Below are 115,343 nucleotides of genomic sequence, written 5' to 3'. Positions count from 1 at the left end.
CCCGGCTCGCCCGTACCGCGGCCTGATCCGGCCCGGGGGTACCGTCGCCTCCCGCCCCCCGTGCCTCTGGTTCTGCTGTCTCGGCGTCGGCCGTCCGTGTGCCCGGGTTGGTGCCCGTCGCCCGTGCCTCGGGTCCTGCTGTCTCGGCGTCGGCCGTCCGTGCGCTCGGGTTGGCGCCCGTCGCCCGTACCTCGGGTTCTGCTGTCTCGGCGTCCGTCGTCCGTATGCTCGGTTCGGCGCCCGTCGCCCGTACCCCCTCCGGGCGGGCAGGTACGGGCGTCGTGGTCGCGGTCCGCGCCGCCGATCGGCGCGCGTGCAGCCGTACGGACACCGCCGCGCAGTACCCGTCCGGATCGTTCGCCAGCGCCAGGCCCGCGAGACCGAACAGGATCACCGGCAGATGCGCCGATTCCGTCACATGGTCCGCCAGCAGATGCGGCACCAGCGCGAAGACCAGGCCCGCCACCACCGCGAACTGGGGGCGCCGCAGCCCCGCGGCGACCACCACCGCCAGCCAGATCAGCCCCGTCATCGCGGTGAAGTCCGTCGCCGTGACCCGGGTGTTGTACGAGGCGTACAGCACCCCGCCGAAGCCCGCGAGCCCCGCCGACAGGGTGAACAGCAGCAGCTTGGTCCGGAGCACCGAGACGCCGCTCGCCTGCGCCGCGGCCGGAGCCGACCGTACCGCCAGCATCGCCCGCCCCGACGGTGAGTTCCGCAGCGCGCTCAACGCCGCGACCACCAGCGTCACCAGGACCAGCAGCGCCACCCCCAGCGCGCGGTCGTCCGTGAGGTCGACCGGGCCGAACACGGCGCGCGGGATCTCCCAGCCGCTGTCACCGTTCCGCAGCCAGCCGATCTGGAAGAGCACCTGGTCCGCGAGGAAGGCGAGCGCCAGGGTGGCGAGCGCCAGCGATCTTCCCCCCAGCCGCAGCGCGGGCAGGGCCACCAGCGCGCCCAGCAGCGCCGCCCCGGCCGTCCCCACCAGGGCCGCCGCCCAGAACGGCCAACCATGGCTCATCAGCACCCCCGCCACCAGGGCGGCGCCGGTCACGAAGGTGGCCTGCGCCAGCGAGACCATCGCGCCGAGCCCGGTGACCACCGTGAAGGAGAGGAAGACGAGGGAGATCGCCAGCCCCTGCGCCAGAATGCCGCTCCAGAACGGTGTGGTGACCGTGTAGAAGGCGGTGGCGAGGAGCGCCGCGCCCACCGCCCACGGCCCCCACCGCCGCCACCAGCCCATCCCCGCCAGGTAGTCGACCGGTGGCGCGTCCGCCGCCGCCGCCACTCCCGCGGTCCGCCGCCGACGGGTCAGGATCAGCAGCCCCGCGAAGAGGATGAGGAACGGGACCGCCGTACGGAAGCCGGTGATCCGGTCCGCGAACGAGGCGTACCCGGCGACCAGGTTCTGGAGCACCCCCAGCGCGAGCCCGCCCGCGAAGGCCAGCGGCACCGAGGCGAACCGGCCCAGCACCGCCGCCGTCGCCGACACGAACAGAAAGAGGGTGTAGTCGTGGGCGGAGAGACCGAGCAGCGGTGTCGCCAGCACTCCCGCGAGACCCGCGAGACCGGACGCCAGCATCCAGGCGATCGAGGAGAGCCGGTCGGCGTCGACGCCGCGCAGTTCCACCAGCCCCCGGTTGTCGACGGCGGCCCGCAGCCGCAGCCCCAGTCGGGTGTGGCGCAGCAGCACCCAGAGCCCCGCCGCGACCGTCGCCGTGACCACCCAGGTGATCAGTTGGTCGGAGTCGACCCCGACCCCGTCCAGCGGCTGCCAGGAGACGGCCGGGCTGGGCCCGACCCCCGGCAGCCCGAACTGGTTCTCGGCCGGTTTCACCGGGGCGCCCCACTCCGCGAGCAGTTCCACCACCCACAGCCCCAGCGCGGGCAGGGCGACCAGCAGCCCGATCGTCGCCACGATCTGCGCGGTCTCGCCCACCCGGGCCAGCTTCCGGAACATCAGCCGGTCCAGCGCCCAGCCGATCCCCGGCGCGACCACCAGGACCAGCAGCAGTGCGGTCGGCACGGCCGGCCAGCCGAAGCCGGAGTGCAGTTCGTAGAAGGCGAGCGCGCACAGATAGGCGGTCGCGCCGTGGGCGAAGTTGAACAGCCCGGACGCGGAGTAGGAGAGCACCAGTCCCGTCGCCAGCAGTGCGTAGAGCGCGCCGGAGACCAGACCGCTCAGGACGAAGCCCAGCAGATCCGCCATGACCGCCGCCTTCCTTGCCTAGGAGAAGGGGATGGGCGGATAGCAGCGGAACGGCGACGACACCCGGTAGGCGCCACCGGTGAGCTGGACGAGTGCCCCGCAGCCGAACGCCTCCCGCTGGCCCTTGGGCAGCGCGCGGTCCCCGACCAGTGTCCCGGTGTCGGAGAATCCGTCGGCGGCCCGCTGGAAGCTCTCCACGGTCAGCTCCCGGCCGGCCCGCTCGGCCACGGCGAGGAAGAGATCCGCCGACATATAGCCGGTCATCATGTGCATGTTGAGCGGCACGTCCTTGCCCGCCGTCCGCCGGATGTCCTCCTTGAACCGCCGCATCGCCGGACTCGTCGACTCGAACGGCTCGAAGGTCAGCAGCACATGCACCCCGTCCAGCGCCTGCCGGGTCGCGGCCTTCGCCAGCAGACCGGGGTCGTAGTCCGTCGGATCGGTGATCACCCCCCGGTAGCCGGCCCGCTTCACCGCCGTGAAGAGCCCGATGTTGTAAGGGGTCTGCATCACCGAGACCACGGCGTCGGGCGCCTTGCCGCCGTCGCTGCGCAGGATGTCCTTCGTATACGCGGACCAGTCGTTCGGCAGTGAGGTGGCGGGCACGCTCGCCTTGGCGTACGCGACGGTGAACCCGGCCGCCGTGAAGCCCTGACGGTAGGTCCGGATGGCGAACGTACCCGCGTCGTTGTCGGTGGCGAGGATGGCGACCGACTTCCCCCGTGCGCCGCCGAGCACCCCGGCCAGACTCTCGGGCCAGCTCTGGGTGATGGCCCCCCCCCGGGCATCGGGACCATACAGCCGCCGAATCCGTAGATGTGCTTCGGTCCGCAGAACTGCGGAACCGTGCCCCAGCCGAAGGTCGGCACCCGCTGCCGCTCCAGGAAGTCCGCGCCGGAGAAGGTCACCGAACTCATCGGGGATACGGCGAACACCTTCTCCCGCTGGACGAGTTTCCGCGCGGCGGCGAGATTGCGCCCCGGTTCCTGGCCGTCGTCCTCGGCGCCGAGATAGTCGATCCGGCGGCCGTGCACCCCGCCCTCGTCGTTGACGCGGTCGTAGCGGGCCCGGGCACCGAGGTCGGTGTCCTTCTTGGAGTACCCACTGGCGGTGGTCATGGAGACGATGCCACCGACCTTGATCGAATCCTTGGTCACTCCCCGTACGGAGGAGGAGTCCTTCCCGCCGGCCTCTCCCGAGGTGGACGCCGAGTTACAGGCCGTGCTGAGCAGCAGCGCCGAGGTCACGGCGGCGATGGCGAGGGTACGGATGGGTCGCGGCACGGTGGATCCCTCCGTCGGGGGTGTCCGAATTCTGTGCCGCACCTGATGGTCCGTCAATAACCATACGGGACTAATTGATGGAGCGTCAGGTGTCGTCGGGGCGCCGGTAGAGCGCGTCCACCTCCGCCGCGTAGGCTTCCTCGATCGCCCGCCGCCGCAGTTTCAGCGACGGTGTGAGCAGCCCCCGCTCCTCGCTGAAGGGTCGCGCCAGAATCCGGAAGGTACGGATCGACTCCGCCTGCGACACCTGCGTATTGGCCGTGATCACCGCGCGGCGGATCTCCGACTCCAGCACCGGGTCCCGCACCAGCTCCGCGGCCGGCAGCGCCGGTTGGTTCCGCATGTTCAGCCAGTGGTCGACGGCGTCCTGGTCAAGGGTGATCAGCGCCGCCACATACGGGCGGTCGTTGCCGACCACGAGGCACTGCGCCACCAGGGAATGCGCCCGCACCCGCTCCTCCAGGACCACCGGCGAGACGCTCTTGCCCCCGGAGGTCACCAACATCTCCTTCTTCCGCCCGGTGAGGGTCAGATAGCCGTCCTCGTCCAGCGCGCCGAGATCGCCGGTCGCCAACCAGCCCTCCCGCAGCACGGCGCCGGTGGCCTTCGGATCGCCGAGATACCCCGCGAAGACATGGGCGCCGTGCAGCCACACCTCCCCGTCCGCCGCGATGTGCACCGTGGTCCCCGGGATCGGCTGGCCGACCGTGCCGAACCGGGGCCGCTCCGGAGGGTTCCCCGTCGCGGTCGCCGTCGACTCGGTCAGCCCGTACCCCTCACAGATGGTGATGCCCGCGCCCCGGTAGAAGAGCCCCAGCCGCCGGTCCATGCCCGAGCCCCCGGACATCGCGTACCGCAGCCGCCCGCCCAACGCCTCTCGGAGCCGCCCGTACACCGCCTTCTCGAAGAACTGGTGCCGCACCCGCAACCCCGCCGACGGTCCGGGACCGACCCCGAACGCCCGGTGCTCCAGGGCCTCCGCGTACCGCACCGCCACCTCGACGGCCTTGTCGAAAGGACCCGCCCGCCCCTCCGACTCCGCCCCGCGCCGCGCCGTCTCGAAGATCTTCTCGAAGACGTGCGGGACAGCCGGCACGAACGTCGGCCGGAACGTCGCCAGATCGGGCAGCAGCACCTCAGCCCGGAGCACCGGCTGATGCCCGAGCTTGACCCGCCGACGGATCGCCGCGACCTCCACCATGCGGCCGAAGACATGCGCGAGCGGCAGGAACAGCAGCGTCGACGGCTCGTCGCCGGGGCGCGAGCGGAAGACCGACCCCCAGCGCGCGGCCACCGTATCGGTCTGGAACATCAGATGCGCGTGGGTGAGGACACACCCCTTGGGGCGGCCGGTGGTCCCCGAGGTGTAGACCACGGTGGCCGTCGAGTCCGGGGTCACCGCGCGCCGGTGCCGCTGCACCACCTCGTCGTCGATATGCGCCCCGGCCGCCACCAACGACTCCACCGCACCGGCGTCCAACTGCCACAGCCGCTTCAGCGACGGCAGTCGGTCGACCACCGAACCGACCGTCATGGCATGGTCCTCGTGCTCCACCACGCACGCGGAGACCTCCGCGTCATGGAGCATCCAGAACACCTGCTCGGCCGAGGAGGTGGGGTAGACGGGCACGGACTGGGCACCGACCGTCCAGATCGCGAAGTCGAAGAGCGTCCACTCGTAGCGCGTACGGCACATCAGCGCCACCCGGTCCCCGAACCGCACACCGTGCGAGAGCAGCCCCTTCGCCAGCGCGAGTACCTCGTCACGGAACTCCGCCGCGCTCACGTCCCGCCACACACCCGCCGCGTCCTTGCGGCCGAGCGCGGCCCGTCGTGGATCCTCCCGGGCGTGGTCGAAGACCGCGTCGGCCAATCCGCCGACCTGAGGCGCAGCGTCCAAGGGGGGGACAGTGAACTCGCGCAAGGGCCTGCTCCTCGTGGTGCTCCGAACGGCGCCGCGACGCTACCCCACCACCCGCACCGGGCGTGGGCACCTTTGCGAACTGTGGACGAATGGCATCACCACAGGTCAGAACCAGAAATCCGGTCACATGCCGATGTCAGGGCCGGAATTCTGACCGCTGAGTAAGGTGGCCGGAAGCAAATCTCCACGGAATCTGTACGGGGCGCACACCAGGGTTTTGGCGGAGCTTTGCGCGCACGTCGTGATCCGCCGCCGCCCGCCCGCAGTACGTCTTGCCGGACGTGGACGTGGACGTGGACGTGGACGTGGACGTGGACGTGGACGTGGACGTGGACGTGGACGTGGACGTGGACGTGGACGTGGACGCAGACGCAGACGCAGACGCAGACGCAGACGCAGACGCAGACACGGATCCGGATCCGGATCCGGATCCGGACCGACCCGAGGAGGGAGCCCATGCGCTGGCTCAGGTTTCCCAGGCCCGCCCGGCCGAGGTTCGACCCGTTCGTCCTCACCCTGCTGGGCACGGTCGCCCTCGCCGTGCTGCTCCCCGCGTCCGCCGGGACCGCCGATGTCCTCGGCGGCGCCTCCACCGGCGCCGTCGCCCTCCTCTTCTTCCTCTACGGCGCCCGGCTCTCCACCCGCGAAGTCGTGGACGGACTCCGGCACTGGCGACTCCACACGACGGTGCTCGCCGCGACCTTCCTCGTCTTCCCCCTGCTCGGCCTCGCCGCGGGAGCGCTCCCACCGCACGTCCTCACACCCGAGCTGTACGGCGGACTGCTCTTCCTCTGCGTCGTCCCGTCCACCCTCCAGTCCTCGATCGCCTTCACCGCCCTCGCCAGGGGCAATGTCTCGGCGGCGATCTGCGCCGGCTCCTTCTCCAGCATCGCCGGCATCCTCCTCACCCCGCTGCTCGCGCTACTCCTCCTCGGCGGCCGGGCCGACTTCTCCCCGGACTCGCTGCTGCGGATCGCGGTCCGGCTGCTGCTGCCGTTCATCGCCGGCCAACTCCTACGGCGGTGGATCGGCGGCTTCCTCGCCCGGCACCGCGCGTTCCTCGCCCGGCACCGCGCGGCCCTCGGCCTCGTCGACCGGGGCTCGATCCTGCTCGTCGTCTACACGGCCTTCAGCCAGGGCATGAACGCGGGCGTCTGGCACCAGGTGACACCGGCCGGGCTGGGGGCGCTCCTCGGCATCGAGACCGTTCTGCTGACGGTGATGCTCAGCCTGACCTGGTACGGATCGCGGCGGCTCGGCTTCGTCCGCGCCGATCGGGTCACGATCCTCTTCGCGGGGTCGAACAAGAGCCTGGCGGCGGGTCTACCGATGGCCGCCGTGCTGTTCGGGCCGGACACGAGCCTCGCCGTGCTGCCCCTGATGCTCTTCCACCAGCTCCAACTGACCGTGTGCGCGGTCATCGCGCGCCGCCGCTCCCGGGATCCCAGCGGAAAAGCCCCTGGGAAGGAGCCCAGCCGTGCTGAGACGATCACCGGGTGACCACGCCCGCCATACGCTTCCCCCGCACCCGCCCCTGCTCCCTCGTCGTCTGCCGCGGCTGCTGCTGCGGTGACGCCCGTAAACACCCCGGCACCGACCACCGGGGCCAACTCGCCCGGCTCCGCCGAGCGGCGGCGACCTCCGGCGGTCAACTGGAGGTGCGGACGAGTGACTGCCTCGGTCCGTGCGGCCAGGCCAACGTGATCGTCGTCCAGCCCTCCACCGAGGGCCGCCGCCGAGGCGCCCGCGCCACCTGGATCGGCTGGGCGCTCGACGACGACGTCCTGGACGACCTCCTCGCCTGGGTGGCGGCCGGCGGCCCCGGCCTCGCCGAACTCCCGGCCACGCTGGCGCTCCAGACCATCGAACCCCCCGGCGACGCGCGCCGATGAGCGCGGCGGCCGTCCGCTCATCGGCCGGAGCCGACGCGTGTGACCCGGGCCACAGGAACCCGTATCGCCGTGCGGACAGATACCGAGTGTGGAAACCAACCAGGAGGAACTGAGGACCCGGCTGCGATCCGGTGACGCCGATGCCTTCGGGACGCTCTTCGACGACTGCGCGCGCTCCGTCTACAACCACGGATTCCGGCTGACGGGAAACTGGTCGACCGCCGAGGACATCGTCTCGCTGACCTTTCTGGAGGCATGGCGGTTACGCGACCGGATCGAGGCGGAGGGCGGTTCCGTACGGCCCTGGCTGCTCGGCCTCGCCACCAATGTGGCCCGGAACACGCGCCGGGCCACCCGACGGCACGCGGCGGCCGTCGCCCGGCTGCCGCGCGCCGAGGCCGAACGGGACTTCGCCGACGAGGTCGCGGGCCGCCTCGACGACGCGTCCCAACTCGCCCTCGTACAGACCGCGCTGTCCCGTCTCCGGCGCTCCGAACGTGAGGTGCTCGCCCTCTGCGTCTGGTCCGGCCTGGGGTACGCGGCAGCCGCCGAGGCACTGGGCGTGCCCGTCGGCACGGTACGGTCCCGGCTCTCCCGGGCCCGTACGAAACTCGCGAACGCGATGGAACCCCCGGCCCGAGCCGGACAGCTGAGAGTGAGCCGCGCTCCCGCGGCCGGGCCCATTGAGGAGGGGAACCGATGAACACACCACCCGAGCTTCCCGCGTCTTCCGAGCTTCCCGAGAGGGATCTCCCACCGGGCCGTCACCGACTGCTCAAGGAGCATCTGATGACCGAGTTCAGGCCGGACGACCGGACCGCCACGGCGCCCGCCCCGCGCGGGCGACGGCTGCGGCGCCTGCTCACCGTCACCGCGGTCGCGGCGGCCACCGCCGCCGTAATCACGGTGGCCCTGCCCACCGGCGACGGCGACCGCGAGCGCGGCTTCGGCGGATCCGCCTCCAGGGAGGCGGTGGCGCTGCTGGAGAACGTGGCACTGGCGGCCGAACACCGGAAGGCGCCGGACGGCATCCGGGACGACCAATTCGTCTACCTGCGGAGCAAGACCGCCCATATGAGGGAGGGAGTGGACGGGAAGGTGCGGATGGAGCCGATCCACCTGCGCGAGGTGTGGCTGTCGGTGGACGGCAGCCGTGCGGGGCTGCTGCGGGAGGACAATGAGAACGGCACCATGAAACTGGACCCGCAGACCGGCGGCAACGACGCCAGCACCACCTACCGGAATCTGCGGACCCTGCCGACGGATCCCGGCAAGATGCTCACCTGGCTGCGCGAACACAGCGACGGCGGCGGGAGCGAGGAACAGCAGACCTTCGTCCTCGTGGGCGACCTGGCGCGGGAGTCGCTGATGCCGCCCGACGTCGCCGCCGCGCTGTTCCGGGCCGCCGCCCGGATCCCCGGGGTCGTCGTCGTCCCGGACGCCGTGGACGCGACCGGTCGGCGCGGTGTCGCCGTCGCGCGTACGGACCAGGGGTCGCGCGCGGAGCTGATCTTCGACAGGAAGACGAACATGTACCTCGGTGAGCGGGTCGTCCAGACGGTGGACGTGCCGGGCAGCACCCGCAAGGGGGGCGTCACCGGCACCACGGCGGTCCTCCAGCGCGCCATCGTCGACAAGGTCGGGCAGCGCCCCTGAGGGTGGGGACCCGCCGCCCGTCGGCGCGGGCCCCGTACCGTCATCGGCCCGCCCCCCCCCAGCCGAGGGGGGCGGGCCGATCCCGAACCCGGGGGTGCGCTCCCTGACCCGGGCGGTGCCGCGTCCGCCTCGCTCGCCTCACCCGGGGCACGGGCGGCACGGGCGGACCGCCCGCCGCTGGGGTGCCGGGCGCCTGCGGGGGCCTGGGTCCTGCTGGGGCGCCCGGTGGGGGTGCCTGCTGGGGGCGCCTGGTGGGGGCGCCTGGTGGGGGCGCTCGCACCGCCCGTGCGCCCTGTCCGCGACAATCACCGTCACGACGCGCCCGCCCGAACGAGCACCGGAACGACCGGAGGCCAACTCTTGCCCTCAATACACGACTTCGCGACCTGGGAGCCCGTGCTACGACTCCTGCGAGCCGGTAACGCGGAGAGCACCACCACCGATTGTCGCGTGGCCGGACGGATCGGCCCGCAGGGCTGGAGCCTGCCCCCGCGGCGACAGCCTCCGACGCCCGACGGAGCCGCCCGGCCCGACAACGCGCGCGACGAACTCGACGCGGTACAGCCGGTGCTGAACGCCCTCGCGGACATCGGCGTCGACGACATCTCGTTCACGGCGGAGATCGCACCGACCGGGAAGACCGTGCTGTACCTGCTCGCCGACAGCCCCGCCGTGGAGCCCGGCATCGGTAATCCGTACCCGGGCTCGCTCATCCTGGTCGATGGCGCCCTCCCCGAGCCCTGGCGCCGCCTCCCCGTCCCGGCGCCCGGCGCGTCACCGGCACCGCCGGTGGATCCGGCGGCACTGGAGCGGACGCTCCGCGAGCGGCTGCCCGACGCCATCGGCGCCACCGATGCGGAGATCGCCGCCGCGGAGGCGCGCCTCGGCATCGCACTGCCCGATGAGCTCAAAGCCGTCTTCCGGGTGGTGCGGGCGCGTTGGGAGGACTGGGGCGACGACTACGACGCGGCGTGCCGTGTCTTCTCGGCGGTCGGCTGCGAGCTGTACTCGCTCGACGAACTGAGCATCGCCGATGTGCCCTCCCGCGCGTGGCCCTGGGAGCTCGCGGCGATGGAGGCGGTCGAGACCCCGCCCGACGCCGCGGTCCAGGGGCTGGTCGGCTCGCCCGGCTGGATCGCCTTCGGCGACAGCGGCGGCGGCGACCGGATCGCGGTCGACCTGACACCGGGCCCGCGGGGACACATCGGACAGATCATCATCCTCAACCATGAGGAGTGCATCGGTGCCGGGCTCGTCGCCGACTCCCTCACGGACCTGGTCGTCAACGGGCACAAGCAAGGGCGCGGCGCCCCTCGAGAGGAGCCGCCGCCGCCCGTGGCCTGGGTGAACATCCACGGCCTGCCGAGCGTCGAAGCCGCCGCCCACGAAGGGCTGGAGGTGCTCAGCATCGGCGTGTGGGAGGGCGAGCCGGTATCGCTCGCCCCCGTCATCGGGCTGCCCCGACTGCGGACCCTCGCCGCCTATCCCGGCACGCTCGCCGACCCGCTGGAGATCGCCGAGCTGACCGGACTGGAGTTCCTGGAGCTGGGGCCGGACGACTGGCGCGTCCTCCTCGACGCCGGAGCCGTCCCGCGCGGCCTATCGGCCGCCGCCATCGAGGCGCACGGCAATCCGTCCACGCTTCCGATCGTGGACCTCGCCAACGAGATCCTCGCCCTCTGGGACCGGCCCCCGATCATCCGCACCCGCTACGAGGGCGACCTCGGACCCGTGGCGTAGTCACGAGCGGGGGGCCGGGGCGGGTCCTCGGCGTAGTCACGAGTGGGGGCGGGGCGGGTTCGTGGCGGCTGACGGGACCGGGCCCGTCCCACCGGCCGCAGCGGACCGGCGGATCCGACCGCTGGCCCACCAGACCGGCGGACCCGACCGCTGGTTGACCCGCCCCGGCCCGTACCACCGACCGCCGGGGGCCTGGCCCTCACCGACCGACGCGGGGAAAGGTCGGCCAGGACCATCCCCGCGGCGGCCGGGCGACCCCACGCGAGGGCACGCCCTCAGGCCCCGCCGCCCAGCACGATCCGCTCCTCGCCCGCGTACACGTTCATGTTCGGGCCGCGCAGGAACCCGATCAGGGTCAGACCGGTCTCGGCCGCCAGATCCACGGCGAGCGAGGACGGCGCCGAGACGGCCGCGAGCACCGGGATACCGGCCATCACGGCCTTCTGGGCCAGTTCGAACGACGCGCGCCCCGAGACGAGCAGAATCGCCCGGGACAGCGGCAGCCCCCCGTCCCGCAGCGCCCGGCCGACCAGCTTGTCCACGGCGTTGTGCCGCCCGACGTCCTCCCGGGCGTCGAGCAGCTCACCCGTCTCGGAGAAGAGCGCCGCCGCATGGAGTCCGCCGGTCCGGTCGAAGACCCGCTGGGCCGCCCGCAGCCGGTCGGGGAGATCCGCGAGCAGAGCCGGATCGAGGCGGAGCCGGGGAGTGTCGCCGATCGGGAAACGCGTGGTCGTCCGTACGGCGTCCAGACTGGCCTTGCCACAGAGGCCGCACGACGACGTGGTGTAGACATGGCGCTCCAGAGTGATGTCCGGCACCTCGACTCCGGGCGCGAGCCGGACGTCCACCACGTTGTACGTGTTCACCCCGTCGGCGGTGGCCCCCGCGCAGTACACGATCGAACGGACGTCGTCCGCCGCGCCGATCACTCCCTCACTGACCAGGAATCCGGCCGCGAGCGCGAAGTCGTCGCCGGGGGTGCGCATGGTGATGGCGAGGGGTCTGCCGTTCAGGCGGATCTCCATCGGCTCCTCGGCCACCAGGGTGTCGGGCCGGGACGAAACGGCACCGTCCCGGATGCGGAGGGTGCGGCGGCGTTCGGTGGCCCGTCCCATGGTGATCGATTCCGCTTCTGTGTATTCAGCCGGTGGCTGTGAGGCGTCGGTTGCGCCCGTCGGATAGTCTCGATGGCAGACGCCGTGGCTTTACGTGACGTTTTGACTGCCTCAGGTCACCAGCTCGCGCGGGTGGCCGGCCACGGCGACGTTATTCTTCCGCTTCCGTGCGGAGGGAAAGCCCCCGGGGGCGCCCCGTTTACTGGGCACCGTTGGGGAAGTGCCAAATTCCGGGGTTGGAATCCTGTGGGATCACCTGCCGTCGTACCGGGTGGTAGCAGCCAAGACTGGGCTATTCCAGTGCCCGCAGGAGGGGATCCCCACATGCTCGGTTCACGTATCGCCGCACTCGGGCACTATCAGCCCGCCGGAGTGCTCACCAACGAGGACCTGGCGGTGCTGGTCGACACCAGCGACGAATGGATCCGCACCCGCGTCGGTATCCGCACCCGGCACCGCGCGGCGGACGACGAGCCGGTGGACGAGCTGGCCGCGCACGCCGGGGCGAAGGCGCTGGCCGCCGCCGGGCTCACCCCCGAGGACATCGGGCTCGTGCTCGTCGCCACCTCCACCGCGATCGACCGCTCGCCGAACACGGCCGCCCGGGTCGCCGCCCGGCTCGGCATGACGTCGCCCGCCGTGATGGACCTGAACGTCGTCTGCGCCGGGTTCACCCACGCCCTCGCCACCGCCGACCATGCCGTACGGGCCGGCTCTGCCGACCGGGTGCTGGTCATCGGCGCGGACAAAATGACCGCCGTGACCGACTGGAGCGACCGCACCACCTGTGTCCTCACCGGTGATGGCGCCGGCGCCGCCGTCGTCGAGGCGACCCGGGAGGGCGAGGAGCCGGGCATCGGCCCGGTGCTGTGGGGTTCGGTTCCCTCCATGGGCCACGCCGTACGGATCGAGGGCACCCCGCCCCGCTTCGCCCAGGAGGGCCAGGCCGTCTACCGCTGGGCCACCACCCAACTGCCGCCGATCGCCCGCAAGGTCTGCGAACGCGGCGGGGTGCTGCCGGAGGAACTGGCCGCTGTCGTCCTGCACCAGGCCAATCTGCGGATCATCGAACCCGTCGCCCAGAAGATCGGCGCCGTGAACGCCGTCATCGCCCGCGATGTCGTCGACTCGGGCAACACCTCGGCCGCCTCCATCCCGCTGGCCCTCGCCAAGCTGGTCGAGCGCGGCGAGATCTCCTCCGGCGACCCGGTGCTGCTGTTCGGCTTCGGCGGCAACCTCTCGTACGCCGGCCAGATCATCCGCTGCCCCTGAAGCGTGTCGCCGAAGGCTGTGCGGCGCGGGCCGGACCGTCGCCCCGCGCCCACTCCGCGGGGCGCGGAACCTCCGCCATGATCTCGTCGTTCGCCCTCGTCGTGGCGGTCCCGGAGGCGACGGGGCGGTGATTCGCCCGGGGTCCGCCCCGAGCCGTACCATCCGCCCCATGGCTAAAGCACCCGTGCTCACACCCAGGGCGGACGACTTCCCGCGCTGGTACCAGGATCTGATCACCAAGGCCGAACTGGCCGACAACGGTCCGGTGCGCGGCACCATGGTCATCCGACCGTACGGATACGGGCTGTGGGAGCGGATCCAGTCCGAACTGGACACCCGCATCAAGGAAACGGGTACGGAGAACGCGTACTTCCCGCTGCTGATCCCGCAGTCGTACCTCACCAAGGAGGCCGACCACGTCGAGGGCTTCGCGCCCGAGCTGGCGGTCGTCACCCACGGCGGCGGCAAGGAGCTGGAGGAGCCCGCGGTCGTCCGTCCCACCTCCGAGATGATCGTCAACGACTACTTCTCGAAGTGGGTGCAGAGCTACCGGGACCTGCCCCTGCTGATCAACCAGTGGGCGAACGTGGTCCGCTGGGAGCTGCGCCCCCGGCTCTTCCTCCGGACGAGCGAGTTCCTGTGGCAGGAGGGCCACACCGCGCACGCCACCTACGAGGACGCGCGCGAGTTCGCCTCCCACATCCACCGCGAGGTCTACGAGGACTTCATGGTGAACGTCCTCGCCATGGACGTCGTCCCCGGGCGCAAGACCGTCAAGGAGCGCTTTGCCGGGGCCGTCAACACGCTCACGCTCGAGGGCATGATGGGCGATGGCAAGGCCCTGCAGATGGCCACCAGCCACGAGCTGGGACAGAACTTCGCCAAGGCATTCAACACCCGTTACCTGTCGAAGGAAGGCAAGCAGGAACTGGTCTGGCAGACCTCCTGGGGCTCGACCACCCGCATGATCGGCGCCCTGGTGATGATGCACGGCGACGACAACGGGCTCCGGGTGCCGCCGCGCCTGGCGCAGATCCAGGCCGTTGTGCTGGCGATCAAGGGGGATGAGGCGGTGCTGGCCAAGGTCCGTGAGGTCGGCGACCGGCTGAAGGCGGCCGGCGTCCGGGTCCGGGTGGACGACCGCACGGACATCCCCTTCGGGCGCCGCGCCGTCGACTGGGAGCTGAAGGGCGTGCCCGTCCGCATCGAGATCGGCCCCCGCGATCTGGCGAACGGCACCGCGATGCTGGCCCGCCGGATCCCCGGCGGGAAGGAGCCGGTGGCGCTCGACACGCTCGCGGACGCGCTCCCCGGGATCCTCGAAGAGGACCAGGCCCTGTTGCTGAGGCAGTCCCGCGAGCGCCGGGAATCCCGGACCACGGACGTCTCGACGATCGAGGAGGCCATCGAGGCCGCCACCGCGGGCAACTGGGCGCGCATCCCGTGGGCGACGCTCGGCGAGGCGGGTGAGACCAGGCTCGCGGACCACGCGGTGACCGTACGGTGCCTGATCGCCGCGGACGGGTCGGTGCCCGAATCCGACGACCAGCCGGGCAATATCGCCGTCGTGGCGCGCGCCTACTGAAGGCTCCCCTCCCCGGCGCCCGGTGCCGACGAGCCCCCGGCCCGAGGCGCCGGCCCTGCCGTATCGTCGTCGGCCTGGACGGGAACGAACGGGGTGTCATGGTGGCTGTGCGGAGTGCGGGACTGCTGCTGTTCCGTGAGCGGGCCGACGACGGCGACGGCGGCGATGGCAGCACCGGTGGCGCTGGTGGCGCTGGTTTCGAAGTGCTGATCGCTCATATGGGAGGGCCGTTCTGGCAGGACCGGGACGCCGCCGCGTGGTCGGTGCCGAAGGGGCAGTACACCTCGGAGGAGGAGCCCGCGGCGGCGGCCCGGCGGGAGTTCGAGGAGGAGTTGGGGCTCGCCCCGCCGCCGGGGGAGTGGCTGCCGCTCGGGGAGGCGCGCCAGCCCAACGGCAAGATCGTCACCATCTGGGCGCTGGCGGGCGACCTCGACACCTCCCTGGTGGTGCCCGGCACCTTCACCACGGAGTGGCCGCCGCACTCCGGGCTGACGCGGGAGTTCCCGGAGGTCGACCGGGCTGAGTGGTTCACACCGGAGGAGGCGCGGCACCGACTCGTGGCGGGGCAGCGCGTCTTCCTCGACCGGTTGGCTGAGCTGCTGGCGGCGGAGGGGCGCTGAGGGCGCCTCGGGTGGTCGGGCGAGACACGGAGGGCGCCTCGGTTGGTGGGACACCGGGGGCGCCTCGGGTGGTCGGGCGGACGCTGAGGGCGCCTCGGTTCGTCGGGCGCCGAGGGAAGCACCGTTCACCGGAGGCCGATTCGCTCGGTGCGTCAGCCGATCGCACCCATCTTTGTCCCGAGTGTGGAAAAAGTTGTGCCGGAACTCTGCGCAAGTTCTTCCCACTCGGGGAAAGCGCTGCTACGTTCCCCTCGAAAGCCTGATCAGTGAGAGCCGAACGGGTTCCCCAACGCCGAAGGCCAGGGGAGGGGAGGGGCAGTTGAGACGCATGACCGCACGACCCGCCAACGCGCACCAGGCGCGTCTACTGAGGCTGTTGCGCGACGGAGGGCCCAGCTCCCGCGCCCAGCTCGGCGATCTGGTCGATCTCTCCCGGTCCAAACTCGCCGTGGAGGTCGACCGACTGCTGGAGACGGGTCTGGTCGTCGCCGACGGCCTCGCCGCCTCCCGCGGTGGCCGCCGCTCGCACAACATCCGCCTCGCACCCGCGCTGCGCTTCCTCGGCATCGACATCGGCGCCACCTCCATCGATGTCGCCGTCACCAACGCGGAACTGGAAGTGCTCGGGCACCTCAACCACCCCATGGACGTACGGGAGGGACCGGTCGCGATCTTCGAGCAGGCGCTGTCGATGGCGACCAAGCTCAAGGCCACCGGGCTCGCCGAGGGGTTCGATGGCGCGGGCATCGGCGTGCCGGGGCCGGTCCGCTTCCCCGAAGGCGTCCCGGTCGCTCCGCCGATCATGCCGGGCTGGGACGGCTTCCCCGTCCGCGAGGCCCTGAGCCAGGACCTCGGCTGTCCCGTCATGGTCGACAACGACGTGAATCTGATGGCGGTGGGGGAGCAGCACGCCGGCGTCGCACGATCCGTCGCCGACTTCCTCTGCATCAAGATCGGTACGGGAATCGGCTGCGGCATCGTCGTCGGCGGTGAGGTCTACCGGGGTACGACGGGCAGCGCGGGCGATATCGGACACATCCAGGTCGACCCCTACGGCCGCGCCTGCGCCTGCGGCAACAAGGGCTGTCTGGAGGCCCACTTCAGCGGCGCGGCGCTCGCCCGGGACGCCGAGGACGCGGCCCGCGCCGGCCGGTCACCCGAGCTGGCCGAACGCCTCGTCGCGGCCGGGCGGCTCACCGCCGTCGATGTCGCCGCGGCTGCGGCGGCGGGCGACACCACCTCGCTCGAACTCATCCGTGAGGGCGGCGACCGGGTGGGTCAGGTCATCGCCGGACTCGTCAGCTTCTTCAACCCGGGACTGGTGGTGATAGGCGGCGGGGTGACCGGCCTCGGACACACTCTGCTGGCGAGCGTACGGACCCAGGTCTACCGCCGTTCGCTGCCACTGGCGACCGGCAACCTGCCCATCGTGCTGGGGGAGTTGGGAGCGGTGGCCGGGGTCATCGGCGCGGCCCGGCTCATCAGCGACCACCTGTTCTCACCCGCCTGATGGGCCGACGACGCCCACCCGCTCCGACCGGCACCACCCGCCCCGTGACGCCACGCCCCGGCACCGCCGGGGGGACCGCCCATCCCGTAACCCCACCCGAACCGCCACCCGTCCCGTAACGCCACCCGTCCCGTAACGCCACCTTCCTGGGACCAGCACCGGTCCCGCCCCGCCATCGGCCCACACCCTGCGGCGCCGGGCACCCCCGCCGGAACAGCCCGTTTCGCCCGAGACCTGCACAGCCCGTAGACCCGCACTGCTCGCAGCACCCGCACGGCCTGTACAGCTCGCATCAGCCGCATCAGCCGCATCAGCCGCTCGCCGGTATCACCGGCGATTCCGCGGCCGTCCCCGGGCGCCACCACGGCACCGACCGGGGGCGCTGACGGCGCCCCTCGCGTCCCAGGGCGCCCCCGCTCACCATGAGCACCTCACCCACACCTCACGAGTGCCCCCGCACGCACCACCGCGTACTCGAACGACTCCGCTCACCGGCCGCACCTGCCGAGGGGATTTGTCATGGCACCAGAACCACCCCTGCTCACCATGTCCGGCATCACCAAGTCCTTCCCCGGCGTCCGCGCGCTCGACGGCGTGGACCTCCAGGTCCAGGCCGGCGAAGTGCACTGCCTCCTCGGGCAGAACGGCGCGGGCAAGTCCACCCTGATCAAAGTGCTCGCCGGCGCCCACCAGCCGGACGGCGGCACCATCACCTGGCGTGCCGATGAGGTCAGCCTCAGCTCGCCCATCGCCGCCATGCGGCTCGGTATCGCCACCATCTACCAGGAACTCGACCTGGTCGAAGGGCTCTCCGTCGCCGAGAACGTCTATCTCGGCCACGAACCCACCACCGCGGGATTCGTCGTCCGGGGTGCCGAGGAGAAGGCCGCCACCGCCACCCTCCTCCAACGCCTCGGCCACCCCGAGGTTGACCCCGGCCGGCTCGTCGGCGACCTCTCCGCGGCCCAGCGGCAGATCGTCTCCATGGCCCGCGCCCTCTCCCACGACGTACGGCTGATCGTGATGGACGAGCCGTCCGCGGCCCTCGACCCCGACGAGGTCGCCAACCTCTTCCGCATCGTCGGCGATCTCACCGCGGCCGGCGTCGCCGTCGTCTACATCTCCCACCGCCTGGAGGAGATCCGCCGCATCGGCGACCGGGTCACCGTCCTCAAGGACGGCCGGGCCGTCGCCGTCGGACTCCCCGCCAGGACCACCCCGACCAGCGAGGTCGTCGCCCTGATGACCGGACGGAACGTCGAGTACGTCTTCCCCGAGCGCCCGGCCCCCGGCAGCGGCGCCGGACTGCCACCCGTCCTCAGGGTCGAAGGGCTCACCCGGAAGGGCGAGTTCGCCCCGGTCGACCTGGAACTGCGCCCCGGGGAGATCGTCGGCCTCGCCGGACTCGTCGGCTCCGGCCGCTCCGAGATCCTGGAGACCATCTACGGCGCCCGGAAGCCCACCGCCGGACGCGTCCTGGTCGACGGCGCGCCCCTGCGCCCCGGCAGTGTGCGCTCCGCCGTGCGCGCCGGCATCGGCCTCGCCCCCGAGGAGCGCAAGGCCCAGGGCCTGCTGCTGACCGAGACCGTCACCCGCAATGTGTCGATCTCCTCCCTCTCCCGCTTCTCCCGCGCCGGCTGGCTCGACCGCGGCGCCGAACGGGCCGCCGCCCAGCGGGCCACCCGGGAACTCTCCCTGCGGCCCGACAACCCCGACGCCCGGATCCGTACGCTCTCCGGCGGCAACCAGCAGAAGGCCGTCCTCGCCCGCTGGCTGCTGCGCGGCTGCAAGGTACTCCTCCTGGACGAACCCACCCGGGGCGTCGACGTCGGAGCGCGCGCGGAGCTGTACGCGGTGATCCGCGGGCTCGCCGACGAGGGCCTGGCCGTCCTGCTCGTATCCAGCGAGGTCCCCGAAGTCCTGGGCCTCGCCGACCGGGTGCTGGTGCTGCGCGAGGGCAGCGTCGTGCACACGGCCGACGCCCGTGAACTCGATGAGCACCGTGTACTCGACCTCGTGATGGAAGGGAGCCCGTCGGCATGACACAGCCAGCCACTCCGGCGCAGCAGTCCACGCCGATCACCCTGGAGAAGGAGGGGCCGCCGGAGCGCGGGGGCCGGCGCATCCCGTTCGGACTCCGCGCCGATGTCCGCAATCTCTCGCTGCTCGGGGTGCTCGTCGCCCTGATCGTCGTCGGCGGTCTCACCAAGCCCGACGAGTTCCTCGCGACGAGCAATCTCCAACTCGTCCTCACGCAGGCGTCCATCATCGGTGTCGTCACCGTCGGCATGACGTTCGTGATCACCAGCGGTGGCATCGATCTGTCGGTCGGCGCGATCGTGGCGCTGGCCTCGGTCTGGGCCACCACCCTTGCCACCCAGGAGTACGGCTTCGCCGGCATCCTGTTCACGGCGGTGATGGTGGGCCTGGGCTGCGGGCTGGTCAACGGGATGCTCATCGCGTACGGCGGGATGGTGCCCTTCATCGCCACCATCGCCATGCTCGCGTCCGCCCGGGGCCTGGCCCTCCAGATCACCGACGGCAAGACGCAGATCGTCACCGTGGACTCGGTGCTCGACCTCGGCGTCAAGGACGCCTACATCCTCGGCATCCCGCCGCTGGTGCTGGTGTTCGCCGCCGTCGTGGTGGCCGGCTGGCTGCTGCTGAACCGTACGACGTTCGGGCGGCGCACCTTCGCCGTCGGCGGCAATGCGGAGGCCGCCCGCCTCGCCGGTATCGACGTCCGTCGCCAGCGGCTCTATCTCTATCTGCTCTCCGGACTCTGCTGCGGTATCGCCGCCTTCATGCTGATCGTGCTGGCCGGCTCCGGCCAGAACACCAACGGCAATCTGTACGAACTCGACGCCATCGCCGCCGCGATCATCGGCGGCACCCTGCTCAGCGGCGGCCGGGGCACCATCGTCGGCTCCGTCCTCGGCGTTCTGATCTTCACCACGATCACCAACATCTTCGCCCTCAACAACCTGGAGAGTGCGGTCCAGCAGATCGCCAAGGGCGCGATCATCGTGGCCGCCGTGCTGGTGCAGCACCGGACCCTCAGGGGCAGCGGCGAAGGCTGACCCCCGGCACCCGTCTCCTTCCCTCCCGTTCCCCCCTGCCACCCGCTGATTCACCACCCTCACCCCACCCACCCGGAAGGGTTGATTCCGCCATGCCAGAACGAACGATCCCCAGTCGCAGAGGGCTCCTCTTCGGAACCGCGGCCGTCTCCGCCGGAGCCCTGCTCACCGCCTGCACCAGCAATGAACCCGATAAGCCCGACAACACGGCCGCCGACCGTGCACCCGTCGCCGATGACAAGCCCGGCAAGGCCGTCACCATCGGCTTCGCGGGCCCCCAGGCCGACCACGGCTGGCTCAACGCCATCAACGACAACGCCCGCTCCCGGGCGAAGAAGTACTCCGACGTCACCCTGGAGATCACCGAGGGCTCCAACGACACCGCCGCCCAGATCGGCCAGATCCAGACCCTCATCAACAAGAAGGTCGACGTCCTCGTCATCCTTCCCGCCGACGGCAAGGCCCTCACCCAGGTCGGCCTCCAGGCCATGAAGGCGGGCATCCCCGTCATCAACCTGGACCGGGTCTTCGCCTCCCCACAGGCGTACCGCTGCTGGATCGGCGGTGACAACTACGGCATGGGCCTCAACGCCGGCCGGTTCATCGGCGAGCAGCTCAAGGACAAGCCCGGCGCCAAGGTCGTCGAACTCGCCGGCGTCGACAACCTCGAACTCACCAAACAGCGCACCCAGGGCTTCGACGACGCCCTCAGGAACTACCCCAACATCAAGAAGGTCGCCCGGCAGGCCGCCGACTTCACCGTCGAGTCCGGCCAGGCGAAGATGGCCCAGCTCCTCCAGGCCCAGAGCAAGTTCGACGCGCTGTGGAACCACGACGACGACCAGGGCGTCGGCGCGCTGCGCGCCATCGCCCAGGCCGGCCGCAAGGACTTCCTGATGGTCGGCGGCGCCGGGGCCAAGGCCGCCATGGACGCCATCAAGGCCGACGACAGCGTCCTGAAGGCCACCGTGCTCTACCCGCCGACGATGTCGGCCTCCGCCATCGACCTGGCCCGCGCGGTGGCCCAGGGCAAGGGGGTGGGTGGCCTGGCCGAAATGGAGATCCCGGCCTCGATCACCCTCTACTCCGCCGTCGTCACCAAGGACAACGTCGACCAGTACCTGCCCACCGGTTTCATCTGACCGGTGCGCCCGCCCCCCACCGTGCAGACCGACGAGGAGGAATCCGTATGGAACAGAGGGACAGTGAGGCCGCACCGCCGACGCTCGGCGTGGGCATGGTCGGCTACGCGTTTATGGGCGCCGCCCACTCCCAGGGGTGGCGCACCGCGGGACGCGTCTTCGACCTGCCCCTGCGGCCGGTACTCGCCGCCATCGCCGGTCGTGACCGGTCCGCCGTGCGGGCCGCGGCCGACCGGCACGGCTGGGCGGCGGCGGAGACCGACTGGCGCGACCTCATCGCCCGGGACGATGTGCAGCTCGTCGACGTCTGCACACCGGGCGACCTCCATGCGGAGATCGCCATCGCGGCACTGGAGGCGGGCAAACACGTCCTCTGCGAGAAGCCCCTGGCCAACACCGTCGCCGAGGCCGAAGCGATGACGGCGGCGGCCGAACGCGCCAGGACCCGCGGCCAACTGGCCATGGTCGGCTTCAACTACCGTCGCGTACCGGCCGTCGCGTACGCGCGTCGGCTGATCGCCGCGGGCCGCCTCGGCACCCTGCGCCATCTGCGCTTCACCTATCTCCAGGACTGGCTGGTCGACCCGGCGGCCCCGCTGACCTGGCGACTCCAGCGCGAACACGCCGGCTCCGGGGCGCTGGGCGATCTGGGCGCCCATATCGTGGACCTCGCCCAGCATCTAGCGGGGGAGCCGCTGGCCGGAGTCTCCGCCCTGTCGGAGACCTTCGTACGGGAACGTCCGCTGGCGGCCGGGCCCGATGGCGCGAGCACGGGCGCCCGGGGCGCGGTCACCGTCGACGACGCGGCCGTCTTCACCGGCCGCTTCACCGCCGGCGCACTCGCCTCCTTCGAGGCCACCCGGATGGCGTCCGGCCGCAAGAACGCCCTGCGGTTCGAGATCAACGGCGAACTCGGTTCGATCGCCTTCGATCTGGAACGGCTCAACGAACTCTCCTTCCACGATCACACCGAACCCGCCGCGTCCTCCGGATTCCGGCGCATCCTCGTCACCGAGTCGGACCATCCCTATCTGGAGGCGTGGTGGCCCCCGGGGCACGCACTCGGCTACGAGCACACCTTCACCCACCAGGCACGGGACCTCGTCGAGGCCATCGCGTCCGGCACCGAACCCGCGCCGTCCTTCGCGGACGGGCTCCAGGTGCAGCGGGTGCTCGCCGCGGTGGAGCGGAGCGCCGCGGAGAACGCCGTCTACACCCCCGTACAGCCACCGGTCTGACGGCGTACGGTCACCCGCGGGGGCCAACGGCACCGGCCCCCGCCCGCCCCCGTACCACCACTGTGCACATCCGTCCCGCCACCAACCCACCAACCCGCGATCCGTACGGCACCCGTACCAGTCACCCCGGTTCAGGGAGGCGCCATGCCCCGCCCGTTCACGCTCTTCACCGGCCAGTGGGCCGATCTGCCGCTGGAGGAGGTGTGCCGGCTCGCCCGTGACTTCGGCTACGACGGACTGGAGCTCGCCTGCTGGGGCGACCACTTCGAGGTCGACAAGGCGCTCGCGGACCCCGCGTACCTCGACGGCCGACGCGCGCTGCTGGAGAAGTACGGCCTCCGCTGCTGGGCCATCTCCAACCACCTCGTCGGCCAGGCCGTCTGCGACAACCCCATCGACGAACGGCACCAGAACATCCTGCCCGGCCGGATCTGGGGCGACGGCGACCCCGAGGGCGTGCGGCGCCGGGCCGCCGCCGAACTCAAGGACACCGCACGGGCCGCCGCCGCCTTCGGCGTGCGCACCGTCGTCGGATTCACCGGCTCGTCCATCTGGCATCTGGTCGCCATGTTCCCGCCCGTACCGCAGCGCATGATCGAACGGGGGTACGAGGACTTCGCCGAGCGCTGGAACCCCGTGCTCGACGTCTTCGACGCCGAAGGGGTGCGGTTCGCCCACGAGGTCCACCCCAGCGAGATCGCCTACGACTACTGGACCACGCAACGCGCCCTGGAGGCCGTCGGCCACCGGCCCGCCTTCGGGCTCAACTTCGACCCGAGCCATTTCGTCTGGCAGGACCTGGACCCGGTCGGCTTCCTGTACGACTTCCGGGACCGGATCTACCACGTCGACTGCAAGGAGGCGCGGAAGCGGCTCGACGGCCGCAGCGGGCGGCTCGGCTCCCATCTGCCCTGGGGCGACCCGCGGCGCGGCTGGGACTTCGTCTCCGCCGGACACGGCGACGTGCCCTGGGAGGACGTCTTCCGGATGCTGCGCTCGATCGGCTACGACGGACCCATCTCGGTGGAGTGGGAGGACGCCGGAATGGACCGACTGGCCGGCGCCCCGGAGGCGCTCGCCCATCTGAAGCGGTTCGACTTCGACCCGCCCGCCGCCTCCTTCGACGCCGCCTTCGGAAGCGGCGACTGACCCACCGCGCAACCGGGCCCCCAAGGGCCCCCCGGCGGCCGAGCCGCCAGCCGGGGGGCCGGTCCGGTCTGTCCGGAACCTCCTTTGTCCTGCGTCGGTGGAAAGTTGAACTTCCCCACTGCACAAGGGCTTTCCGTTCCGGACGAACCCGTCTACCGTCCCTGATGTGTACAGGCCCTAGGTGGTCCCCGGTGTGACGGCGCACTCCGGTTCCACGGCACCCCGCCCGTTCGACCGGTCATCCCGGAGGAATACACGTGCACCTGAACATTCCCCCCAGCAGAAGAGGACCACGGGCGCGTCGCGCGCTCGCCCTCCTCACCGGCACCCTGCTCGCCGCCACCTCCCTCGCCTTCTCCGCCCCCGTCACCGCCGCGGCCGACATCCCCGAGCCGGCCGCCGCGGCCGAAGAGTTCCAGCAGGTCACCCTCGCCAAGGGCGGTGAAGAGACGGGCGAGCCGATGTCGCTCGCGGTACTCCCCGACCGCAGCGTGCTGCACACCTCCCGCAACGGCGAGCTGCGGATGACCGACAGCGCCGGCAACACCCGCGTCGTCGGGAACGTCCCCGTCTACTCCCATGACGAAGAGGGCCTCCAGGGCATCGGCCTGGACCCCGGGTTTGCACAGAATCGTTTCGTCTATCTCTACTACGCACCGCCCATGAACACCCCGCCGGGCGATGCGCCCACCGACGGAACCGCGGCCGACTTCGCCAAGTTCGACGGTGTCAACCGGCTTTCCCGCTTCGTCCTCAAAGCCGACGGCACCCTCGACAACGCCAGCGAGAAGAAGATCCTCGACATCCCCGCCACCCGGGGCATCTGCTGCCACGTCGGCGGCGACATCGACTTCGACGCCCAGGGGAACCTCTACCTCTCCACCGGCGACGACTCCAACCCCTTCTCCTCCGACGGCTTCACCCCCATCGACGAACGCCCCGGCCGCAACCCTGCGTACGACGCCCGCCGCACCTCCGGCAACACCAACGACCTGCGCGGCAAGATCCTGCGCATCAAGGTCGGGCAGGACGGCTCGTACACCGTTCCGGACGGAAACCTCTTCGCCCCCGGGACGGCCAAGACCCGGCCCGAGATCTACGCGATGGGCTTCCGCAACCCGTTCCGGTTCAGCGTCGACCAGAAGACCGGAGTGCTCTACGTCGGCGATTACGGTCCCGACGCCGGCGCCGCCGACCCCAAGCGGGGCCCGGCCGGCAAGGTCGGCTTCGTCCGCGTCACCGAACCCGGCAACTTCGGCTGGCCGTTCTGCAGCGTCAACAACGAGCCCTACGTCGACTACGACTTCGCCACCAAGACCTCCGGCGCCCCGTTTGACTGCGCCGCGCCGAAGAACGACTCCCCGTACAACACCGGGCTCACCGAGCTGCCGCCCGCGCAGAAGGCATGGCTGCCCTACGACGGCGGATCGGTGCCCGAGCTGGGCTCCGGCTCCGAGTCCCCGATGGGCGGACCCGTCTACCGCTACGACGCGGACAACCCGTCCCCGGTGAAGTTCCCGGAGGCGTACGACGGCGATTACTTCGCCGGCGAGTTCGGCCGCCGCTGGATCAAACGGATCGAGCAGGGCGCGGACGGCGCGATCAGCTCCATCAACCCGTTCCCCTGGACCGGCACCCAGATCATGGACATGACCTTCGGTCCGGACGGTGCCCTCTACGTACTCGACTACGGCACCGCCTGGTTCGGCGGCGACCACAACTCCGGCCTCTACCGCATAGAGAACGCCACCGGGGGCCGCTCACCCGTCGCCGAGGCACGTGTCAACAAGACCTCCGGCAAGGCGCCGCTGCGGGTCAACCTCTCCTCCGAAGGAACCACCGACGGCGACGGCGACGCCCTCACCTACAGCTGGGACTTCGGCGACGGCGGGAAATCCACCGCCGCCAACCCCAGCCACACGTACAAGAAGAACGGCACCTACACCGCCACCGTCACCGCCAAGGACCCCACCGGCCGCACCGGCTCCGCCAGCGTCCGCGTGGTGGTCGGGAACACCGCACCCAAGGTCACCCTGGAACTCCCCGCCGACGGGGCCCTCTTCGGCTTCGGCGATGAGGTCCCCTTCAAGGTGAAGGTCACCGACCCGGAGGACGGGGTCGTCGACTGCGCCAAGGTCAAGGTCACCTACATCCTCGGCCACGACAGCCACGGCCACCCCATCACCTCCGCCAGGGGCTGTGCGGGCACCATCAAGACCTCCTCCGACGGCGGCCACGACCCGAACGCCAACATCTTCGGCGTCTTCGACGCCGAGTACACCGACGGCGGGGGCGGCGGCCAGGCCCCGCTCACCACGCACGACCAGGCGCAGCTCCAGCCGCGCCACCGCCAGGCCGAGCACTACAACGGCTCCTCCGGCATCCGGACCTACGACAAACCCACCGCCAACGGCGGTAAGACCGTCGGCGACATCGACAACGACGACTGGATCTCCTTCAAGCCGTACAACCTCACCGGATCCACCAAGCTGACCGCCCGAATCTCCTCCGGCGGAAGCGGCGGCTTCCTCGAAGTCCGGACCGGCTCGGCCAACGGCAAGATCCTCGGCTCCGCGCCCGTACCCGTCACCGGCGGCTGGGAGACCTTCCAGGACATCGACGTACCCCTACGGGCCGTCCCCAAGAAGACCACCGAACTCTTCCTCGTCTTCAAGGGCGGCGCCGGAGCCCTCTACGACCTCGACGACTTCGAACTCTCCAACAGCGCACCCGACCGGACCGCCAAACGCGTCCTCGTCTTCTCCAAGACGGCCGGCTTCCGCCACGACTCCATCCCGGCCGGCATCACCGCCCTCAAGGAACTCGGCAAGACCAGCAACCTCACCATCGACTCCACCGAGACCGCGGCCCAGTTCACCACCAGCAACCTCGCCCGCTACGACGCCGTCGTCTTCCTCTCCACCACCGGCGACGTCCTCAACGCCGAACAACAGAAGGCGTTCGAGAACTATGTCGCCACCGGAGGCGGCTACATGGGCGTGCACGCCGCCGCTGACACCGAGTACGACTGGAAGTTCTACGGCGGACTCGTCGGCGCCTACTTCACCTCGCATCCCCGGATCCAGCCCGCGACCGTCCGGGTCGAGGACCACAGCCACCCCGCCACCCAGCACCTCGGCGAGGAATGGCAGCGCACCGACGAGTGGTACAACTACCGCACCAACCCGCGTGAGCAGGCCCGCGTCCTCGCCACCCTCGACGAGACCACCTTCGACGGCGGCACCATGAAGGGCGACCACCCCATCGCCTGGTGCCAGACGTACGAAGGCGGCCGGTCCTTCTACACCGGAGGCGGTCACACCAAGGAGTCCTACACCGAACCCGCCTTCCGGCAGCACCTGCTCGGCGGACTCCGCTACGCCACCGGCCAGGTCAAGGCCGACTGCAAACCCCGAACCGGTGAACGAGCCATCTTCAACGGCAAGACCACCGAAGGCTGGAAGCAGGCCGGACCCGGGAAGTTCACCGTCGCCGACGGCGAACTCCGCACCGAAGGCGGCATGGGAATGCTCTGGTACCAGGCCAAGGAGCTGAAGTCCTACTCCCTCAAGCTCGACTGGAAGGTCGCCGGGGACGACAACTCCGGAATCTTCGTGGGCTTCCCCGCTTCCGACGACCCCTGGTCGGCCGTCACCAAGGGGTACGAGATCCAGATCGACGCCTCCGACGCACCCGACCGCACCACCGGAGCGGTCTACGGCGCCAAATCCGCGGACCGCAAGGCCCGCGACCGGGTACTCCGGCCTCCGGGCCAGTGGAACAGCTACGAGATCAAGGTCCAGGGCGAACGTCTCCAGCTCTTCCTCAACGGCGCGAAGATCAACGACTTCACCAACACCGACCCGACGCGCAGCCTGAAGGACGGACACATCGGCCTCCAGAACCACGGAGCCGACGACCAAGTGTCGTTCCGCAAGATCCTCCTCAAGGAACTCCCGGCTGGGTAATGTCTTCGCAGCAGTCCCGCCCGTCCGCCAGACGGACGGGACCGCGCGGGATATCACCTGGGGATCCCCCCAGACGGCGGCGGGCGGGAAGGCGCCGTACCTCCCGCCCGCCGTCCACCCGACCGGCCGGAACCGGTCCCGGGAAACCGCACCCGGCCGAACCGCACCACCCCGCTCGGTCCACCACAGCACCGGCACCGGATCACAACACCGGATCACGGCACCCGCACCAAACCACGGCACCCGCACCGGACCGCAGCACCGGATCACGGCACCAGATCGCTAGACGCAAGAAGCAGGCCGCCAGAAGCAACGCGCAAAGCAGACCCTCAGGGACAAGCCCTCAGGAGCCGGGCAGGGAGGCACTCCGTGACGAACGACCAGGCACGCGTCGAAGAGAATGCGGATGACGGCGAGCATGCCGACACCGGAGTGACCACCACCGGCGACCAGCCCGCCACCGCACCACCCCGGCACACACCCACGGCCCGCGAACCCTCCACGGCAGCCACGGACGCACCCCGGAACCCCGCAGCCGGCCCGGGCCCCGGCCCCGCCGCCCTGGGCTCCGGTCAGGACACCCGCACCGGTGTCTGGCTCGTCGGAGCACGCGGCTCCGTCGCCACCACGGCAATCGCCGGCTGCGCCGCCGTCACCGCCGGACTCCAGCCACCCACCGGCATGATCACCGAGACCCCGGCCTTCGCCGCCGCCGGGCTACCCGCCCTCGCCTCACTCGTCTTCGGCGGCCACGACATCACCCACTGCTCCCTGCCGAAACGAGCCGAAGAACTCACCACCGCCGGAGTCCTGCCCCACGGCCTCGCGGCGGCCATCGGCCCCGAACTCGGCACGGCCGACGACGAGATACGGCTCGGCGGACCCCAGCCCGGCGACGCCCGCACCGACGACGAACTCATCGCCGCCTTCACCGCCGACCTCACCGACTTCCGCGACCGGCACGACCTCGCCCGCGTCGTCGTCATCAACGTCTCCGCCACCGAACCACTCCAGGCACCCGACGCCGCCCGGCTCGCCCCCAGCTCCCTCTACGCCGCCGCCGCCGTCCGAGCCGGCTGCCCCTTCGTCAACTTCACCCCCTCCACCGGGCTGCGCACCCCCGCCCTCCAGGACACCGTCGCGGCCAGCGGACTTCCCCACGCCGGCCGCGACGGCAAGACCGGCCAGACACTGCTCCGTTCCGTGCTCGCCCCGATGTTCGCCCAACGAGCCCTGTCCGTACGGGCATGGTCGGGCAGCAACCTGCTGGGCGGCGGGGACGGAGCTGCGCTGGCCGACCCGGCCGCCGCCGCGGCCAAGAACGCGGGCAAGGAACGCGTCCTCACCGACACCCTCGGACACACCCCCGAAGGTCAGGTCCACATCGACGACGTCCCCTCCCTCGGCGACTGGAAGACCGCCTGGGACCACATCGCCTTCGACGGCTTCCTCGGCTCCCGCATGATCCTCCAGACCATCTGGCAGGGCTGCGACTCCGCACTCGCCGCCCCCCTGATCCTCGACCTCGCCCGACTGACCGCCCGCGCCCATGAAGCCGGCCTCACCGGCCCGCTCCCCGAACTCGGCTTCTACTTCAAGGACCCCGACGGCGGGCCGGCCGCCCTCTCCGACCAGTACGCCGCGCTCCTCGCCTTCGCCGAGCGGCTGCGGGAGGCGCGGTGACGCTCCTCGGGCGAGTGAGCGAACGAGACCGGACCGGCCTCCTCAACCGCGTGATCGATGCGCTGACGCGAGCCAGGACCTCCGGCGCCGACGGGGGAGCGCACCCACCCCGCACCCCCGACGCGACCGCCCCGCCTGGAGTCTCACCACCCGCCCCCGTACCACCAGCACCAGCACCACCCCACGTTGACTCACCTGCGCCCTGGCCGCCCAGCCCCACCGCGCCCGGCCCCACCGCGCCCGGCCCCACCGCGCCCGGCCCCACCGCGCCCGGCCAGCACCGACCCACCGGCCGCGACCGAGCCCGTGCCTGGGCGGAACTCCTGCGCATATCAGCCCTGTTCACCGTCCCGGGCGACGCACTCGCCGGAGCCGCCGCACTCCGCATCCGCCCCAACCGGGGCACCGCACTCGCCCTCGGCGCCTCCCTCTGCCTCTACGAAGCGGGAATGGCCCTCAACGACTGGGCCGACCGCGACGAAGACGCCCAGGACCGCCCCCACCGCCCCATCCCCTCCGGCCGCATCACCCCACCGGCCGCCCTGACCGCCGCCGCCACTCTCACCGCGGCGGGACTAACCCTCGCCGCCCGCGCCGGCCGCCCCGCGCTCACCGTGGCCACCACCCTTGCGGCAACCGTCTGGGCCTACGACCTCCACCTGAAACACACCCGCCTCGGCCCGGTCGCCATGGCGGCGACCCGCTCCCTGGACCTCCTCCTCGGCGCCACAGCGACCGCGTCACGCGCCCACCCCCACCGGACGACCGAACCGGCCGCACCGATCAACGCCGCGCACCCCCGCACCGGCACCCCGCCCCACATACCCGGCGCCCGCACCCACCCGCACCACAGCGCCCTGCGCACCGCACTCCCCAACGCACTCATCCTCGCCACCCACACCTGCGCCGTCACCAGCGTCTCCCGCCACGAAGCCCACGGCGGATCCACCCGCACCCCCCTCGCCGCCCTCGCCACCACCGCGGCCATCGCCCTCCACGCCACCCGCCCCCACCACACACCCACCGCTCCCGGTACCGGCACCCACGGCGACACCGCCGCGCGCCTCCTGCGCACGGCACTCGCCGGCACCTATCTGCACACCGCCACCACCCCCTATCTGCACGCCGCCCTCAACCCCTCCCCACCGCTGACCCAACGCGCCGTCGGCGGCGGCATCCGCGCCACCATCCCGCTCCAAGCCACCCTCGCCGCCCGCGCCGGAGGCACCACCGGACACGCGACCGCCCTCACTCTCCTGGCACTCGTCCCCCTCGCCCGCCGGTTCGCGCGAAAGGTGAGCACCACATGACCCCCACACCCGCCACCCCGCCCACCCTCCGCCTCGGCTACGGCACCAACGGCCTCACCGACCTCCGCCTCAGCGACGCCCTCGCCCTCCTCGCCGACCTGGGCTACGACGGCGTCGGACTCACCCTCGACCATATGCACCTCGACCCACTCGCCCCCGACCTCGCCACCCGAGTCCGCCACACCGCCACCCGCCTCGAACGGCTCGGGCTCGACGTCACCGTCGAAACCGGCGCCCGCTACGTCCTCGACCCTCGTCGCAAACACGGCCCCTCCCTCCTCGACCCCGACCCCGCCGCCCGCACCACCCGCACCTCACTCCTCATCACCGCCGTACAGATCGCCGCCGACCTCGGCGCCCACGCCGTCCACTGCTTCAGCGGCACCACCCCGCCCGGCACCACCACCGACACCGCCTGGAAACACCTCACCGAATCCCTCACCCCCGTCATCGACGCAGCCCAGAAGGCCGACATCCCGCTCGCCGTCGAACCCGAACCCGGCCACCTCCTCGCCACCCTCGACGACTTCCACCACCTCCGCGGCCTCCTCGGCGACCCCGAACACCTCGGCCTCACCCTCGACATCGGCCACTGCCAGTGCCTGGAAGACCGAACCCCCGCCGAATGCATACGCGACGCCGCCCCCTGGCTCCGCCACGTCCAGATCGAGGACATGCGCCGAGGCGTCCACGAACACCTCCCCTTCGGCGATGGCGAGATCGACTTCCCGCCCGTACTCGAAGCCCTCGCCACCACCGGCTACCAGGGCCTCACCGTCGTAGAACTCCCACGCCACTCCCACGCCGGCCCCGAACTGGCCCGCACCTCCATCGAGTTCCTCCGACGACAGGAGACGGCGACATGCTGATCTCCCGCACGGAACTCGAACACCGCCTCCCCCCGGCCGCCCGCGCCTGGCTCGACACCGCACTCCGCGAAACCATCCGAACCACCCCCACCACGGGCAAAGCCGCCACCTGGGAAACACGGTTCGCCACCGCGGGCCGCCACTGCGGACAGGACCACGCCGACCCCGTACGCACCCTGCTGCTTATCGAAGCCCGACCCGACACCCCCACCCTCACCCGCCTCTACCAACAAGGCAGCGCCGCCGAACGCCGCGCGATCCTCCTCGCCCTGCCCCACCTCGACAGCCTCACCCCACCCGATGCCGCCCTCCCGCTCATCGAAGACGCGCTACGCACCAACGACACCCGACTCGTCGCCGCCGCCGTCGGCCCCTACGCCGCCACCCACCTCGACGCCCACTCCTGGCGGCACGCGGTCCTCAAATGCCTCTTCACCGGCGTCCCCCTCGACACCGTCGCAGAACTGGCACACCGCGCCAACGGCGACCACGAACTCGCCCGCATGCTCACCGACTACGCCGAAGAACGCACCGCAGCGGGCCGCCCCCCACCCCCCGACCTGCACCACGCCCTGAAGCTGACCGGTGAACAGCCCGAGGAGTCCTGATGCGCATCTTCGACCCCCACATCCACATGACCTCCCGCACCACGGACGACTACCAGGCGATGTACGCGGCCGGAGTCCGCGCCCTGGTCGAACCCTCCTTCTGGCTCGGCCAGCCCCGCACCTCGCCCGCCAGCTTCTACGACTACTTCGATGCACTCCTCGGCTGGGAGCCCTATCGCGCCGCCCAGTACGGCATCGCCCACCACTGCACCATCGCCCTCAACCCCAAAGAGGCCAACGACCCCCGCTGCCTCCCCGTCCTCGACGAACTGCCCCGCTATCTCGTCAAGGACTCCGTCGTCGCCGTCGGAGAGATCGGCTACGACTCGATGACCCCGGCAGAGGACACCGCCCTCGCCACCCAGCTCCAGCTCGCCGCCGACCACGAGCTGCCCGCCCTCGTCCACACCCCGCACCGCGACAAACTCGCCGGGCTGCGCCGCACCATCGACGTCATCCAAGAATCCGCCCTCCCCCCGGAACACGTCCTGCTCGACCACCTCAATGAAACGACCGTAAAGCACGCCACTGACAGCGGCTGCTGGCTCGGCTTCTCCATCTACCCCGACACCAAGATGGACGAAGACCGGATGATCACCATCCTCCGGACGTACGGAACGGAGAAGGTCCTGGTCAACTCCGCCGCCGACTGGGGCAAGAGCGACCCGCTCAAAACCCGGGCCGTCGGCGACGCCATGCTCGCGGCCGGATTCTCCGACGACGACGTCGACCAGGTCCTGTGGCGCAACCCCGTCGCCTTCTACGGAATCAGCGGCCGACTCCATCTCGACACCCCCGCCCCCGATCCCCTCCACGAGGGCAACTCCATCCTCCGCGGCGGAGAATGAGGAGGAGGACACATGCGCTTCCGTCACCCCGACGGCACCACGGTCCACCTCTCCTACTGCACCAACGTCCACCCCGCCGAGACCCTCGACGGAGTCCTCACCCAACTCCGCGAACACTGCGAACCCGTCCGCAGACGCCTCGGCCGCGACCGGCTCGGCATCGGCCTCTGGCTCGCCAAGGACGCCGCCCACGCACTCGTCACCGACCCCGCCGCCGTCCGCGGGCTCCGCACCGAACTCGACCGCCGCGGACTCGAGGTCGTCACCCTCAACGGCTTCCCCTACCAGGGATTCGGCGCCGAACAGGTCAAGTACCGCGTCTACCAGCCGGACTGGACCGACCCCGAACGGCTCGCCCACACCACCGACCTCGCCCGGCTGCTCGCCGCCCTCCTGCCCGACGACGTCACCGAGGGCAGCGTCTCCACCCTTCCGATCGCCTGGCGCACCCCCTTCGACGCCACGGCGGCAGCCACCGCCCACACCGCACTCACCACCCTCGCCGAACGCCTCGACGCCCTGGAGGACCTCACCGGGAACTCCATCCGCATCGCCCTCGAACCCGAGCCCGGCTGCACCGTCGAGACCACCGCCGACGCGATCGGCCCCCTCACCGCCATCGGCTCCCACCGCATCGGCGTCTGCGTCGACACCTGCCACCTCGCCACCTCCTTCGAAGATCCCGGCAGCGCGCTCGCGGCACTCACCGAGGCTGGTATCGGCATCCCCAAGGCACAGCTCTCCGCCGCCCTGCACGCAGAGGAACCCCATCTGCCCGAGGTGCGCGCCGCCCTCGCGGCCTTCGTCGAACCCCGCTTCCTCCACCAGACCCGCACCCGTACCGCGGCCGGCCTGCGCGGCACCGACGACCTGGACCAGGCGGTGTCCGGCGACGCGCTGCCCGACGCCTCGCCCTGGCGCTCCCACTTCCACGTCCCCCTGCACGCGCCCCCGGCACCGCCCCTCGCCTCCACCCTGCCCGTACTCCAGGACACCCTGTCTCGGCTCGTCGGCGGCGCCACCCCGCTGACCCGGCACCTGGAGGTCGAGACCTACACCTGGCAGGCCCTCCCGGCCGAACTGCGGCCCCGCAACCGCACCCAGCTCGCCGAGGGCATCGCCGCCGAACTCACACTGGCCCGCGATCTGCTGGTCGACCTCGGTCTGAAGGAGCTGCCATGACCGCCACCGGGGCCCCCTCCCCTCCCCCCTCCCACCCCGGCCCCCCTCCCGCGCCCTCGCCCACCCCTCTCCTCGTCCTCGACGTCGTCGGCCTCACCCCCCGACTGCTGGCACACATGCCCCGGCTGCGGGCCCTCGCCGCGTCCGGCTCCCAGGCACCCCTCTCCACCGTGCTGCCCGCCGTGACCTGCGCGGCCCAGTCCACGTTCCTCACCGGCACCCTGCCCACCGAGCACGGCATCGTCGGCAACGGCTGGTACTTCCGTGAACTCGGTGACGTCCTGCTGTGGCGCCAGCACAACGGACTGGTCTCCGGCGACAGACTCTGGGACGCGGCCCGCCGGGCCAGCCCCGGCTACACGGTGGCGAACATCTGCTGGTGGTACGCGATGGGCGCGGACACCGACTTCACGGTCACCCCCCGTCCCGTGTACTACGCGGACGGCCGCAAGGAGCCCGACTGCTACACCCGGCCGCCCGCCCTGCACGACGAACTCACCGACCAGTTCGGCACCTTCCCCCTCTTCCACTTCTGGGGTCCGGGCGCGGACATCGTCTCCTCCCAGTGGATCGTCGACGCCACCCGTCACATCATGCGCACCCGGCATCCCGATCTGACCCTGTGCTACCTCCCTCACCTCGACTACGATCTCCAGCGTTTCGGCCCCGACGACCCGCGGTCCCATCGCGCCGCCGCCGACCTCGACGCCGTCATGGCCCCGCTGCTCGAAGACGCCAGGCGGGAGGGCCGTACGGTCGTCGTCCTCTCCGAGTACGGCATCACCCCGGTCAGCCGGCCCGTCGACATCAACCGTGCGCTCCGCCGCGCGGGCCTGCTGGAGGTCCACACCCAGGACGGCATGGAGTATCTCGACCCGATGGCGTCACGCGCCTTCGCCGTCGCCGACCATCAGATCGCCCATGTCTATGTGCGGCGGCCCGAGGACCTGGACGCCACCCGGCTGGCCCTCGCCGATGTGCCCGGCATCGAACGACTCCTGGACGACGAGGGCAAGAAGACCGAGGGCCTCGACCATCCCCGCTCGGGCGAGTTCGTCGCCGTCGCCGAGCCCGACGCCTGGTTCACGTACTACTACTGGCTCGACGACGCACGGGCCCCGGACTTCGCCCAGCTCGTCGAGATCCACCGCAAACCCGGCTACGACCCCGTCGAGCTCTTCATGGACCCGAACGATCCCTATGTACGGGTGAAGGCGGCCACGGCGATCGCCCGCAAGAAACTCGGGATGCGGTACCGCCTGGCGGTCGTGCCGCTCGATCCCTCACCTATTCGCGGCAGCCATGGCCGCCTCCCGCCGAGCGATGACGAAGGTCCGCTCATTCTGTGCTCCACCCCCCGCGCTGTGGACGGCCGCGTAGCGGCCACCGATGTGAAGGCCCTGTTGCTTCGGCTCGCTGGTCTCCACTGAATCACACCCCACTGACATCGAGGAGTTATCCACAATGAGCCGCTTCGGCAAGGACAACGACCCCGAACTGACCCACAGACTCAGCAGGCGAGGGATGCTCGGAGTGGCGGCCGGTGCCACCGCCGCCACCCTGCTGGGCGCGGCGGCCACCCCGGCCGTGGCGGCGCCCCCGGCCGCCGATCGGGGCGGCCACCGCGGACGCGGACGCCCGGTGCTCCCGCCCGGCCGGTTGGGCATCCAGCTCTACTCGCTGCGCGACAAGATCTCAACGCTCGGCTTCGCCGCCGTCTTCGCCGAGCTGGAGCGACACGGCTATGACGAGATCGAGCTGGCCGGCTACCAGCAGGGTTCGGCCGGCCCCATCACGCTCGCCCAGCTCAAGAGGCTCGCCCGGAATCACGGCCTCAACCCCATCGGCAGCCATGTCGGCTACTACTCCAGCGACCCCGGCGCCTACACGTTCGCGCAGAACCTCGACAGGGTGCTCGACGACGCCCAGGCCCTCGGCCTGAAGCACATCGGCACCCCGGCCGGGCCCTTCCGCTACGGCAGCACGGTCGACGCCTGGAAGCGGGCCGCCGAGGAGTTCAACACCTACGGCGCGGCTGCCCGGCGCCGGGGCATGAAGTTCTACCAGCACAATCACGCCGAGGAGTTCTCCTTCGCGACGGACAATCCCCGGGTCCGCCTCTACGATGTGCTGCTCGCCGAGACCGATCCCGACCTGGTCTACCTGGAGATGGATATCTACTGGGCCCATGTGGCGCAGCACCGGTACAGCAAGCGGCCCGACGGCACCCCCGCCCCGCTGGACCCGCTGCGCTACGTCCTGCGGCAGCCGGACCGGTTCCCGCTCTTCCATGTGAAGGACGGGGAGCGCGACGAGTCCACGCGGGACGGCTACCGGATGAAGGACGTCGGTGACGGTGACATCGACTACAAGCGCTTCATATCCGCGGTGAACCGGACCCACGGCGGCCGTCGTGACCACCACTGGCAGGTCGAGCACGACAATCCGGTCGATTCGCTGGCCTTCGCCTGCAAGTCGAGCGCGCATCTGCACGGGCTGCGCGAGCGGGACTGCTAGGTCCTGTCCGCGTCGGGTCCGGTCAGGGACGAAGCCCTCTCCCCTGGAGCGAAACCGAGGGAACACGGGAGTGCCCGGCGCGACAGCGGGACGGCCCCCGCCCGTACGACGTACCGTACGGGCGGGGGCCGGAGGTCGCTCCGAGAGGGGCGGTGGACGGTCAGTGGCCGAAGCTCGTGCCGAACCCGGTCCGGTAGCCCTCGGTCAGGCCGATCCCGGGGGCGGTGAACGCCACGGCCTTGGCACTGTTCGCGCCGCTCCCGGCGGCGGGGACGACGGAGACCCGGCCCTTGTGCATCTCGTCGCCGTCCGAGCCGACGGCGAGGTCCGCGCGGCGGTCACCGTTGAGGTCGACGAGCTTCACGGCGGAGCCGAAGAAGTCGTACGCGGCGGGCGCGGTCGGCATACCCGGGGTGCCCTGGTGGTAGAGCCGGGCGCCCTCGCTGCTCAGGCCCTTCCCGCCACCGAGGATGGTGGTGACCTGGCCCGCGTGCTGCTTGTCGTCGATGCTCTCGGTGGGGGCGCCGACGGCGAGGTCCGCATAGCCATCGGCGTTGGTGTCGCCCATGGCGACCGCGGCGCCGAAGTAGTCGTCGTGCTCGCTGATGTCCGGGACACCGAAGGTGTCCTGGGTGATCACCTGGGGAGCCCGGCTGGTGGACTGGCCCTGGGGGCCGCCGAAGACGACGGTGACCTCGCCGGAGCGTTGCGGATAGCCGGTGGTCATCTCGCGGCCGAGCGCGATGTCCGCATGACCGTCCTTGTTCACGTCACCGACCGCGAGGTGGTCGTCGGTCGCCCCCCAGTTGACCAGCCACTTGTCCTTGGCGTCCGTCAGCTTACCGATCCTGACCAGGCCCTTCTTCGTGCCCCGCTGGAGCTCGATCCGGGTGGACAGGTTGATGTGCTCGCCCCGTCCCGAGAAGACCTGGACGACGAGGTCGCTGATGCCGTCACCGGTCAGGTCACCCGCGTCGAGGGCGGTGTGGACACCGACCCCGCCCTCCTTGAGACCCAGGTTGATGGTCGACTTGGGGGTGCCGGTACGGGAGATCGGGCCGTACAGCACCTCCCCGCCGCGGCCCGCGCTGTAGTCGGCGGTCGCCAGATCGGTGCGGCCGTCGCCGTTGAAGTCACCGGCGGCGAGCGATGAGCCCCGGCGGACGTCGGCGCCGGTGGGCGTGGTCTGCTTCACGGTGGTGGCACCGTGCTGGGTCAGGCCCTTCTTCCCGCCCCACACGACGGCGAGCTGACCGGCGTTGCGGCGGTAGGTGGTGCCGAAGGTGATGTCCTCGCCGCTCGCGGAGATCGCGAGGTCGGTGTACCCGTCGGCGTCGTAGTCGCCCGAGACGGTCTGCGCACCGAAGCGGTCGTACCCCTCGGCGGTGCCGGGGACGCCGGGGGTGTTCTGGGTGATGACCTGCCGCTTGGCCGGGTTCACGCCGTCTTTGGAGCCGTAGAGCACGACGACGGCCCCGGCCTCGGCCTTCCCGCCGACCGTACCGGCGTTCTGGTTGACCACGAGGTCGCCGTAACCGTCGCCGTTGAAGTCCGACGCGACCTTGGGCTTCGAAGGGGTCGCCTTGGCAGGAGCGGCGACGGCGATGGGCGCCAGTCCGCCAACGAGACAGGCGGAGGCCACCGCGATGGCAGTGGCCAGAGTGCGGGTACGCAAGTTCTTCCCCCCACGGGAGTTACTGATGTGGTTTCTGTGACTGATTGACGAGACCTGCGAGGGGATCGAAAAGTTGTACGGGTATGGGATGGCGGTTGCTGGTGTGGCTGGTGGGGTTCGGCGACGGTACGGGAGCCGTCAGCCGATTCCCTGCCGGTCGGGCACCAGGGCGAACTCCCGCTCGGCCGCGTCCGGCACGGCCCGTACGACCGACTGCACCAGCAGTGCCCGGTGCCGCAGCAGGGGCTCCGCGCGCTCCTCGGGAACCAGCGTCAGCAGGTCGTTGATCGCGGCCATCAGCCGCCGACTGACCTGCGGGCTAGTCGCCGCCGCCACCCGGATCTCGGTGAGCGCCAGATCCACCAGATCCGCCCAGGTGGGCACGGACTGCACGAGCCGGACAGCGCCCCCGCGGTCCCGGTGCCGTACGGTCCCGAGCGGCTCGCGCACCACGGCCGAGAGCAACTGGACGATCCGGTCCAGACACTGCGTGGCGGTCGTCGGATCGTTCACGGCGGGCGACAGGGCCCGCAGCGCGATATCGGAGAGCTGCCGAAGCCCGAACGCGAAATCCTGATGGAACGTCCGCTCCGTCCCGACGGACACGGCGTACCCCGGCACCCGGGGCTTCGCCGCCCCGTCGTGGACGGCCAGTACGGGGGCGCCGGAGACGATGAAGTCCCCGATACGGGGGATGAGCCGCAGCACCACCCCGTGCCGCCGCGCGGCACGTACCAGCGCGGCGACATGCACGTCCCGCAGCACCCCGGCGCGCCCCCGGTGCGGTACGCGACCATTCTCCGGCCCGAGCGCCACCGGCTCGGCATCGCCGACGGGCTGTCTCGCCAGCGCCCGGACCGACTCCCACGCGATCCGGTCGACCAGCGGCCCGACCTGCATCAGCCGCAGCGTCGATGACACATAGGCGATGAAGAGCAACAGGCTCAGCGCGACCAGGGCCATGGTCAGCAGGCTCTGGATCAGCGGCACGGAAGTGATCCGCCGCGGGTCGGTCTCGCTCTCGTACGAGGTCAGTACCAGCAGCGAGAAGAGGAAGGTCGCCAGGAAGACCGTCAGCGTCAGCTTGCTGATCCGGCTCCGTACGAAGATCCGCACCACACGTGGGGTGAGCTGCCCGCTCGCCATCTGCACCGCGACCAGCGAAATGCTGAAGACGACACCGACGAACGTCATCATCGCCGAGCTGATCGTCGTCACGACCGCCTTCGCGTCCTCCGTGATCCCGACGAGGTCACGTAGCTCCGCGTAGGCCCCGGCGTCCCGCAGGCTCACCACGATCTCGTGGTCGAGTGCGGACGCGGCCCACCAGAGCAGCACCGCGCCGAGCAGTCCCGTGGTGGGGGCGAACCAGAGGGTGTCGCGCAGATGCTCCCGCAGCGGCGAGAACGGGCGGGGCCTTCGACGGCTGCGATCAGTCACACGGTCGACCGTATCGTCACCCATCGCAGCCACACGGATACACGCGGTGCGCCACCCGTCCCACCTCGACCGCGACCCCCCGATTCAGGCCCCCGCACCCCACTGACCACGGCATATGCAGGTGAATGCGACCTCAAACCCCTGCTATTGTTGTCCATGTCGCCACGGGAAACCGGGGTGGTCACCTGGTCCGGGTGGCGGAATGGCAGACGCGCTAGCTTGAGGTGCTAGTGCCCTTTATCGGGCGTGGGGGTTCAAGTCCCCCCTCGGACACCACCAGAGACCCCACTTCACGTGGGGTTTTTCTGTTTCTCCGGCTGTGGCGTGACCAACCACGTGACCAACAGCCGAGCGAATCCCCAGGTCAGACCAGGGATGACAGGCCGATACGGGCAGCGCTGGAAGCGGCCAGCTTCTTCGCCCCTTCGGCGCGACGCCTGCCGTAGCGCGCCGTGGTGTAGCCCGGCGAGTGGTGCCGGGCGTTGGCGGAGACCTCTACCGGGTTCTCGTGGTTGTCGAGATCGTTCGTGATCTTCGATGCCCGCCAGTCGTGCAGTCGGAAGTTCTGCGGCAGGTGCAGACGGTTGCGTGCTGTCCACCAGCGGGCCGACACCTTCTCGGGGTCCTGCGGTCCGCCCGCCTCGCCCCGATAGAGCTTGAAGCCGTCGCGGGCGAACACGAGGTCATGGTCCACCCGGAGATCCCCGAGCCGTTCCCGCTCCGCGTCCTGTCGTTCCTTCTGTCATTTGAGGACGTTCATCAGGGCTTGGTCCACGTAGATGATCGCGTTGTCGTCTCCTGGGGCGGGAGCGATCGTGGTCGCTGTCCTGGCCGTGGCCGCTGAAGTCGAGCGGGAGGGCATCCGGGAGAAGACGTTGGAAGGACTCGACACCGCCACCCGCAAGGGCAACGTGGGTGGACGCCCGTCCGTGATGGACGACGACAAGCTAACCGTGGCCCGTGCCCGGTATGCCAAGGGCGAGAGCGTCACCGCCATCGCCAAGGCCCTGAGCATCGGGCCGGGGGTCTCGGCATTCTCCGTGCCCGAGAGGAGAGCTCAAGCCCCCTCGGACACCAGGGGTATTTCACGCAAATGCCCTGGTCGGCTTCACAGAACCCTCAGCACGGATGTCTCCGGGCTGGGGGTTCAACGCGTTCGCCAGACCCCGGTCGGGCGTCAGCCGGAAGGGGGGCGGGGTCTCGGCTTCATGGTTCCGTGGCGGTGAATCCGGCTGCAGTGCGCAGGAAACGGTTGCCGAGATGAGTGAAGGCGTCGGCGAGTTCCGGGGGACCGACGACTTCGATTTCGGCGTCGTACGTGGCAAGAGCCGAGGCGAGGCTGGGCCAGGACCACGATCCGAGGGTGAGGCGGCAGCGACCGTCCGCGAGTTCCTCGACGAGGCCCTCGCGGGTGTAGAGCGCCGCTGTGGCGGCGTCCAGATCGAGGATCACGGTGCCCTGGCACGGCCAGTTCCCGGATTGGTCGGTGGAGCCGCGGAAGACGCTGGTGGCGTAGGTGGCGACATCGCCGCCGGGAACATCGCGCCGGGTGAACCGGGGGCCGGTGGGGGTGCGCGGGGTGATCCGGTCGGCGCGGAAGGTACGCCAGTCCTGCTGGTCGAGGTCGAAGGCGATGAGGTACCAGCGCCCGTCCCAGGTGATGACGTCGTGTGGTTCGACGCGACGCGGCGGTTTTCCGGTTCTCTGGTCGCTGTCGTCGGCGCTGGTGTAGTCGAAACGCAGGATCTCGCGGGCGTGGACGGCGGCGCTGATCGTGAACAGCGTGTCGCTGTCGACCGTGGCGGGCGCCCGGGTGTCAGGCGGTTCGACGGCGGTGACCTGCAGGGCGTTGACGCGGTGGCGCAGCCGGGCGGGCAAGACTTGGCTGATGGTGTTCAGTGCCCGCGCCGCGGGTTCAGCGAGGGTGTCGTCCGGCCGGGTCGCGGTGATCTGCAGGGCGACGGTGAGCGCGAGGGCTTGTTCGTCATCGAACAGCAGCGGCGGCAGTTCGGCGCCGGTGCTGAGCCGGTAGCCGCCGTCGGGCCCCTTCACCGCGGCGACGGAGTAGCCGAGCTCGCGGAGGCGGTCGACATCACGGCGCACGGTGCGCAGGCTGATGCCGAGGCGGTCCGCCAGCAGAGTGCCGGGCCAGTCGCGGCGTGTCTGTAGCAGTGACAGCAGAGCCAGCAGTCGGGCAGAGGTTTTCGGCATGCGGTCGATTCTGCCCGGAGTAGGTGCCACAACCTGGCACCTACCTCTGAGAGTGTCGTTCTCGAACCGGTCGACCCGTGAATGGACGGAGATTCCGCCGGTGCGGGGCCCTCGTTCCCCTATGGGCCCCGATCGCCCCACTCATGTACGGAGTCAGCAGCATGTTCGATGTCCTTGGCGACCTGAACTGGTTCGGGATCCTGATCGGCTTCATTGCCTTTACCCTGCTCGGCGGTGTCTGGTTCGCCGTGCTGTTCCCCCGGGCGTACAACCGGTCGCTGGGCCGTGATCCTCAGGCCAAGCCGGAAGGCTCGCCGCTGTTCTTCGCCGGACCGGCGCTGACCGCTCTGGTCATCACACTCACCAGCGCGATCATGATGGCTGCGCTGGAGATCGACACCCTGGGTGACGCGATGCTGTTCGGCTTCATCGTCGGCTTCGGCTACCTCACCGCCAACACCGTCAACATCGCCATCAATCCGAACTTTCCCCGACCGCTGTTCTACGCGGCGATCTCCGGCGGCTACAACCTCCTCGGCAGTCTGATCGTCAGCGCCATCCTGCTGGCCTTCTGACGGCTCGGACGAGATCAGCGACGAGATCGCCGACGGCCGACTCAGCCACCGTCTCGCGAGATATGTCGGATACGAAAGAAATACTCCCGTGGAATTTCACCGGACCCAGCGCCACCGCATAGGAGTCACCATGGCTTTCACCACCACCGCCCACCTCAACTTCCGGGGCAACGCCCGCGAGGCGCTGGAGTTCTACCAGTCGGTCTTCGGCGGTCGGCTCACCGCCGTCACCTACGGCGACTTCGGCATGCCTCAGGAACTGCCCGACGCCAGCAAGATCGTCTTCGGTCGGATCGACGGCGCCGACGGTTTCGGCATCATGGCGTACGACATCCCCGCCCAGGCCGGTGCCCAGGCCGGTGCTCAGGCCGGGCAGGCCGGTCCCACCCGGCGTGAGAACGGCATGACGCTCACCCGTGAACCGTTCTTCATGTCCGTCCGCGGACAGAGCGCGGAGGACGTCGGCGAACTGTGGAAGAAGCTGTCCGTGGGCGCGACCGTTGTCGAGGACTTCGGGCCCGCGCAGTGGGCACCGGCCTTCGGGATGCTGACCGACCAGTTCGGTGTCACGTGGATCCTCGATGTGGCCGCCGAGTACACCGCGGGCTGACGGGCGTTCCGCCGGGAGTGCATGCCACGTCACCGCGCCCGGCACACACTCCCGCTCCCGCGGCCACTCCGCCCCTGACGGCGGCCGGGTCAAGGGTCGGCGGGTCCCCGTCGGCGAGCGTGTGGTTGTGGGGCCGCCCGTGGGAGCACTCCGGCCCGGTGATCAGCGTCGGCACAAGGAGCTGCGGCGGGTGCGGGTATCGGCGAAGTGCTTCAGCGGGGCGTGCGGGGGCTGGTAGGAGTGCGGCCGGGCCGGCGGGCGCCGGGCGGGGGCCGCCGCTCTCCCCAACCGGCGCCCGGGCTGGAAGTGACGCACGGCGGAGCCGGGTCGGGGGCTGGCGTGGTGGCCTGCGAAGGCCCTGTCTCCAGCCCCCGGCCCTGCTTCATGCCAGCACTCGTCCGAGGAAGCCGCGCAGGTAACCCGCGACGACGTCCAGGTGGCTCTCCAGCAGGAAGTGGCCGCCGTTGATCAGGTGCACTTCCGCGTCCTTGGCGTCGCGGGCGAAGGCCCGCGCCCCCGCCGGGCCGAAGATTTCGTCGTTACGGCCCCAGACGGCGAGCACCGGGACCTCGCTGGTGCGGAGGAATTCGTGCAGCAGCGGGTAGAGCGGGCGGTTGTTCTGGTAGTCGCGGAACAGCGCCAACTGGACCTCGTCGTTGCCCTCCCGGGAGACGAGGGCGACATCGTGCTCCCAGGTGTCCGGGCTGACCAGGCTGGGGTCGGGTACGCCGTGCAGGTACTGCCAGCGGATGGCGTCGAGGCTCAGCGCGGCGCGGACGGCGGGTTCGGTGTCGGGGCCGGGGTTCGCCCCGTAGGCCCAGAGGTCGTTCCAGAACGACTCGACGAAGCCGTCCTCGTAGCCGTTGCCGTTCTGGGTGACGAGGGCGGAGATCCGTGCGGGGTGCTTGAGCGCGAGGCGCCATCCGATGGGGGCGCCGTAGTCCTGGACGTAGAGGGCGTAGCGGTCCAGGCCCAGTTGGCCGAGGAGTCCGGAGGTGAGTTCGGCGAGGGCGTCGAAGGTGTAGGTGAACTCCCCTACGAGGGGCGCGTCGGAGTGGCCGAACCCGAGATGGTCCGGCGCGATGACGTGGTATTTGTCGGCCAACAGCGGGATGAGTTCGCGGAACATGAACGAGCTGGTCGGGTAGCCGTGCAGCAGGACGATCGCGGGGGCGTCGGCGGGGCCGGCCTCGCGGTAGAAGATCTGATGGCCGTCGACAGTGGCGGTCCGGTGGTGCACCGAGCTCATAGCTAACCCCTTTGCTCGTCTGATCTGGTTATCCGTTCGCCATGCAAGCACGGGTAGACTAACCAGTCAAGTGACTCAATGCGGTTAGAGAAGGGGGTGCTCGATGGATGCGCTACTGGACCTGCTCAACAGCAGGCCACTCGTCGACGGCGAGGAACGGGACGCGCTCGGCGACCCGGCCGCCGGTACGCGCTGGGCGCGGGAGCGTGGCGGCGACGGCAGCCTCGCGGAACTGGCGCTCCTGCGCCAGGCGCGGGACGTCCTGCGGGACGTGGTGTGCGGAGAAAGCCCGCCCGGCGCGCTGGGCCCGCTGCTCGAAGGGGTCCACCAGATCCCGGAGATCACTTCGGACGGCCTTCAATGGGTGGTCAGGACACCTCCGCACGCCCGGCTGGCCGTCGAGACGGTCCTCGCCTGGGCCGCCACCGAGGAGCGGATGCCCGGCCGGCTGCGCCCCTGCGCCAACACCGGGTGCCGGCTGTTCCTGCTCGACCGCAGCCGCGCCAACCGCGCCCGCTGGTGTTCGATGGCCGTCTGCGGCAACCGCGAGAAGGCCCGCCGCCACTATGAGCGCAGCCGCTGACCCGTTCCGGGAGCCCGGTGCGAGCGGAGCGAGACGGCCGGCTTGCCGCCGGGGGGCCCTGTGCGGCCTAGAACACGTCGCGCAGGGTCGTCAGGAGGCGGGCGATGTTCGCCTCGTCGCGGCGGTAGTAGGTCCACTTGCCCCGCCTGGTGGCGACCACCAGCCCTGCCTGCCGCAGCGTCGTGAGGTACTGCGAGGTGGTTGGCTGGCTCAGACCTGCACGCTGCTGGATGTCGGTCACGCAGACGCCGATCTCGACGTCCTCGGGCTCCTGGCCGGGGAAGCTCATGGGCTCCTTGAGCCACACCAGCATTTGGCGGCGGGCCGGGTTGGACAGGGCCCGGAACACAGTCAGCAACTCCGCCTCCGAGAACACGCGCTCATCCTAGCCCAGTCACATATTGACGATTTGAAATATGTCAATCTATGGTGGCCGCATGTCTACTTCGATGCGTGTGATGGAACTCGTCCGCTTCGGTGACGCGGACACCGCGTTCGCCGCCCGAGACCTGCCCAAGCCCACTCCCGGTCCCGGCCAGGTGCTGGTGCGCGTGGAGGCCACATCCGTGAACCCCCTCGATCTGCAGACCCGGCGCGGCGACTACCGCGACCAGGTGGCACTGCCGGCGGTGATCGGCAACGACGTGTCCGGCGTCGTGGTCGAGACCGGCCCGGGGGCGGACGACTTCCAGTCGGGTGACGAGGTCTGGTACCTGGCGCCGGCCTTCGCCGGGCCGGGCGCCTATGCCGAGTTCCACGTGGTCGACCAGGCCCTGGTCGCCCGCAAGCCCGCACGGTTGTCGCACGTCGAGGCCGCCGGTCTCGGGGTCGTGGGCGTGACGGCGTGGGAGGCGCTGGTCGAACGCGCCGCGGTGCGGGCCGGGGAACGGGTCCTGGTGCACGGCGGAGCGGGCGGAGTCGGCTCCGCCGCCATCCAGGTCGCCGGCGCGCTCGGGGTCGAGGTGGTGACCACCGCGCGGTCGAAGGATCACGAGTTCGTCACCGGCCTTGGAGCCGACCACGCGATCGACTTCTCGACCGGTGACTACGTGCCGCAGGTCCGCGCGCTGGGCGGGGTGGACGTCGTACTGGACACGGTGGGCGGGGACACCCTCACCCGCAGCCCGGAGGTCCTCACCGACCGGGGCCGCGTGGTGTCCATCGTCGACATCCCCGAACCGCAGAACCTGCTCGCCGCGTGGGGCGTCAACGCGACCTACCACTTCCTCTTCGCCAGCCCCGGCCGGGCGAAGTTCGAAGCCCTCGGCCGCCTGGTCGACCAGGGCAAACTCCGGCCGGTGATCGGCGCCGTGCTCCCGCTGGCCGACGTCGCACAGGCCCACACCCTGTTGGAAGCCGGCTCTGTCGGCGAGGGTCGCCGACGCCCCCGCGGCAAGATCGCCATCGCGGTGCAGTCCCTGGACGAGCCCCCGCACCGGACGACGTCTTCGTCGTGAGCGACCCAGCCGCTTCGGTCCGGGACGGCTGTCAGTCGCCGGTGCGGCCGGCCTCCGCCTCGCGCGAGGCTCCCCATGATCAGAGCCCGTCTCCGTGCGAACAGCTCCCGGTAAGGGCAGGGTCCGCACGGGGAGTCATGGCAAGCCGGGTCGCTGAGCGTGGTGGCACGGGTGGTGGTCGTCGGTGTGGAGGCGACCTGCAGAGGTCCTCGGCACATCTGAAGCAGGGGCGCACGTACGCCCGTGCACCGAGCGGGGTGCGGTTCATTGACCGTTTCATGTTGGGGGCGGACGATCATTTCAGGCCCTTCGCCCTCCGAGGCGCCACAGCGCACTCACGGTTGGTGCCGGTCCTGATCCGCGACCCGAGGTCGTGACGGCCGGAGAGGGGGCACCGGACGGATCGGTTGCGGAGGTGTCCGATCCATCCGGCCCGTCGTCGTCCCTTCACTCGGCTGTGAGGAGGCGGGTTCAGGCGGCACGTGCCGAAGGGATCAGTCCAGGAGTGCGGTCGCCTCGACCTCGACGAGGACGTCCGGCTCGAAGAGGTACTCGACGCCGATGAGCGAGGCCGGAGGCATGGGAAGCCGGAGGCCGATCTCGTCGGCGACGGCCTCCACGCCCGTCATGAAGTCGCCGATCTTCTCCGGGCTCCACCGGGTCACGTAGAACGTCAGACGCAGTACGTCCGCGAATGACGCTCCCGCGCCCGCCAGCCCGATGGCGGTGTTGCGCAGTGCCTGGGCGACCTGCCCGGCCAGATCGCCGGGTGCGACCTGGGATCCGTCAGCCTGGCGGGCGACCTGGCCGCTGACGTGGATGTGCTTCGACCCGGTGCCCACGGCGACGTGGTGGTACGGGGTCGGCTGCAGCATGCCCTCCGGGGTGAAGTGCTGAACGGTCATGGTTTCTCTCCTCCGAAGTAGGTATCTGTAAGCTACCTAGTGGAAGGAAGACACTTCAACGAGACCAGGTTTCGCCATGGATACCGAGGACGAACTCCGCATCGACGCCCCGCACCGCGAACTGCTCGACCAGATCCTCGACAAGTGGTCGCTCAGCGTCCTCAACGAACTCTGCGAACGCCCCTGCCGCTTCAACGAACTACGCCGGGCCATTCCCCAGGTCACACAGAAGTCGCTGACCACCACGCTCAGGCGGCTCGAACGCAACGGCGTGGTCGAGCGCGAGGTCGTCTCCACCCGCCCCGTGGCGGTCAGGTACCGGATCACCCCCCTCGGCAAGACCCTCCGGCACCCCGTCGACGTGCTGCTGGCCTGGGCCGCACAGAACATGCCCGCCATCGAACGGGCCCGCGAAGGCTTCGACGCGCGGGAGGAGGGGGTCCGGCCGGCGTCGAGGTGAGCGGATCATCCGGCCGCCAGCAGGCGCCGCCCCGGCTGGGCCGCGTCCAGCGACTCCGACTCGCCCAGCGGGGACAGGAACGGGCGCAGGTGTTGCAGCGCGAGCCGAGTTCCTCGCGCATCGCCGCCTCGGCCGACCCTTCGTCCTCCGGCACCGGGGCCTCCACCGTCGCAGCCGTGACTGCCCGGCGCTCCGCCGTCTCCCGCCCGCGGTCCCGGGTCAGACGCAGCCGAAGCCGCGTACGGTCTGCACGTACACCGGCCGGCGCGGGTGGGTCTCGATCTTGGCGCGCAGTCGTGTCACACAGGCGTCGACGAGTCGGACGTCCCCGTAGAAGGCGTACTCCCAGACCTGCTCCAGAAGTTGTTGCCGGCTGTGGACCCGGCCCGGGTGCCATGGGCGGTGCTCACTTCTCCGTCCGCTCGATCCGGGCGAGGCGTGTTCGACCAGGATGTTCGAAGGGCATGACGCTTGTCCTCGCGCTTCATGGCGAAACGATGACAACCGGTCGTTGCCGGTCAATGCCCGGTTCTGTCGGAGACATGAGCGACAGCACACACAGCAGCCGGCGTGCCCGCACAGTCCGACGGACGGTGGTCACCACCGCCGCGGTCCTGGTTCTGGCAGGTACGGCCGCCATCACGATGACGGTGGACTCGAGCGATGAGGCAACCAGCGGCACGGCGGCGGGCTCGAGCGCGGCCGCCGCTCCCGCCCTGTCCACACCCACCGTGGACACGGCCATCGTCCGGGAGTCCGAGGACGCCGGGAAGACGGTGAACCTCACGCTCGACGACGGCCCCGACCCACGCTGGACCCCCCAGGCACTGGAACTGCTGAAACGGCACAAGGCCCGCGCCGTCTTCTGCGTGACCGGCCCGAACGCCGCCGCCCACCCCGACCTCGTCAAGAGGATCGTCGCCGAAGGCCACCGACTGTGCGACCACTCGGTCAGCCACGACACGGCCATGGACAAGAAACCTGTCGCCTACCAGCAGAGGGAGATCCTCGACGCCAAAGAGATGATCGACCAGGCATCGGGCGGAGCCCGCATCCGGTACTACCGCGCCCCAGGCGGCGCCTTCACCCCGCCAAGTCGTCAGATCGCGGCTGCTCACGGAATGCGGAACCTCGGCTGGAACGTCGATCCCGGCGACTTCCGCCAGCCCGGCGCCGAGACGATCGTCCGCGCGGTGAAGAACCAGATCTCCAAAGGGCCGACGATTCTCCTCCACGACGGGGGCGGGAACCGGGCCCAGACGATCGAGGCCATGGAACAGCTCCTCCCTTGGTTCACCGAGCAGGGCTACGCCTTCAGCTTTCCCCGGGCCGAGTAACGCTCCCGCACCGCGCCCCTCGCCCCCGCGGGTCCGAAGCCGTCGGCTGTACGGATTCGGGTTGGACCGCACCGGAACCGTCGCACGCACCCCCGGCTGTACCGACAAGCACGGCACGGACGCTGCCGCGGTGACCAGGGCTCTCGCGACGTATGCCGGCTTGTCTCTCCGTACGTGACGACACGACGACAGCTCTCCCGGTCGTCCCCACGGCCGGTTCCGCTGGAGTCATGAACAGGAAGGACTCCTCCTCCCGCAGCCGGCGCCGGTCGGTCCTGATCTCCTACAGCCTCTACCTGTGGCACTGGCCCGCCCCGCCCTGGTACAGCCCTGCCGAGCGCTACCGGCTGGTTTCCGGGCTGGTGGTGCGGGCGTGCCAGAAGACCGCGGTGGTGGCCGCGGCGGTGACGGCCGCCAGGATGATGAGCGCGGTCGTGGTGGCGGTGTCGGGGGAGGTCAGTGGCTGGGCGCGCCTGGCCTGCCAGGTGAGGATCAGGGTGAGGCCGAGGAGGCCGGCCGCGGCGATCCAGACCAGGGTGGTGCGGTGGCGTGGGCCGAGGACGCGGGGGCCGAGGGTGAGGAGCAGTCCGAGTACGGCCAGGGCTTGGACGGCGTGGACGCCGACGAAGTGGGGGACGCGCAGGTCGCCGGCGGTGGTGCTGAAGTTGGTGATCGGCATACCTGGTCCGCCGTCCGGTCGGCCGACGGTGTGGGCGCCGACGAGGGGCATGCCGTGGCCGCGGTCGGCGGCGGCCTCCTGGAGCGGGGTGGGGGTGACCATCAGGGTCGCGGTGGCCATGCCCACGACCACGAGGATCAGGCCCAGCCGCAGTGCCCAGGCCAGGGCGGGCGGCTCCACCCGCTGCCACAGCAGCAGCCCGATCGTGAGCAGGGTCATCAGCGTGACCAGGGAGATGACCACCAACGCGGTCAACGTCAGGTTGTTGAGGGCGCCGGTGGTGAAGTTGAAGTGGCTGGTCGTTCCGGCCGCCGCCGCCCGACAGGCCCAGGCCACCTCCAGGACCACACCGATCGCGGTGACCCAGGAGATCAGAGCGACCAGGCGCGGCCGGCCCCGGACGAAGGTCAGCAGCCACATCAGAGTGAGCGCGTAGAGACCGAAGGAGAACGCGAACCGGGCCGGTTTCGCCCAGGCCGGCTGCCCGGTGATCTCCCGTGGATCCACGACCAGCCCCACCAGCGCGGCCACCGTCGTCAGGCCCAGGAGGATCCCGGCCCCGGCCAGCGGTGGGTTGACCGCCCACGCCCGCCGAAGCAGTCCCCGGGGGCCGTACGCCTCTGCCACCGCTGTGTTCCTTCCCGTCACGCGAACCGTCACCTGCTCGCATGATGGGACGGAACCGTCCCGGAACGCGGCCCGCCGGCCCGCGCACTCACTCACCCGTGGCCCGGTCACGGGCCATCCGGCCCACCCGGTTCCGGCCCACCCGGTTCCGGCGTGTTCGGGCGGAAGGGGCGCGGGCTCTGTCCACCGCCTCCGGGTCGCTGCCAGTACCGCGGGCCCCGCGACGGGTGTCGGCGGTGAGTGCCATCGAGCGGAGCCGGGGGAGCGCCGAGCTGTTCGGGCGCGGGCGGGCCGAGTGGGCCGAGTGGGGCCGGCGTCCGGTGCCGAAGGGGGATCAGTGGCCCGCTACGGCCTGACGGTCCCTCAGTGCGCGCACCTTGGCGTTCTCGATGTGCTGCCGCATCCTGTCGGCGGCGCCCTCGGCGTCTCCGGCGGCCAGCGCCTCGTGCACGGCGGTGTGGTCGTGCGCGGGTGACTCCGCGTCGGAGGAGCCGAGTTCGGTGAAGAGCCGGAAGCGCTGTACATGGCCGCTCAGTGAGCGGTACGCCGACTCCAGGAAGGGGTTGGCCGACTGCTTGGCGATCAGGAAGTGGAAGCGTTCGTCGGCCGACAGGTAGGCGCGCACCGAGGTGGGGCCGTCTCCCGCCGCGCAGCGCCGCAACTCCTCGATGCTGTCGGCGACGTCCTGGAGGAACTCGGGGGTGGTCCGGCGGCCCGCCTCGTAGGTCAGGGCCGGCTCCAGCACCAGGCGTGCGTCCATCAGCTTGATCAACTCGGTCTCGCTGAAGAGCGGGGCGACACGGTAGCCCTTGAGTGCCTCGCGGCGTACCAGCCCGGTGTGTTCGAGTCGGGCGAGGGCTTCGCGCAGCGGAGTCTGGCTGACGTTCAGCTCGCGGGAGAGCGCTCCGATGTTGAGTGGCTTGCCCGGTGACCAGAGTCCGTCCATGAACTGCCCGAGCAGCACTTCGTACATCTGGTCGGCCAAGGGTTGCCGATCGGACGGGCGCCTAGCCATGCGAGTCTCCTTCGTCGCCCGATGGTAGCGCGCGGCCCCTTCCTTCCTGATCACCCGCGGCCACCGCTATAGCGTTTAGTGAAATCCTATACTATTGTCCGGAGCGCCATTGAACGCGCCAACGCAGAGGACCCTCATGACACAGCCGCCGAAGACAGGTGCGCCCCGTGTACTCGTGACGACGCCGTATCTCGAACCCGGCGGCGCGGTCGACCGGGCGCTCCGCGACGCCGGTCTGGAGGTCGTCTTCGCCCGGCGCGCGGACCGGGAGGCCACCGGGCGCACGCTGGCGGAATACATCGCCGGCGCGGCGGGCGTCGTCGCCGGTACCGACCCCTTCACCGCAGAGGTCATGGCGGCGGCACCCGGACTGAAGATCCTCAGCCGCTGTGGCGTCGGCTACGACAACATCGATGTCGAAGCCGCGACCCGGCAGGGCGTCGCGGTCACCATCACCCCGGGAACCAACCGGATATCCGTCGCCGAACACGTTCTGGCCCTGATGCTGAACTGCGCCCGTCGCATCCCGCAGAACCTCGCCGCCGTGCGCGGCGGCGACTGGACCCAGCAGAGCGGCCGGGAACTGCACGGCACGACGCTCGGCGTCGTCGGCCTCGGCTCCATCGGTAAGACCGTCGCCCGCGCGGCACTCGCCCTCGGTATGAGGGTCGTCGCCCACGACCCCTGGCTCGACCAGGACTTCCTGGACGAGACCGGCGTCGAGGCCCGCCCCCTCGACGGCGTACTGGCGGAAGCGGACTTCCTCACCCTCCACATCTCCCTGGACGACACCACCCGACATCTGATCGACGCCGCCGCGCTGCGCCGAATGAAGCCCGACGCCTATCTGATCAACACGGCGCGGGGTGGAGTCGTGGACGAGGACGCCCTCGCCGACGCGGTCGAGGCGGGCCGGCTGGCGGGGGCCGCGCTGGACGTGACCGAGCACGAACCACTGCCCGCCGACAGCAGGCTGCGCGCGCTCGACAGCGTCCTGGTGACCGCGCACATCGGCGCCGCCACCGTCGAGGCCCGTGCCAGGTCCGGCGCCCTGGCCGCCCGGCAGGTGATCGACGTGCTCGCCGATCGCGCCCCCGAGCACCTGGTCAACCCCGACCGCGCGAGCGCCGCGGCCGGCGCCGGAGCACGCTGATGCGGGCGCCGAACGGACTGCGCTTCGACGCCAACCTCAAGTGGCTGTTCACCGAGGTCCCCTTCGAGGAGCGGTTCGACGCCGCAGCCGGAGCCGGCTTCACCGCCGTCGAGTACGCCGACCCCTACCCGTACCCGGCCGCACAATTGCGCCGGCGCCTCGCCGACGCGGGACTGCACCAGGTACTGATCAACGCACCGATGGGCGAGCCCGGTTCACCGGAGTGGGCGGGCGTGGCCTGTCTGCCCGGCCACGCCGACCGGTTCCGCGCCGACCTGGAGCGCGGCCTCGACTACGCGGTCGAGCTCGGCTGCGACCACCTGCATGTGCTGGGCGGAGTACGGCCGGCCGGAGTCAGCCACGACCGTGCCTTCGCCACCTTCGTCACCAACCTCGCCTGGGCCGTGGAACGAGCCAGGGGCACCGGGGTCTGCCTGGTCCTGGAGGCACAGAATGGCCGTGACGCGCCCGGCTTCCTGCTGGACACCCAGGCGCGGGCCGCCGCGGTCGTCGAGGCGCTCGACGGGGACGGGATCGGGCTGCTCTTGGACCTCTACCACGTACAGGTCCAGGAGGGGGACCTCGTCTCGACCCTGCGCGAACACCTGCCCCGGGTCCGGCACATCCAGATCGCCGACCCGCCGGAACGGACCGAGCCGGGCACCGGTGAGATCTCCTGGCCACGTGTCTTCGGCACGCTGCTGGACGCCTCGTACCCGGGCTGGATCGGCTGTGAGTACCGCCCGACCGACGGCACGGTGAACGGTCTCTCCTGGCTCGCCGAACAAGCCGGAACAGCCGTGAACGCGACGGCGGGAGCCCGATGAGCGGGGGAGCGGCACACCGGGGCCGCGCACCGAGGATCGCACTGATCAGCGCCACCCCCACGGCCATCGCCCCGGCGGTCGCGGGTCTGGCCGAGGAGTTCCCGGCGGCCGAGCCCTGGAACCTGCTGGACGACCGGCTGCTGCCCGACGCGCCCGACGACGGCCCGCTGCCGGCTGACCTCGTCGACCGGATGCGCCGACTGATCGGTTACGCCCTGGCCGGCGGGGCCGACGGAGTGCTGCTGACCTGCTCGCTCTACGGACCCGTCACCAGCACGGTCGAGACGCCGGTCCCGCTGCTGGCGCCCGACACGGCGGCCTTCGAACAGGCGCTGGGGTCGGCATCGGCGGGCGGCGGCCGGGTGCTGGTCCTCGCCTCCTTCGAGGCCGCCATGCGGGACTCGGTAGCCCGCTTCTCGGCCGCCGCCGCGGCGGCCGGCTCGGCGGTGGAACCGATCGGAGTGGTCGCGCCCGACGCCTTCGACGCAGCCCGCGAGGGGGACACCGCCGCGCTGTCCGACGCCCTGCGGAACGCATGCCTGCCACATATCGCCGGCGCCGACGCGGTACTGCTCGCCCAGTACTCACTGGCACCCGCCGCCGCGACGCTGTCCACCGCGCTGGGCGTGCCCGTCGTCTCCGGCCCGCAGGCCGCGGCCGTCGCCCTCCGCTCCGCCCTCACCGGGAGACCCCTATGACCGAGTACCGAGAGAGTCACCACCCCGCTGACCGGGGCCGGGTCACCGCACCGCTCGGAGTCATCGCCGACGACTTCACCGGCGCCACGGACGTCGCGGTGGCACTGCGCCGCGCCGGACTGCGAACCCTGCTGTTCTTCGGCGTGCCGGACGGTACGAGTGCGCCGGACGGTGTGGGTGCGCCGGACGGCACGAGGGTGACGGACAGTACGGGTCTGTTGGACGGTACGGATGCGCCGGACAGTACGGGGGTGTTGGGTGGTACGGGCGAGGGGGCGCACGGCTCCCACCCGGCCCGGCTGCCCGCGCACGACGCGCTGGTCGTCGCGCTGAAGAGCCGGATGGTGCCCGCGGCCGACGCGGTCGCCTCGTCCATGGGCGCGCTGGAGTGGCTGCGCGGACAGGGCTCTGGGCAGATCTACTTCAAGTTCTGCTCGACCTTCGACTCCACCCCGCGCGGCAACATCGGCCCGGTCCTGGACCGACTGGCCGAGGCCACGGGCGCCGCCACCGTGCCGCTGACACCGAGTTCACCGGAACACCTGCGGACCCAGTACCAGGGCTGTCTCTTCGTCGACGATGTCCTGCTCGGCGCATCGCATATGCGCGACCATCCGGTGACCCCCATGACCGACTCCCATCTGCCCGGACTGCTGCGTGCCCAGACCCGCGAGCGGGTGGAGCTGATCAGGCTCGGGACCGTACGGGAGGGCCACGCGGCGGTACGCGCCGCACTGGCGGACGCCGGGGCGCGTGGCGTGCGCTACGTGCTGGCCGACGGGATCGACGAGAGCGATCTGCGCACACTCGGCCGGGCCGCCCTCGGCGCACCGCTCGTCGCGGGCGCGGCCGGACTGGCCGCCGGACTGGCGCACGCATACGCCGAGGAGCGCGCCGGCCACCCGCCGGACACCGACCACACACGCGACGCCGGGCGGGACGGGACCGGCGCCGGCGAGAAGGCCGCGGACACCCGGGAGGCACCCGGCGGACCGGCCGCCGTGCTGAGCGGGAGCTGCTCCCGCCGCACCCTGGAGCAGCTCGCGGCACTCGCCGACGCGGGCCGGCCCGGATACCTCCTCGACCCGGTGGCCACACCGGATCCGGTGGCACTCGCCGACGCCGCACTCGCCTGGTACGACGCATTGCCCGCAGGCGCGGGCGCACCCGTCCTGTACTCCTCGGTCGCCCCCGAACGGCTCCGTGAGATCCAGCGGTTGCTGGGTGTGGAGCGGTCGGCCGCCGTGCTGGAGGAGACGACGGGGCTCGTCGCGGTCGGGCTGGTCGAACGCGGGGTGCGCCGACTGGTCGCCGCCGGGGGCGAGACCTCCGGCGCCGTCGTCGCCGCGCTCGGGGTCACCGGCGCACACGTCGGCGCGGAGGCCGCGCTCGGGGTGCCCTGGATCCATCCCCTGGGCGGCCGCCCCCTGGCGCTGCTGCTCAAGTCCGGCAACTTCGGCGGCCCCGGCCTGCTCCTCGACGCCTCCGCGTCCCCCGCCGGGCGGGAGGACACCGGATGAGCGGGCGTGGCGACGACGTCGAGCGGGACCGCCTCATCACCACCGCGCGGGCCATCGCCGCCCGTTCGCTGACGCACGGGAGCACGGGCAATGTCTCGGTGCGCGCCGGTGAACACATCCTGGTTACGCCCACGGGGTCGAGTCTGGCCACCGTACGCGCCGGAGAACTGTCGGTCATCGACACCGACGGCGTCCAGGTGTCCGGCCCCCGGCCGTCCAAGGAGGCGTTCCTGCACGCCGCGATGTACCGCGCCAGGCCGGGCGCCGGTGCCGTGGTGCACACGCACTCCACGCACGCCGCGGCCGTTTCGTGCCTGGACCGGGTCGACCGCCAGGATGTCCTGCCGCCGCTGACCGCCTACTACGCGATGCGCGTCGGCACTCTCCCGATGCTGCCGTACTTCGCCCCCGGCGACAGCGGGATGGCCGCCGCCGTCGAAGCGCTGGGCCGCGAGCACGCCGCGCTCCTCCTGAGCAACCACGGGCCGGTCGCCGCCGCCCCCGACCTGGAACGCGCGCTGGAGATGGCGGAGGAGATCGAGGAGACGGCGAAGCTCTTCCTGCTGCTGCGCGGCGCCCGCACCCGACCGCTGACGGCGGCCCAGCGCGGTGCGCTGCACCCCTCTCCCCACTGACCCACCCCCCGAAACACCCTGGGGATACCGAACGGACACCGCGGGACTCCTTCCCCGGCCAGCACCCGTTCCCCCACCCTTGTGAAAGGACGAAGATGTCCGCGGAAATACCGCACACCGTGTCGCTGTTCAGCGCTCTGGCGGTGAAGAAGGCGCTCGATGACGTCGTACTCACGGCGTTCACCGAGAAGACCGGAACCACCGTCGACGGGGTCTACGACCCGACGAACGTGCTGTTGCGGAGGATCGAGGACGGTGCCCGACCGGAGGTCATGGTCGCGGTGACCGGCGCCTTCCCGGCGCTGTGCGAGGCGGGGGTGATCGACCCGGCCTCGGTGCGGAGCATCGCCCGGGTCGGGATCGGCCTGGCCATGCCGCCCGGCGCCGAGCCGCCCGCCATCGACACGGTCGACGCACTGATCGCCACGCTCTGCTCGGCCCGCTCGGTCGCCTACTCCCGCACCGGGGCCAGCGGGGTCCACTTCGCCGGGCTGCTGGAGCGGCTCGGCATAGCGGACGAGGTGAACGCGCGCGCCACCGTCGTGGAGAAGGGCTTCACCGCGCTGGCCGTGGTCGACGGCCGGGCCGATCTGGCCGTACAGCAGATGAGTGAGCTGCTGTTCGTGCCCGAGGCCCGGGTGGTCGGACCGCTGCCGGACGGGGCCCAGCACTTCACCGAGCTCTCGGCGGCGCTGGGCACCGCGGCCACCGAACGGCCCACCGCCCGCGCCCTGCACACCTTCCTCACCGGGAAGGAGGCGGGAGATGCGTACCGGAGAGCGGGACTGGAAGTGCTGCCACTGGATTGAGCCGTACACGGCCGAGGGCCCGCCCGCCCTCCCCCGTCCCACCAGCCGGGGGCGATGCCGGTGAACGCGATACTCGCACTGGTCGCCTTCATCGGGGCCATCATCGTGTGGAACGTGGGAGTCAAACGCAATATCGGCGAGGCCATGGTCATCGGCTTCCTGGTCAGTGCCGCGTTCGCCGGCACGGATGCGCCGCGCGTCGCCTGGGAGAGCCTCCTGGAGGGGCTGCAGTCGGAAATCACCTTCGCCGCCCTGGCCTTCGTCTTCGTCAGCGAACTGCTCACGAGAACGGGGCTCGTGCAGCGGATGATCGACATCCTCAGCTCGATGCTCGGCCGCCGCGAAGGCGGCTCCGCCTACGCGGCGACGGTCTCGGCCGGTCTCTTCGGCGCCGTCGCCCACAACGGCGCGGCGATCGTGGCCACCGTCGGATCCATCACCATTCCCTGGATGAAGCGCTCCCGGGCGAGCGGTGAGACCGCCGCGCTGATCCTTTCCGGCAACGCGGGCGTCGGCGCCACCTTCCCGTTCAGCGGTGCCTTCTTCATCCTGCTCGCAGCGCCGACCGTACTGCCGGTCCTCCGGGCGGAGGACGTGGTCGGCACGATCTTCGTGGTGGGCGCCTGGATGGTCGCGATGCGGCTGGTCATCGCCTATGTCATCGTCAAACGGCGGGGCGTGGGCGCGATGGCGCCGGAAGACATCCATCCGCTGCGGCAGTCCTTCGCGGCCGGCTGGACCTCGCTGATCGTCCTGGCCGCCATCGCGGTGCCGATCGTGCTGACGGCGTCGCCGACCAGCGATCTCATCGGCGACCGGCTGGGGGGACTCGACGTCTCCGACGCCGTGCCACTGCTGGTCTGGCTGCCGGTGGTGATGCTGCTCGCCGGAGTGGTGGTCGAGCGGCGGGCGCTGCCACGCGGCGGCGGTGAATGGTGGACTCTGCTGTCGGAGATCAGCCCCAAACTCGGGCTGATCGGCGTCACGATGATCTCGGCCTTCGCCGCCTCCAACGTGCTGAACACCCTGGGGATCGGCGACCAGCTCGCCCCCTACCTGGAGCGACTGGAGGGCGTGCCGCAGATCGTCGCGGCGCTCGTCGTCGGACTGATCGTGGTGATCGTCGCGGGCCCCCTCAACACGACCTCCACGCTCGCGGCCGTCGGGCCCGTCGCCTTCGCCGCGCTGACGGCGGCCGATGTTCCGCCGTACATCGCCTTCGCCGCCATCATCGTGTGGGCCTCGTCCGAGGGCTGCTCGCCACCGGGCGCCGCACCGCTGTACGTGGCCGCGAGTATCGCCTCCATCAATCCGGTGCGGATCTTCGTTCCGGTGACGCTCTACTACCTCCTGCCCTCCTACGTCATGGGCGTACTGATGGTGCTGGGCGCGATATGGATCCCCGGATGAGGAGTACGAGGATGTACACGATCTGCCTGAACGCCTCCCGCGTTCTCGTCGCCCTCTTCCTGATCGGCGGGATTGTGGTGGTCCTGGGCCAGACAGTGGCCATCGCCGTCGGCTCCGCCCGGCTGATGACGGGTTTCGGCACCGATGTCGCCAACGTCGTCTGCATCCTGGCCGGTCTGGCGGGCGTCTTCGCCTTCCTGCTGCTCTATACGGCGGAGGGGAAGGAGAAAGCGGGGGAGTGGGAGGAGTGAGACGACCGGACCTGCCTGGTGGCTGACCAGAAGGGTGAGCAGTCCGGCTTTCGGGCCGGTTCGGGTGCTGGTGACCACCAGCACCCGAACCGGCCCGCGTCAGCGCGGGCGCGGGTCCGGCAGTTCCTCGGGCGCGGGCAGCAGGGCGGCGGTGAGCGAGGCGGGAGAACGCCCGCACCGAACGGCCCCGCTTTCCCCCGGCCCCTCTCGTGCAGGCCCCTGCCGGACGGGCCGCCGAGCCCCTGCCCGAGGGTGCGGAGCCGCCAACTGCCCTGACGGCAGTGCTCGGTGGTCGGTGGCGGCCGCCCGGTGGTGCCGGGGGTCACTGGGGGAGTGGTGGCCTCTCGGCGTCGCGCTCGGCGGAGCGGTCGAAGGCACCGGGGCCGGCGAGGTCGTCGAGGAGTTCGTCGATGAGTTCCTGGGTGACGTGGGGCATGACGTAGACATGGCTGTAGTCGTGGCGGCGGCCCCCGCGGTTGAGGGGGACGCAGGCCAGGGTGTACTTCTGGGCGATCTCGGCCCGGGGCTGCTGGAACCAGACGCTGAGCGCGTGGTCGCCGTGTCCGACCTCGATGCCATCCTCTGCCCAGGGCTCGCCGCGTTCTTTCAGCAGGTCGCTGAGGTTTCGGAGGCGGTCGGCCGTGTACTCGGCGATCCGCAGGACCTCGGCGGCCTGGCGTACCTGCTGTTCCTCGCTGAACTGGGCGAGGTGGTTCCACATGGCCAGCGAGGCGAATCCGCTGCGGGAGCCGGCGAAGGTGCTGTCGGGGGAGGAGACGACCGCCGGGTCGGACGGCGGGCGCAGCTTGGACCCGGCGCGGGACATGTAGATCCCTGTGGGGACGGGCGCGCCGGGGTATTTGTGGCCGCTGGTGACGATCGAGGACACCTCGGGGATCCGGAAGTCGAAGACCGCGGGCGCGGTCTCGATGAGTCCGGTGTCGCGGGCCTTCTCCAGATAAGGGGCGTAGGCGCCGCCGAGGGCTCCGTCGACGTGGATCCAGTAGCCGTTGCGGACGCTGACCCGCTCGGGGGCGTCGGGGTCGAAGCGCACGCCACGGTCGACGAGGCCATGCCGCTCGAAGACGGGGCGCAGGCGCTCGCAGGCGCCCTGGACATCGTCGTAGGCACCCTTGAAGACGCTGCCGACGTTGAAGTTGACCAGGACGGGGTGGCCCTTGGCCGCGAAGAAGTCCACGAGGGCGACCAGGGCGTCGACGTCGACGGTGCCCGGCCCCTCGTCCCCGCCGGTGGTCGGGACCCCGCCGAGCGGCCATCCGTGGTAGGTCTGCGTCCCGGTGCCGGCCAGGTCGACGGGGCACTCGCCCGGGTAGAGGCTTCCGCCCAGGTCGTAAAAGGTCGGGATGTCCAGCACCCGCATGGCCTTGATGTGTGAGTAGTGGGTCTCCTGCGAGAAGAACGCCACCGGGGTGTACGCGTTGGGGTTGTCGTCGGGGTGTTCGGCCCGGATGTACGACGTGCGACAGCTCGCTTCACCGGAGACCTCATCGCGGACCAGGGCGTTGCCGTCGAGGTAGTCGCGGGCGTTCCACATGGCGTACAGGTTGCCCTCGGTACTGCCCATGGACAGGACATAGCCCCACCCGTCCTCGTCCCTCGGGCGGGCCGGGTCCCGGGGTAGCGGGGCGTGCCACAGACGGGCGTAATGCTCCAGAACCGCCCGCTCCAGCCACCGCGAATGCAGGCTGTAGTTACTGTCGACGAACGGGTCCCCGACGTTGTTGATGTGGTAGCCCAGGAACCGCCCGAGGGCCGCATGGCCACCGAGTGACAGATTGACCTGGTATCCCAGTAAACGCCCGCGCTGCTCGCCGAGGTACTCCTCCAGCCTGTTGAGGACCGTGGTCCGCTGTTCATCGGTGTACGCGTCGGTGCCCAGCCGGTAGTCGTCGTCGGTGGGCGTGGAAGGCGCAGCCGGGGGCGTTTCGGGGTGCTCTGCGATCATTTCGCGTGTCCGTTTCTGAGCGGGCCCACGCAAGGGTGGCCGCGGACCGGGTTCGCGTCCGGACGGCCGTGGCCTCGGGAGCTGCTCGGCTCCAGGAGATGGGACGGTCTGCGGAAGCTCCGCCGCCCGCCCGCCCGGTCCGTCTGCACAGGCCAGAGGGCGGAACGGCTCGCACACCGTGAACAGCGCAACAGTGGTCAGAAGGACCACGGGGTCGCCTCCGCCGGTGCTCTCCGCGCCATCAGAATATGGACCTCATCCACCCTCAACTACCGTTCTCTGTATGTTTAATTACTTTCAATCCTTTCAGGTGAATAAGAGGGTTATCGGTATCCCGCGAGAGTGATTCCGGGGTCTGGAGTCGACGCACGGTCGGATGTCCCGCGTATCCGGGGGCGCCGGATACGCGGGACTTCTCACTCGTACTCCCGGGAACGGCTCCGCCGCCCCGGTCCCGGTGTCAGGTCCCGGTCGGGAAGTGGTTGAACGCGATGCCGTTGGTGAGGGAGGTGATGTCCTTCTGCACCCCGTCGATCCGACATAGGTGCACTCCAGACCGCCCGCCTGGGCGCCACCTTTTGGTGACAGGTACGCGATCAGCCTCGGCCGGACACTCCGCGCCTCACCCCACATGGACCCGCGGCCGGCGTTCCGGATCCGGTTCCGCCCTGCGCAGGACCTCCCGGGTCACCGGGGCCACCTCACCGTCGCCGAAGATCAGGAATCGGATCAGGTGCCCCACGGGCGGCCCCTCCGTCCAGGTGAAGTAGGCGTGCGGGATCTCCCCCGTACGGTCGCGGATCTCCAGCAGCACCGCCGCTATCGCATTGGGGACCGTCGCGCCCTCCACCCGCAGTCGGCGGACGCCGTACTTCTCGTCGCCGTGGACCACCAGGTCCGCCGTGAAGTCCGATGAGTCCTTCACGAACACCTCCATGAACAGGACCCGCCCGCCGCGCGGGATGTGCGCCTCCTGGCGTTGGCTGTACTCCTTCATCCGGTACTCGGCCGTGCTGTGCTCCGAGGGTTCGTTGGCGACGATCCGCACGGTCCCCGCCGCCGCTGCCTCATCGATGAACCGGGCCGCGGTGGCGTCGAAGCTCACCTCGGCCGCGCGCAGCTCGAAGGCGCGGTGCACCCGCGAGGCGAAGGACGTCACCAGGATCGCGAAGATGAAGAGCAACGCGATCTTGAGGCCGTCCGGGCGCTCGATGACATTGGCGACCAGGGTGTAGCAGAAGACCGCGGTGATCACTCCGAAGCCGGTGGCCGCCCGGCGGTGTCCGCGGCGGCGCACGGCGACCGTCGAGGCGAAGGCCGCCGACAGCATCAGGACCAGCACGCCCGTCGCGTACGCACCGCTCTGCTTGTCCACGCTCGCGTCGAAGTACCAGGTGATGCCCGCCGCGATGGCCACGAAGACCAGCACCAGGGGGCGCACCGCCCGGGTCCACTCCGGGGCCATGCCGTAGCGCGGCAGGAACCTCGGCACGAGGTTGAGCAGTCCGGCCAGCGCGGAGGCGCCCGCGAACCACAGGATGCAGATGGTCGAGACGTCGTAGCAGGTGCCGAAGACCTCGCCGAGGTATTCGTGCGCCAGATAGGCCAGCGCCCGGCCGTTCGCCGCGCCGCCCGCCTTGAACTCCTCCTGGGGGATCAGCAGTGTCGTGGCCAGGCTGGACAGCAGCAGGAAACCGCTCATGATCAGGGCCGCGGTGGTGAGCAGCCTGCGGGTGTCGCGGATGCGGCCCGCCGGCCGCTCGTAGGTGTCCGACGTGTCGCCCTTGATCTGCGGCATCACCGCCACACCGGTCTCGAAACCGGACATGCCGAGCGCGAGCTTGGGGAAGACGAGCAGCGCGATGCCGACCATCACCCAGGGGGAGGAGTGTTCGGCGGTCATCGCGCCCCACCAGTCGTCGATCACCACCGGCTCTCCCGCGACCTGGACGGCCGCCGTCGCCAGGACCACCAGATTGAGGGCGAGATAGACGGCGACGAGGGGCACGGCTACCCCGATGGCCTCCCGGAAGCCCTTCAGGAAGACCGCGCCGAGCAGTCCGACGAGCGCCAGGGTGATCCACAGGTTGGTGCCGTGCAGCCAGTGGGGTGCGTACGGGTTCTGCACCACATGCGCGGCGGCATCGGCGGCCGAAAGGGTGATGGTGATGATGAAGTCGGTCGCGGCGAACCCCAGCAGCACGAGGACCAGGATCTTCCCCGGCCACCAGGGCAGCAGCCGCTCCAGCATGGCGATCGAGCCCTCGCCGTGCGGTGACTCCCGGGCCACCCGGCGGTAGACCGGCAGTGCGCCGAGGAGGGTGAGCGCGAGGAGGACCAGGGTCGCCAGGGGGGAGAGCAGACCGGCCGCCAGCGCCGCGATGCCGGGTTGGTAGCCGAGGGTGGAGAAGTAGTCCACACCGGTCAGGCACATCACCCGCCACCAGCGGTGGCCCCGGTGGTCGGCGGGCGGGTGGGCGTGTGGTCCGGGGTGGCGTGCGGTCTGTTCGCTCAGGCCCTGGAGCAGCCAGGCACGGCAGCGGCCGTCCGGGCCCCCGGGGCGGGGACCGGGGGTGGCCGGGGTGCCGGTCATGGGAGCGCTCCCTGTCGTGCCGGGTGAACGGACCGTACGGCGGTCCGGTCCGGTCCGGTCCCGTCCGGTGCCGGTGCCGGTGCCGGTGCCGGTGCGTACGGGTGTCCGGGACCGCGGCGGCGGCGGGGTACGGATGCCGCCTCCGCCCCTGAGCCGGTGGGGCTCCGACCCCGGGCCGGTGGGGCTCCGACCCCGGACCGCCGGGGGCCTCCCACCCAGGGGCCGGTGAGCCTCCGCGCTCCCGGGTCGGTGGACCTCCGCCCATCCTCACCCGGGCGCCCGCCCTCGGCAGCCCGTACAGGAAGCGTCAAGAGCGTCCACGACGCCGTAAGGGACACGTCAACGAATGCCGTGGACCGGCTGAAAAGGGGTTTCCTCGAAACGTCCGAATCCGACAGGTCCGAACAGGTCCGAATCCTCAGGAGCTCACGATGGCCGATGTGGCCTTCGTCGTCACCACGATCGCGGTGTTCGCGCTGGTGGCTCTCGTCGCCAAGGGGGTGGCAAAGCTATGACTGCCGAGAACGTCGTCGGTCTGATCGTGGCCGTCGCCCTGCTGGGCTATCTCATCCTCGCCCTTCTGTACCCGGAGAGGTTCTAGCCCGGATATGAGTTCCGTACTTGCCGGTGTGCTCCAGCTGCTGGCGCTGATGGTCGCGCTCGCCCTGGCCTACCGCCCACTGGGCGACCACATGGCCCGTGTCTACTCCTCCGACCGGCATCTGCGGGTCGAGAAGTGGATCTACCGGGCCGTCGGCGCCAACCCGAACACGGAGATGCGCTGGCCCGCCTATCTCCGGGGCGTCCTCGCCTTCTCCGCCATCGGTGTCCTGTTCCTCTACCTGCTCCAGCGGCTCCAGGGCTCGCTGCCCGGCTCGCTCGGCTTCCAGTCGATCGACCCCGACCAGGCGTTCAACACGGCCGCCTCCTTCGTGGCCAACACCAACTGGCAGTCGTACTACGGCGAGCAGGCCATGGGCCATGTCGTCCAGACCGGTGGCCTGGCGGTGCAGAACTTCGTCTCGGCCGCGGTCGGCATCGCCGTCGCCGTGGCCCTCGTCCGTGGCTTCGCCCGCTCCCGCACCGGTGAGCTGGGCAACTTCTGGGCGGACCTGGTCCGTGGCGTGGTCCGGATCCTGCTGCCGATCTCGGTGATCGCCGCGATCCTGCTCGTCGCCTGCGGCGCCATCCAGAACTTCGCCGGCATCCACGAGGTCGGCCAGTTCACCGGCGGCGCCCAGGAGTGGAACGGCGGCGCGGTCGCCTCCCAGGAGGCCATCAAGGAGCTGGGCACCAACGGCGGCGGTTACTTCAACGCCAACTCCGCCCACCCCTTCGAGAACCCCAACGGACTCTCCAACCTGCTGGAGATCTTCCTCATCCTGGTCATCCCCTTCGCCCTGACGCGCACCTTCGGTCAGATGGTCGGCAACGTCCGGCAGGGGTACGCGATCCTCGGCACGATGGTCGCGATCTGGGTCGGGTTCTCCGCGCTGATGATGTGGACCGAGTTCGCGCACCAGGGCCCGGCCTTCGACCTCGCGGGCGGGGCGATGGAGGGCAAGGAGAACCGGTTCGGCGTCGGCGGTTCGTCGATCTTCGCCGTGGCCACCACCCTCACCTCCACCGGCGCGGTCAACAGCTTCCACTCCTCGTACACGGGCTTCGGCGGCGGTATCACCATGCTCGGTATGCAACTGGGTGAGATCGCGCCCGGCGGTGTCGGCTCCGGTCTCTACGGAATGCTCATCATGGCCGTCATCGCGGTGTTCATCGCGGGTCTGATGGTCGGCCGCACCCCGGAGTACCTCGGCAAGAAGATCGGCACCCGCGAGATCAAGTTCGCGGCCTGCTACATCCTGATCACCCCCGCGCTGGTGCTCTCCTTCACCGCGGTGGCGATGGCCCTGCCCACGCCCGGTGACTCCATGACCAACTCGGGCGCCCACGGCTTCTCCGAGATCCTGTACGCGTACACATCGGGGGCCAACAACAACGGTTCCGCCTTCGCCGGGCTCAACGCCGACACCCAGTGGTTCAACAGCACCATCGGTCTGGCGATGCTCCTCGGACGGTTCCTGCCGATGGTCTTCATCCTGGCGCTCGCCGGCTCGCTGGCCGAGCAGAAGCCGGTCCCGGCCACCTCCGGGACGCTGCGGACCGAGAAGCCGCTCTTCACCGGCCTGCTGGTCGGCACCCTCCTCATCATCACCGGTCTGACCTACTTCCCGGCGCTGGCGCTGGGTCCGCTCGCCGAAGGGCTCGCGTCATGAGCACGATCACTCCCACCCGGGCGCCCCACTCGGACGTGCCCGCCGGGCATCCGGCCGGGGGCGGGCGGGTCGGCGGGGGCCTCTTCGCCCCCCGACAACTCCTCACCTCGTTCCCGGCGGCGCTGCGCAAGCTCGACCCCCGGATAATGATCAAGTCGCCGGTGATGTTCGTCGTCCTGGTCGGCTCGGTCGTCACCACCGGGCTGGCGATCAGCGATCCCGGCGACTGGTTCGGCTGGGCGATCACCGGCTGGCTCTGGCTGACCACCATCTTCGCCAATCTGGCGGAGGCGGTCGCCGAGGGCCGCGGCAAGGCGCAGGCCGACACCCTGCGCCAGGCCAAGACCGACACCGTCGCCCGGCGGTTGACCGGTACCACCGAGGAGCGGGTGCCCGGCACCGAACTCCGCATCGGGGACCGGGTCGTCTGCGAGGCCGGCGACATCATCCCCGGCGACGGCGATGTCGTCGAAGGGGTGGCCTCGGTCGACGAGTCAGCCATCACCGGCGAGTCCGCCCCCGTCATCCGCGAGTCCGGCGGCGACCGTAGCGCCGTCACCGGTGGCACCAAGGTGCTCTCCGACCGGATCGTCGTCACGATCACCACCAAGCCGGGCGAGACCTTCATCGACCGGATGATCGCCCTGGTCGAGGGCGCCGCCCGGCAGAAGACGCCCAACGAGATCGCGCTCAACATCCTGCTCGCCTCGCTGACCGTCGTCTTCCTGCTCGCCGTGGTCACCCTCAAGCCGTTCGCCGACTACGCGGGCGCCGATGAGCAGACTTCGCTGATCGTCCTCGCCGCGCTGCTGGTCTGCCTGATCCCCACCACGATCGGGGCGCTGCTGTCGGCGATCGGCATCGCGGGCATGGACCGGCTCGTCCAGCGCAATGTGCTCGCCATGTCCGGGCGGGCCGTCGAGGCGGCGGGCGACGTCTCCACGCTGCTGCTCGACAAGACCGGCACCATCACCCTCGGCAACCGTCAGGCCGCCGAATTCGTCCCGGTCCCGGGCGTCACCGCGGCCGAACTCGCCGACGCCGCCCAGCTCTCCTCGCTCGCCGACGAGACCCCCGAGGGCCGCTCGATCGTCGTCCTCGCCAAGGAGAAGTACGGGCTGCGCGAACGCCACCAGGGCGAACTGGCCGACGCCGAGTGGATCACCTTCACCGCCCAGACCCGGATGTCCGGTGTCGACATCGACGGACGCCGGGTACGGAAGGGGGCCACCGCCTCCGTCGTCGCCTGGGTCAGGGAGCGCGGCGGCACGGTCTCCGACGACGCCGACCGGGTCACCGACGCCATCGCCGGAGCCGGCGGCACCCCGCTGCTGGTCGCCGTCGAGGACGCCGAAGGGGCGCGGGTCCTCGGGGTCGTCCACCTCAAGGACGTCGTCAAGGAAGGGATGCGGGAGCGGTTCGAGGAACTGCGCCGGATGGGCATCAGGACCGTCATGATCACCGGCGACAACCCGCTGACCGCCAAGGCCATCGCCGAAGAGGCCGGGGTGGACGACTTCCTCGCGGAGGCCACCCCCGAGGACAAGATGGCCCTCATCAAGCGGGAACAGGCGGGCGGCAAGCTGGTCGCGATGACCGGCGACGGGACGAACGACGCGCCCGCGCTGGCCCAGGCGGACGTGGGCGTGGCGATGAACACCGGTACCTCGGCCGCCAAGGAGGCCGGGAACATGGTGGACCTCGACTCCAACCCCACCAAGCTGATCGAGATCGTGGAGATCGGCAAGCAACTCCTCATCACCCGGGGGGCGCTGACCACCTTCTCCATCGCCAATGACGTCGCCAAATACTTCGCCATCATCCCGGCGATGTTCGCGGTGGCCTATCCCGGCCTGGACACGCTGAACATCATGCGGCTGGCCTCGCCCGAGTCCGCGATCCTCGCCGCCGTGATCTTCAACGCGCTGATCATCATCGCGCTGGTGCCGCTCGCCCTGCGCGGTGTGCGCTACCGGCCCACCACCGCGGACCGGCTGCTCCGCCGCAACCTCACCGTCTACGGCCTCGGCGGACTGATCGCCCCCTTCATCGGCATCAAGATCATCGACCTGCTCCTCTCCCTCATCCCAGGCATCGGGTGACGACCATGAACACTTCCGTACGCAATACGGGCCGGCTCCTCGCGGCGGCGCTGCGGGCCCTCCTCGTCCTCACCGTCGTCTGTGGCGTCCTCTACCCGCTCGCCGTCACCGGTGTCGCCCAGACCCTCTTCCGCGACAAGGCCAATGGTTCGGAGATCGAGTCCGACGGCCGGGTCGTCGGCTCCTCGCTCATCGGCCAGAGCTACCACCTGCCGAAGAAGAACCCCGACGACCCGGAGGAGGCGCCCCGGCCTGACCTGACCTGGTTCCAGCCGCGCCCGTCCAACGGCCTCGGCTCCAACAGCGTCAACACCCAGTACTCGCTGATCCTCTCCGGTGCGACCAACCGCTCCGGGGACAACGCGGAGCTGATCCAGTGGGTGAAGGACGCCAAGGCCGCCGTCGTCGCGGACAACTCCACGGCCACCCACCGGGTGGACCCGTCGGACGTGCCGGCCGACGCCGTCACCTCCTCCGGCTCCGGCCTGGACCCGGACATCTCCCCGGCCTACGCGAAGCTCCAGGTCCACCGGGTCGCCGAACGGAACAAGCTGCCCGTCGAGCGGGTGGCGAAGCTGGTCAGGGAGCACACCTCCGACCGGATCCTCGGATTCATCGGCGAACCCCGCGTCAACGTCCTCCAGCTCAACATCGCGCTGCGGGAGCTGGGCGGGACGACGGACCGGCCGTGACCGCCCCCGTACCGCACGGCACCGCCCCGCGGTCCCGGGAGCGCGGTCGGCCGATCGGTCCGGCGAGCCCCGCCACCCGGACCGACTGACCCGACCGACGGCCCGGTCACCTGCCCCACCCGGCAGGTGACCGGGCCGTTTCCGCGTCCTGTCGCGGGGCCGTACGGGTACGGGGGCGGCGGCCCGCACTCATACGCGGGCGGCGGTACGGGAGCGGGCGGCGACCTGAGCCCGTGGGCGGGCGGTACTTGAGCGGGCGGCCATGTCCGCCCCGTACCCGCGCGGTGCGGGAGCGGGAAGCCGCCGCCCGGGCCGGTCAGCGCGCCGTGGTGGCAACCGGCCCGGGGGTGTCAGCCGGTCGGGCCGGCCGGGGGTCGTACGGTCCCGTCCCACCGCCACTCCGCACGGCGGGGGAGCCCCGGCAGCGCCCCGCGGCCGGGGCACCACAGCAGGGTGTCGGCGGGAGGGTGCCCGTGCGGCGCGTCCGGGAAGAGACGGTCCAGCACGGCGGCGGCGAACTCGGCCGGCGGCGCCCAGGGCAGGCCGAGCCCCCGGGTGATGTCATAGGTGTGGAGGGTCAGTTCGGCGACCCCCATCGCCGCGAATCCGGCCGCGTCCGCGTGCCCCCACGGATGCCAGGCCCGTACCCCCGCGGGTGTCTGCCGCACGGTGCCGGTGAGGAGCGCCGCGGCGATCCCGACACCCTCCAGACAGACGCCGACGGGGGCCTGTTCGTCCAGGGACGCGAAGAGGGAGACATAGCGGTCGGTGGGGCGGGCGACGAGCAGGCCGGCGTAACCGACCAGCCCGAGCGCGAGGTGGTCCAGGGTCCGCCGACAGCTCCAGTCGACGTCGCCCGCCGGGCGCGACCAGTCCTCGGCGCTCCCCGCGGCGAGGGCGCCCAGACAGCGGGCGGTCGCGGCGGTCAGCAGCTCCGGCCAGGGCGGGGCGCCGGTGCCGGGGGCCCGGTGCGGCGCGTGGTCGGTCGGGATCACGACTGTCCGTTCTGTCGTACGGGTCGGGCGGGTTGTCCGGTTCGGGTGGGGCGCACAGGTCGTACGGGGTGGGTCATGCGCCGCCCTCCGGCTTCCGCAGCACCTCGATGAGGCTCGCGTAGCTGTCCCGGCCGTGCCCCCGCGCGCTCGCCCGCTCCATCGTGGCCCGCAGCAACTCGGGCAGTGCGGTGTCGACACCGCTCGCCTCCGACGCGTGGATCAGATGCCCGATCGCCGCGATCTGTACGTCGACGGTGGCGTCGTCCCCCGGGTAGTGACCGGCATCGACCTGCGGCGCGTAGGTCGAGAGGAAGCCGGTCACGGCGGACAGCCAGCGGATGGCGACCGCGGTGAAGTCCGTGGCCGGGGCCGCCTCCGCGCCGACCAGCGCCGTGCCGTGCAGCCAGCCGGTCATCGTGGACCACATCAGCCCGAGCAGCGCGGCGTCGAAGAGGGAGGCCAGACCGGGGTCGGCGCCGAGGTACAGCGGGTCGCCGAACGCGCTGAGGGCCGGGCGGTGGGCCTCGAAGACAGCTCGCGGGCCGCTGAAGAGGATCATCATCCGGGGATCGCCGACCCCCGGCGGGGTGGTCATGATCGCGCCGTCCAGATAGTCGGCACCCCGGGACCCGGCCCAGGCCGCCGTCGCCCGGGCCTGCTCCGGGGAGCCCGAGGTGAGGTTGACCAGGGTCTTGCCCGCGAGGGATCCGGAGGCGTCCGCGAGGACCGTGTCCAGGGCCGTCTGGTCCAGTACACAGGCGATGACCAGCGGGCTGGCGGCGATGGCCGCGCCGGCTGTCGCGGCCGGCCGGGCGCCGCGCTCGACCAGCGGTGCAGCCTTCTCCGCCGAGCGGTTCCAGACGGTGGTCGGGTGCCCCCGTTCCAGCAGGGCGGCGGCGAGCGCCGAGCCCATCGCGCCCAGTCCGATGACGGTGACGGGCGCCGGGCCCTGACCGGTCCCCACTGAGGAGGAGGCGGCGTCGGGAAGGGGGTTCATGGCATGGCTCCTTCGGCCCCGGTCGGGGCGGTGGTGATCGGATGACGATCACCCTCGCAGCGCGCGCCGACCGCCAGAAGTGACCGGAATGACGTCCGTCACCAAATTCCTGCCATACGCTTCGGTGATGAGCGCTGGTACCGTCGCCGTCGTCGTGCCCACGGACATCGAGTTCCCCTCCTGGGACCTGTACGAGGTGAGCATCCCCTGCACCGTCTTCGGGAAGCCGCAGCCCGATCTCGCCGATCCCTGGTACGAGATGAGGCTGTGCGGTACGGCCGGACCGGACGACGGGCCCGCCTCCGCCACCGGGCTGACGCTGCGTACCCCGTACGGCCTCGAAGGTCTGATCGGTGCCGACACGGTCATCGTCCCCTCCGTCCCCGATGACTGCGTCGAGTCCGATCGGCCCCTACCACCTGCCCTGATCGATGCCCTGCGGCGGGCCCACGACGACGGCGCCCGGATGGTCTCCCTCTGCACCGGGGCGTTCGCGCTGGCGGAGGCGGGGCTGCTCGACGGGCGCCGGGCCACCGCCCACTGGATGCACACCGCCCAACTGGCCGCGCGCTACCCCAAGGTCGAGGTGGACGACTCCGTCCTCTATGTCGACGACGGCTCCATCCTCACCAGTGCGGGACTGACCGCGGGACTCGACCTCTGTCTCCATCTGGTCCGCCGCGACCTGGGCGCCCGGGTCGCCAATCAGCTCGCCCGCCGGATGGTGGTGCCCGCCCACCGGCCGGGCGGTCAGGCCCAGTTCATCGACCTCTCCGTGCCCGCCACCGACGACGAGGGACTGGCGCCCGTACTGGAGTGGGCCAGGGCGGGTCTGCACCAGCCGCTGACCGTGGACGATCTGGCCCGCCGCGCGGCGATGAGCCCCCGTACGTTCTACCGCCGGCTCCAGGAGTCCACCGGCACGACCCCACTGCGGTGGCTGCTCCACCAGCGGCTGGGACGGGCCCAGAGCCTGCTGGAGTCCACCGACCTCCCGATTGACAAGATCGGGGAGTTGAGCGGCCTCGGCACGGCCAACAACGTCCGCCACCACTTCCTCAAACACATCGGAGTGTCGCCGGGCGACTATCGGCGGGCCTTCCCCCGCCGGGCCGACGCGGTCCAGGCGGTCACCGCCGACTGACCCCGTCGGGACTGAACCGCCCCGGGCCTTACTCCTGGGACAGCGCGTCCACCAGCTCCGCCAGCGCGCCCGCGAGCGCGTCGAGACCGGGGCCCGCGGGACCGCCGGGCTCCCGCATGTACCCGTCGCGGCGGATCTCCACCATCAGCGCGCCGACCCGCCGGTCCGTGCCGTAGAAGTCCAGCGGCACATAGGTACCGGCGAAGGGGCTGTCGATCCCGGTGCCGCCGAAACCCGCGAACGCCCGCTCGGCGTGCGCGAGCAGTTCGGGCGGGGTGTGGAACGCGTCGGTGCCCAGACAGACCGGCGGCCGGGGGCCGTCGCCGTGGAGTTCGTACGGCAGCGGCTCGGTCGGGTACGAGTGCACATCGATCACCACCGCGCGCCCGACGGCGGCCAGCCGGTCGGCGACGGCCGCCGACACGGCCCGCGCGTACGGATCGAAGTAGCGCTCGATCAACGGCCGGGGGTCCAGCGACGCGGAGCGGAGCTGCTCCCGGTGGGTGGTGCGGGTATAGACCGCGCCCATACCGACGGCGAGCATCTCCTCGCGCTCGTCGGGGAACCGCTCGGGGTCGACGACCAGCCGGGAGAGCCGGTTGACGAAGCGCCAGGGGCGGACCGCGGCACGGTCAGCGGCAGCCGAGGCCAGCGCGGCGGTGTGGGCGTCGGTGATGTGGTCCAGCTCGCGTTCCAGCGCGGCGTCGTCCAGCTCGATTCCGGCGCGCACGGCGTCGGGAACGCTCCGGGAGGAGTGGGGGACATGCAGGATCACGGGTGATTCGGCGGCCCCGGGCAGCAGTTCGAAGGAGCCGGTCGGGTGCGCCATATGTGCTGTCCCCTCGCCGCCGGGGGAGGCGGGTGTCGTCGTGTCGTACGCGGCCGGACCGTGCCGCCGGGGGGCGCCGGCCGGTGTGCGTCCCCCGGACCGGACGACGAGGCTAACAGGGCGCCCGGTGCCGTCCGTCGCCGCCACCGCCGTCGTGGGAGGGGAACGCGCGCCGCCCCGGACGCAGTACGGCGTCCGGGGCGGCGGTCTGTCACGGCGGGCGGCCGGTCCCAGCGGTGGTTCCAGCGGTGGGACCGGCCGGTGGTCACGGCGGAGGTGCCGGCCGGTGGTCACGGCGGAGGTGCCGGTGGGGCCGACGGGGTTACGAACCCTTCGCCGGGCCGTGGCCGCTCGGTGCGGGTGCGGGTGCGGGTGCCGTTTCCGTGGTGGCCGGAGCCGATTCGGGTGTGGCCGACGCGGTGCCCGGGGTGACCGCCACATCGTCGTGGCACTCCGGCAGCGGTTCCGCGCTCTTCCGGTTCTGGCGCAGCCAGCCCACAGCCGGCTCCGTCCAACGGGCCGCCAGCGGCCCCAGGATCACCAGGATCAGTACGTACGCCGTGGCGATCGGGCCGATCCTCGGTTCGGTCGCCACCGCCAGACCGGCGATCACGATCGAGAACTCGCCTCGCGCCACCAGCGCGCCGCCCGCCCGGAGTCGACCGCGCGGGCCAATGCCCGCGCGACTGGCCGCGTACCAGCCGGTGAGGATCTTGGTCACCGTCGTGACCACCGCGAGCAGCAGTGCGGGCAGCAGCACCGGGGGGATCTGCGTCGGGTCCGTCGAGAGGCCGAAGAAGACGAAGAACACCGCGGCGAACAGGTCCCGCAGCGGGGTCAGCAGCTTGCGCGCGCCCTCGGCGACCTCCCCGGACAGGGCGATGCCCACCAGGAACGCGCCGACCGCGGCCGACACCTGGAGTTCCTGGGCGATGCCCGCGACCAGCAGGGTGAGTCCGAGGACCACCAGCAGCAGCATCTCCGGATTGTCGGATGAGACGGCCCGGCTGATCAGTCGGCCGTGGCGGAGCGCCAGATACAGCACGAGGCCGACGGTGCCGAGCGCGATCAGCAGGGTGATGCTGCCGCCCGCCAGACCGACGCCCGCCAGCAGGGCGGTGAGCAACGGCAGATAGACCGCCATCGCCAGGTCCTCCATCACCAGGATGCCCAGGATCACCGGGGTCTCCCGGTTGCCGAGCCGGCCCAGGTCGGTGAGGACCTTCGCGATGACTCCGGAGGACGATATCCAGGTGACACCGGCGAGGGCGACCGCCGCCACCGGGCCCCAGCCGAGCAGCAGCGCCGCCGCCGCGCCGGGCAGGGCGTTGAGGACGAAGTCGACCACGCCCGACGGGTACTGGGTCTTGAGGTTGCCGACGAGTTCGGAAGCCGTGTACTCCAGCCCCAGTAGGAGCAGCAGCAGAATGACACCGATCTCCGCGCCGACGGCGACGAAGTCCTCGCTCGCGCTCATCGGCAGCAGGCCGCCGGTGCCGAAGGCGAGCCCCACCAGCAGATAGAGGGGAATGGGGGAGAGCCCGATGCGTCCGGCGAAGCGGCCGATCAGCCCCAGCCCGAGAATGATCGCGCCGAGCTCGATCAGCAGGGTCGTCGTCTCGTGCACGGTCAGCCTCCGGCGATGATCTCGGCGAGGGCGTCGACGCCCTCACGGGTGCCGACGGCGACGAGGGTGTCGCCGGCGCCGAAGCGGAAGTCGGGTCCCGGCGACGGGTGTGCGCCCGTCCGGCGCAGCACCGCCACGATCGAGGCGCCGGTACGGCTCCGGGCCTGGGTGTCCCCGAGGGTCCGGCCGCCGAAGGGGGAGCGGCTGGTGATCTGGATGTGCTCGGTGACGAGGTCGATGCCGTCGGTCCGGACGGCGTCGATGGGCTCGGGGTCGATGAGATGGGCCAGGGCGGTGGCCTCGTGGGAGGAGAGGGGGACGGAGAGTTGGCAGGCGTCCGGGTCGTCGGAGGCGTAGAAGCCGAGGAAGCGCCGCCCGTCGTGGTGGACCACGACCGAGATGTGCCGGCCTTCCTCGGTGGTGAAGTCGTACTGCGTGCCGACTCCCGGCAGCGAGGTGCGACGGGTGCCCATGGTCGCCTCCAAGGCGTGGGTCGTCCTCTCACCACGGGCGGGTGAGCGGGGGTGGGTTGAGGTGTGCAAGACAGTCTACGAAAGGGGATCAGGGCAGGTCACGGGCGGGGCACCGGGCGGTGGGGGCGCATCCGGGAGGGGGCGGGCGCGTTCGGGGGTGGGGGAGGCGCGCGCCGTTCCCCACCCCGGCCGGTCCGCTTCGGCGGAGCTGGGGCCCGGGTCGGTCTGCCTGGGTGGAGTGGGGATCCCGGCCGGTCTGCTTCGGCCGAGTGGGAGCCCCGGGTCTGTCTGCCTTGAGTGGAGTGGCCCCCGGCCGGGTCTGCTTCGGCCGAGTGGGGACCTCGGGCAGGGTCCGCTTCGGCGGCCCCGGGTCGGTCTCCCTCGGTGGAACTGCGACCCCGGGTCGGTCTGCTTCGGCCGGGCAGGGGCCTCGGGCAGGGACCCCGGGCAGGATCCGCTTCGGGTGGAGTTGGCGGCCCCCGGCCGGTCCGCCTCAGCCGAGCACGGACCCCGCGGCCCGCTCCAGCACCGCCGACACCCGCTCCCAGGTCGCCTCGTCCCGCTGCACCGGGGCCAGTTCCACGCCCCCGTCCTGCCAGCCGCTCGCCACCGCCACCGGGTCGTCGCCCGTCACCGCGCCCGCCGCCAGCGCCGCCGCACCCGTCGCGACCGGTTCGGTGGTCGCCGGGATCAGCAGGGGACGGCCGGAGAGCCGGCGTACGGTCTCCACCCAGTGGGCGCCCCGGGCGCCCCCGCCGATCAGCCGCAGCGGACGGGCGGCGACCTCCGGGTCGGTGGGGGAGAGGCCGCAGGAGACGAGGACCTCATCGAGGGCGCGGAGCACCGTCACGACCGCCCCCTCGTAGGCGGCGCCCAGGATCTGCTGACGGCTCGTGGTGTGCCGGATGCCGGTGAGCAGGCCGGAGGCGGTGGGCAGATCGGGGGTGCGTTCACCGTCGAGATAGGGGAGCAGGACGACCTCGCCCCCGGCCTCGGCTGCGTCCCGGCCGAGGCCGAGGAGCGCGGCGACCTTGTCCACGGCGAGCGTGCAGTTGAGGGTGCAGGCCAGGGGGAGGAAGGTGCCGTCGGTGGCGGCGAATCCGGAGAGCGCCGGGGCGGTGGGCCGGACCCGGGTCGCCGCGTAGACCGTGCCCGAGGTGCCGAGGCTGAGCACCGGATGGTCCAGCAGACCCGCGCCGCCGAGCCCGAGGCCGACGGCCGCCGCCATATTGTCGCCGGTGCCCGCCGCGACGGCGATGCCCGTGGGCAGGCCCAGTGCTTCGGCGGCGGTGGCGGTGAGCGGGCCGATGCGGGTCGCGCCGGTGGGTGCGACCGGGGGCAGCGCCGCCGCGTCCAGGCCGATGAGTCCGAGGATCTCGGCGTCGTACTGGCCGGTGGCGGTGGAGTACCAGCCGGTGCCCGACGCGTCGCCCGGGTCGGTGGTGGCGGTGCCCGCGAGCCGTTCGGTGAGGAAGTCGTGGGGCAGGCGTACGGCGGTGGCCGCGGCGGCGGCGCGCGGTTCGTTCTCGCACAGCCACCGCCACTTCGCGGCCGTCACCGAGGCGACCGGTACCGATCCGGTGCGGGCGGTCCAGGCTGCGGGCCCGCCGAGCGCCCCGGTGAGCGCCCTGGCCTGCGGGGCGGAGCGGGTGTCGTTCCACAGCAGGGCGGGACGCACCGGGCGCCCGGACGGGTCGAGGACGACCAGTCCGTGCTGCTGTCCGGCGACCGCGATACCGGTCACGGCTGCGGCGGGCACGCCGGAGGCCCGGAGCCCCTCGGCGACCGCCGCGCGCAGCGCCCGCCACCACTCCTCGGGGTCGCTCTCGCGCGCCCCGCCCACGCCGTCGACCCGGTGCGCGGCCCGGCCGACGGCGAGCGTCCGCCCGGTCGCCGCATCGACGAACGCCGCCTTCGTCGACTGGGTCGAGCTATCCACGCCGATGACGACCGCCGGTGTCGGCATTGCCTCCGCCTCTCTGCCGTGCCCGCTTTTGCCTGTAGGGCGAACAAATTACGCCAACCCATGCCGCACGAACAGATGTTGAAGGTCTTCTGTCTCGGGCGCGGGGTGTGCATGATTAGTAATCAGACCAAACAAACAGTGGACGGAAGGCGGTCGCAGTGCTGACGGAACGCTTCACCCCCACCCCCGGTGATCGATTCAGTTTCGGCCTCTGGACGGTTGGCTGGCAGGGTCGGGATCCGTTCGGGGACGCGACCCGGCCACCGTCGGACCCCGCCGACACGGTACGGCTGCTGGCCGATCTCGGCGCGTACGGCGTCACCTTCCACGACGACGACCTCATCCCGTTCGGTGCGTCGGACACCGAACGCGACATCCGCGTCAAGGGTTTTCGGCGGGCGCTCGACGAGACCGGACTGGTGGTGCCGATGGCCACCACCAACCTGTTCACCCACCCGGTCTTCAAGGACGGCGGCTTCACCGCCAACGACCGGGACATCCGCCGGTACGCGCTGCGCAAGACCATCCGCAACATCGATCTCGCCGTCAGCCTGGGCGCGCGGATCTATGTCGCCTGGGGCGGCCGGGAAGGTGCCGAGTCCGGCGCGGCCAAAGACGTGCCCCTGGCGCTGGACCGGATGAGAGAGGCATTCGATCTGCTCGGGGAGTACGTCACCGAACAGGGCTACGACCTCCGGTTCGCCATCGAACCCAAGCCGAACGAGCCGCGTGGTGACATCCTGCTGCCCACCGTCGGTCATGCGCTCGCCTTCATCGCACAGTTGGCGCGGCCGGAGCTGTACGGGGTGAACCCGGAGGTCGGCCACGAGCAGATGGCCGGACTGAACGCCCCGCACTCGATCGCGCAGGCGCTGTGGTCGGGGAAGCTCTTCCACATTGACCTCAATGGCCAGAGCGGCATCAAGTACGACCAGGACCTGCGCTTCGGGGCGGGGGACCTACGGGCCGCCTTCTGGCTGGTGGACCTGTTGGAGACCGGCGGGTACGACGGCCCCCGCCACTTCGACTTCAAGCCGCCCCGGACGGAGGGCGCGGACGGGGTACGGGCGTCGGCCGCCGGATGCATGCGGAACTATCTGATCCTGCGGGAGCGGGCGGCGGAGTTCCGCGCGGATCCACGGGTACGGGCCGCGCTACGGGCCGCGCGCCTGGACGAGCTGGCGCTGCCCACGGCGGCGGACGGGCTCGCCGGGCTGTTCGCGGACCGCGCCGCGTACGAGGAGTTCGACGCGGTGGCGGCCGGGGAGCGGGGGATGGCGTTCGAGGCGCTGGACCAGCTCGCGCTGGAACACCTGCTGGGCGTGGGGTAAACGAAGGTCGGTCCCGGCTCTTTCGGGTGGACGCGTGAGAGGTCCGGCGCGGGTGGCCCGGGCGCACTCGGGGGTCCAACCGGAGGAGCGGGCCGGATCAGTGCGCGGGGGTCCGGTGCACGGAGTCCTCCCGGACACCAGCACCGGGCGCCCATGGCCCCGGGCCTGGGGGACGTGCGGTGCCGCAGCGCGCGAGCCCAGCGGGACCCGGTGAGGATCGGGCGGGGGATACGACAGGGCGGCGGGCGGACCCGACTCAGCCGCACTGACCCGCCCGGGTTCCGTAAGCGAGTGGATCGGTGAGGATGTCCTGGACCACCCGGGCCGCCGCACCGCGCGCCGCGTCCGCCGCCGCCGAGGCGGGCCGGAGCCGGTCCCCGGTCTCCGGCCACAGCCCGGAGACCACCCGGGTGGCCAGCTCCCCGGCGGCCGCCGGGACGAGCCAGGGCGCCAAGGGGCGGTAGATCCCGCCGAGTACCACGACGGCCGGGTCGAAGAGGTTCACCGCGCCGGCCAACACCCGACCCAGCATCAGGCCCGCCCCGCCGATGGCCCGCAGCGCGCGGTCGTCACCCGCGCGGGCCCGGCGCTCCAGTTCCGCTACCCCCGTCGCGCCGGTCGGCCCGTCGAGGCCCGCCGCCCGCAGCAGCGCCGACTGGCCCGCGTACTGCTCCAGACAGCCGCGCGAGCCGCAGCGACAGTCGGGACCGTCGGATGCCACCACCACATGGCCGATCTCCCCGGCGAATCCGTGCGCGCCGCGCAGCAGTTCCCCGTCCAGTACCAGCGCGCCGCCGACGCCGATCTCCCCGGTGAGGTAGAGGAAGGTGCGGACGGACCGGAGGTCGCCGAACCACAGCTCGGCCAGCGCCGCGAGATTGGCCTCGTTCTCCGAGCGCACCGGAAGATCGGGCAGCCCCGGGCGCAGCGCCGCCAGTGCCGCCGCGAAGGGTGCCTCGGCCACCACCCGGCTCCACCCCAGATTCGGCGCCTCGCGGACCGTGCCGGAGGAGACCAGGCCGGGGAGGGCCAGTGCCGCGCCGACCGGGCGGAGGTCCTGCTCGGCGGCGGACGCCAGGGCCCGCGCGGCGATCCCCGCCGCACGGTGCAGCACCACGGCGGGCGGGGTGCCCCGGTTGTCGAGGTGCTCCACCAGCCGCACCCGGTCCGTGCCCGCGAGATCCACCACACAGACGGAGACATAGTCGACGTTGATCTCGACACCGAGACCCGCGACACCGGTGCGCGCCACCTTCAGGACCGTGCCGGGACGGCCCGCCTGGCCGCTGAACGTCTTGCCCGACTCGGAGAGGAACCCGCTCTCCAGTAGCTGTTCCACGAGGGAGGAGATGGCGGCCCGGGTCAGCCCCACCCGGGCGGAGACCCCGGCCCGGGTGATCTCGACGGCGTCCCGGACGGCGCGGAGCACCAGGCTCAGATTGTGGCGCCGCACCGTGTCCCGGCCGGCTTTGGGCTCCAGCGGGTCGCCGGTGGGCGGACGGGTGAGCCTCACGCGTGCGGATGGTTCCACTTATCAGCCCTGTGGCCCTCGGTATCCCAGGGACGCCTCGATGCGTCCGGCGAGTCCGTCGCGCTGCCGGGGACCCCGGCCGGTCGAACCGGCAAGCCAGGAGCGGCACTTGCTGCCGAGGAGGAGCCCGAAACTCTCCGCCTCGCTCTCCTCGGTCTGGTCGAAGCGCGTCCGCGCCGCGACCTTGAGGACCGTGTCCTGGAGGTCGGCCTCGGCGCGGAGCAGCCGGGCGGCGACGGCCGCGCCCCGCTGGCCCTCGGCGGGGCGGGTGCCGTGTCCGGCCGCCATGTGCCACAGCTCGTGTCCGAGGATGACCAGTTGGTGATCGGGCGCGGTGCGCTCTTCGATGACGATCAGATCCTGGTCCGTCATGTCCAGCCAGAGCCCGCTCGCCGTCCCCGGCGGAAAGGTGGCCATGCGGTACCGGACGGGCCGGCCGCGGCGACCGCTCATCTGGTCGCACAGTGCGTCGTAGAGATCGGTGGGTTCCGCCGGGGCGGGCAGATCGAGTCCGGCTACCAGCTCGCCGCAGAGCCGACGCATCTCCTTGCCAATGCTCACCGTTCTCCTCTCCCCCTCAGCGGACGCGCCCACACACTCCGCGGGCTCAACCCTGCCTCGACACCCGGTCCGTTCTGAAGTCAGGTTTCCGTCAGTCAGTCGTCCTTCGGCCGCGTGGAATCGGCCGGAACTGTGGGTTTGACGCTCTCCAGCAGCATGTCGAGCCACTCGGTGACCTTGTCGCGGTGCTTGTCGGTGGGGAGCTGGGCGGCCCGCCACGCGATCCCCCGTACGCCGTGGTCCTGGAGCAGCCGCTCCAGCGGATCGGAATCGCCCGCGTAGTCGGCGTAGTCCTGGAGGAGCCGTTGCTCGGTGCGCTGGAGGGCTCCGTCGAGCGCGTCCACGTCCTCGGCGGTGAGGAAGCCGGCGTGGACCGCGAAGAAGCGCTGGATCGCGTCGCAGTGCTCCATGGTCGGGCGGCGGTCGCCGTTGATCAGGGCGCCCGCCTGCTGCCGGGACATACCGGCGCCGTCGGCGATCTCCTGCTGGGTGTACCGGCGGCCGTTGGACTTGAGCCGGGTCCGGCGCAGCAGGTCGAAGCGTTGGAGGAAGCGCGCCTGGAGGTCGGGTTCGCCGGCCGGGCGCCCCTCCAGCAGATCTGCGACCACGGCGGCGGGGACCCCCGACGCCTCCGAGAGCTGGTGAACGTCGAAGACCTCGCCGTGGCTCAGTCCGAGTCTGCCTGCGAGTTCCGCGACGCGGGCGACCGACGCCGTCAGGGGGCCTGCGGCGGCCGGGCCCGGAACCAAGAAGCCGTCTGTCACCAGTAGGTCTCCTAGATCACGCGAGATGGCTCCGCACATGAGTGGCTGCCCGGAGATTAACGGTTTCGCGGGTGTACAACCAGGTCTTGCCACAGCTGTGGCGAGATCTGAGCGCTCAGCGGCGCGGAATGCCACGATAGTTGACATGGCGCCTCTTCCGGTAGCAGGATCGCCAGGCGGGGTGAAGATCCAAAGGGCGCTGCCGCAGCGGGACTTCGAGAAGGGTGGCGTTCTCGATGACACATGAGGCGGGCTTCAACCGTCCTGGTGTCCACGGGCGTCGAGGGTGTGCGGGCGCGAACCGTGGCACCCTCCGGTCGAGGAGGCTCACCGACATACTGCGTGGGCGCCGGGAAGAGCTGGGACTGAGCGTGGCGGAGGTTGCCGCCCGGCTCGACATCAGTACCCGCACCTATGGCAACTGGGAGCGCACCCCGGTCGAGGAATGGACCGACGACCGGCTGTACGCGCTGGTCAAGGCCCTTGAGATGACCGATCAGCAGGGCGGCTGGCTGTTCCGGCTGGCCGTCGACCGGGAGCCGCCGGAGCCCCTCAACGGAGCCCCCGCCAGAGCCACCTCCCCGCTGGGCCCCGCCCGGCCGTCCGGACCTGCCTTCCCCTCGGGCCCCGTCCGACCGTACGCGCCGATGCAGCGGCCCGCGCCGTCCGCCGACCCGTCCACCTCGGTCGACCCCGCGCCGCACGACCCCGGCACCCTGTCCTACCTGCACGACTACGCCGCGATGATGGACGCAGTGCCGCTGCCGTCGGTGCTCTTCGACCGCCGCTGGGACGTGACCCACGTCAACCCCGCCTTCCAGGCGCTGTTCCAGGGGATGCGACAGCACCCCACCGCCATGCCCGACCAGAACTTCCTGCGGTTCGTCCTCTTCCACCCGGACGCGGGCGCGGTCCTCGGCGACCGGGAGACGAGCTGGTGCCTGCCGCTGCTCGCCCAGCTCGAATCCGCGCTGGAACGGTACGAGGGGGATGGTGTTCTTCAAGCCATTCGCAGCGATATCGCCGACGACCCCATCATGGACGCCGCGTACCGCTGCGGCCTGCCGCACTGGATGCGGGCGACCGGGGCGGCGGCCGTCCACCACGACGGGGCGGTCCGGCCGCTGCACCACCCCGATCCGCGGTGGGGTCGCGCCGAGTGCCGGATCGTGGACGAGACCCCGGCGACCCTGGAGGACCGGGGGTACACCCGGATGACCCTGGTGCTGCGCGAACACCGCAGCGCGGGCACCACTCCGAACGCGCCGCGCGGCAAGTCCCACCTGCGGGCCGTCTCCGGGAGCTGAGCCCCGACCTGTCCAGGCCCCCGACCCACCACCGGAACCGGGCGCCGCGGCCGGGGGCGCTCTTGTCACGCCCCGGACCCGGCCGCACGATGACGGCATGTCGCAGACCCCACAGAACAGCGATGTCCCCCTTCCCGTTCCGCCCCCCACCGGAACCGGACGCAGAGCCGTCATCGCCGCCACCGGCACCGCCGTCCTCGGCACCGCGCTGACCGGAGCCGCCGCCGCCCCCGTCGCCGCGTCCGCGCCCGCCTCCGCCGCCATCGGGGCCACCGCCCGCACCGCCGTCACCGCCCGTAGCGCCGGCCGCGGAAGGCACCGTCCCCCCGCCACCGCCCAGCGCCCCACCCGGGAGCTGCGGGCCCTGCTGGCGGAGATCGACCGCGACCGAGTCGAGGCGACCGTCCGCACCCTCGCCTCCTTCGGCACCCGACATACCCTGTCGAGCCAGGACGACCCCCGGCGCGGCATCGGCGCCGCCCGGGACTGGATATACGGCGAACTGAAGCGGTACGCGGCCGTCAGCGGCGGCCGGATGACCGTCCAGCTCCAGAGCTTCATCCAGGAGGCGGGCCCCCGGATCCCCGTCCCGACCCGGATCACCAATGTCGTGGCGACGCTGCGCGGATCGACCGACCCCGACCGGGTCTATCTCGTCTCCGGCCACTACGACTCGCGCGCGAGCGACCCCATGGACGCCGTCAGCGACGCGCCCGGTGCCGACGACGACGCGTCCGGCGTCGCCGTCGCCCTCGAACTCGCCCGGGTGACCGCCGGACGCCGTCCCGCCGCGACCCTGGTCTTCGCGGCCGTGGCCGGCGAGGAACAGGGCCTGTACGGGGCGGCCCACCTGGCGCGCGCCCACCGGGAGGCGGGGACCGACCTCCAGGGCATGTTCACCGACGACATCGTCGGCAGCCCCACCGCCGACGACGGCACCCGCGACCCGTACTCCGTGCGGCTCTTCGCCGAGGGCGTGCCCACCTCCGAGACCGCCGCCGAGGCCGCCGTCCGCCGCTCGGTCGGCGGCGAGAACGACTCGCCCTCCCGGCAGCTCGCCCGCTTCGTCCGCGATGTGGCCGACAACGACGCCACCGGAATGCGGGTGCGGATCGTCCACCGCCGCGACCGCTATCTGCGCGGCGGCGACCACATCCCGTTCCTCGAACGCGGCTTCCCCGCGGCCCGTTTCACCGAGCCGGCCGAGGACTTCGCCCACCAGCACCAGGACGTCCGTACGGTGGACGGCAAGCAGTACGGGGACCTCCCCGAGTTCTGCGACTTCGATTACATTGCCCGGGTGGCCAAGGTCAACGCCGCCGCCCTGTGGACACTGGCACAGGCCCCCGGCACCCCCCGCGAGGTCGGCATCGTCACCAGCGGGCTGACCAACGCCACCGAACTGGTCTGGCAGCGTGGCCGGGAGAGCGATCTGGCTGGGTACGAGATCGTCTGGCGGGAGACCACCGACGCCGAATGGACCCATATCGTCCGGGTCGGGGACACCACCCGCCACACCGTGGACCTCTCCAAGGACAATGTCTTCTTCGGCTTACGGGCCGTGAACCGGGCCGGTCTCCGCAGCCCCGTCGCCTTCCCCGCGCCCCGGCGCTGACTCGGCCGCGCCCCCCCGGGGGGACCCCCGCGGCACGGGAATTCAGCCATGTGCCACGGGCCGACACGGCGGGAGAATCCGCCCGGACGGCGATGATCGGGCGGGGGCGACGCGGAGGACGTGACCTATGGCGAGCGACGGCGACCGCGATATCGAGATCGCGACCTGGGTCGGCGGTGCGACCGAGACCGACCGTGAGGGACTGGCGAGCGCGCTCGACGCGGAGCTGCGCGCCCTGGTCTCCCGGACCGTGCTCTTCCATCAGGCGGTCGCGGACCGGCTGAGGATGAGCGTTCTCGATCTGAGCTGTCTGGGCGCCCTGGTCCGGCGGGGGGCCATGAGCGCGGGCGAGCTGGCCGGCGAGAACGGCGTCACCACCGGCGCGATCACCGGTGTGGTCGACCGGCTGGAGGCGGGCGGCTATGTCCGGCGCGCGAAGGACCCGCTGGACCGCCGACGGGTCGTGGTCACTCTGCTGCCCCAGGCGGAGGACCGGATCGGCCCGCTCTTCGAGGGCCTCACCCGGTCGCTGGGGCGGCTCTGCGAGAAGTACGGCGAGGACGAACTCCGGACCGTCGTGGAGTTCCTCCGGGCCGCCGCCCCGGTCACCCGGGAGGAGACCTTGCGGCTCAGGGCCGCGGGCCGCACCGGGGCATGATGCACGGGTGCCGGCCGGGGGCGCTCCGAGGCGCACCCGACCGGCGTGTTCACTCCCGCGAGGGGTGCCGGGGTCGTCGGTGCCGGGGTGTCAGTAGGGACCGAAGACGTTGTCGATCGAGCCGTACCGGTCGGCCGCGTAGTTGCACGCGGCGGTGATGTTGGCGACCGGGTCGAAGCTGTCCAGCGAGGTGCCGGGCACGTGGTACGCCTCGAAGGTGGGGTCGATGACCTGGAGCAGGCCCTTGGACGGAGTGCCGGCCGCCGCGTTGGAGTCCCAGTTGTTGATCGCCTGCGGGTCGCCCGACGACTCGCGCATGATGTTCCGGTGGATCCCCTCGTAGCTGCCGGGGATGCCGTGCTCGGCCAGGACGGCCAGGGATTCCTTGATCCAGCCGTCGAGGTCGTCGGTGTAGGCGGCCTCCGGCGCACTCGCAGGGGCGGCTTCGGCCGCGGGCTCGGCGGCGGGTTCGGTAGCGGCGGCGGGTTCGGCGGCTTCCGTGGTGGCGTCCGCCTCGCTCGCGCCGGTGCTCTCCGGAGCCCAGCCGATGGCCAGCGTCAGCCCGGGGCGGAGCACCCCGGGATCGTCACCGAGCGCCTCGCGATTGGCCTCGTACAGCCACTGCCAGCCGCCGTCGATCCCGTGCTGCTCCGCGATCGACGCGAGGGTGTCACCGGCGACCACGGAGTGGGTCGCCGACGCCGTGGCCGGGGCCGCATGGGCGGTGGTGGCGCCCCAGACTGGCAGGGCGAGTACCGCACCTCCCACTCCCAGGGCCATGATCCTCTTGCCGAAAGAACTGTTTTTGGCGCGGCGGTGCTTACCGTGTGCAGGCATGGTGAATTCCTCTCCGTCGCCTGCGAGGTGAGCTGTCGGATTCGGACTGGAGATGTCCGGCCGCACCGCGATGGCGCGACTTAACCCCAAGCCGTTCGCTGATGGAACGGCGCTTACCTGGTTCCCCCGCTCCTGCCGTGGATGAGTGGGTTCGAGTGCTGGACGGTGGCAGGATTCGGCGGTCCGTCCAGATTTGAGGAGACCGTAGACGAGCGGTCCGTGCGGAACAAGGCGCGAATTTTGATACGCGTCGATTTGGATCAACGTCGAATCGTAGAACTCCGCACTTTCGCTGTTCGTCGAAATGCCCAACTAACTTTCAGGAAAGGGGGATGCGTCATCCGGGAATGATCGAAATGACGAGGAGGAGTGACTCCCGTCACGAATGCTCTTGTTATCCGATGGAAATGATCCGCCGGATGATTTCATGAATGAAATGGGGAATTGCCCGTAAGGGGGAGTTCACGACTTATGGGACCTTGTGCACCTTTTGGGTGGCGCGGGCCGCGCCGAAGCCCCGAGCCCTGAGCGCGGGGCCCCAGGCGCGGACCTGGGGCCGGGGCCGACGGGTGGCCCCCGGGGCCCCCGCCCACGGTCCGTCGCCGTACTACCCTCCGACCAGCTCCGCCACGAGCGCCGCGACCTGCTCCGTCTCGATGAGGAACCCGTCGTGCCCGTACGGGGACTCCACCACCCGCACCCGGTCGGCGCCGGGAATGCCCGCCGCGAGCCGCCGCTGCTGCGCCAGGGGATAGAGACGGTCGGAGTCGACCCCGGCCACCAGCGTCCGGGCGCCGACCCGACGCAACGCGGCCGTCGTGCCGCCCCGGCCCCGACCGATGTCATGGCCGTTCATCGCCTCGGTCAGCACCACATAGCTGCCCGCGTCGAAACGCCGCACCAGCTTGGCCGCATGGTGGTCGAGATAGGACTCCACCTGATAACGACCACCGCGCCACGGGTCCTCCGACCCCTGGGGTGCGCGCCGGAAGCGGGTGTCGAGTTCGGCCTCGCTGCGGTACGTCACATGGGCGAGCCGCCGGGCCAGCCCCAACCCCTCGTGCGGCCCCCGCCCGGGGCCGGCGTCGTGGTAGTCACCGCCGCGCCAGTTCGGATCCGTCCGGATGGCCCGGAGCTGTATCCCGGACCAGGCGATCTGCTCCGCGCTGGCGGCGGCGGTGCTGGCGAGCAGCAGCAGCGCGTCGACCCGCGCCGGGCTGCTCACCGCCCACTCCAGCGCCCGCATCCCGCCCATCGAGCCGCCGACCACCAGCGCCCAGCGCTCGATACCGAGCAGATCGGCGAGTGCGGCCTCGGCCGCCGTCTGGTCCCGGGTGGTCAGATAGGGGAAGGCGCCGCCCCACCGCTGTCCCTCGGTCCGGTACGAGGAGGGGCCGGTGGTGCCCTGGCAGCCGCCGAGCACATTGGGCGCGACCACGAACCAGCGGTCGGTGTCCAGCGCCCGGCCGGGGCCGATCAGCCCGTCCCACCAGCCGGGGGTGGGATGTCCGGGCCCCGGAGGACCGGTGACATGGCTGTCACCGGTCAGGGCGTGCAGGACGAGGACGGCGTTGGAGCCGTCCGCCGCCGGGCGCCCCCAGGTCTCGTACGCCATCCGTACGCCCGGGAGTTCGCCGCCCGCCTCCAGCGGCAGCGGTTCGCGCAGCTCGACCCACCGGCGCCCGCCCGCCGGGTCGCCCTCCTGCCACGCGCCGGTGGCGGGCGGCAGGAGGGCGGAGCGCCGGGCGGCTTCGGTCGGGGCGTTCAGGAGGCGCCCTTGGCCGCGCGGAAACCGGCGTCGAGATCGGCCTTGAGGTCGACGACGTTCTCGATGCCGACCGAGAGCCGGACCAGGCCGGGGGAGGTGCCGGTGGCGGCGAGCTGCTCGGGGTCGAGTTGGCTGTGCGTGGTGGAGGCCGGATGGATGATCAGGCTGCGGACGTCGCCGATGTTGGCCAGGTGGCTGAACAGCTCGACGCCGTCGACGAACCGCTTGCCCGCCTCCACCCCGTCCCGCAGCTCGAAGGCGAGGACGGCGCCCGCCCCGCGGGGCAGATAGCGGCGCGCGGCCTCGTGCCAGCGGTTCCCGGGCAGCCCGGGGTAGTGGACGGCGGCGACCTCGTCGCGCTGTTCCAGCCATTCGGCGAGGGCGAGCGCGTTGGCGGAGTGCCGTTCGATGCGCAGGCTGAGCGTCTCGATGCCCTGGAGCAGCAGGAAGGCGGAGTGGGGCGCGATGGCTGGGCCGATGTCCCGGAGCAGTTGGACCCGGAGCTTGATGGCGAAGGCGCTCGGGCCGAGGTCGGGCCAGTAGCGGAGGCCGTGGTAGCTGGGGTCGGGCTCGGAGAAGTCGGGGAACCGTTCGGAGTGCGCGCCGAAGTCGAAGGTGCCGCCGTCCACGACGACACCGGCGACGGTGGTCCCGTGTCCGCCGAGGAACTTGGTCGCCGAGTGGACGACGATGTCGGCGCCGTGCTCGATGGGCCGCAGCAGATACGGGGTGGGCACGGTGTTGTCCACGATCAGCGGGACGCCGGCGGCGTGCGCGGTGTCCGCGACCCCCCGTACGTCGAGGACGTTGCCGCGCGGATTGCCGAGTGTCTCGGCGAACAGCGCCTTGGTGTTGGGGCGGATGGCGTCGCGCCACGCGTCCAGGTCGTCGGGGTCGTCGACGAACGACACCTCGATGCCGAACTTGGGCAGGGTGTGACGGAAGAGGTTGTACGTCCCGCCGTACAGGGAAGTGCTGGAGACGAGATGGTCACCGGCGCTGGCGAGGGTCAGGATGGCCAGGGTCTCGGCCGCCTGGCCGGAGGAGAGCGCGACCGCCGCCACACCGCCCTCCAGCGCGGCCACCCGCTGCTCGAAGGCGTCCTGGGTGGGGTTGTGGATCCGGGTGTAGATGTTTCCCGGCTCCGCGAGCGAGAAGAGGTCGGCGGCGTGCTGGGTGTCCCGGAAGACGAATGACGTGGTCTGGTAGATCGGCACCGCCCGCGCACCGGTGGTCGGGTCGGGCGCGGTGCCCGCGTGGACCTGCTGGGTCTCGAAGGACCAGCCCTCCCGGGGGGCGGTGGGTTCGTCCGGGGTGTGACCCGCCGTGACCGAGTCGATGGGCTGGCTCATATGCGCTTCCTTCGGATGAGGGTACGGGCGTTGGGTGGTGGAGGTGGGTGGGCTCGTCCCGGGCGGCGGTGAGGGCTCAGCTCTCCCGTCGGCCTCCCGGACCGGAGGGGGTCACTTCACTTCGTTGAGGCGACCGGTCGCGACGTCGAAGACGAATCCGCGAATGGATCCGGTGTGCGGGACATGCGGATTGGCCCGGATGCGGCGGATGGATTGACGGACGTCTTCGTCCAACTCCGGGAATGCCTCCGGGGCCCATGACGGACGAATTCCCGTCTCGTCTTCGATCTGTCGTTTGAATTCGTCGTCGGTGAAGGTGAGCATTCCGCAGTCCGTGTGATGGATGAGGGCGATGCGCGTGGTGCCGAGGAGACGCTGACTGATGGTCAGGGAACGGATCACGTCCTCCGAGACGACACCGCCCGCGTTCCGGATGACATGGGCGTCGCCCTCCCTGAGCCCGAGGATCGAGAAGATGTCCAACCGGGCGTCCATGCAGGCGACGACCGCCAGCCGGCGGGCCGGGGGGAGCGCGAGCGGCCCCGCGAAGGAGGCCGCGTACGTTTCGTTGTTGGCCAGGTATTCGTCGATCACAGACATGTTTTTTCCTCGCGTTCTGGATGCCGTCGGCCGGGCTCCGGAGTCCCACGGAGTCCCCCCGGTCCCCGGATTCCCTCCCGTTGGCAACGTAACGACCGAGAATTCGAACGTGGAAGGGTCAATCCGGTGTTGTCACACGTATGCAATACGCGGGCAATAATCCGTGGCGTGCGGGGCGGCGGGGGCAGGTTCGACCGGTGGTGACTCACCGCGGTCCGTGTCACGCGGTCACGCGGTACCGAAGCCCCGGGGCGGTTCACCTCATGCGGTCCACGTCACGCGGTCGACCCCGGGTGCGCGACCCCGGGTGTGCGGTGACGGGTGTGCGGTGACGGGTGTGCGGTGAACGGTTCATATGCCGGGCGGGCCGGAAAACCGGCCCGGACAGACGCGGGTAGTCGGCGCCGTGGCCCCAACCACGGCGCCGACCTTCCCCCGACCGGACCCTCGCCTTCCCCGTACGAGGGCCCGGTTTCCCCCTTCCCCCCTCATTTCCCCCGTGTGCTCTGTGTGCCCCGTGGTGCCTCGCGGCCTCCGGACGGAGCCGTGCTCCTGGTGCTGTCGCCGCGGTCCCCCCAGCCGGGTGGGACGCTCAGCGCATCGGCACGACGGCCCATTCGGCGGCGACCGCGAGCGCGACGCCCGTGCCCAGGACCGCCGTGGCCACCCTCGTGCGTCCCTGCTGGCTCAGTACGAGCGCGCTGCCCGAGAGGATCAACGCGATGCCGTAGAAGGCCATCGTCAGGACCGAGTGCGTGCTGCCCAGCCGGAGCGCCAGCGTCAGACCCACCGCGACCATGATGACCGTGGAGAGAACGACGCGGACACGGCGTGCCTGACGCGGTGAGAGCCCCTGCCGTTCCGGGCTCGTATCGACTTCTGACATGTTCGGCAGACTATCCGTCCCGTCCCGGGTCAGGCGGCCGGGAGCGAGAGTCTCGATGGTGGCGGTGAGTGGCTGTCAGGCGAGCCCGCCGACGCCGACCCGCCAGAGCGGAGCGGTCCCGGTCAGTTGGCAGGCCATCAGATAGAGCGGAATCGGCGGCGTGTACGGACTGCTGCCGTCGGGCCAGCGGATCAGCTGGGGATTGTTGGCCGGTACATACGCTCCTTTGGCGTAGTGGGACGGAAGGGGCCAGGTCAGCTCCTGATCGGAGCCGGCCGGGACGATCCACCACCACCAGTCCGTGTCGGCGAAGACACAGCCGGTGCGCGGCAGCCGACCCAGCAGCCGGAAGCCGTGCCGGGCCGGCACGCCCACGGCGTCGCAGCCCAGCGTCGGGACGATCGGGTGCGGGGGGGTGAGCCGGACCAGCCCGCTCCCCTCGCTCGGGCGGTCACTCCAGGTGACGAGTGCCGCCGGATTCCTCAGCACGGCCGCTCCGGACCCCGGGGGCCCGGTCGCTCCGCGCCCGTCTGGTGCGGGATGTCCGGGTGGGCCAGCTCCGCCCAGACGATCCGGCCGGCGCCCTGGTGGGTCGCGTGCGCTCCCCAGGCGCTCGCGACCGCCTCGACCAGCAGCAGCCCGCGCCCGCGCTCCTCCGCCGCCATGGTGTGGCAGACACGGGGACCGGTGGGAGCACAGCCCTGGTCGCGCACGCTGATCCTCAGGTGTTGAACGGCATTCAGCAGCTCGCAGGAGACCAGATGGCTGCCGCTGTGTACGACGGCGTTGGTGACCAGCTCGGAGACCACCAGCATCGCCGTGTCGTGGACGTCGCCGCCTATGCCCCAGCTACGGAGCTGGTCACGGGCGAGCTTTCGTGCTCTGGAGACGTACTCGACGCGCGCCGGTAGCTCGAAGCCGTACCTGTAGTGGTCGACCCCCGAGCACGGGTCCAGGAGTGGGGCGTGGAGCGCGTCACGGTTCACCCGACCACTGTCGCGCTGGAACGTACAACTTGGCAAGGGTCACTCTGAAATTTCCAGAGTGGGCATATTCATCGATGCGGGCGCGTGGCACACTGCTCGCAACAGCACGTGGGGAGGACTCGAAGTGAGTGAACCGCGGTCCGCCCCCACGGTGGGGCAGGTCGTCCTCGGTAAGCGCCTGCAGGATCTGCGGGAGCGCGCCGGGCTGAAGCGTGAGGAAGCCGCCAAGGTTCTTCGCGTGGCCGCGGGCACCATTCGCCGGATGGAGACCGCCGAGGTCGCGTTGAAGATCCCGTACGTCCAGCTCCTGCTCGGCGCGTACGGGATCGGTGACGACGAGGCCCGTGGCTTCATCGAGCTGGCCGAGGAGGCCAATAAACCCGGCTGGTGGCAGCGGTTCCACGATGTGCTGCCGGGCTGGTTCAGCATGTACGTCAGCCTGGAGGGCGCGGCGAGCCTCATCCGCGCCTACGAGCCGCACTTCGTGCCCGGTCTGCTACAGACGGAGGGGTACGCCCGAGCGATCATGCTCAGTGGCGCGGTCGGACAGACCGATCCCGATGACATAGAGCGCCATGTGGCCCTGCGTATGCAGCGGCAGGCGTTGCTCACCCGGCCCGACGCGCCCAAACTATGGGTGATCATGGACGAGACGGTCTTCCGCAGGCCCGTCGGTGGCAGGGACGTCATGAGGGGTCAGATCGACCGGCTTCTCGAAGGCGCCCAGCTACCTCATGTCACCTTGCAGATCGCGGAGTTCGCGTCCGGACACCACCCCGGCACCTACGGGCCGTTCGTGCTGTTCCGGTTCGCCGTCCCCGAGCTCCCGGACATGGTCTACAGCGAGTATCTGACCGGGGCCGTGTATCTCGACGCACGGCCCGAGGTCGCCTCGCATCTGGAGGTCCTGGACCGCATGGCGGCCCAGGCCGCGACTGCACAACGCACGAAGGAGATCCTCTGGGATCTCCGCAAGGAGCTGTGAATGGCACACATATACAACGGAATGCCGGCCACCGAACTGGGTGAGGTGGGCTGGCACAAGCCGTGGAGCGGCGGCAACGGCGGCAACTGCTTCGAGACGATGAAGCTCGCGGACGGCAGGGTCGCGATCCGTCAGTCCGCTGATCCGGCGGGGCCCGCGCTCATCTACACGCCGGGCGAGATCGCCGCCTTCATCCACGGGGCGAAGTCCGGGAAGGCGGACTTCCTGCTGACCTGACCGCGTCGGGTCCCGTTGCTATGAACTCCATCGAGCACTTAACCAGCCAGATCTCTACTCCGAGACTGCTCCGAAAACGGCGTGCGGGCATACCCCCGCACGCCGTCGTCATGTCACGGCGGGGACTCGGCCGGTCAGGGCCTTGAAGGGCATGGCTGTGGCTTGTGGCTCAGCCGGTCGCCGGGCGTGGCGGTACAAGGGTCGCGATGAACTTCCTCGCAGGCGATACATTACCCGCTGCGTCAATCGTTCGGTACTCGATCGTGTGCTTTCCGTAGTCGGGAGTCGCGTCGTCCCACGGCACCGCCCGGCTCACTCCGAGTTTTCCGTAGACGAGGCCCTCGATGACGGTGCCTCCCGGAGTGAAGCGGTAGGGCGCTGAGGCGTCGGTCGGCCAGCCGTAGTAGGTCTGCCAGCCGTCGCCGTCGACCCGGAACTGGGTCACCAGATGGCCCGCCCGGTCGTCGGTGGCGTCGAGTCCCATGGTGAAGGGCCCGTCGTAGACGTACTCCACCGGTGCGCCGGGCCGCTGCACGACGCGCAGCGGCGTCGACAGGGTGTACCGGGTGGTCGCCGGGGTCGCGTCGACGGTCCAGCTCAGTGCCGCGTCCGTACCGGCGATCCGAGCCGTGAGGAGACGCGTGCCCCGGCCCGCCGGGAGCGAACCGAGGTCGAGATCGCGGTCGTTGCCGGGATTGGCGACCGGTTCGCCGTCCAGAAACCAGCGAACGACCGGGGTGCCGTCGTCGGGCCGGGTGGTGTCGGCGTGCACCACGGCGTCGGCAGCCACCGGGGTCCGGGTGTCCGTATGGGTGGTGAAGGCGGCCGGGACCCGGGACGGGACGGTGGTGACATCGGTCGCCACCGTCCAGGCCACCGTACGGGTCAGCGCCGTCGATCCCCGGACGGCCGGATCGCGGACGAAGGGCGTGGGGTCGGTGACGGTCGCCGTCAGACGGTGGTTCCCGGACGGCAGGTCCAGTGCGCGCAGGTCCAGCGACCGGGCGTTCGCGGTCGCCAGCGGGGTGCCGTCGAGCCGCCACACCACCGACAGTTCCGGCCCGTCGGGATGGAGGGTGTCGACCCAGACCACCCGGTCGTCGCCGATCGGGGCGGTGTTCGGGGTGTGCCCCTGGACCAGATTCACCTTCTCGGAGATCTTCCGCACCATCACCTCGCGACCGACCTGGTCGAAGGCGTAGCCCAAGGTCTTCATGATCGAGTGCTTGCTGGGGCGCCAGACGCCCCTGGTGCTGTAGAGACCACCCTCGTACCGCCCGATCACACCCCCCGACTCACTCCTCTCGCCCAGCCACCGCCACCACTTGGCGCGCTGTCGCTCCATCTGTTCCTCGGTGAGCACGGTGTGGTGGGCCGATGCGGGCTCGGGGCCCTGGAAGGCGCCCCCGGGGACACCCCGCCCGTAGTAGTCGTACTCGTCCTGGAGGTTGCCCAGGGTGTGCCCAAACTCGTGCGGGGTGATCAGCGAGGAGATGGCGTTGTCCGATGAGGCGGTGGCGTAGGTGCCGCCCGTGCCGCCGTACGTCGTGCTGTTGGCGAGCGCGACGATCTGCCGGTTCGCCGGGGTCGCCCCGGGGATCAGGGCCGCGAGCGCGTTCGCCGCCGCGGGGTCCACGGTCAGCGCGCGGGCGACGGCGGACGGATTGCAGCCGGCCCAGAAGGCCATGCCGAGCGCGGTGTTCCGGCGTGGGGAGTCCAGCCCCGGATCGCAGTCCACCCCGGACTCCGCGGACGGCACCTCCACCGCCCACACATTGATGTAGGACCGGTAGGAGGCAAAGGGTTCGATCGACCAGAGCACATTGAGGTGCCGGTCGGCATCGGCGCGGAAGTCGGGCAGCTCGGCGGCGGTGTAGCCGTCGCCCATCACGACGATGTTGAAACGCTTCTCGGCCGGGCCGGTGGTCTGCAAGGGCACGACAGTGGCGGCCGAGGAGGGTGACGCGGCCCTGCCCGCGGTCTGCTCCGCCGACGCGACGGGAGCGGTGCCCAGCAGGCAGCCGACGATCAGCGCCCCCGCGGTGGCGAGTAACGAGGTTCTTCGGGGTCGTAAGCCGGGTGAGATCATGCCGCCGGAGCGTAGGCGCCGACCAACAGGACGTAAAGGCACGGAAGTTGCCACTCCCGTCACTCCCGACAGGACCGGACGGCTGTGCGCGCGGGGTTTCCCGGTGGACGCCGGATGCGCGGTCCGCATTACCGTGAGACGGTCGATCTTTCGAAGGCGGTGGCGGATGTCCGGTCCTGACGGTGTGGCGGGCGGGTTCGTACGGGACGGGGTCTGGTTCTCCGTCCCCCGGCGGGCGGCCGCGACGGCGCCTGCCGACGCGCTCGTCCTGGTGGACGCGCAGCACGGATTCCTGACCGGGGCCGAGGCGGTCCCGGACGCGGCCAGGCTGATCGACCGGCTGGCCGGCCTGCTGGCGGCGGCCCGGGAAGCGGGCGCGGTGGTCGTGCACCTGCGGAACGACGGGGAGCCCGACGCGGTGGACGCCCCCGGCTCCCCGGGCCAGGAGCTGTACTTCCCCGTCGTGGACTCGCCCGACGAGTATCTCGTCGGCAAGGAGGACGACGACGGATTCGCCGGGACCGGCCTCGGCGAGCTGCTGGAACAGCGAGGCGTACGACGGCTGGTGATCGCCGGAATGCTCTCGGAGATGTGTGTGAGCGCGACGGCGCACGGGGCGATGGAGCACGGGTTCGCGGTGATCCTGCCCCATGACGCGCACGCCACCTACGGTCTGGACGACCTTCCGGCCGCTGTCGTCTCCCGGGTCGCGGAACACGCGCTCGGCTCGGACCCGGAGTTCGTCGCCACGGCGGCGGCGGTCCGCTTCACCCGCCCCGCGTCGCCGTAGGTCCTGTCCGCGCGGGAAGCCCCCCGGGCCCGGTGACCCGCGTGGTACACCGGACGAGGACGGCGGGGACGGCGGGGACGGCGGGGACGGCTGAGGGGATGTGCGGTGCGGGGACGGCGACTGCTCAGCTACCAGGACGCGGTGACGATTCTGACGGGGGACGGCGCGGGCCTCACGGCGGCCGACGAGGCGCTCGGCGGGGTGCTGTCGATGGCGACCGGCGGCGTCAGCGATGTGGTGCTCAGCGTCTTCGACGCGCGGGGCCGGGTGCTGCGGCTGGGGCGCGATCTGACGACGGGCCTCCGGGAGAGCCTGGGCGGGGTCGACCGGGCGACGCGTACGGAGCGGATCGCGGCGGCGCACACGGTGCTGGTGATCACGGCGTACTTCGACGCGCTGGGGGAGGTCGAACTCCCCTTCCACCTGGCCGAGCTGGAGCTGACGCGGGACGAGCAGATCAGGATCGCCGGCAGCGAGACCGTCGGCCCCGGCTTCCTGGCCAGGCTGCTCTGCGCCGAGGTGCCACAGCCCGCGCCGCATCTGCCCTACGAGCACGTACAGCGCGAACTCGTCCCGTGGTTCGCGTCGGTGACCAGACGGCTGACGGTCTTCGTCTCCTTCCTGTCCCTCTGGGAGCGGCTGAGCGAGGGCGAACAGAGCCTGGCGCGTGGCGTGCTGGTCGAGTCGCTGGGCCCGCTCGCCGTGGAGAGCTACCACGAGATGTACGCGCGACTCGCCCAGGAGGTGCCCGAGTTCGGATTCTGGTCCGGGCAGATCGAACACCAGGCCACCCGGGTCACCGTGCGCCAGGCCCTCACCGGAGTCGAGACCGCCCTCGCCGGACTGAGCACCCCGAACCCCCCGCGCGAGGTGGCCGACTCCCTTGTCACCGGCTACCGGGCCGCCCTGCCCCGGCCCATCCTCGCCGCGAGCGAGGCCCCGCCGGGCACCCGGCTACCCACCCTCGACGAGGGGTACGTCGACCCCGACTTCCGGGTCCGCGAAGTGATCGGCGGCCCCCACGGCCCGGCCGCCGAGGGCTGGTGGCACTCCGCACCCGTACGGTCCGACCTCACCGAGTACCTCGCCGGTGTGCTCACCACCACCGCGTCGACCACCGCGCCCCTGGTCGTCCTCGGCCAGCCCGGCGCCGGGAAGTCGGTCCTCACCAAGATCCTCGCGGCCAGGCTGCCCCGCGCGGGCTATCTGCCCGTACGGATCGTCCTGCGGGAGGTCCCCGCCGATATCGACATCCAGGACCAGGTCGAGCACTCCGTCCGGGCGGTCACCGGGGAGCGCGTCCACTGGCCCGAGCTGATCCGGGCGGCGGCGGGCGCCGTCCCCGTACTCCTCTTCGACGGATTCGACGAACTCCTCCAGGCCACCGGCGTCAGCCAGTCCGACTTCCTGACCCGGGTGGCCCGCTTCCAGGAGCGCGAGGCCGACCAGGGGCGCCCCGTGTTCGCCCTGGTGACCAGTCGTACGGCGGTGGCCGACCGGGCCCGTTACCCGGAGGGTTCGGTGGCGCTGCGGCTCGAACCCTTCACCCGGCGGCAGATCGAACGCTGGCTCGACCTGTGGAACCGCATCAACGCCTCCCATCTCGCCGGACGCGGACTGCGCCCGCTGTCCGCCGCCGTGGCGGCGCACCACGCCGACCTCGCCTCCCAGCCGCTGCTGCTGCTGATGCTCGCCCTCTACGACGGCACGGGCAACGCGCTCCAGCGCGGAGCCGACCGCGGTGTTCCGCTCGGCGAGGCGGAGCTGTACGAGGAACTGCTGTCGTCGTTCGCCCTGCGCGAGGTCGGAAAATCAGACCGGACGGGTTCCGACCGTCAGCTCGGGGAGCACGCCGAACAGGAGCTGCAACGGCTCTCCCTGATCTCCTTCGGGATGTTCAACCGCCGCCGTCAGTGGATCACCTCGGCCGAGACGGAACGGGACCTCGCCGCGCTGCTGGGCCGCCCCGACCCCGTACAGGACGGCTTCCGGGCACCGCTGGGACAGGGCGAGATCGCGCTCGGCCGGTTCTTCTTCGTCCAGCGGGCCCAGGCGATCCGGGCCGATCAGGAACTGTCGACCTATGAATTCCTGCACGCCACGTTCGGCGAGTACCTGGCCGCCCGGCTGGTGGCGCACCTGCTGGAGAAGCTGCTCCAGCAGCGGCCCGCGCTCGCCGTCGGACGGTCCCGGGTCGATGACGACCTGCTGTACGTCCTGCTCTCGTACGCCCCCCTCTCGTCCCGGCAGATCCTCCGTTTCGTCGGCGCCCGGCTCACCCGGCTCGACGCGGCGGACCGGGAACGGCTCACCGGGCTGCTGATCGGGGTGCTCGCCGACCACGGCGACCGCACCGAGCACGCGTTCGCGGAGTACCGGCCGGACCGCCGGGCCACCGCGGCGCGGCACGGCGTCTACGCGGCCAATCTGCTGCTGCTGGTCCTCGTCGTCGGCGGGGGAGTGCGGGCGGGGCGGCTGTTCCCCGATGCGGAGCAGCCGGCGGCGGTCTGGCACCGGCAGGTGCTGCTCTGGCGGTCGGCCCTCACCGGCGAGGAGTGGAACGACTTCACCGCCGTGTTCCGCCTGCGGCAGATCTGGTACCAGGGGCGCCGCGACCTCCATATCGTCCCCACGACGGACCAGGACCTGGAGGAGCCGGTGGACCCCAACTGGCTCCTCGACCAGCGGTTCACCGGGGCCCACAGCGGCCCGGTCAACTGGGCGCACACCACCCCGGAAGGGATCCGCCACCAGATGACGGTGGCGGGCGGCGGTGACGACGCCCTCGTGCTGCACGCCGTCGAGCCCTTCTTCGAGCGAATGGCGCAGTCCGTCACCACCTTCCTGGGGACACCGCGCGGTACGGCCGGCTCGCTCGCCCACGCCCTCAGCTCCCTGTGGCTGGGGAGCGGGCTGGGCGTGCCGGAGGAGGAACTCCTCGACCGGTACCGGGACTGCCTCGCCTTCGTCGAATGCGACCCACTCCTGATGGGGGCGAAGACACACCGGCTGCTGCTCCGGCAACTGCGCCAGGACGTCGAGCGGCTCCCGGCCGACGCGGTGGTCGAGCTGCTCCGGTCCTCGGAGCGGTGCTCGATCGACTCGATCGACACGGTGGGTCTGGAGGCGAGACTCAAGGTGGCCCTGACGGCGCTGGACGTGCACGGCGTGCGGCCCGCGCTGCTCGCGTCCGCGCGCCACACCGTGGACCGGCTGGCCCAGGTGGGCCTGGGCAGGCTGCTGGAGCTGGCGCCCCGGTGGCGCAGCTCCGGTCCGTCCCGGCTGCTGCTCGCCGCGCTCATCGGCGAACTGCTGCCGGATCTGTCGGCGACCGAGCTGACCCGGGTCCGGCCCGAGGTCTACGCCCGTGCCCGCGCTTTCGCCACCGAGCCGCTCCCGGGCCCGCCCGCTCCGCCGCCCGGTCCCGGCTGAGCAGCAGCCCGGCACGACCGGTGCCACCGCCCCCGGTCTGCCCCCCGGTGGCCGTGGTCTGTTCGACGGCCGTGCCGCACGCCGTCCCCGGCCGGTGTGGCGGGGGCGCCTGCTGACCGCGTCCGTCCGTCTGTCCGACGGCCGTGCCGCCCACCGCCCCGGTCTGTCCGACGGCCGTGCCGTCCACCGCCCCGGTCTGTCCGACGGCCGTGGTCCGTCCACCGCCTGGTCCGACCGCTGTCCCCGGTCTGTGCGACGGCCGTGGTCTGTCCACTGCCTGGTCCGACCGCTGTCCCCGGTCTGTGCGACGGCCGTGGTCTGTCCACTGCCTGGTCCGACCGCTGTCCCCGGTCTGTCCGGCCGGGGCCCCACTGACCGCGTGCGTCCGCCTGGTCGTCGCCGTCCGACCGTCGTCGACCCCGCCTGACCGGGGCGAAGCCACCCCCGGTCGCCCCGGCCCCCCACCCCGCGGGAAAATGGCCCCATGGCCGCACGCAGCTCCCGCTCCCGCCGCACCCCCGCCCCCGCGCTCACCACCGAGGCGCCCTGTCCCTGTGGCCTGCCCGCCAGCTACGGTCAGTGCTGTGGCCGCTTCCACACGGGTGAGGCCGCCGCGCCCACCGCCGAGTTGCTGATGCGCTCCCGCTACAGCGCCTTCGTCGCCCAGGACGCGGCGTATCTGCTGCGCACCTGGCACTCCGCGACCCGGCCCGCGCGGCTGGAACTCGACCCCGCGATGCAGTGGAGCGGGCTGGAGATCACCGAGACCGGCGACGGCAGCCCCTTCCACGCCCACGGCACCGTCACCTTCCGGGCCCGCTACCGGCACCACGGTCAGCGCGGTGAGCTGTGTGAGCGCAGCCGGTTCGAGCGCGAGCACGGTGCGTGGGTGTACGTGGACGGTGATTTCACCGAGTGATGGCCCACGGGTGGCCCTGCCCCGGCCGGTGACCCGCCACCGGCCCGGGGCATCCGCTCAGTGCCGCGCCACCGGCCGGGTTGATCGTCCTACCGGCTGCTGGCGGGGGTCCCGCGCAGCGCCGACGGCAGGTCCTCCGCCAGCAGCCGTTTCGCGATCGTGTCGGTGGCGGCGCGCAGCTCGGGCCCCGGGGGCCGGCCGGTGTCCCGCTCCACCTGGCCGCCCAGCCACTCCGCCCAGGCCCGGCCGAGCACATCGGCCTCCCGTCGCCCCGCCGCGGTGTGGGAGAAGTAGTTGCCCTCCCGGCTCAGATACCCCTCGTCCACCATGCGGGCGAACACCGGCACCAGCACCTCGGGCGGCAGCCGGTGGCGGGCCGCGATCAGTCCCAGGCTCGCGTGGCCGACCAGCCGGGTCATCAGCTCGACCTGGGTCACCGCCCATGCGCCGGCGATGTCGAGCCGGGTGTCGGACCCGGTGACGATCCGGCGCGCGGAGTCCGGTCCCATCCGCGTGATGATCCTGGAGACCGACCCTTCCAGCAGTTTGGCCGAGTCGCCCGAGGTGGGCTGTGAGAACCCGTCCCCCATATCGGCGGAGGCGACCCGGACGGTGTCACGGAGCGTGACCTGTTTCAGGAAGAAGGAGACCAGCAGCCCGAGCAGGGCCACCGGCACGGTCCAGAGGAAGACCGTGTGCAGGGTGTCGGCGTACGCCTGGACGATGGGTTCCCGCTGGGCCGGGGGCAGCAGGCGCAGCCCCTCCGGGCTGCGGGCGAGTTTCGCGACGACGGCCGGGTCCGCGCCACCGGCCCGGACCGCCTCGGCGATGCCCCGGCTCAGATGGGGGGTGAGGGCGTTGGCGTAGATGGTGCCGAACACGGCCGTGCCGAAGGCGCTGCCGAGGGTGCGGAAGAAGGTGACGCCGGAGGTCGCGGTGCCCAGGTCCGGGTAGTCCACCGTGTTCTGGACGGCGATGGTCAGCACCTGCATGGAGAGCCCGATGCCGACGCCGAGCACGAACATGTAGAGCGACTCCAGCCAGGCGCCGGTCCCCGGCCCCATCAGGGAGAGCAGATAGAGGCCCGCGGCCATCACCAGGGAGCCGACGATCGGGAAGATCCGGTAGCGGCCGGTCCTGCTGACGGCGGTGCCGCTGAAGATCGAGGCGATCAGCAGGCCGATGACCATCGGCAGGGTCCGTACGCCGGAGACGGTCGCCGAGTCACCGTCCACGTACTGGAGATAGGTCGGCAGGAACGTCATCGCGCCGAGCATCGCGAAGCCCACGATGAAGCTCAGCACGGAGCACACGGTGAAGACCGGATTGCGGAACAGCCGCATCGGCAGCATGGGCTCGGCCGCGCGCGACTCCACCAGGCAGAACAGCGCGAGCGCGATGACACCGCCGGTGAAGAGGCCGATGACGACCGGGGAGCCCCAGGCGTACTGGTTCCCGCCCCAACTGGTGCCCAGGATCAGGGCGCTGGAGCCCACCGCCACCAGCGCGATGCCCGCGTAGTCGATGACCGGGCGGCTGGCGGAGCGTACGGAGGGGATGGTGCGGGCCGCCGCGATGACGACGGCGATGGCGATGGGCACATTCACGTAGAACGCCCAGCGCCAGCTCAAGTGGTCGGTGAAGAGGCCGCCGAGTAGCGGTCCGATCACGGTGGAGACGCCGAAGACCCCGCCGATCGCGCCCTGGTACTTGCCGCGTTCGCGCAGCGGGACGACGTCCGCGATCAGGGCCATCGCGGTGACCATGAGTCCGCCGGCGCCGATGCCCTGCAACCCCCGCCAGAGGATGAGGAGCGTCATATTGGTCGCCAGGCCGCACAGGAACGAGCCGGTGATGAAGATGATCGCCGAGATCTGGAAGATCAGTTTGCGGCCGAAGAGATCGCCGAATTTGCCGACCAGGACGGTGGCGATGGTCTCGGTGAGGAGATAAGCGGTGACGACCCAGGACATGTGGGCGCCGCCGCCCAGCTCCGAGACGATCGTCGGCAGCGCGGTGCCGACGATCGTCTGGTCCAGCGCGGCCAGCAGCACACCGAGCATGATCGTGCCGAAGACGATGTTCCGCTGCCGTACGTCGAGCATCGGAGGTGCGGCGGGGGTGGGGCTGGCGGTGTCGCTCGCGGTCGTCACTCTGGCAGCGTCACACCGCCGCAGGTCAGCCGCATGTGGGGGCGTCCGCCCGAGTTAGGCCGTGGCTTCAGGGTCCCGGCCGGCCGGCGAGGGGGACCAGGCTCAGTGCCCGCGCCGGGCCGAGACCATCAGCCGGGGATTGTAGGCGGCCAGCACCTTGTTGGCGCGGGCCAGGACGGCGAGCGCGTGCTCCCGGTCGGCCCGGTCCTCGGCGCAGAGCGGACCCCGGAACCGCCGCATCTCCCGCACGGCGCACTCCGCCTCGATCTCGGCCCGCAGGACATGGACCGGCATACAGGAGCCGATCAGCGCGGCCACCCGGTCGGGGATCGGTACGGGGACGAGAGGTGAGGTGTTCACGGTGCGGTTCCTTCTCTTCTGCTCCCCGTCCGGGGGACCCGGCCGGGCTTCGTAGGGCCCATTGATTTCTTGCTACGCGTGAGTAAGTTGACTCCCGAGTAATGAGCGCTGCCGAGTCCCGTCAACTCCCCCCACGCGCCGCGAACAGGAGCCGACCATGGGCGTACGCAAGGATCTGAAGAGGGCGAAACGCCACGGCGACCTCGCCGCACGCGCCCCGGTCGAGGTGATCGGGGACAACGGTGTCGTACGAGAGGCGCGCGCCGCGCGGCTCGCGCGGCCCGCGTCCGGCAGCACCGGCGACATACCTTACGCGAATGCCGAGCGCCATCCCGCATCCGTGGTCCTGCGGCGCCGGGGTGCGGACGGGGAGTGGCGGCCCGTCACCGCCGCCCAATTCGCCCGCCAAGTGACCTCCGTCGCCAAGGGATTGATCGCCGCCGGCCTCGAAGCCGGGGGCCGGGTCGCCATCATGTCCCGTACCCGGTACGAATGGACCGTCCTCGACTTCGCCGTCTGGGCGGCCGGTGGCCAGAGCGTGCCGATCTACCCGACCTCGTCGGCCGACCAGATCGGCTGGATCCTCGCCGACTCCGGCGCCACCCAATTGATCGTGGAGAACGAGGCACTGGCGGGCACGGCGGCGGTGGCCATGGCGGGGCTGCTCAGGCCGCCCCGGGTATGGAGCCTGGACGACGGCGCGCTGGACGAACTGACCGCCCTCGGCGAGGGGGTGGACGATGCCGTGGTGACCGGGCGGCGGGCCGCCCTCACCCCCGAATCGATCGCCACCGTCTGCTACACCTCCGGCACCACCGGCCGGCCGAAGGGCTGTGTCCTCACCCACGCCAATCTGCACGCCGAAGCCGCGAACACGGTGGAACTCCTCCATCCGGTGTTCCGTGCGGCCACCGGCCGGACCGCCACCACCCTGCTCTTCCTGCCGCTCGCCCACATCTTGGGCCGGACGATCCAGATCGCCTGTCTGACGGCCCGGATCGAACTCGGCCACTGGCCGAGTGTGAAACCCACCGAACTCCGCCCGGAGCTGCGGCGCTTCCGGCCCACCTTCCTGGTCGGCGTGCCCTATCTCTTCGAGAAGATCCATGACACCGGCCGGGCCACCGCCGAACGGCTGGGCCGGGGCGCCTCCTTCGAGCGTGCCGACCGGATCGCCGTACGGTTCGCCGAGGCCCATCTCGCCCGCGCACTCCACCCCGGACCCGGGCGCCCCCGCAAGGGGCCCGGCATCCGGCTCACCGCCGCGCACGCCCTCTACGACCTGCTGGTCTACCGTCGCGTCCGGCAGGAACTCGGCGGCCGGCTCCACTACGCCATCAGCGGGGGATCACCGCTGGACCGGCGGCTGACCCTCTTCTTCTACGCCGCCGGAGTCATGATCTACGAGGGGTACGGGCTCACCGAGACCAGCGCGGCGGCCACCATCAACCCGCCCCTCGCACCCCGTCCGGGCACCGTGGGCCGCCCCGTGCCCGGCACCTCGGTACGGATCGCCGCCGACGGTGAGGTCCTGGTCAAGGGCGGCATCGTGTTCGGCTCGTACTGGAACGAACCCACCGCCACCCGGGCGGCGCTCGACGGCGACTGGTTCGCCACCGGTGACCTCGGCAGTCTGGACGCGGACGGCTATCTGACGATCACCGGGCGGAAGAAGGACATCCTGGTCACCTCCGGGGGCAAGAACGTCTCGCCCGCCGTCCTGGAGGACCGGCTGCGCAGCCGGCCGCCCGTCGGCCAGTGTCTGGTCGTCGGCGACAACCGGCCCTATGTCGCCGCGCTGGTGACCCTGGAACCCGAGGCGATGAGGCACTGGCTCACGGTGCGCGGGCGCCCCGGGGACACCCCGCTCGCCGGGCTCCGCGACGATCCGGAGTTGATCGCCGATGTCCAGCGCGCGGTCGACCACGCCAACGAGGCCGTCTCCCGTGCCGAGTCGATCCGCCGGTTCCGGCTGCTGGCGGGGGAGTTCACCGAGGAGAACGGGCTGCTCACCCCGTCGCTGAAGGTCAAGCGCCGGGAGGTGATGGCGGCGTACGCGGACGACGTGGCGGCGCTCTACTCCTGAAGGGACCGGGGGTCTGTCGCATCGGAGCCTGTGGCCCCGGGGTTCGTGGCGCCTGGGTCTGTGGTGTCGGGGCCCTGGGAGTTGAGCTGACGCCCTGGTGCTCCCGACCTCCCCGGCCGCCCGTGTCCCCGGGGGGCGGCCCCCCCGGCGGGGGCCTACTCCGGTGGCGTGGCCCCCGTGCCCGCCCGCAGTCCCCGCGCGCGCAGCACGACCTCGAGGGCGAACCTCCGCTCCGCGTCCACGAGTTGATCGCCGAGGATGGCGTCCAGATTGCGCATCCGGTAGCGGACGGTCTGCGGATGGACATCGAGCAGCTCGCCCATCTGGGCCGCCGTGCCCCGGGTGTCCAGCCAGATCCGCAGGGTGTCGACGAGTCGGTCGCGCCGGGAGGGGGTCAGATCGCCGAGAGGGGCGAGCGCGCGCTCCCCGAGCCGGTCGAGCAGTCCCGTGTCGGCGAGCAGCCAGAGCGACACCAGATGGTCGTCCGCGAAGATCAGCGGACCGTCCGGCACGACGCCGGTGTCCACCAGCTCCAGGGTGCGCCGGGCCCAGCGGATGGAGTCGTGCGCGCTCGCGGAGGGGACCGTCAGGCCCACCGCCGCCCGGTTGCCGAAGAGCGCGCTGTCCAGCATCCGACGCCGGGCCGCGTTCACCGGCCCCGGTATCAGTAAGTGCGGTTGCGGATCGCCGAGGTCGGCGAGGACGTCGGGGTCCAGATCCGCCCGGTCCAGTACGGCGGGGGCGCGCAGCGCGACCAGGGTGACCTGCTCGGGCAGCGGCCAGGCGGTCTGCTCCGACAGCTCCGTGATGGCGGTTCGGGGCACCGGCGGGCCGGTCAGCAGGAGGTGCAGCAGCCGGCGCCGGAGGAGTTCGTTCTGCTCCCCGGAGCGGGACCGCACCTCCAGATAGCCCTCGCGGGAGAGCGCCTCCAACTCGTCCACGTACGCGAAGAGCGCGTCGGCGAAGGTCAGCATCATGGTGGGGGAGAGGTTGTAGCTGCGGCCCACCTTCTTGGCCCGGCGCAGCGCGATCCGGGCGCCGAGCCGGTAGGCGCCCTGTAGGGCGTCGAGGGTGCGGCCCTCGTACGCCTCGTACCGCCCGAATCTCCGGCACATCTCGTCACGTAAGGCCGAGGGCGCCGAGGGCTCGGCGACCTGGTCGACGAAGACGTGGATGCTCTGTTCGACGCCCACCCGGATGCCGTGCCCGAACGGGCCGTCGAGCAGTCGCGCGTACTCGGGGTAGGCGCGGGTGATCTCGATCCCGATCTCGCGTATCAGGCTGGGCAGTTCCGGTCGGATGATGGCGGCGAACTCCTGCGGCAGTGGCCCCAGCGACTCTCCGGCCTCCGACGGATTCACTGTTCTCGGCATGTCCGCCTCCCCTCGGCAGGCTGAACATAGAGCACTGGTGGGGAAGTGAACACCACTTGGGCGGCGAAAGATCATGTGGGCAGGAAACCGCTCTCCGTGGGGTGCTTTCTCCGGTTGGGGAAATGCGGCGGACACCCAGAAGGCGGGTCTTTTCGGATACCTCCACCTATTGTTTTTCGGCCACTTCTGACCGGTGGGTCGGATTCCGCTCTGGCCGGGTCGGGTGGGTGCGGGGGAGCGGGTCCGGTCGGCGGATGCATCTCTGGCGGGTTCGAAGCCCCTGGTGAGGAACGAATGTTCGGACCGTGGAGCACTCGGAGGGTGACAGGGGGCGTCGGTCGCGCGCGGGCGCAAGCCCCCGATCGACCCCGGAAACGCGCACCTTTTGATAATTCGCTGCGGCGAACTCCGTACTCCGGGACGAGGAAAAATTCCCGTGCAGACAATCTTGAACAGCGGGATTGTGCGCGATGTTTCCCGCAAGTAACGTCTCGCACCGTCACAGATCGTGCGTGGCCGAATCCTGACAACCGACCGCTGAACAGGATTCACAGGTCGCGCTCCACGCTCTCCCCCATCACGGCTGTGGAACGCGTCCGCGCAAGCAATGCATCTCACTGACGAATCGGAGGAATCCCCGTGCGTAAGCCTCTCGGAAGAGCCGCGCTGGTCGCCATTGGAGCGACCGCCGCCCTCGGCCTCGCCGGCGGACCGGCCTCGGCCGCCGCCACCACCTGGACCGTCACCCCGGCCTCGCCGACGTTCTCGGCGCTGTCGACCAACACGGTGCTGGACCTGAACGGGATACCGCTCACCTGCCCGACCGCCACCGCGGGCGGCACGCTCTTCAACGCCACCGGCAACCCCGGGCACGTCGGCAACATCTCGTCCGCCGCCTTCGGCACCGCGGCCAACCCCTGTGACAGCCCGGTGGGCCCCGTGTCCCCGGTCGCCATCACCACCCCGCCCTGGAAGCTGAACGGTGTCTCCTACGCCGCCGCCACCGGCACCACCACCGGCTTCATCGGTGGCGTCAACGCCAACCTCACGGTGCTGACCTGCAGCTTCAAGGTCACCGGCAGTGTCCACATCACCTACCGCAACTCCACCGGCATCCTGACCGTGTCCAGCACGGCGGCCCGGCAGCTCACCGTCTCCAACGCCAGTCCGGGCTGCGCCGGCATCACCGCCAACGGCGATCACCCGACCTTCAGCGCCGCCTACAAGGTGCGTGCCCCCGCAGGCGCCACCGGCTCCCCGAGGATCGTCGGAACGTGACCCACTGAACGATCTCCGGTGATCCGGGGTCGCGCGGCGGAGCTGCCCAGCACTCCGCCGTGCGGCCCGCCGTCCGAGCGAAGGGAGCGTGCGCAGTGTCGTACAGCCGTACCGGGCGGGCTCGTTCCCGGACGACCGTGCGCGGCGCCGTCGTCGGCGTCGCGGTGCTCGTCGCCGGAGTGATCCCCGGCGCGCGGGCCGCCGACACCGAGCAGGGCGTCGACATCGAACTCGCCTACACCTGTGCCGTGTCCTCCGGGCAGCAGCCGGAGGGGGAGCCGCCGACCGATGGTGCGCACCCCGGCGGTGCGGACCCCGGAAAGGCACGGAAATCGGCCGATGGACCCGGCTCGGAGAGCGACCCGAGCCCCGGAGGCGACCCGAGCCCCGGAGGCGACCCGAGCCCTGGGGAGGGGCAGGACCCGGGGGACGGTACGGACCCCGGCGACGAAGAATTTCCCGTGACGGTACGGATCACCGCCACCCTCCCCACCACCGCCACCACCGGCACATCGATCGAGGCGGCCGGAGTGACCACCGAGATCACCCTCCCGGACGTCACCCGGACCCCACTCCCCGGCCTGAAGGCGGCCGAGGTCACCGGCGCCACCCGGCTGACCGTCGCCGTGGCGCAGGGCGAGCACACCGCCGAGGCCCGCTGGGAAGGCACCGCCGCCCAGCCGCTGCCCGTCCCCACGGCCGGCGCCCTCAGGCTCACCGCCACCGGCCTGGTGCCCACCGTCACTGCCGGGGACAGCGGGGACCTCACCCTCAGGGCCGGCGCGCTGGCCCTCGACCTGACCCCGCGTACGGCGGACGGCGCGCCCACCGAACCCCCCGTCACCGCACTGAACTGCACCCCTGACAGCGGCACCGACACCCTGCTGGCGACCGTCGGGGTCGACGGCGGCGCGAATCCGTCACCGGAGCCGAGCACCCCGGCACCCGGCCCGGACGACGGCGCCGCCGCACCCGGCCGGCCCGGCACCGGCCACCTGGGCATCTCCCCGGTGCCCCGGCAGGGCGGCGCCCCCGCCGCCGCACCACCGTGCGTCGGGGACTCCGCCAACCCGTTCGCGATGGTCGCCTATGTCACCGGCTACTCCAATGTCGCCAAGCTCAACGGCGCGTCCGAGATCCCGGTCTCCTGTGCCCAGCTCCTCGACGTGTCCAAGAAGATCGTCCCCAAGCCCGACGGGCTCCACCTCATCCAGCACGCCACCGGTGAGCTGGACTACCGGGGCAAGCCGGTGATGCCGCCCGCCACCGCCACCTTCCTGACCTACGGCTTCATGCCGACCACGGCCAGGATGGAGCTGCGGCAGCTCGACACCATGACCATCGACTCGGACCTGCTGCTCGCCAAGTTCACCGGGACCACCCTGGTCCGGCTGCCGCTGTCGATCCGGCTCTACGACGTCAAGGTCAACGGTGTGCCCCTGGACGTGGGGCCGAACTGCCGCACCGCCGGTTCGCTGTACTCCGCCGACCCCGATCCCGCGAACACCAGGAAGCACGTGGTGCTCAAGGGCGAGCTGAAGGGGCCGGGCAACGGATACCAGCTCGTCACCGGAGGCATTCTCAGCACCACCGTCACCATCCCACCGTTCACCGGTTGCGGCGTCGGTGAGGACCTCGACCCCCTCTTCACCTCGTCAGTCTCGGGCCCGGGGAACTACCTCAAACAGGTACAGGCCGCCCCCTGCGCATCGGGCGTGCCCGTGCCCGACGCCCGCTACTGCACCCCGGAACTCCAGCCGGCCAAGGTGCCCAAGCCGGAGCGCTGACCCGCGCCACCGCTCCCCGGCCGGAACGCCGACCCGCTCCACCGACGCAACTCCCCGAGCACCGGAAAGGATTCAGGGAGACGATGAGACTGTTCCCGCAGAGATCCGCACGTTCCCGTACCGCCGCGAAGGCGCGCACCGCCGTCCTCGGCGCGCTGAGCGCCGTCGTCGTGGCGATACCCCTGTCCGCCACGCCAGCCGGTGCCGCCGGCGCCGCCGGCGCCGCCGAACCAACGTCCGACGCCGGGACCACCGCCGCGACCGCCCGGCTGAACGGCCACTGGGGCCCGTTCACCCGCTGTCCCGTCGACAACCCCGCGATGCGGGCCGCCGACGGCCGGACCGTGATCGCCACCTGTGTTTCCTCGCAGTCCCCGTCGGGCTCCATCAAGCTGGGCAAGACCGCCGCCCACACCGGGGCCAACGACCTCCAGTTCGGCGTCCTACAGAACACCGAACTGCACACCTTCACCGTGGTCCCCCCGGCCGGCGGCGCCATCGTCGGCGCCCCGACGGAGATCCCCGGCGGCCTGCTCGGCATCGCCTGCCCGGCCGACCTCCCGGTGATCACGGCCATCTGCAAGCTGCTCACGGACAACAGCCTCAACCGGGTCACCGCCACCGTCGAGTCGGCCGGCACCCCCACCGGCTTCAACCTGGCCGCCGGGCTCTCCTCCGGCAAGCCGATCGTCAATGTGCCCGTACGCATCCGGCTACAGAACCCGCTCCTCGGCTCCCAGTGCTACATCGGCTCCGCCGCCGACCCGATCGTGCTGAAGCCGCAGAACACCACCAACCCCACCCTCGCGGTCCAGCGCTTCGACGGCGACGGTACCCCCAACACGGCCGGCGCCATGCTGCGCTTCGCCCTCTCCGGCAACAGCCAGGGCGACAGCGGCTTCGCCGTGCCGAAGGCCAACGGCTGTGGCCTCCTCGGCATCCTCAACGGCGCGATCGACCTCAAGGTCGGACTGCCCTCGCCGGCCGGCACCAACAACCTGGTGCTGAACAACGCCTCCACCTACAGCGCCGGACTCGCCGCCCCCGGCCTGGTCCGCCCGGACAACGGCAAGATCCTCTCGCAGTACTGGCACTCGGCGGTACTGCCCTAACGCGGGCGGTCGCGCGGCCCCTTCATGGCCCGAGGGGCCGCGCGGCCACCCATCCGAACCAGGCACCGGCACAGCGGGAGGTGAGATGGGCATCGAAGTCGTCGTCGACGGTCTGACGAAGTCCTTCGGCAAGCAGAACATCTGGCAGGACGTGTCCCTCACCCTGCCGGCCGGAGAGGTCAGCGTCATGCTGGGACCGTCCGGTACGGGCAAGACCGTGTTCCTCAAGTCGATCATCGGGCTGCTCAAACCCGAACACGGCCGGGTCCTCATCGACGGCGTCGACATGGTGAACAGCCCCGAGCGGGACATCTACGAGACCCGCAAGGTCTTCGGCCTGATGTTCCAGGACGGCGCGCTCTTCGGCTCGATGACCCTCTTCGACAACATCGCCTTCCCGCTGCGCGAGCACACCCGCAAGAAGGAGTCAGACATCCGCCGCGTCGTGATGGAGCGGATGGAGATGGTGGGACTCGTCGGCGCGGAAGGGAAACTGCCCGGCGAGATCTCCGGCGGGATGCGCAAACGCGCCGGACTCGCCCGCGCGCTCGTCCTGGACCCGCAGATCATCCTCTGCGACGAACCCGACTCCGGACTCGACCCGGTCCGTACCGCCTACCTCTCCCAGCTCCTCATCGACCTCAACGCGCAGATCGACGCGACGATGCTGATCGTCACCCACAATCTCGACATCGCCGCCACCGTCCCGGACAACATGGGAATGCTCTTCCGCCGCGAACTCGTCACCTTCGGACCCCGCGAGGTGCTCCTCACCAGCGAGGAACCGGTCGTCGCCCAGTTCCTGAGCGGCCGCCGCGAGGGCCCGATCGGCATGTCGGAGGAGAAGGACGCGGCGACGCTCGCGCTGGAGCGGCTCGACGACCGGCCCCCGCTCGGCCCCCGACCGCTGGTCCCCCAGCTCGAACCGTCCCCGGGGATGCCCGTGCGCCAGGCCGTGCAGCGGCGCCGGGAACGGGTGCTCGGCATGATGGACCGGCTGCCGGAGGCCGCCCGTACCGCCATCGAGCGGAGCTACTCCCCGACCGCGGGAGGGGTATCGGGATGACCGCACAGGTCCCGGTCCCGCGCCCGCCGCTGCGGGTGCTCGCGCCGCTGCGCGAGACCGGAAAACTCTTCGCGCTCGCCGCTGCCGTCACCCGGGCGATCTTCCGCCGCCCCTTCCAACTGCGGGAGTTCATCGAGCAGTTCTGGTTTGTCGCCAGCGTCACCATCCTGCCCGCCGCCCTGGTCTCGATCCCGTTCGGCGCGGTGATCGCCCTCCAGGTCGGCTCGCTCACCCAACAGCTCGGCGCCCAGTCCTTCACCGGCGGCGCCAGCGTCCTCGCCGTCATCCAGCAGGCCAGCCCGCTCATCGTCGCCCTCCTGATCGCCGGTGCCGGTGGCTCCGCGATCTGCGCCGACCTCGGCTCCCGCAAGATCCGCGAGGAACTGGACGCGATGGAGGTCATGGGGGTCTCCCCGATCCAGCGCCTGGTGGTGCCCCGGGTGCTGGCCACCATGCTCGTCGCCGTCCTGCTGAACGGCATGGTCTCCGTCGTCGGCACCCTCGGCGGCTACTTCTTCAACGTGATCATGCAGGGTGGCACCCCCGGCGCCTACCTCGCCAGCTTCTCCGCGCTCGCCCAGCTCCCCGACCTCTACATCAGCGAACTCAAGGCCCTGATCTTCGGCTTTATCGCGGGCATCGTCGCCGCCCACCGCGGCCTCAACCCGCGCGGCGGTCCCAAGGGCGTCGGCGACGCGGTCAACCAGTCCGTCGTCATCACCTTCATGCTGCTGTTCTTCGTGAACATGGTCCTCACGGCGATCTACCTCCAGATCGTCCCCCCGAAGGGGGGCTGAGCAGATGGCCCGGATGTCCCCGCTCGGCTGGCTGGACCGCTCCGGCGACCAGCTCATCTTCTACGTACGCGCGCTGATCTGGATCCCGAAGACGCTGCGCCGCTACCTCAAGGAGGTCCAGCGCCTCCTCGCCGAGGTCGCCTTCGGCAGCGGCGGCCTCGGTGTCATCGGCGGCACCATCGGCGTGATGATCGCGATGACCCTCTTCACCGGCACGGTCGTCGGTCTCCAGGGGTACGCGGCGCTCAACCAGATCGGCACCTCCGCCTTCACCGGTTTCATCTCCGCCTACTTCAACACCCGGGAGATCGCCCCGCTCGTCGCCGGACTCGCCCTCTCCGCCACCGTCGGCGCCGGGTTCACCGCCCAGCTCGGCGCGATGCGGATCAATGAGGAGGTCGATGCCCTCGAAGCGATGGGCGTGCGCTCCATGCCCTACCTCGTCACCACGCGGATCATCGCCGGGGTCGTCGCCATCATCCCGCTGTACGCGATCGGCCTGCTCAGCTCCTATGTGGCCTCCCGCTGGATCACCGTGGTCTTCAACGGCCAGTCCGCCGGGACCTACGACCACTACTTCAACCTCTTCCTCTCCCCGACGGACGTCCTGCTCTCCATCCTGAAAGTGCTGATCTTCAGCGTGCTGGTGATCCTCGCCCACTGCTACTACGGCTTCCGCGCCGAGGGCGGCCCGGCCGGGGTCGGCGTCGCCGTCGGCCGCTCCGTACGGAACGCGATCGTGCTGATCAGCGTCACCGACTTCTTCCTGTCGCTGGCCATCTGGGGCGCGACCACGACCGTGAAGGTGGCCGGATGACAACCCGTGCCGTCCGCAGACGACTCGCCGGAGTGGTCTTCCTGCTGGTGCCCGCGCTGCTGGTGTGGCTGTCGGTCGCCGTGTACGAGAAGGAGTTCAGCGACGACGCCACCATCACCGTCCTCGCCTCCTCCGTCGGCAATGAGATGCACACCAACGCCGAGGTCAAACTGCGCGGCGTCGTCGTCGGCGAGGTCCGGGAGATCCGTGCCGACGGAACCGGCGCCCGGCTCACCCTCGCCATCGGCCGGGACCAACTGCGCCGGGTCCCAGCCAACGTCACCGCCCAGATGCTGCCGACCACCCTCTTCGGAGAGCGGTTCGTCGCCCTCGTACCCCCCGGCGACGCCCCCTCCACCCGCAGCCTCCGGGCGGGCGACACCATCCCACGGGACCGCTCAAGCAACGCCATCGAACTGGAGCAGGTGCTCGGGAATGTGCTGCCGCTGCTCACCGCCGTCAAACCGGCGCAGCTCTCCGCGACGCTGACCGCCGTCGCGCAGGCCCTCCAGGGCCGGGGTGACCAGCTCGGCCGGACCTTGGTCACCCTGGATGAACATCTGAAGAAGCTCAACCCCCAACTACCCGTCCTCAACCGGGACATCAGCCGGCTCGTCCAGGTCAGCCACCTCTACGCGGACGCCGCCCCCGACATCCTGACGGCGCTCACCGACTTCACCACCACCAGCTCCACCGTCGCCGAGGAACAGGCCGACCTCGCCGCCCTGTACGGCGCGACCACCGCGTCCGCCCAGGACCTGACCGCCTTCCTGCGCCGCAACAGCGGCAACCTCATCCGCCTCGCCGCCGTCAGCCGCCCCACCTTGGAACTCCTCGCCCGCTACTCGTCCTCCTTCCCGTGCACCCTGCGCACCCTCGCCGGATTCGTGCCCGCGATGGACAAGGCCCTCGGCAAGGGCACCGGCCGGCCCGGACTGCGGGTGGACGTGACGACCGTGCCGTCGCGCGGCAAGTACGTCCCCGGGAAGGACCGGCCGGTGTACGACGCCGGGGGCGGGCCCCACTGCTACTCCGTGCCCTACAACGGCCGGCCCGCGCCCGCCGCGCTGGACACCCCCGGACTCGGACTGCCCAACTCCCCGCAGGAGAGCCGGCTCGTCAACGAGCTGATGGCGCCCGAGCTGAAGAAGACACCACAGGAACTGCCCGACTGGAGCACCGTGCTGACCGGACCCGTCTACCGGGGGACCGAGGTGACACTCAGATGAAGCGCCGCAGTGTCGCGGGCCCCCTCGCGAAGTCGATCGTGTTCATCGTGGTGACCGCACTCGCCACCACGGTCCTCGCGCTCAGCATCGCCAACACCGGGGTCGGCGACACCTCCCCGTACCGCGCCAGGTTCAGCGACGCCACCGGGCTGGTCACCGGCGACAGCGTCCGGATCGCCGGGGTCAAGGTCGGCCAGGTCGAGTCGATCGAGGTCGCCGACCGCCGCGAGGCCGAGGTGACCTTCAGCGTCCAGCGGGGCCGCAAACTGCCCGCGTCGGTGACCGCCTCCATCAAGTACCTGAACATGGTCGGCCAGCGCTTCATCGACCTCGACCGGGGCACCGGACCGGTCGGCCGCTACTTCGCCGCCGGGGACACCATCCCGCTGGCGCGCACCAGCCCCGCACTCGACCTCACCCAGCTCTTCAACGGCTTCCAGCCCCTGTTCGAGGGGCTCTCGCCGAAGGAGATCAACGAACTCGCCGGATCCATCGTCAAGGTCCTCCAGGGCGACGGCGGCACGGTCGACAGCCTGATCCGCCATATCGGCTCCCTGACCACCACGGTCGCCACCAAGGACCGGGTCATCGGCGAGGTCATCGGCAGTCTGAACACCGTGCTGAAGACCGTCAACGACCGCGAGGAAGGCTTCAACGAACTGGTCGACGCACTCCAGCGCATGGTCTCCGGATTCGCCGCCGACCGGAAGCCGCTCGGCGAGGCCGTGGTCGCCCTCGGCGACCTCACCACCGTCACCGCCGATCTGCTGGACGACGGCCGCGCCCCGCTGAAGGCGGACATCCGCGAACTGGGCCGGCTGTCCAAGCAGCTCGACGCTGGCCGCCCCGCCATCGAGAACCTGCTCCGCAAGACCCCCGAGAAGATGCGGGCCATCAGCCGGATCACGTCCTACGGCTCCTGGCTCAACCTCTACCTCTGCGAGGCGAGGATCAGCGGCGTCACCACGTCGGACGGCAGCCGACCGCCCACCGGCATCGGCATCACGGAGTCGAGGTGCCGCGGATGACAACCTTCCGAGCGGTGTTCAAGCCCGTACGGGAACGGAATCCGGTCGCCGTCGGCATCGTCGGCCTGCTGCTGCTCGCCCTCCTCGGCATCGTCGCCTACCGGGCCGACACCTTCGGCGCCGGCACCACCTACCGCGCCGACTTCACCGAGGCCGCCGGTCTGGACGAGGACGACGAGGTCCGGATCGCCGGGGTGAAGGTCGGCCAGGTCACCGGCGTCCGCCTCAGCGGCGCCAAGGTCAGGGTCAGCTTCACCGTCGACGGCGCCTGGGTCGGCGACTCCAGCACCGCCGCCATCGCCATCAAGACCCTCCTCGGCGAGAAGTACCTGGCCCTGGACCCGCTCGGCACCCGGAGCCAGGACCCCGCTGAGACCATCCCGACCCGCCGCACCACCTCCCCGTACGACGTCACCCAGGCGTTCAACGGACTCGGCGAGACCATCGGGAAGATCGACACCGCCCAGCTCGCCAAGAGCTTCGAGACGATCTCCGCCACCTTCGAGAACTCCCCGCCCAACGTCCGCTCCGCCGCCACCGGCCTCGCCGCACTCTCCCGCTCCGTCTCGAAGCGCGACGCCCAGCTCGCCGAACTCCTGCGGGGCAGCCGGCAGCTCACCAAGACCCTCGCCGGGAAGAAGGACAGCTTCGAAACCCTGCTGGAGGACGGCAGTCTGCTGCTCGGCGAACTCCAGGCCCGCCGCGACGCCATCCACCGGCTGCTCACCGGCACCAGGAACCTCGGTGTCCAGCTCGGCGGCGTCGTCGCCGACAACAAGGAGCAGCTCGGGCCCACCCTGGCCGCGCTGAGCAAGGTCACCGCCGTCCTGCTGAAGAACCGCGAGCGCCTCGACGCCACCCTCGCCATGGCCGGACCGTACTACCGGCTGGTCGGCAACGCCGTCGGCAACGGCCGCTGGTTCGACACCTATGTCTGCGGGCTCGTCCCCAAGAACTATCTGCCCCCCGGCACGCCTCCGTCGACCGGATGTCTGCCGCCCCGACCCCGAGGCGGCGCCTCATGAACCGTCAGCGGATCATCGGAATCGTCGCCGGACTCGCCGTCGTGGCCTTCGCCGGCACCTCGGGCGTCCGCGCGTTCACCGACGCCGGGTCCACCCGGGTCACCGCCTACTTCACCCGGGCGACCGGTGTGTACGAGGGCTCCGACCTGCGGGTCCTCGGAGTCAAGGTCGGCACCGTCGACTCCGTGCACCCCGTCGGCGACGAGGTGCGGGTGACCCTGTTGCTCGACCGGGACGTCAAGGTCCCCGAGGGCGCGCATGCCGTCGTGGTCGCCCCCAGTGTCGTCGCCGACCGCTACATCCAGCTCGCCCCCGCCTACACCGGCGGGGGGCGGCTCCGGGACGGTGCCGTACTGCCGGCCGCGAAGAACGCCATGCCGCTGGAGGTCGACCAGCTCTAC

At 71.1% G+C, this 115,343-nt stretch carries 99 protein-coding genes, 1 tRNA gene, 2 pseudogenes and 1 riboswitch (2 of these 103 only partly in view); of the genes and pseudogenes, 65 read left to right on the top strand and 37 right to left on the bottom strand.

Annotation, left to right across the window (positions count from 1 at the left end):
- From ACH4S7_RS15645 to ACH4S7_RS15635, 3 genes and pseudogenes are all read right to left on the bottom strand, one after another.
- On the bottom strand, positions 1-2,209 hold the 5' portion of the coding sequence (locus ACH4S7_RS15645) for an ATP-binding cassette domain-containing protein (RefSeq protein WP_398521697.1). Its footprint begins 830 nt before the window's first position; only the first 2,209 of its 3,039 coding nucleotides appear in the window; it begins with the start codon at positions 2,207-2,209; its stop codon lies beyond the left edge, outside the window.
- Between the two features lie 18 nt (positions 2,210-2,227).
- Positions 2,228-2,947 carry an ABC transporter substrate-binding protein gene (locus ACH4S7_RS15640; protein WP_398521696.1) on the bottom strand — a complete coding sequence of 240 codons (720 nt, stop codon included), beginning with the start codon at positions 2,945-2,947 and terminating at the stop codon, positions 2,228-2,230.
- Between the two features lie 137 nt (positions 2,948-3,084).
- Positions 3,085-3,327: pseudogene (locus tag ACH4S7_RS15635) on the bottom strand (ABC transporter substrate-binding protein); the annotation flags it as partial.
- Between ACH4S7_RS15635 and ACH4S7_RS15630 the strand changes: the two are divergent.
- On the top strand, positions 3,302-3,538 hold the full coding sequence (locus ACH4S7_RS15630; protein WP_398521900.1) for a hypothetical protein: 237 nt from the start codon (positions 3,302-3,304) through the stop codon (positions 3,536-3,538). The pseudogene ACH4S7_RS15635 and the gene ACH4S7_RS15630 overlap by 26 nt on opposite strands.
- Positions 3,539-3,577: 39 nt before the next feature.
- Here ACH4S7_RS15630 and ACH4S7_RS15625 read toward each other — a convergent pair whose 3' ends face one another.
- On the bottom strand, positions 3,578-5,392 hold the full coding sequence (locus ACH4S7_RS15625; protein ID WP_398521695.1) for an AMP-dependent synthetase/ligase: 1,815 nt from the start codon (positions 5,390-5,392) through the stop codon (positions 3,578-3,580).
- Positions 5,393-5,872: 480 nt separating this feature from the next.
- Here ACH4S7_RS15625 and ACH4S7_RS15620 point away from each other — a divergent pair, with 480 nt between their 5' ends.
- The 5 genes from ACH4S7_RS15620 to ACH4S7_RS15600 all read left to right on the top strand — a co-directional run bounded on the left by ACH4S7_RS15620 (position 5,873) and on the right by ACH4S7_RS15600 (position 10,704).
- Complete coding sequence (locus ACH4S7_RS15620; RefSeq protein ID WP_398521694.1) at positions 5,873-6,916, top strand: bile acid:sodium symporter family protein; 1,044 nt, start codon at positions 5,873-5,875, stop codon at positions 6,914-6,916.
- Complete coding sequence (locus ACH4S7_RS15615; RefSeq protein WP_398521693.1) at positions 6,913-7,308, top strand: (2Fe-2S) ferredoxin domain-containing protein; 396 nt, start codon at positions 6,913-6,915, stop codon at positions 7,306-7,308. The genes ACH4S7_RS15620 and ACH4S7_RS15615 overlap by 4 nt, the downstream gene beginning before the upstream one ends.
- Before the next feature lie 88 nt (positions 7,309-7,396).
- Positions 7,397-8,011 (top strand): RNA polymerase sigma factor, encoded by a 615-nt coding sequence (locus ACH4S7_RS15610; RefSeq protein WP_398521692.1) that lies wholly within the window; start codon positions 7,397-7,399, stop codon positions 8,009-8,011.
- A complete protein-coding gene (locus tag ACH4S7_RS15605; RefSeq protein WP_398521691.1) occupies positions 8,008-8,964 on the top strand; it encodes a CU044_5270 family protein in 957 nt (318 codons plus the stop codon). The genes ACH4S7_RS15610 and ACH4S7_RS15605 overlap by 4 nt, the downstream gene beginning before the upstream one ends.
- A gap of 360 nt (positions 8,965-9,324) precedes the next feature.
- Entirely contained in the window at positions 9,325-10,704 is a 1,380-nt protein-coding gene (locus tag ACH4S7_RS15600) for an SMI1/KNR4 family protein (protein WP_398521690.1), read from the top strand.
- A 275-nt stretch (positions 10,705-10,979) separates the two neighbouring features.
- On the opposite strand, the gene fdhD is transcribed toward ACH4S7_RS15600, so the two are convergent.
- Entirely contained in the window at positions 10,980-11,819 is an 840-nt protein-coding gene (gene fdhD, locus ACH4S7_RS15595; RefSeq protein WP_398521689.1) for a formate dehydrogenase accessory sulfurtransferase FdhD, read from the bottom strand.
- A gap of 324 nt (positions 11,820-12,143) precedes the next feature.
- Here fdhD and ACH4S7_RS15590 point away from each other — a divergent pair, with 324 nt between their 5' ends.
- The 18 genes from ACH4S7_RS15590 (at position 12,144) to ACH4S7_RS15505 (ending at position 36,400) form a co-directional block, all read left to right on the top strand.
- Positions 12,144-13,091: a beta-ketoacyl-ACP synthase III gene (locus ACH4S7_RS15590; RefSeq protein ID WP_398521688.1), complete on the top strand. Its 948-nt coding sequence runs from the start codon at positions 12,144-12,146 to the stop codon at positions 13,089-13,091.
- Positions 13,092-13,260: 169 nt separating this feature from the next.
- The gene (gene proS / locus ACH4S7_RS15585; RefSeq protein WP_398521687.1) at positions 13,261-14,676 is read left to right on the top strand and encodes a proline--tRNA ligase; all 1,416 of its coding nucleotides are present in this window, start codon (positions 13,261-13,263) and stop codon (positions 14,674-14,676) included.
- A 98-nt stretch (positions 14,677-14,774) separates the two neighbouring features.
- A complete protein-coding gene (locus tag ACH4S7_RS15580) occupies positions 14,775-15,296 on the top strand; it encodes an NUDIX domain-containing protein (protein WP_398521686.1) in 522 nt (173 codons plus the stop codon).
- 328 nt (positions 15,297-15,624) lie between these two features.
- Positions 15,625-16,806, top strand: a complete 1,182-nt coding sequence (locus ACH4S7_RS15575) for an ROK family protein (RefSeq protein ID WP_398521685.1) — start codon at positions 15,625-15,627, stop codon at positions 16,804-16,806.
- 519 nt (positions 16,807-17,325) lie between these two features.
- Positions 17,326-18,849 carry a sugar ABC transporter ATP-binding protein gene (locus ACH4S7_RS15570; RefSeq protein ID WP_398521684.1) on the top strand — a complete coding sequence of 508 codons (1,524 nt, stop codon included), beginning with the start codon at positions 17,326-17,328 and terminating at the stop codon, positions 18,847-18,849.
- A complete protein-coding gene (locus ACH4S7_RS15565; RefSeq protein WP_398521683.1) occupies positions 18,846-19,886 on the top strand; it encodes an ABC transporter permease in 1,041 nt (346 codons plus the stop codon). The genes ACH4S7_RS15570 and ACH4S7_RS15565 overlap by 4 nt, the downstream gene beginning before the upstream one ends.
- 92 nt (positions 19,887-19,978) lie before the next feature.
- The gene (locus ACH4S7_RS15560; RefSeq protein ID WP_398521682.1) at positions 19,979-21,028 is read left to right on the top strand and encodes a substrate-binding domain-containing protein; all 1,050 of its coding nucleotides are present in this window, start codon (positions 19,979-19,981) and stop codon (positions 21,026-21,028) included.
- Positions 21,029-21,075: 47 nt separating this feature from the next.
- Complete coding sequence (locus ACH4S7_RS15555; RefSeq protein ID WP_398521681.1) at positions 21,076-22,266, top strand: Gfo/Idh/MocA family protein; 1,191 nt, start codon at positions 21,076-21,078, stop codon at positions 22,264-22,266.
- Between the two features lie 144 nt (positions 22,267-22,410).
- Positions 22,411-23,415, top strand: a complete 1,005-nt coding sequence (locus tag ACH4S7_RS15550; RefSeq protein ID WP_398521680.1) for a sugar phosphate isomerase/epimerase family protein — start codon at positions 22,411-22,413, stop codon at positions 23,413-23,415.
- 257 nt (positions 23,416-23,672) lie between these two features.
- Complete coding sequence (locus ACH4S7_RS15545; protein ID WP_398521679.1) at positions 23,673-27,383, top strand: ThuA domain-containing protein; 3,711 nt, start codon at positions 23,673-23,675, stop codon at positions 27,381-27,383.
- A gap of 561 nt (positions 27,384-27,944) precedes the next feature.
- On the top strand, positions 27,945-29,066 hold the full coding sequence (locus tag ACH4S7_RS15540; protein ID WP_398521888.1) for an inositol-3-phosphate synthase: 1,122 nt from the start codon (positions 27,945-27,947) through the stop codon (positions 29,064-29,066).
- A gap of 14 nt (positions 29,067-29,080) precedes the next feature.
- Positions 29,081-30,376 carry an SCO3242 family prenyltransferase gene (locus tag ACH4S7_RS15535; protein WP_398521678.1) on the top strand — a complete coding sequence of 432 codons (1,296 nt, stop codon included), beginning with the start codon at positions 29,081-29,083 and terminating at the stop codon, positions 30,374-30,376.
- Positions 30,373-31,245 (top strand): sugar phosphate isomerase/epimerase family protein, encoded by an 873-nt coding sequence (locus ACH4S7_RS15530; protein ID WP_398521677.1) that lies wholly within the window; start codon positions 30,373-30,375, stop codon positions 31,243-31,245. Before ACH4S7_RS15535 ends, ACH4S7_RS15530 begins: the two co-directional genes overlap by 4 nt.
- Complete coding sequence (locus tag ACH4S7_RS15525) at positions 31,239-31,853, top strand: EboA domain-containing protein (protein WP_398521676.1); 615 nt, start codon at positions 31,239-31,241, stop codon at positions 31,851-31,853. Before ACH4S7_RS15530 ends, ACH4S7_RS15525 begins: the two co-directional genes overlap by 7 nt.
- On the top strand, positions 31,853-32,701 hold the full coding sequence (locus ACH4S7_RS15520) for a TatD family hydrolase (protein WP_398521675.1): 849 nt from the start codon (positions 31,853-31,855) through the stop codon (positions 32,699-32,701). Before ACH4S7_RS15525 ends, ACH4S7_RS15520 begins: the two co-directional genes overlap by 1 nt.
- A 12-nt stretch (positions 32,702-32,713) precedes the next feature.
- A complete protein-coding gene (eboE, locus tag ACH4S7_RS15515; RefSeq protein ID WP_398521674.1) occupies positions 32,714-33,883 on the top strand; it encodes a metabolite traffic protein EboE in 1,170 nt (389 codons plus the stop codon).
- Positions 33,880-35,313: a nucleotide pyrophosphatase/phosphodiesterase family protein gene (locus ACH4S7_RS15510; RefSeq protein ID WP_398521673.1), complete on the top strand. Its 1,434-nt coding sequence runs from the start codon at positions 33,880-33,882 to the stop codon at positions 35,311-35,313. The genes eboE and ACH4S7_RS15510 overlap by 4 nt, the downstream gene beginning before the upstream one ends.
- Before the next feature lie 34 nt (positions 35,314-35,347).
- Positions 35,348-36,400 carry a sugar phosphate isomerase/epimerase family protein gene (locus ACH4S7_RS15505; RefSeq protein WP_398521672.1) on the top strand — a complete coding sequence of 351 codons (1,053 nt, stop codon included), beginning with the start codon at positions 35,348-35,350 and terminating at the stop codon, positions 36,398-36,400.
- A 160-nt stretch (positions 36,401-36,560) separates the two neighbouring features.
- Here the strand turns inward: ACH4S7_RS15505 and ACH4S7_RS15500 are convergent, their stop codons facing one another.
- Positions 36,561-38,075, bottom strand: a complete 1,515-nt coding sequence (locus ACH4S7_RS15500) for a VCBS repeat-containing protein (protein WP_398521671.1) — start codon at positions 38,073-38,075, stop codon at positions 36,561-36,563.
- Positions 38,076-38,213: 138 nt separating this feature from the next.
- A complete protein-coding gene (locus ACH4S7_RS15495) occupies positions 38,214-39,515 on the bottom strand; it encodes a DUF2254 domain-containing protein (protein ID WP_398521670.1) in 1,302 nt (433 codons plus the stop codon).
- A 188-nt stretch (positions 39,516-39,703) separates the two neighbouring features.
- Between ACH4S7_RS15495 and ACH4S7_RS15490 the strand changes: the two genes are divergently transcribed.
- Positions 39,704-39,791, top strand: a tRNA-Leu gene (locus ACH4S7_RS15490).
- Positions 39,792-39,879: 88 nt separating this feature from the next.
- On the opposite strand, the gene ACH4S7_RS15485 is transcribed toward ACH4S7_RS15490, so the two are convergent.
- Entirely contained in the window at positions 39,880-40,209 is a 330-nt protein-coding gene (locus tag ACH4S7_RS15485; protein ID WP_398521669.1) for a hypothetical protein, read from the bottom strand.
- Positions 40,210-40,330: 121 nt separating this feature from the next.
- Between ACH4S7_RS15485 and ACH4S7_RS15480 the strand changes: the two genes are divergently transcribed.
- A complete protein-coding gene (locus tag ACH4S7_RS15480; protein WP_398521668.1) occupies positions 40,331-40,741 on the top strand; it encodes a hypothetical protein in 411 nt (136 codons plus the stop codon).
- Here ACH4S7_RS15480 and ACH4S7_RS15475 read toward each other — a convergent pair.
- Positions 40,722-41,726: a helix-turn-helix transcriptional regulator gene (locus tag ACH4S7_RS15475; RefSeq protein ID WP_398521667.1), complete on the bottom strand. Its 1,005-nt coding sequence runs from the start codon at positions 41,724-41,726 to the stop codon at positions 40,722-40,724. The genes ACH4S7_RS15480 and ACH4S7_RS15475 overlap by 20 nt on opposite strands.
- Before the next feature lie 161 nt (positions 41,727-41,887).
- Here ACH4S7_RS15475 and ACH4S7_RS15470 point away from each other — a divergent pair, with 161 nt between their 5' ends.
- Both ACH4S7_RS15470 and ACH4S7_RS15465 read left to right on the top strand, forming a co-directional pair.
- Positions 41,888-42,301 (top strand): DUF1761 domain-containing protein, encoded by a 414-nt coding sequence (locus ACH4S7_RS15470; protein WP_398521666.1) that lies wholly within the window; start codon positions 41,888-41,890, stop codon positions 42,299-42,301.
- Positions 42,302-42,431: 130 nt separating this feature from the next.
- Complete coding sequence (locus tag ACH4S7_RS15465; RefSeq protein WP_398521665.1) at positions 42,432-42,911, top strand: VOC family protein; 480 nt, start codon at positions 42,432-42,434, stop codon at positions 42,909-42,911.
- Between the two features lie 382 nt (positions 42,912-43,293).
- Here ACH4S7_RS15465 and ACH4S7_RS15460 read toward each other — a convergent pair whose 3' ends face one another.
- On the bottom strand, positions 43,294-44,160 hold the full coding sequence (locus ACH4S7_RS15460; RefSeq protein WP_398521664.1) for an alpha/beta fold hydrolase: 867 nt from the start codon (positions 44,158-44,160) through the stop codon (positions 43,294-43,296).
- A gap of 103 nt (positions 44,161-44,263) precedes the next feature.
- On the opposite strand from ACH4S7_RS15460, the gene ACH4S7_RS15455 reads away from it, so the two are divergent.
- Positions 44,264-44,743, top strand: a complete 480-nt coding sequence (locus ACH4S7_RS15455) for a CGNR zinc finger domain-containing protein (RefSeq protein ID WP_398521663.1) — start codon at positions 44,264-44,266, stop codon at positions 44,741-44,743.
- 67 nt (positions 44,744-44,810) lie between these two features.
- Here the strand turns inward: ACH4S7_RS15455 and ACH4S7_RS15450 are convergent, their stop codons facing one another.
- Positions 44,811-45,119 (bottom strand): ArsR/SmtB family transcription factor, encoded by a 309-nt coding sequence (locus ACH4S7_RS15450; protein ID WP_398521662.1) that lies wholly within the window; start codon positions 45,117-45,119, stop codon positions 44,811-44,813.
- 61 nt (positions 45,120-45,180) lie between these two features.
- Between ACH4S7_RS15450 and ACH4S7_RS15445 the strand changes: the two genes are divergently transcribed.
- Entirely contained in the window at positions 45,181-46,200 is a 1,020-nt protein-coding gene (locus ACH4S7_RS15445; protein ID WP_398521661.1) for a zinc-binding dehydrogenase, read from the top strand.
- Positions 46,201-46,694: 494 nt separating this feature from the next.
- Here ACH4S7_RS15445 and ACH4S7_RS15440 read toward each other — a convergent pair whose 3' ends face one another.
- Positions 46,695-47,105, bottom strand: coding sequence for a RidA family protein (locus tag ACH4S7_RS15440; protein WP_398521660.1), 411 nt, complete (start codon positions 47,103-47,105; stop codon positions 46,695-46,697).
- A gap of 76 nt (positions 47,106-47,181) precedes the next feature.
- Between ACH4S7_RS15440 and ACH4S7_RS15435 the strand changes: the two genes are divergently transcribed.
- Positions 47,182-47,565 carry a winged helix-turn-helix transcriptional regulator gene (locus ACH4S7_RS15435; RefSeq protein WP_398521659.1) on the top strand — a complete coding sequence of 128 codons (384 nt, stop codon included), beginning with the start codon at positions 47,182-47,184 and terminating at the stop codon, positions 47,563-47,565.
- A 219-nt stretch (positions 47,566-47,784) separates the two neighbouring features.
- Here ACH4S7_RS15435 and ACH4S7_RS15430 read toward each other — a convergent pair.
- Positions 47,785-47,955 (bottom strand): annotated as a pseudogene (locus ACH4S7_RS15430) (helix-turn-helix domain-containing protein); the annotation flags it as partial.
- 152 nt (positions 47,956-48,107) lie between these two features.
- On the opposite strand from ACH4S7_RS15430, the gene ACH4S7_RS15425 reads away from it, so the two are divergent.
- On the top strand, positions 48,108-48,902 hold the full coding sequence (locus ACH4S7_RS15425; protein WP_398521658.1) for a polysaccharide deacetylase family protein: 795 nt from the start codon (positions 48,108-48,110) through the stop codon (positions 48,900-48,902).
- Positions 48,903-49,242: 340 nt separating this feature from the next.
- On the opposite strand, the gene ACH4S7_RS15420 is transcribed toward ACH4S7_RS15425, so the two are convergent.
- Positions 49,243-50,208, bottom strand: a complete 966-nt coding sequence (locus tag ACH4S7_RS15420; RefSeq protein WP_398521657.1) for a hypothetical protein — start codon at positions 50,206-50,208, stop codon at positions 49,243-49,245.
- Between the two features lie 334 nt (positions 50,209-50,542).
- The gene (locus ACH4S7_RS15415; protein WP_398521656.1) at positions 50,543-51,223 is read right to left on the bottom strand and encodes a GntR family transcriptional regulator; all 681 of its coding nucleotides are present in this window, start codon (positions 51,221-51,223) and stop codon (positions 50,543-50,545) included.
- Positions 51,224-51,398: 175 nt separating this feature from the next.
- Here ACH4S7_RS15415 and ACH4S7_RS15410 point away from each other — a divergent pair, with 175 nt between their 5' ends.
- The 8 genes from ACH4S7_RS15410 (at position 51,399) to ACH4S7_RS15375 (ending at position 58,526) form a co-directional block, all read left to right on the top strand.
- The gene (locus tag ACH4S7_RS15410) at positions 51,399-52,376 is read left to right on the top strand and encodes a phosphoglycerate dehydrogenase (RefSeq protein ID WP_398521655.1); all 978 of its coding nucleotides are present in this window, start codon (positions 51,399-51,401) and stop codon (positions 52,374-52,376) included.
- A complete protein-coding gene (locus tag ACH4S7_RS15405; protein WP_398521654.1) occupies positions 52,376-53,203 on the top strand; it encodes a hydroxypyruvate isomerase family protein in 828 nt (275 codons plus the stop codon). Before ACH4S7_RS15410 ends, ACH4S7_RS15405 begins: the two co-directional genes overlap by 1 nt.
- On the top strand, positions 53,200-53,901 hold the full coding sequence (locus tag ACH4S7_RS15400; protein WP_398521653.1) for an aspartate/glutamate racemase family protein: 702 nt from the start codon (positions 53,200-53,202) through the stop codon (positions 53,899-53,901). The genes ACH4S7_RS15405 and ACH4S7_RS15400 overlap by 4 nt, the downstream gene beginning before the upstream one ends.
- A complete protein-coding gene (gene otnK, locus ACH4S7_RS15395; RefSeq protein WP_398521652.1) occupies positions 53,898-55,421 on the top strand; it encodes a 3-oxo-tetronate kinase in 1,524 nt (507 codons plus the stop codon). The genes ACH4S7_RS15400 and otnK overlap by 4 nt, the downstream gene beginning before the upstream one ends.
- The gene (locus ACH4S7_RS15390) at positions 55,418-56,056 is read left to right on the top strand and encodes a class II aldolase/adducin family protein (protein WP_398521651.1); all 639 of its coding nucleotides are present in this window, start codon (positions 55,418-55,420) and stop codon (positions 56,054-56,056) included. The genes otnK and ACH4S7_RS15390 overlap by 4 nt, the downstream gene beginning before the upstream one ends.
- A 95-nt stretch (positions 56,057-56,151) precedes the next feature.
- Positions 56,152-56,865: a substrate-binding domain-containing protein gene (locus ACH4S7_RS15385; protein ID WP_398521650.1), complete on the top strand. Its 714-nt coding sequence runs from the start codon at positions 56,152-56,154 to the stop codon at positions 56,863-56,865.
- A gap of 60 nt (positions 56,866-56,925) precedes the next feature.
- Entirely contained in the window at positions 56,926-58,275 is a 1,350-nt protein-coding gene (locus ACH4S7_RS15380) for a TRAP transporter large permease subunit (protein ID WP_398521649.1), read from the top strand.
- An 11-nt stretch (positions 58,276-58,286) separates the two neighbouring features.
- Positions 58,287-58,526 carry a hypothetical protein gene (locus tag ACH4S7_RS15375; RefSeq protein ID WP_398521648.1) on the top strand — a complete coding sequence of 80 codons (240 nt, stop codon included), beginning with the start codon at positions 58,287-58,289 and terminating at the stop codon, positions 58,524-58,526.
- A 322-nt stretch (positions 58,527-58,848) separates the two neighbouring features.
- Here ACH4S7_RS15375 and ACH4S7_RS15370 read toward each other — a convergent pair whose 3' ends face one another.
- Together ACH4S7_RS15370 and ACH4S7_RS15365 are read right to left on the bottom strand one after the other, a co-directional pair.
- On the bottom strand, positions 58,849-60,492 hold the full coding sequence (locus tag ACH4S7_RS15370) for a histidine decarboxylase (protein WP_398521647.1): 1,644 nt from the start codon (positions 60,490-60,492) through the stop codon (positions 58,849-58,851).
- A 622-nt stretch (positions 60,493-61,114) separates the two neighbouring features.
- Positions 61,115-63,085: an amino acid transporter gene (locus ACH4S7_RS15365; RefSeq protein WP_398521646.1), complete on the bottom strand. Its 1,971-nt coding sequence runs from the start codon at positions 63,083-63,085 to the stop codon at positions 61,115-61,117.
- Positions 63,086-63,596: 511 nt separating this feature from the next.
- On the opposite strand from ACH4S7_RS15365, the gene kdpF reads away from it, so the two are divergent.
- The 4 genes from kdpF to ACH4S7_RS15345 are packed head-to-tail and all read left to right on the top strand — an operon-like array spanning position 63,597 to position 68,152.
- Entirely contained in the window at positions 63,597-63,686 is a 90-nt protein-coding gene (gene kdpF / locus ACH4S7_RS15360; RefSeq protein WP_398521645.1) for a K(+)-transporting ATPase subunit F, read from the top strand.
- Positions 63,687-63,693: 7 nt separating this feature from the next.
- On the top strand, positions 63,694-65,358 hold the full coding sequence (kdpA, locus tag ACH4S7_RS15355; protein ID WP_398521644.1) for a potassium-transporting ATPase subunit KdpA: 1,665 nt from the start codon (positions 63,694-63,696) through the stop codon (positions 65,356-65,358).
- Positions 65,355-67,460, top strand: a complete 2,106-nt coding sequence (gene kdpB / locus ACH4S7_RS15350; RefSeq protein ID WP_398521643.1) for a potassium-transporting ATPase subunit KdpB — start codon at positions 65,355-65,357, stop codon at positions 67,458-67,460. Before kdpA ends, kdpB begins: the two co-directional genes overlap by 4 nt.
- A 5-nt stretch (positions 67,461-67,465) precedes the next feature.
- Complete coding sequence (locus tag ACH4S7_RS15345) at positions 67,466-68,152, top strand: potassium-transporting ATPase subunit C (protein ID WP_398521642.1); 687 nt, start codon at positions 67,466-67,468, stop codon at positions 68,150-68,152.
- Between the two features lie 350 nt (positions 68,153-68,502).
- Here the strand turns inward: ACH4S7_RS15345 and ACH4S7_RS15340 are convergent, their stop codons facing one another.
- A complete protein-coding gene (locus ACH4S7_RS15340) occupies positions 68,503-69,147 on the bottom strand; it encodes a maleylpyruvate isomerase N-terminal domain-containing protein (RefSeq protein WP_398521641.1) in 645 nt (214 codons plus the stop codon).
- 73 nt (positions 69,148-69,220) lie between these two features.
- Positions 69,221-70,144: an NAD(P)-dependent oxidoreductase gene (locus ACH4S7_RS15335; RefSeq protein ID WP_398521640.1), complete on the bottom strand. Its 924-nt coding sequence runs from the start codon at positions 70,142-70,144 to the stop codon at positions 69,221-69,223.
- Positions 70,145-70,271: 127 nt separating this feature from the next.
- Between ACH4S7_RS15335 and ACH4S7_RS15330 the strand changes: the two genes are divergently transcribed.
- Positions 70,272-71,288 carry a helix-turn-helix domain-containing protein gene (locus ACH4S7_RS15330; protein WP_398521639.1) on the top strand — a complete coding sequence of 339 codons (1,017 nt, stop codon included), beginning with the start codon at positions 70,272-70,274 and terminating at the stop codon, positions 71,286-71,288.
- 28 nt (positions 71,289-71,316) lie between these two features.
- Here ACH4S7_RS15330 and ACH4S7_RS15325 read toward each other — a convergent pair whose 3' ends face one another.
- The 4 genes from ACH4S7_RS15325 to ACH4S7_RS15310 all read right to left on the bottom strand — a co-directional run bounded on the left by ACH4S7_RS15325 (position 71,317) and on the right by ACH4S7_RS15310 (position 76,183).
- The gene (locus tag ACH4S7_RS15325) at positions 71,317-72,117 is read right to left on the bottom strand and encodes an N-formylglutamate amidohydrolase (protein ID WP_398521638.1); all 801 of its coding nucleotides are present in this window, start codon (positions 72,115-72,117) and stop codon (positions 71,317-71,319) included.
- Positions 72,118-72,439: 322 nt separating this feature from the next.
- A complete protein-coding gene (locus tag ACH4S7_RS15320) occupies positions 72,440-73,744 on the bottom strand; it encodes a cation:proton antiporter (protein WP_398521637.1) in 1,305 nt (434 codons plus the stop codon).
- 2 nt (positions 73,745-73,746) lie between these two features.
- Complete coding sequence (locus tag ACH4S7_RS15315) at positions 73,747-74,217, bottom strand: cation:proton antiporter regulatory subunit (RefSeq protein WP_398521636.1); 471 nt, start codon at positions 74,215-74,217, stop codon at positions 73,747-73,749.
- Positions 74,218-74,710: 493 nt separating this feature from the next.
- Complete coding sequence (locus ACH4S7_RS15310; protein ID WP_398521635.1) at positions 74,711-76,183, bottom strand: FGGY family carbohydrate kinase; 1,473 nt, start codon at positions 76,181-76,183, stop codon at positions 74,711-74,713.
- A 161-nt stretch (positions 76,184-76,344) separates the two neighbouring features.
- Here ACH4S7_RS15310 and xylA point away from each other — a divergent pair, with 161 nt between their 5' ends.
- Positions 76,345-77,514 (top strand): xylose isomerase, encoded by a 1,170-nt coding sequence (xylA, locus tag ACH4S7_RS15305; RefSeq protein WP_398521887.1) that lies wholly within the window; start codon positions 76,345-76,347, stop codon positions 77,512-77,514.
- 256 nt (positions 77,515-77,770) lie between these two features.
- Here the strand turns inward: xylA and ACH4S7_RS15300 are convergent, their stop codons facing one another.
- From ACH4S7_RS15300 to ACH4S7_RS15290, 3 genes are all read right to left on the bottom strand, one after another.
- Positions 77,771-79,027, bottom strand: coding sequence for an ROK family protein (locus ACH4S7_RS15300; protein WP_398521634.1), 1,257 nt, complete (start codon positions 79,025-79,027; stop codon positions 77,771-77,773).
- A gap of 21 nt (positions 79,028-79,048) precedes the next feature.
- Positions 79,049-79,588 carry a toxin-antitoxin system, toxin component gene (locus ACH4S7_RS15295; protein WP_398521886.1) on the bottom strand — a complete coding sequence of 180 codons (540 nt, stop codon included), beginning with the start codon at positions 79,586-79,588 and terminating at the stop codon, positions 79,049-79,051.
- Between the two features lie 113 nt (positions 79,589-79,701).
- Complete coding sequence (locus ACH4S7_RS15290) at positions 79,702-80,370, bottom strand: helix-turn-helix domain-containing protein (protein WP_398521633.1); 669 nt, start codon at positions 80,368-80,370, stop codon at positions 79,702-79,704.
- Between the two features lie 371 nt (positions 80,371-80,741).
- On the opposite strand from ACH4S7_RS15290, the gene ACH4S7_RS15285 reads away from it, so the two are divergent.
- The 3 genes from ACH4S7_RS15285 to ACH4S7_RS15275 all read left to right on the top strand — a co-directional run bounded on the left by ACH4S7_RS15285 (position 80,742) and on the right by ACH4S7_RS15275 (position 83,950).
- The gene (locus tag ACH4S7_RS15285) at positions 80,742-81,677 is read left to right on the top strand and encodes a transcriptional regulator (RefSeq protein WP_398521632.1); all 936 of its coding nucleotides are present in this window, start codon (positions 80,742-80,744) and stop codon (positions 81,675-81,677) included.
- A gap of 97 nt (positions 81,678-81,774) precedes the next feature.
- Positions 81,775-83,292, top strand: a complete 1,518-nt coding sequence (locus tag ACH4S7_RS15280; protein WP_398521631.1) for a M28 family metallopeptidase — start codon at positions 81,775-81,777, stop codon at positions 83,290-83,292.
- 127 nt (positions 83,293-83,419) lie between these two features.
- Positions 83,420-83,950: a MarR family winged helix-turn-helix transcriptional regulator gene (locus tag ACH4S7_RS15275; protein WP_398521630.1), complete on the top strand. Its 531-nt coding sequence runs from the start codon at positions 83,420-83,422 to the stop codon at positions 83,948-83,950.
- Between the two features lie 90 nt (positions 83,951-84,040).
- Here ACH4S7_RS15275 and ACH4S7_RS15270 read toward each other — a convergent pair whose 3' ends face one another.
- From ACH4S7_RS15270 to ACH4S7_RS15240, 7 genes are all read right to left on the bottom strand, one after another.
- Positions 84,041-84,787: a transglycosylase SLT domain-containing protein gene (locus ACH4S7_RS15270; protein WP_398521629.1), complete on the bottom strand. Its 747-nt coding sequence runs from the start codon at positions 84,785-84,787 to the stop codon at positions 84,041-84,043.
- Between the two features lie 4 nt (positions 84,788-84,791).
- Positions 84,792-84,978, bottom strand: a riboswitch (cyclic di-AMP (ydaO/yuaA leader).
- Positions 84,979-85,394: 416 nt separating this feature from the next.
- Positions 85,395-86,555, bottom strand: coding sequence for a homoserine O-acetyltransferase (locus ACH4S7_RS15265; protein WP_398521885.1), 1,161 nt, complete (start codon positions 86,553-86,555; stop codon positions 85,395-85,397).
- Positions 86,552-87,907 (bottom strand): bifunctional o-acetylhomoserine/o-acetylserine sulfhydrylase, encoded by a 1,356-nt coding sequence (locus ACH4S7_RS15260; RefSeq protein WP_398521628.1) that lies wholly within the window; start codon positions 87,905-87,907, stop codon positions 86,552-86,554. Before ACH4S7_RS15260 ends, ACH4S7_RS15265 begins: the two co-directional genes overlap by 4 nt.
- A 111-nt stretch (positions 87,908-88,018) precedes the next feature.
- Positions 88,019-88,507, bottom strand: coding sequence for a beta-class carbonic anhydrase (locus ACH4S7_RS15255; RefSeq protein ID WP_398521627.1), 489 nt, complete (start codon positions 88,505-88,507; stop codon positions 88,019-88,021).
- Between the two features lie 592 nt (positions 88,508-89,099).
- Positions 89,100-89,393 carry a hypothetical protein gene (locus ACH4S7_RS15250; RefSeq protein ID WP_398521626.1) on the bottom strand — a complete coding sequence of 98 codons (294 nt, stop codon included), beginning with the start codon at positions 89,391-89,393 and terminating at the stop codon, positions 89,100-89,102.
- Between the two features lie 75 nt (positions 89,394-89,468).
- Positions 89,469-89,882 (bottom strand): hypothetical protein, encoded by a 414-nt coding sequence (locus ACH4S7_RS15245; RefSeq protein ID WP_398521625.1) that lies wholly within the window; start codon positions 89,880-89,882, stop codon positions 89,469-89,471.
- A complete protein-coding gene (locus ACH4S7_RS15240; RefSeq protein WP_398521624.1) occupies positions 89,876-90,379 on the bottom strand; it encodes an ATP-binding protein in 504 nt (167 codons plus the stop codon). The genes ACH4S7_RS15245 and ACH4S7_RS15240 overlap by 7 nt, the downstream gene beginning before the upstream one ends.
- A 124-nt stretch (positions 90,380-90,503) precedes the next feature.
- On the opposite strand from ACH4S7_RS15240, the gene ACH4S7_RS15235 reads away from it, so the two are divergent.
- Positions 90,504-91,364, top strand: coding sequence for a helix-turn-helix domain-containing protein (locus tag ACH4S7_RS15235; RefSeq protein ID WP_398521623.1), 861 nt, complete (start codon positions 90,504-90,506; stop codon positions 91,362-91,364).
- The gene (locus tag ACH4S7_RS15230; RefSeq protein WP_398521622.1) at positions 91,365-91,601 is read left to right on the top strand and encodes a DUF397 domain-containing protein; all 237 of its coding nucleotides are present in this window, start codon (positions 91,365-91,367) and stop codon (positions 91,599-91,601) included.
- Between the two features lie 169 nt (positions 91,602-91,770).
- Here ACH4S7_RS15230 and ACH4S7_RS15225 read toward each other — a convergent pair whose 3' ends face one another.
- A complete protein-coding gene (locus tag ACH4S7_RS15225; RefSeq protein WP_398521621.1) occupies positions 91,771-93,690 on the bottom strand; it encodes a M64 family metallopeptidase in 1,920 nt (639 codons plus the stop codon).
- A gap of 166 nt (positions 93,691-93,856) precedes the next feature.
- Here ACH4S7_RS15225 and ACH4S7_RS15220 point away from each other — a divergent pair, with 166 nt between their 5' ends.
- The 3 genes from ACH4S7_RS15220 to ACH4S7_RS15210 all read left to right on the top strand — a co-directional run bounded on the left by ACH4S7_RS15220 (position 93,857) and on the right by ACH4S7_RS15210 (position 98,831).
- Positions 93,857-94,480: an isochorismatase family protein gene (locus tag ACH4S7_RS15220; RefSeq protein ID WP_398521620.1), complete on the top strand. Its 624-nt coding sequence runs from the start codon at positions 93,857-93,859 to the stop codon at positions 94,478-94,480.
- A gap of 105 nt (positions 94,481-94,585) precedes the next feature.
- On the top strand, positions 94,586-97,912 hold the full coding sequence (locus tag ACH4S7_RS15215; protein ID WP_398521619.1) for an NACHT domain-containing protein: 3,327 nt from the start codon (positions 94,586-94,588) through the stop codon (positions 97,910-97,912).
- 484 nt (positions 97,913-98,396) lie between these two features.
- Positions 98,397-98,831: a YchJ family protein gene (locus ACH4S7_RS15210; RefSeq protein WP_398521618.1), complete on the top strand. Its 435-nt coding sequence runs from the start codon at positions 98,397-98,399 to the stop codon at positions 98,829-98,831.
- 89 nt (positions 98,832-98,920) lie between these two features.
- Here the strand turns inward: ACH4S7_RS15210 and ACH4S7_RS15205 are convergent, their stop codons facing one another.
- Positions 98,921-100,984: an MDR family MFS transporter gene (locus ACH4S7_RS15205; RefSeq protein WP_398521617.1), complete on the bottom strand. Its 2,064-nt coding sequence runs from the start codon at positions 100,982-100,984 to the stop codon at positions 98,921-98,923.
- 102 nt (positions 100,985-101,086) lie between these two features.
- Positions 101,087-101,344, bottom strand: coding sequence for a hypothetical protein (locus ACH4S7_RS15200; RefSeq protein WP_398521616.1), 258 nt, complete (start codon positions 101,342-101,344; stop codon positions 101,087-101,089).
- A 157-nt stretch (positions 101,345-101,501) separates the two neighbouring features.
- Between ACH4S7_RS15200 and ACH4S7_RS15195 the strand changes: the two genes are divergently transcribed.
- A complete protein-coding gene (locus ACH4S7_RS15195) occupies positions 101,502-103,430 on the top strand; it encodes an AMP-dependent synthetase/ligase (RefSeq protein WP_398521615.1) in 1,929 nt (642 codons plus the stop codon).
- A gap of 155 nt (positions 103,431-103,585) precedes the next feature.
- Here ACH4S7_RS15195 and ACH4S7_RS15190 read toward each other — a convergent pair whose 3' ends face one another.
- Positions 103,586-104,803: a helix-turn-helix domain-containing protein gene (locus ACH4S7_RS15190; protein ID WP_398521614.1), complete on the bottom strand. Its 1,218-nt coding sequence runs from the start codon at positions 104,801-104,803 to the stop codon at positions 103,586-103,588.
- 639 nt (positions 104,804-105,442) lie between these two features.
- On the opposite strand from ACH4S7_RS15190, the gene ACH4S7_RS15185 reads away from it, so the two are divergent.
- From ACH4S7_RS15185 to ACH4S7_RS15140, 10 genes are all read left to right on the top strand, one after another.
- Positions 105,443-106,081 (top strand): hypothetical protein, encoded by a 639-nt coding sequence (locus ACH4S7_RS15185; protein ID WP_398521613.1) that lies wholly within the window; start codon positions 105,443-105,445, stop codon positions 106,079-106,081.
- A 95-nt stretch (positions 106,082-106,176) separates the two neighbouring features.
- Positions 106,177-107,868, top strand: coding sequence for a DUF6801 domain-containing protein (locus tag ACH4S7_RS15180; protein ID WP_398521612.1), 1,692 nt, complete (start codon positions 106,177-106,179; stop codon positions 107,866-107,868).
- Between the two features lie 83 nt (positions 107,869-107,951).
- Positions 107,952-108,980, top strand: a complete 1,029-nt coding sequence (locus ACH4S7_RS15175) for a hypothetical protein (protein ID WP_398521611.1) — start codon at positions 107,952-107,954, stop codon at positions 108,978-108,980.
- Between the two features lie 85 nt (positions 108,981-109,065).
- Positions 109,066-110,046 (top strand): ABC transporter ATP-binding protein, encoded by a 981-nt coding sequence (locus tag ACH4S7_RS15170; protein WP_398521610.1) that lies wholly within the window; start codon positions 109,066-109,068, stop codon positions 110,044-110,046.
- Positions 110,043-110,843: an MlaE family ABC transporter permease gene (locus tag ACH4S7_RS15165; protein WP_398521609.1), complete on the top strand. Its 801-nt coding sequence runs from the start codon at positions 110,043-110,045 to the stop codon at positions 110,841-110,843. The genes ACH4S7_RS15170 and ACH4S7_RS15165 overlap by 4 nt, the downstream gene beginning before the upstream one ends.
- 13 nt (positions 110,844-110,856) lie before the next feature.
- Entirely contained in the window at positions 110,857-111,660 is an 804-nt protein-coding gene (locus ACH4S7_RS15160; protein ID WP_398521884.1) for an MlaE family ABC transporter permease, read from the top strand.
- Positions 111,657-112,889, top strand: coding sequence for an MCE family protein (locus ACH4S7_RS15155; protein ID WP_398521608.1), 1,233 nt, complete (start codon positions 111,657-111,659; stop codon positions 112,887-112,889). Before ACH4S7_RS15160 ends, ACH4S7_RS15155 begins: the two co-directional genes overlap by 4 nt.
- Positions 112,886-113,917, top strand: a complete 1,032-nt coding sequence (locus ACH4S7_RS15150; protein WP_398521607.1) for an MCE family protein — start codon at positions 112,886-112,888, stop codon at positions 113,915-113,917. The genes ACH4S7_RS15155 and ACH4S7_RS15150 overlap by 4 nt, the downstream gene beginning before the upstream one ends.
- Entirely contained in the window at positions 113,914-114,942 is a 1,029-nt protein-coding gene (locus ACH4S7_RS15145; protein ID WP_398521606.1) for an MCE family protein, read from the top strand. The genes ACH4S7_RS15150 and ACH4S7_RS15145 overlap by 4 nt, the downstream gene beginning before the upstream one ends.
- Positions 114,939-115,343, top strand: partial view of an MCE family protein gene (locus ACH4S7_RS15140; RefSeq protein ID WP_398521605.1) — the 5' portion only. It continues 693 nt past the right edge of the window; only the first 405 of its 1,098 coding nucleotides appear in the window; the start codon lies at positions 114,939-114,941; its stop codon lies off the right edge, out of view. The genes ACH4S7_RS15145 and ACH4S7_RS15140 overlap by 4 nt, the downstream gene beginning before the upstream one ends.

The organism is Streptomyces sp. NPDC020965 (assembly GCF_044333555.1).
GTDB lineage: Bacteria > Actinomycetota > Actinomycetes > Streptomycetales > Streptomycetaceae > Streptomyces.
This window is presented reverse-complemented; position numbering and strand designations above follow the sequence as displayed.

Bases quoted from the DNA above. Each gene is read 5' to 3' on its own strand.
- ACH4S7_RS15315 (WP_398521636.1), bottom strand. From the start codon at position 74,217: ATGGGCACCCGTCGCACCTCGCTGCCGGGAGTCGGCACGCAGTACGAC.
- ACH4S7_RS15280 (WP_398521631.1), top strand. From the start codon at position 81,775: ATGTCGCAGACCCCACAGAACAGCGATGTCCCCCTTCCCGTTCCGCCC.
- ACH4S7_RS15470 (WP_398521666.1), top strand. From the start codon at position 41,888: ATGTTCGATGTCCTTGGCGACCTGAACTGGTTCGGGATCCTGATCGGC.
- ACH4S7_RS15560 (WP_398521682.1), top strand. From the start codon at position 19,979: ATGCCAGAACGAACGATCCCCAGTCGCAGAGGGCTCCTCTTCGGAACC.
- ACH4S7_RS15335 (WP_398521640.1), bottom strand. From the start codon at position 70,144: ATGAACCCCCTTCCCGACGCCGCCTCCTCCTCAGTGGGGACCGGTCAG.
- ACH4S7_RS15435 (WP_398521659.1), top strand. From the start codon at position 47,182: ATGGATACCGAGGACGAACTCCGCATCGACGCCCCGCACCGCGAACTG.
- kdpB (WP_398521643.1), top strand. From the start codon at position 65,355: ATGAGCACGATCACTCCCACCCGGGCGCCCCACTCGGACGTGCCCGCC.
- ACH4S7_RS15310 (WP_398521635.1), bottom strand. From the start codon at position 76,183: ATGCCGACACCGGCGGTCGTCATCGGCGTGGATAGCTCGACCCAGTCG.
- ACH4S7_RS15455 (WP_398521663.1), top strand. From the start codon at position 44,264: ATGGATGCGCTACTGGACCTGCTCAACAGCAGGCCACTCGTCGACGGC.
- ACH4S7_RS15505 (WP_398521672.1), top strand. From the start codon at position 35,348: ATGAGCCGCTTCGGCAAGGACAACGACCCCGAACTGACCCACAGACTC.
- kdpA (WP_398521644.1), top strand. From the start codon at position 63,694: ATGAGTTCCGTACTTGCCGGTGTGCTCCAGCTGCTGGCGCTGATGGTC.
- ACH4S7_RS15570 (WP_398521684.1), top strand. From the start codon at position 17,326: ATGGCACCAGAACCACCCCTGCTCACCATGTCCGGCATCACCAAGTCC.
- ACH4S7_RS15415 (WP_398521656.1), bottom strand. From the start codon at position 51,223: ATGGCTAGGCGCCCGTCCGATCGGCAACCCTTGGCCGACCAGATGTAC.
- ACH4S7_RS15475 (WP_398521667.1), bottom strand. From the start codon at position 41,726: ATGCCGAAAACCTCTGCCCGACTGCTGGCTCTGCTGTCACTGCTACAG.
- ACH4S7_RS15165 (WP_398521609.1), top strand. From the start codon at position 110,043: ATGACCGCACAGGTCCCGGTCCCGCGCCCGCCGCTGCGGGTGCTCGCG.
- ACH4S7_RS15150 (WP_398521607.1), top strand. From the start codon at position 112,886: ATGAAGCGCCGCAGTGTCGCGGGCCCCCTCGCGAAGTCGATCGTGTTC.
- otnK (WP_398521652.1), top strand. From the start codon at position 53,898: ATGACCGAGTACCGAGAGAGTCACCACCCCGCTGACCGGGGCCGGGTC.
- ACH4S7_RS15510 (WP_398521673.1), top strand. From the start codon at position 33,880: ATGACCGCCACCGGGGCCCCCTCCCCTCCCCCCTCCCACCCCGGCCCC.
- ACH4S7_RS15590 (WP_398521688.1), top strand. From the start codon at position 12,144: ATGCTCGGTTCACGTATCGCCGCACTCGGGCACTATCAGCCCGCCGGA.
- ACH4S7_RS15260 (WP_398521628.1), bottom strand. From the start codon at position 87,907: ATGAGCCAGCCCATCGACTCGGTCACGGCGGGTCACACCCCGGACGAA.
- ACH4S7_RS15190 (WP_398521614.1), bottom strand. From the start codon at position 104,803: ATGCCGAGAACAGTGAATCCGTCGGAGGCCGGAGAGTCGCTGGGGCCA.
- ACH4S7_RS15605 (WP_398521691.1), top strand. From the start codon at position 8,008: ATGAACACACCACCCGAGCTTCCCGCGTCTTCCGAGCTTCCCGAGAGG.
- ACH4S7_RS15175 (WP_398521611.1), top strand. From the start codon at position 107,952: ATGAGACTGTTCCCGCAGAGATCCGCACGTTCCCGTACCGCCGCGAAG.
- ACH4S7_RS15575 (WP_398521685.1), top strand. From the start codon at position 15,625: ATGACCGCACGACCCGCCAACGCGCACCAGGCGCGTCTACTGAGGCTG.
- ACH4S7_RS15170 (WP_398521610.1), top strand. From the start codon at position 109,066: ATGGGCATCGAAGTCGTCGTCGACGGTCTGACGAAGTCCTTCGGCAAG.
- ACH4S7_RS15400 (WP_398521653.1), top strand. From the start codon at position 53,200: ATGAGCGGGGGAGCGGCACACCGGGGCCGCGCACCGAGGATCGCACTG.
- ACH4S7_RS15445 (WP_398521661.1), top strand. From the start codon at position 45,181: ATGTCTACTTCGATGCGTGTGATGGAACTCGTCCGCTTCGGTGACGCG.
- ACH4S7_RS15160 (WP_398521884.1), top strand. From the start codon at position 110,857: ATGTCCCCGCTCGGCTGGCTGGACCGCTCCGGCGACCAGCTCATCTTC.
- ACH4S7_RS15250 (WP_398521626.1), bottom strand. From the start codon at position 89,393: ATGTCAGAAGTCGATACGAGCCCGGAACGGCAGGGGCTCTCACCGCGT.
- ACH4S7_RS15460 (WP_398521664.1), bottom strand. From the start codon at position 44,160: ATGAGCTCGGTGCACCACCGGACCGCCACTGTCGACGGCCATCAGATC.
- ACH4S7_RS15230 (WP_398521622.1), top strand. From the start codon at position 91,365: ATGGCACACATATACAACGGAATGCCGGCCACCGAACTGGGTGAGGTG.
- ACH4S7_RS15275 (WP_398521630.1), top strand. From the start codon at position 83,420: ATGGCGAGCGACGGCGACCGCGATATCGAGATCGCGACCTGGGTCGGC.
- ACH4S7_RS15195 (WP_398521615.1), top strand. From the start codon at position 101,502: ATGGGCGTACGCAAGGATCTGAAGAGGGCGAAACGCCACGGCGACCTC.
- ACH4S7_RS15440 (WP_398521660.1), bottom strand. From the start codon at position 47,105: ATGACCGTTCAGCACTTCACCCCGGAGGGCATGCTGCAGCCGACCCCG.
- ACH4S7_RS15220 (WP_398521620.1), top strand. From the start codon at position 93,857: ATGTCCGGTCCTGACGGTGTGGCGGGCGGGTTCGTACGGGACGGGGTC.
- ACH4S7_RS15155 (WP_398521608.1), top strand. From the start codon at position 111,657: ATGACAACCCGTGCCGTCCGCAGACGACTCGCCGGAGTGGTCTTCCTG.
- ACH4S7_RS15580 (WP_398521686.1), top strand. From the start codon at position 14,775: ATGGTGGCTGTGCGGAGTGCGGGACTGCTGCTGTTCCGTGAGCGGGCC.
- proS (WP_398521687.1), top strand. From the start codon at position 13,261: ATGGCTAAAGCACCCGTGCTCACACCCAGGGCGGACGACTTCCCGCGC.
- ACH4S7_RS15370 (WP_398521647.1), bottom strand. From the start codon at position 60,492: ATGATCGCAGAGCACCCCGAAACGCCCCCGGCTGCGCCTTCCACGCCC.
- ACH4S7_RS15295 (WP_398521886.1), bottom strand. From the start codon at position 79,588: ATGCGTCGGCTCTGCGGCGAGCTGGTAGCCGGACTCGATCTGCCCGCC.
- ACH4S7_RS15465 (WP_398521665.1), top strand. From the start codon at position 42,432: ATGGCTTTCACCACCACCGCCCACCTCAACTTCCGGGGCAACGCCCGC.
- ACH4S7_RS15520 (WP_398521675.1), top strand. From the start codon at position 31,853: ATGCGCATCTTCGACCCCCACATCCACATGACCTCCCGCACCACGGAC.
- ACH4S7_RS15550 (WP_398521680.1), top strand. From the start codon at position 22,411: ATGCCCCGCCCGTTCACGCTCTTCACCGGCCAGTGGGCCGATCTGCCG.
- eboE (WP_398521674.1), top strand. From the start codon at position 32,714: ATGCGCTTCCGTCACCCCGACGGCACCACGGTCCACCTCTCCTACTGC.
- ACH4S7_RS15385 (WP_398521650.1), top strand. From the start codon at position 56,152: ATGTCCGCGGAAATACCGCACACCGTGTCGCTGTTCAGCGCTCTGGCG.
- ACH4S7_RS15255 (WP_398521627.1), bottom strand. From the start codon at position 88,507: ATGTCTGTGATCGACGAATACCTGGCCAACAACGAAACGTACGCGGCC.
- ACH4S7_RS15365 (WP_398521646.1), bottom strand. From the start codon at position 63,085: ATGACCGGCACCCCGGCCACCCCCGGTCCCCGCCCCGGGGGCCCGGAC.
- fdhD (WP_398521689.1), bottom strand. From the start codon at position 11,819: ATGGGACGGGCCACCGAACGCCGCCGCACCCTCCGCATCCGGGACGGT.
- ACH4S7_RS15620 (WP_398521694.1), top strand. From the start codon at position 5,873: ATGCGCTGGCTCAGGTTTCCCAGGCCCGCCCGGCCGAGGTTCGACCCG.
- ACH4S7_RS15325 (WP_398521638.1), bottom strand. From the start codon at position 72,117: ATGGCGCACCCGACCGGCTCCTTCGAACTGCTGCCCGGGGCCGCCGAA.
- ACH4S7_RS15345 (WP_398521642.1), top strand. From the start codon at position 67,466: ATGAACACTTCCGTACGCAATACGGGCCGGCTCCTCGCGGCGGCGCTG.
- kdpF (WP_398521645.1), top strand. From the start codon at position 63,597: ATGACTGCCGAGAACGTCGTCGGTCTGATCGTGGCCGTCGCCCTGCTG.
- ACH4S7_RS15330 (WP_398521639.1), top strand. From the start codon at position 70,272: ATGAGCGCTGGTACCGTCGCCGTCGTCGTGCCCACGGACATCGAGTTC.
- ACH4S7_RS15145 (WP_398521606.1), top strand. From the start codon at position 113,914: ATGACAACCTTCCGAGCGGTGTTCAAGCCCGTACGGGAACGGAATCCG.
- ACH4S7_RS15210 (WP_398521618.1), top strand. From the start codon at position 98,397: ATGGCCGCACGCAGCTCCCGCTCCCGCCGCACCCCCGCCCCCGCGCTC.
- ACH4S7_RS15390 (WP_398521651.1), top strand. From the start codon at position 55,418: ATGAGCGGGCGTGGCGACGACGTCGAGCGGGACCGCCTCATCACCACC.
- ACH4S7_RS15375 (WP_398521648.1), top strand. From the start codon at position 58,287: ATGTACACGATCTGCCTGAACGCCTCCCGCGTTCTCGTCGCCCTCTTC.
- ACH4S7_RS15565 (WP_398521683.1), top strand. From the start codon at position 18,846: ATGACACAGCCAGCCACTCCGGCGCAGCAGTCCACGCCGATCACCCTG.
- ACH4S7_RS15525 (WP_398521676.1), top strand. From the start codon at position 31,239: ATGCTGATCTCCCGCACGGAACTCGAACACCGCCTCCCCCCGGCCGCC.
- ACH4S7_RS15530 (WP_398521677.1), top strand. From the start codon at position 30,373: ATGACCCCCACACCCGCCACCCCGCCCACCCTCCGCCTCGGCTACGGC.
- ACH4S7_RS15225 (WP_398521621.1), bottom strand. From the start codon at position 93,690: ATGATCTCACCCGGCTTACGACCCCGAAGAACCTCGTTACTCGCCACC.
- ACH4S7_RS15425 (WP_398521658.1), top strand. From the start codon at position 48,108: ATGAGCGACAGCACACACAGCAGCCGGCGTGCCCGCACAGTCCGACGG.
- ACH4S7_RS15555 (WP_398521681.1), top strand. From the start codon at position 21,076: ATGGAACAGAGGGACAGTGAGGCCGCACCGCCGACGCTCGGCGTGGGC.
- ACH4S7_RS15270 (WP_398521629.1), bottom strand. From the start codon at position 84,787: ATGCCTGCACACGGTAAGCACCGCCGCGCCAAAAACAGTTCTTTCGGC.
- ACH4S7_RS15405 (WP_398521654.1), top strand. From the start codon at position 52,376: ATGCGGGCGCCGAACGGACTGCGCTTCGACGCCAACCTCAAGTGGCTG.